This is a genomic window from Aeromonas sp. MR19 (genome assembly GCF_963899305.1).
GTDB lineage: Bacteria > Pseudomonadota > Gammaproteobacteria > Enterobacterales > Aeromonadaceae > Aeromonas > Aeromonas bestiarum.
This window is the reverse complement of record NZ_CAWQWZ010000011.1, coordinates 799,083-913,667: the sequence shown is the minus strand read 5'-3', so window position 1 is coordinate 913,667 and position 114,585 is coordinate 799,083. Positions and strand designations below refer to the sequence as shown.

At 62.2% G+C, this 114,585-nt stretch carries 89 protein-coding genes, 2 tRNA genes and 1 pseudogene (1 of these 92 cut by a window edge); 40 read left to right on the top strand and 52 right to left on the bottom strand.

The genetic code is table 11. The features are described 5' to 3' along the window. Positions 1-226 precede the first annotated feature (226 nt). Positions 227-1,492, bottom strand: a complete 1,266-nt coding sequence (locus tag AACQ95_RS09810) for a RidA family protein (RefSeq protein WP_241278471.1) — start codon at positions 1,490-1,492, stop codon at positions 227-229. A gap of 1,307 nt (positions 1,493-2,799) precedes the next feature. Between AACQ95_RS09810 and AACQ95_RS09805 the strand changes: the two genes are divergently transcribed. Both AACQ95_RS09805 and cfa read left to right on the top strand, forming a co-directional pair. Next, positions 2,800-3,663 (top strand): patatin-like phospholipase family protein, encoded by an 864-nt coding sequence (locus AACQ95_RS09805; RefSeq protein WP_098983071.1) that lies wholly within the window; start codon positions 2,800-2,802, stop codon positions 3,661-3,663. Between the two features lie 269 nt (positions 3,664-3,932). Next, positions 3,933-5,081 carry a cyclopropane fatty acyl phospholipid synthase gene (gene cfa, locus AACQ95_RS09800; protein WP_241278470.1) on the top strand — a complete coding sequence of 383 codons (1,149 nt, stop codon included), beginning with the start codon at positions 3,933-3,935 and terminating at the stop codon, positions 5,079-5,081. A gap of 98 nt (positions 5,082-5,179) precedes the next feature. Here cfa and AACQ95_RS09795 read toward each other — a convergent pair whose 3' ends face one another. Together AACQ95_RS09795 and AACQ95_RS09790 are read right to left on the bottom strand one after the other, a co-directional pair. Then, positions 5,180-6,289: an anhydro-N-acetylmuramic acid kinase gene (locus AACQ95_RS09795; RefSeq protein ID WP_241278469.1), complete on the bottom strand. Its 1,110-nt coding sequence runs from the start codon at positions 6,287-6,289 to the stop codon at positions 5,180-5,182. A 150-nt stretch (positions 6,290-6,439) separates the two neighbouring features. After that, complete coding sequence (locus AACQ95_RS09790) at positions 6,440-7,762, bottom strand: peptidoglycan DD-metalloendopeptidase family protein (RefSeq protein WP_043135571.1); 1,323 nt, start codon at positions 7,760-7,762, stop codon at positions 6,440-6,442. 110 nt (positions 7,763-7,872) lie between these two features. Between AACQ95_RS09790 and tyrS the strand changes: the two genes are divergently transcribed. Continuing rightward, positions 7,873-9,072 (top strand): tyrosine--tRNA ligase, encoded by a 1,200-nt coding sequence (gene tyrS / locus AACQ95_RS09785; RefSeq protein ID WP_043135569.1) that lies wholly within the window; start codon positions 7,873-7,875, stop codon positions 9,070-9,072. A gap of 73 nt (positions 9,073-9,145) precedes the next feature. On the opposite strand, the gene ygjK is transcribed toward tyrS, so the two are convergent. The 4 genes from ygjK to AACQ95_RS09765 form a co-directional block, all read right to left on the bottom strand. Beyond that, positions 9,146-11,626: an alpha-glucosidase gene (ygjK, locus tag AACQ95_RS09780; RefSeq protein ID WP_241278468.1), complete on the bottom strand. Its 2,481-nt coding sequence runs from the start codon at positions 11,624-11,626 to the stop codon at positions 9,146-9,148. A 184-nt stretch (positions 11,627-11,810) separates the two neighbouring features. Further along, on the bottom strand, positions 11,811-12,614 hold the full coding sequence (locus AACQ95_RS09775; RefSeq protein ID WP_241278467.1) for a helix-turn-helix transcriptional regulator: 804 nt from the start codon (positions 12,612-12,614) through the stop codon (positions 11,811-11,813). Between the two features lie 11 nt (positions 12,615-12,625). Next, positions 12,626-13,165: a YbhB/YbcL family Raf kinase inhibitor-like protein gene (locus AACQ95_RS09770; RefSeq protein WP_241278466.1), complete on the bottom strand. Its 540-nt coding sequence runs from the start codon at positions 13,163-13,165 to the stop codon at positions 12,626-12,628. A gap of 270 nt (positions 13,166-13,435) precedes the next feature. Further along, positions 13,436-14,692 (bottom strand): adenylosuccinate synthetase, encoded by a 1,257-nt coding sequence (locus AACQ95_RS09765; RefSeq protein WP_042867442.1) that lies wholly within the window; start codon positions 14,690-14,692, stop codon positions 13,436-13,438. Positions 14,693-14,874: 182 nt separating this feature from the next. Here AACQ95_RS09765 and AACQ95_RS09760 point away from each other — a divergent pair, with 182 nt between their 5' ends. Beyond that, positions 14,875-15,795, top strand: a complete 921-nt coding sequence (locus tag AACQ95_RS09760; protein ID WP_241278465.1) for a LysR family transcriptional regulator — start codon at positions 14,875-14,877, stop codon at positions 15,793-15,795. Between the two features lie 238 nt (positions 15,796-16,033). Here the strand turns inward: AACQ95_RS09760 and AACQ95_RS09755 are convergent, their stop codons facing one another. Next, a complete protein-coding gene (locus AACQ95_RS09755) occupies positions 16,034-17,389 on the bottom strand; it encodes a TAXI family TRAP transporter solute-binding subunit (RefSeq protein ID WP_241278464.1) in 1,356 nt (451 codons plus the stop codon). A gap of 183 nt (positions 17,390-17,572) precedes the next feature. Continuing rightward, on the bottom strand, positions 17,573-18,712 hold the full coding sequence (locus AACQ95_RS09750) for a MalY/PatB family protein (RefSeq protein WP_241278463.1): 1,140 nt from the start codon (positions 18,710-18,712) through the stop codon (positions 17,573-17,575). Positions 18,713-18,873: 161 nt separating this feature from the next. Between AACQ95_RS09750 and AACQ95_RS09745 the strand changes: the two genes are divergently transcribed. Then, positions 18,874-20,046, top strand: coding sequence for an MFS transporter (locus AACQ95_RS09745; protein ID WP_043135556.1), 1,173 nt, complete (start codon positions 18,874-18,876; stop codon positions 20,044-20,046). A 55-nt stretch (positions 20,047-20,101) separates the two neighbouring features. Here the strand turns inward: AACQ95_RS09745 and AACQ95_RS09740 are convergent, their stop codons facing one another. Both AACQ95_RS09740 and AACQ95_RS09735 read right to left on the bottom strand, forming a co-directional pair. Continuing rightward, on the bottom strand, positions 20,102-20,986 hold the full coding sequence (locus tag AACQ95_RS09740; protein ID WP_241278462.1) for a LysR family transcriptional regulator: 885 nt from the start codon (positions 20,984-20,986) through the stop codon (positions 20,102-20,104). Positions 20,987-21,095: 109 nt separating this feature from the next. Continuing rightward, on the bottom strand, positions 21,096-21,851 hold the full coding sequence (locus AACQ95_RS09735; protein WP_043135552.1) for a YciK family oxidoreductase: 756 nt from the start codon (positions 21,849-21,851) through the stop codon (positions 21,096-21,098). 223 nt (positions 21,852-22,074) lie between these two features. Here AACQ95_RS09735 and sohB point away from each other — a divergent pair, with 223 nt between their 5' ends. After that, positions 22,075-23,082, top strand: coding sequence for a protease SohB (sohB, locus tag AACQ95_RS09730; protein WP_058393651.1), 1,008 nt, complete (start codon positions 22,075-22,077; stop codon positions 23,080-23,082). Between the two features lie 64 nt (positions 23,083-23,146). On the opposite strand, the gene astB is transcribed toward sohB, so the two are convergent. Further along, positions 23,147-24,484, bottom strand: coding sequence for an N-succinylarginine dihydrolase (gene astB / locus AACQ95_RS09725; RefSeq protein ID WP_241278461.1), 1,338 nt, complete (start codon positions 24,482-24,484; stop codon positions 23,147-23,149). A gap of 361 nt (positions 24,485-24,845) precedes the next feature. On the opposite strand from astB, the gene topA reads away from it, so the two are divergent. Both topA and AACQ95_RS09715 read left to right on the top strand, forming a co-directional pair. Next, positions 24,846-27,467 (top strand): type I DNA topoisomerase, encoded by a 2,622-nt coding sequence (gene topA / locus AACQ95_RS09720; RefSeq protein WP_043556342.1) that lies wholly within the window; start codon positions 24,846-24,848, stop codon positions 27,465-27,467. Between the two features lie 114 nt (positions 27,468-27,581). Continuing rightward, complete coding sequence (locus tag AACQ95_RS09715; protein ID WP_005312189.1) at positions 27,582-27,749, top strand: hypothetical protein; 168 nt, start codon at positions 27,582-27,584, stop codon at positions 27,747-27,749. Positions 27,750-27,822: 73 nt separating this feature from the next. On the opposite strand, the gene AACQ95_RS09710 is transcribed toward AACQ95_RS09715, so the two are convergent. From AACQ95_RS09710 to AACQ95_RS09660, 11 genes are all read right to left on the bottom strand, one after another. Beyond that, complete coding sequence (locus tag AACQ95_RS09710; protein ID WP_241278460.1) at positions 27,823-28,179, bottom strand: MGMT family protein; 357 nt, start codon at positions 28,177-28,179, stop codon at positions 27,823-27,825. 67 nt (positions 28,180-28,246) lie between these two features. Continuing rightward, complete coding sequence (locus tag AACQ95_RS09705) at positions 28,247-29,800, bottom strand: methyl-accepting chemotaxis protein (RefSeq protein WP_241278459.1); 1,554 nt, start codon at positions 29,798-29,800, stop codon at positions 28,247-28,249. A gap of 214 nt (positions 29,801-30,014) precedes the next feature. Beyond that, a complete protein-coding gene (locus AACQ95_RS09700) occupies positions 30,015-31,880 on the bottom strand; it encodes a beta-N-acetylhexosaminidase (RefSeq protein ID WP_241278458.1) in 1,866 nt (621 codons plus the stop codon). 160 nt (positions 31,881-32,040) lie between these two features. After that, the gene (locus AACQ95_RS09695; RefSeq protein WP_241278457.1) at positions 32,041-32,913 is read right to left on the bottom strand and encodes a BadF/BadG/BcrA/BcrD ATPase family protein; all 873 of its coding nucleotides are present in this window, start codon (positions 32,911-32,913) and stop codon (positions 32,041-32,043) included. Beyond that, the gene (locus AACQ95_RS09690) at positions 32,906-34,633 is read right to left on the bottom strand and encodes a glycoside hydrolase family 9 protein (protein WP_241278456.1); all 1,728 of its coding nucleotides are present in this window, start codon (positions 34,631-34,633) and stop codon (positions 32,906-32,908) included. Before AACQ95_RS09690 ends, AACQ95_RS09695 begins: the two co-directional genes overlap by 8 nt. A gap of 114 nt (positions 34,634-34,747) precedes the next feature. After that, entirely contained in the window at positions 34,748-35,740 is a 993-nt protein-coding gene (locus AACQ95_RS09685) for an ABC transporter ATP-binding protein (protein WP_241278455.1), read from the bottom strand. A gap of 11 nt (positions 35,741-35,751) precedes the next feature. Continuing rightward, positions 35,752-36,771, bottom strand: coding sequence for an ABC transporter ATP-binding protein (locus AACQ95_RS09680; protein WP_043556351.1), 1,020 nt, complete (start codon positions 36,769-36,771; stop codon positions 35,752-35,754). Further along, the gene (locus tag AACQ95_RS09675; RefSeq protein ID WP_098983113.1) at positions 36,768-37,676 is read right to left on the bottom strand and encodes an ABC transporter permease; all 909 of its coding nucleotides are present in this window, start codon (positions 37,674-37,676) and stop codon (positions 36,768-36,770) included. The genes AACQ95_RS09680 and AACQ95_RS09675 overlap by 4 nt, the downstream gene beginning before the upstream one ends. A 1-nt stretch (position 37,677) precedes the next feature. Next, on the bottom strand, positions 37,678-38,661 hold the full coding sequence (locus AACQ95_RS09670; RefSeq protein ID WP_042867464.1) for an ABC transporter permease: 984 nt from the start codon (positions 38,659-38,661) through the stop codon (positions 37,678-37,680). 117 nt (positions 38,662-38,778) lie between these two features. Continuing rightward, positions 38,779-40,464: an ABC transporter substrate-binding protein gene (locus AACQ95_RS09665; RefSeq protein WP_043135998.1), complete on the bottom strand. Its 1,686-nt coding sequence runs from the start codon at positions 40,462-40,464 to the stop codon at positions 38,779-38,781. A 402-nt stretch (positions 40,465-40,866) separates the two neighbouring features. Beyond that, complete coding sequence (locus AACQ95_RS09660; protein WP_241278454.1) at positions 40,867-44,304, bottom strand: response regulator; 3,438 nt, start codon at positions 44,302-44,304, stop codon at positions 40,867-40,869. 248 nt (positions 44,305-44,552) lie between these two features. On the opposite strand from AACQ95_RS09660, the gene AACQ95_RS09655 reads away from it, so the two are divergent. Both AACQ95_RS09655 and AACQ95_RS09650 read left to right on the top strand, forming a co-directional pair. After that, positions 44,553-44,628 (top strand) — tRNA-Gly (locus tag AACQ95_RS09655). 57 nt (positions 44,629-44,685) lie between these two features. Beyond that, positions 44,686-44,759, top strand: a tRNA-Cys gene (locus AACQ95_RS09650). Positions 44,760-44,842: 83 nt separating this feature from the next. Here AACQ95_RS09650 and AACQ95_RS09645 read toward each other — a convergent pair. Then, a complete protein-coding gene (locus tag AACQ95_RS09645) occupies positions 44,843-45,136 on the bottom strand; it encodes a hypothetical protein (protein ID WP_043136003.1) in 294 nt (97 codons plus the stop codon). Between the two features lie 214 nt (positions 45,137-45,350). Between AACQ95_RS09645 and AACQ95_RS09640 the strand changes: the two genes are divergently transcribed. The 5 genes from AACQ95_RS09640 to AACQ95_RS09620 all read left to right on the top strand — a co-directional run bounded on the left by AACQ95_RS09640 (position 45,351) and on the right by AACQ95_RS09620 (position 49,907). Next, positions 45,351-45,551 (top strand): YbfA family protein, encoded by a 201-nt coding sequence (locus AACQ95_RS09640; RefSeq protein WP_043136007.1) that lies wholly within the window; start codon positions 45,351-45,353, stop codon positions 45,549-45,551. A 314-nt stretch (positions 45,552-45,865) separates the two neighbouring features. Next, positions 45,866-46,372, top strand: a complete 507-nt coding sequence (locus AACQ95_RS09635) for a GNAT family N-acetyltransferase (RefSeq protein ID WP_241278453.1) — start codon at positions 45,866-45,868, stop codon at positions 46,370-46,372. Between the two features lie 48 nt (positions 46,373-46,420). Continuing rightward, positions 46,421-47,722, top strand: coding sequence for a methyl-accepting chemotaxis protein (locus tag AACQ95_RS09630; RefSeq protein ID WP_274453696.1), 1,302 nt, complete (start codon positions 46,421-46,423; stop codon positions 47,720-47,722). Between the two features lie 167 nt (positions 47,723-47,889). Beyond that, positions 47,890-48,447: a DUF3332 domain-containing protein gene (locus AACQ95_RS09625; RefSeq protein WP_241278452.1), complete on the top strand. Its 558-nt coding sequence runs from the start codon at positions 47,890-47,892 to the stop codon at positions 48,445-48,447. Positions 48,448-48,533: 86 nt separating this feature from the next. Continuing rightward, entirely contained in the window at positions 48,534-49,907 is a 1,374-nt protein-coding gene (locus tag AACQ95_RS09620) for an HD-GYP domain-containing protein (protein WP_241278451.1), read from the top strand. Positions 49,908-49,977: 70 nt separating this feature from the next. On the opposite strand, the gene AACQ95_RS09615 is transcribed toward AACQ95_RS09620, so the two are convergent. The 6 genes from AACQ95_RS09615 to AACQ95_RS09590 form a co-directional block, all read right to left on the bottom strand. Further along, positions 49,978-51,036: an FUSC family protein gene (locus tag AACQ95_RS09615; protein WP_241278450.1), complete on the bottom strand. Its 1,059-nt coding sequence runs from the start codon at positions 51,034-51,036 to the stop codon at positions 49,978-49,980. 63 nt (positions 51,037-51,099) lie between these two features. Beyond that, complete coding sequence (locus AACQ95_RS09610) at positions 51,100-52,845, bottom strand: bifunctional molybdopterin-guanine dinucleotide biosynthesis adaptor protein MobB/molybdopterin molybdotransferase MoeA (RefSeq protein WP_241278449.1); 1,746 nt, start codon at positions 52,843-52,845, stop codon at positions 51,100-51,102. After that, the gene (gene mobA / locus AACQ95_RS09605; protein ID WP_241278448.1) at positions 52,842-53,486 is read right to left on the bottom strand and encodes a molybdenum cofactor guanylyltransferase MobA; all 645 of its coding nucleotides are present in this window, start codon (positions 53,484-53,486) and stop codon (positions 52,842-52,844) included. The genes AACQ95_RS09610 and mobA overlap by 4 nt, the downstream gene beginning before the upstream one ends. After that, on the bottom strand, positions 53,458-54,153 hold the full coding sequence (locus AACQ95_RS09600; RefSeq protein WP_241278447.1) for an energy-coupling factor ABC transporter ATP-binding protein: 696 nt from the start codon (positions 54,151-54,153) through the stop codon (positions 53,458-53,460). Before AACQ95_RS09600 ends, mobA begins: the two co-directional genes overlap by 29 nt. A 34-nt stretch (positions 54,154-54,187) precedes the next feature. Then, a complete protein-coding gene (locus tag AACQ95_RS09595; RefSeq protein WP_043137869.1) occupies positions 54,188-54,889 on the bottom strand; it encodes an ABC transporter permease in 702 nt (233 codons plus the stop codon). Positions 54,890-55,080: 191 nt separating this feature from the next. Continuing rightward, on the bottom strand, positions 55,081-55,926 hold the full coding sequence (locus tag AACQ95_RS09590) for a substrate-binding domain-containing protein (RefSeq protein ID WP_241278446.1): 846 nt from the start codon (positions 55,924-55,926) through the stop codon (positions 55,081-55,083). Positions 55,927-56,176: 250 nt separating this feature from the next. On the opposite strand from AACQ95_RS09590, the gene AACQ95_RS09585 reads away from it, so the two are divergent. Then, a complete protein-coding gene (locus AACQ95_RS09585; RefSeq protein WP_241278445.1) occupies positions 56,177-57,532 on the top strand; it encodes a sigma-54-dependent transcriptional regulator in 1,356 nt (451 codons plus the stop codon). A 25-nt stretch (positions 57,533-57,557) separates the two neighbouring features. Continuing rightward, positions 57,558-59,678 carry a sensor histidine kinase gene (locus AACQ95_RS09580; protein WP_241278444.1) on the top strand — a complete coding sequence of 707 codons (2,121 nt, stop codon included), beginning with the start codon at positions 57,558-57,560 and terminating at the stop codon, positions 59,676-59,678. A 110-nt stretch (positions 59,679-59,788) separates the two neighbouring features. On the opposite strand, the gene AACQ95_RS09575 is transcribed toward AACQ95_RS09580, so the two are convergent. Both AACQ95_RS09575 and AACQ95_RS09570 read right to left on the bottom strand, forming a co-directional pair. After that, positions 59,789-60,655, bottom strand: coding sequence for a helix-turn-helix transcriptional regulator (locus AACQ95_RS09575; RefSeq protein WP_084214094.1), 867 nt, complete (start codon positions 60,653-60,655; stop codon positions 59,789-59,791). Positions 60,656-60,670: 15 nt separating this feature from the next. After that, the gene (locus tag AACQ95_RS09570) at positions 60,671-61,528 is read right to left on the bottom strand and encodes a formate dehydrogenase accessory sulfurtransferase FdhD (RefSeq protein ID WP_168966856.1); all 858 of its coding nucleotides are present in this window, start codon (positions 61,526-61,528) and stop codon (positions 60,671-60,673) included. 242 nt (positions 61,529-61,770) lie between these two features. On the opposite strand from AACQ95_RS09570, the gene AACQ95_RS09565 reads away from it, so the two are divergent. From AACQ95_RS09565 to AACQ95_RS09525, 9 genes and pseudogenes are all read left to right on the top strand, one after another. After that, entirely contained in the window at positions 61,771-62,835 is a 1,065-nt protein-coding gene (locus tag AACQ95_RS09565; protein ID WP_211162497.1) for a hypothetical protein, read from the top strand. A gap of 378 nt (positions 62,836-63,213) precedes the next feature. Then, positions 63,214-63,784 (top strand): annotated as a pseudogene (locus tag AACQ95_RS09560) (DUF3305 domain-containing protein). Beyond that, positions 63,777-64,445 carry a DUF3306 domain-containing protein gene (locus AACQ95_RS09555; RefSeq protein WP_241278442.1) on the top strand — a complete coding sequence of 223 codons (669 nt, stop codon included), beginning with the start codon at positions 63,777-63,779 and terminating at the stop codon, positions 64,443-64,445. Before AACQ95_RS09560 ends, AACQ95_RS09555 begins: the two are co-directional and overlap by 8 nt. A 104-nt stretch (positions 64,446-64,549) precedes the next feature. Continuing rightward, the gene (locus tag AACQ95_RS09550; RefSeq protein ID WP_445290529.1) at positions 64,550-66,310 is read left to right on the top strand and encodes a 4Fe-4S dicluster domain-containing protein; all 1,761 of its coding nucleotides are present in this window, start codon (positions 64,550-64,552) and stop codon (positions 66,308-66,310) included. Between the two features lie 10 nt (positions 66,311-66,320). Further along, positions 66,321-66,953: a TorD/DmsD family molecular chaperone gene (locus AACQ95_RS09545; protein WP_172955297.1), complete on the top strand. Its 633-nt coding sequence runs from the start codon at positions 66,321-66,323 to the stop codon at positions 66,951-66,953. A gap of 73 nt (positions 66,954-67,026) precedes the next feature. Then, on the top strand, positions 67,027-67,230 hold the full coding sequence (locus AACQ95_RS09540; RefSeq protein WP_043137891.1) for a transcriptional initiation protein Tat: 204 nt from the start codon (positions 67,027-67,029) through the stop codon (positions 67,228-67,230). 23 nt (positions 67,231-67,253) lie between these two features. Next, positions 67,254-70,130, top strand: coding sequence for a formate dehydrogenase subunit alpha (locus AACQ95_RS09535; RefSeq protein ID WP_098983156.1), 2,877 nt, complete (start codon positions 67,254-67,256; stop codon positions 70,128-70,130). 4 nt (positions 70,131-70,134) lie between these two features. Beyond that, positions 70,135-70,758, top strand: a complete 624-nt coding sequence (fdh3B, locus tag AACQ95_RS09530) for a formate dehydrogenase FDH3 subunit beta (RefSeq protein WP_042865547.1) — start codon at positions 70,135-70,137, stop codon at positions 70,756-70,758. Continuing rightward, positions 70,755-71,726: a formate dehydrogenase subunit gamma gene (locus AACQ95_RS09525; protein ID WP_241278441.1), complete on the top strand. Its 972-nt coding sequence runs from the start codon at positions 70,755-70,757 to the stop codon at positions 71,724-71,726. The genes fdh3B and AACQ95_RS09525 overlap by 4 nt, the downstream gene beginning before the upstream one ends. Before the next feature lie 92 nt (positions 71,727-71,818). Here the strand turns inward: AACQ95_RS09525 and AACQ95_RS09520 are convergent, their stop codons facing one another. Next, a complete protein-coding gene (locus AACQ95_RS09520) occupies positions 71,819-72,949 on the bottom strand; it encodes a hybrid sensor histidine kinase/response regulator (protein WP_098983161.1) in 1,131 nt (376 codons plus the stop codon). 237 nt (positions 72,950-73,186) lie between these two features. Here AACQ95_RS09520 and AACQ95_RS09515 point away from each other — a divergent pair, with 237 nt between their 5' ends. Further along, a complete protein-coding gene (locus AACQ95_RS09515) occupies positions 73,187-74,902 on the top strand; it encodes an NAD-dependent malic enzyme (protein WP_098983163.1) in 1,716 nt (571 codons plus the stop codon). A gap of 55 nt (positions 74,903-74,957) precedes the next feature. On the opposite strand, the gene AACQ95_RS09510 is transcribed toward AACQ95_RS09515, so the two are convergent. Beyond that, on the bottom strand, positions 74,958-75,299 hold the full coding sequence (locus tag AACQ95_RS09510; protein WP_241278440.1) for an RT0821/Lpp0805 family surface protein: 342 nt from the start codon (positions 75,297-75,299) through the stop codon (positions 74,958-74,960). After that, positions 75,296-76,216 carry a Hint domain-containing protein gene (locus tag AACQ95_RS09505; protein WP_241278439.1) on the bottom strand — a complete coding sequence of 307 codons (921 nt, stop codon included), beginning with the start codon at positions 76,214-76,216 and terminating at the stop codon, positions 75,296-75,298. The genes AACQ95_RS09510 and AACQ95_RS09505 overlap by 4 nt, the downstream gene beginning before the upstream one ends. A 308-nt stretch (positions 76,217-76,524) precedes the next feature. Between AACQ95_RS09505 and AACQ95_RS09500 the strand changes: the two genes are divergently transcribed. Beyond that, complete coding sequence (locus AACQ95_RS09500; protein ID WP_172955298.1) at positions 76,525-77,763, top strand: uracil-xanthine permease family protein; 1,239 nt, start codon at positions 76,525-76,527, stop codon at positions 77,761-77,763. A gap of 82 nt (positions 77,764-77,845) precedes the next feature. Here the strand turns inward: AACQ95_RS09500 and pgl are convergent, their stop codons facing one another. The 4 genes from pgl to pykF all read right to left on the bottom strand — a co-directional run bounded on the left by pgl (position 77,846) and on the right by pykF (position 84,846). After that, positions 77,846-78,853, bottom strand: a complete 1,008-nt coding sequence (gene pgl, locus AACQ95_RS09495; RefSeq protein WP_241278438.1) for a 6-phosphogluconolactonase — start codon at positions 78,851-78,853, stop codon at positions 77,846-77,848. A 65-nt stretch (positions 78,854-78,918) separates the two neighbouring features. Next, positions 78,919-79,752: a hypothetical protein gene (locus tag AACQ95_RS09490; RefSeq protein WP_098983171.1), complete on the bottom strand. Its 834-nt coding sequence runs from the start codon at positions 79,750-79,752 to the stop codon at positions 78,919-78,921. 213 nt (positions 79,753-79,965) lie between these two features. Beyond that, on the bottom strand, positions 79,966-83,286 hold the full coding sequence (mscK, locus tag AACQ95_RS09485) for a mechanosensitive channel MscK (protein WP_241278437.1): 3,321 nt from the start codon (positions 83,284-83,286) through the stop codon (positions 79,966-79,968). A gap of 147 nt (positions 83,287-83,433) precedes the next feature. Further along, the gene (pykF, locus tag AACQ95_RS09480; protein ID WP_042870985.1) at positions 83,434-84,846 is read right to left on the bottom strand and encodes a pyruvate kinase PykF; all 1,413 of its coding nucleotides are present in this window, start codon (positions 84,844-84,846) and stop codon (positions 83,434-83,436) included. A 303-nt stretch (positions 84,847-85,149) separates the two neighbouring features. Here pykF and AACQ95_RS09475 point away from each other — a divergent pair, with 303 nt between their 5' ends. Then, complete coding sequence (locus AACQ95_RS09475) at positions 85,150-85,368, top strand: hypothetical protein (protein WP_241278436.1); 219 nt, start codon at positions 85,150-85,152, stop codon at positions 85,366-85,368. Positions 85,369-85,438: 70 nt separating this feature from the next. On the opposite strand, the gene AACQ95_RS09470 is transcribed toward AACQ95_RS09475, so the two are convergent. The 4 genes from AACQ95_RS09470 to rdgC all read right to left on the bottom strand — a co-directional run bounded on the left by AACQ95_RS09470 (position 85,439) and on the right by rdgC (position 91,907). Beyond that, entirely contained in the window at positions 85,439-86,620 is a 1,182-nt protein-coding gene (locus tag AACQ95_RS09470) for a M28 family metallopeptidase (RefSeq protein WP_241278435.1), read from the bottom strand. 385 nt (positions 86,621-87,005) lie between these two features. Then, a complete protein-coding gene (gene ybaL / locus AACQ95_RS09465) occupies positions 87,006-88,649 on the bottom strand; it encodes a YbaL family putative K(+) efflux transporter (protein ID WP_241278434.1) in 1,644 nt (547 codons plus the stop codon). 384 nt (positions 88,650-89,033) lie between these two features. Further along, entirely contained in the window at positions 89,034-90,815 is a 1,782-nt protein-coding gene (gene ggt, locus AACQ95_RS09460) for a gamma-glutamyltransferase (RefSeq protein WP_241278433.1), read from the bottom strand. 180 nt (positions 90,816-90,995) lie between these two features. Beyond that, a complete protein-coding gene (gene rdgC, locus AACQ95_RS09455; RefSeq protein ID WP_043137930.1) occupies positions 90,996-91,907 on the bottom strand; it encodes a recombination-associated protein RdgC in 912 nt (303 codons plus the stop codon). A gap of 180 nt (positions 91,908-92,087) precedes the next feature. Between rdgC and AACQ95_RS09450 the strand changes: the two genes are divergently transcribed. The 4 genes from AACQ95_RS09450 (at position 92,088) to AACQ95_RS09435 (ending at position 98,432) form a co-directional block, all read left to right on the top strand. Continuing rightward, entirely contained in the window at positions 92,088-92,516 is a 429-nt protein-coding gene (locus tag AACQ95_RS09450) for a GNAT family N-acetyltransferase (RefSeq protein ID WP_043556397.1), read from the top strand. Positions 92,517-92,621: 105 nt separating this feature from the next. Then, entirely contained in the window at positions 92,622-93,848 is a 1,227-nt protein-coding gene (locus AACQ95_RS09445) for an exonuclease SbcCD subunit D C-terminal domain-containing protein (protein ID WP_241278432.1), read from the top strand. Then, complete coding sequence (locus AACQ95_RS09440) at positions 93,845-97,603, top strand: AAA family ATPase (protein ID WP_241278431.1); 3,759 nt, start codon at positions 93,845-93,847, stop codon at positions 97,601-97,603. The genes AACQ95_RS09445 and AACQ95_RS09440 overlap by 4 nt, the downstream gene beginning before the upstream one ends. Before the next feature lie 178 nt (positions 97,604-97,781). After that, positions 97,782-98,432 carry a bactofilin family protein gene (locus AACQ95_RS09435; RefSeq protein WP_241278430.1) on the top strand — a complete coding sequence of 217 codons (651 nt, stop codon included), beginning with the start codon at positions 97,782-97,784 and terminating at the stop codon, positions 98,430-98,432. Positions 98,433-98,462: 30 nt separating this feature from the next. On the opposite strand, the gene AACQ95_RS09430 is transcribed toward AACQ95_RS09435, so the two are convergent. Then, positions 98,463-99,011: a cytochrome b gene (locus AACQ95_RS09430; RefSeq protein ID WP_241278429.1), complete on the bottom strand. Its 549-nt coding sequence runs from the start codon at positions 99,009-99,011 to the stop codon at positions 98,463-98,465. Between the two features lie 229 nt (positions 99,012-99,240). On the opposite strand from AACQ95_RS09430, the gene AACQ95_RS09425 reads away from it, so the two are divergent. Together AACQ95_RS09425 and AACQ95_RS09420 are read left to right on the top strand one after the other, a co-directional pair. Then, positions 99,241-100,059, top strand: a complete 819-nt coding sequence (locus tag AACQ95_RS09425) for a transporter substrate-binding domain-containing protein (RefSeq protein WP_241278428.1) — start codon at positions 99,241-99,243, stop codon at positions 100,057-100,059. 56 nt (positions 100,060-100,115) lie between these two features. After that, a complete protein-coding gene (locus tag AACQ95_RS09420) occupies positions 100,116-101,084 on the top strand; it encodes a sensor domain-containing diguanylate cyclase (RefSeq protein ID WP_416016018.1) in 969 nt (322 codons plus the stop codon). A 90-nt stretch (positions 101,085-101,174) separates the two neighbouring features. Here the strand turns inward: AACQ95_RS09420 and crr are convergent, their stop codons facing one another. The 4 genes from crr to cysK form a co-directional block, all read right to left on the bottom strand. Beyond that, positions 101,175-101,684 (bottom strand): PTS glucose transporter subunit IIA, encoded by a 510-nt coding sequence (gene crr / locus AACQ95_RS09415; protein ID WP_042871003.1) that lies wholly within the window; start codon positions 101,682-101,684, stop codon positions 101,175-101,177. A gap of 43 nt (positions 101,685-101,727) precedes the next feature. Next, positions 101,728-103,455 carry a phosphoenolpyruvate-protein phosphotransferase PtsI gene (gene ptsI, locus AACQ95_RS09410; RefSeq protein WP_241278426.1) on the bottom strand — a complete coding sequence of 576 codons (1,728 nt, stop codon included), beginning with the start codon at positions 103,453-103,455 and terminating at the stop codon, positions 101,728-101,730. Between the two features lie 44 nt (positions 103,456-103,499). Beyond that, a complete protein-coding gene (locus tag AACQ95_RS09405; protein WP_241278425.1) occupies positions 103,500-103,757 on the bottom strand; it encodes an HPr family phosphocarrier protein in 258 nt (85 codons plus the stop codon). A 442-nt stretch (positions 103,758-104,199) separates the two neighbouring features. Next, entirely contained in the window at positions 104,200-105,168 is a 969-nt protein-coding gene (gene cysK / locus AACQ95_RS09400) for a cysteine synthase A (protein WP_042871008.1), read from the bottom strand. A 167-nt stretch (positions 105,169-105,335) separates the two neighbouring features. Between cysK and AACQ95_RS09395 the strand changes: the two genes are divergently transcribed. The 4 genes from AACQ95_RS09395 to AACQ95_RS09380 are packed head-to-tail and all read left to right on the top strand — an operon-like array spanning position 105,336 to position 110,022. Beyond that, positions 105,336-106,178 (top strand): AAA family ATPase, encoded by an 843-nt coding sequence (locus tag AACQ95_RS09395; protein ID WP_241278424.1) that lies wholly within the window; start codon positions 105,336-105,338, stop codon positions 106,176-106,178. After that, positions 106,179-107,342: a vWA domain-containing protein gene (locus AACQ95_RS09390; RefSeq protein ID WP_241278423.1), complete on the top strand. Its 1,164-nt coding sequence runs from the start codon at positions 106,179-106,181 to the stop codon at positions 107,340-107,342. A gap of 57 nt (positions 107,343-107,399) precedes the next feature. After that, the gene (locus tag AACQ95_RS09385) at positions 107,400-108,521 is read left to right on the top strand and encodes a beta-ketoacyl-ACP synthase III (RefSeq protein ID WP_241278422.1); all 1,122 of its coding nucleotides are present in this window, start codon (positions 107,400-107,402) and stop codon (positions 108,519-108,521) included. Between the two features lie 55 nt (positions 108,522-108,576). After that, on the top strand, positions 108,577-110,022 hold the full coding sequence (locus AACQ95_RS09380) for an HD domain-containing phosphohydrolase (RefSeq protein WP_241278421.1): 1,446 nt from the start codon (positions 108,577-108,579) through the stop codon (positions 110,020-110,022). 50 nt (positions 110,023-110,072) lie between these two features. Here AACQ95_RS09380 and tsaA read toward each other — a convergent pair whose 3' ends face one another. Further along, entirely contained in the window at positions 110,073-110,777 is a 705-nt protein-coding gene (gene tsaA / locus AACQ95_RS09375) for a tRNA (N6-threonylcarbamoyladenosine(37)-N6)-methyltransferase TrmO (protein ID WP_241278420.1), read from the bottom strand. Positions 110,778-111,037: 260 nt separating this feature from the next. Here tsaA and AACQ95_RS09370 point away from each other — a divergent pair, with 260 nt between their 5' ends. Continuing rightward, complete coding sequence (locus tag AACQ95_RS09370; protein ID WP_241278419.1) at positions 111,038-112,030, top strand: NAD-dependent epimerase/dehydratase family protein; 993 nt, start codon at positions 111,038-111,040, stop codon at positions 112,028-112,030. An 89-nt stretch (positions 112,031-112,119) separates the two neighbouring features. Here the strand turns inward: AACQ95_RS09370 and AACQ95_RS09365 are convergent, their stop codons facing one another. The 3 genes from AACQ95_RS09365 to cydC form a co-directional block, all read right to left on the bottom strand. Then, positions 112,120-112,506, bottom strand: a complete 387-nt coding sequence (locus tag AACQ95_RS09365) for a DUF488 domain-containing protein (RefSeq protein WP_241278418.1) — start codon at positions 112,504-112,506, stop codon at positions 112,120-112,122. A gap of 7 nt (positions 112,507-112,513) precedes the next feature. After that, the gene (gene rcsF / locus AACQ95_RS09360) at positions 112,514-112,885 is read right to left on the bottom strand and encodes an Rcs stress response system protein RcsF (protein WP_042871028.1); all 372 of its coding nucleotides are present in this window, start codon (positions 112,883-112,885) and stop codon (positions 112,514-112,516) included. A 683-nt stretch (positions 112,886-113,568) separates the two neighbouring features. Continuing rightward, positions 113,569-114,585, bottom strand: partial view of a heme ABC transporter ATP-binding protein/permease CydC gene (gene cydC / locus AACQ95_RS09355; protein ID WP_241278417.1) — the 3' portion only. It continues 729 nt past the right edge of the window; 1,017 of the gene's 1,746 nt are visible here — the last part of the coding sequence; its start codon lies beyond the right edge, outside the window; the stop codon is at positions 113,569-113,571.

Here is a 114,585-nt window from a genome sequence, read left to right as displayed (position 1 = left end):
ATCAAGGCCTCAGTTTCACTGTATTAAGGTGAGGCTGAGGCCTTGTTTCATATTATTGAGGCTCGGTACCATTTCACACCGCATATCAGCTTGCGAAATGGACTGATGGATACGTTTTCCGGACTGGAAATCCATATAGGGGCAAGTCAGTGGTACTGAAATGGAACAGGACCTTGGCAATGACCTGGTAACAGGTTTCTCGTAAGGTCCTGTATTTCAATATCTATTACGCTTGCGGCGGGGTGCTTTCCGCATTGGAGAGCACGGCATCCATCTGTACCAGGGCACCGGCGGGAAGCTCGCTCACGCCAATCACGGTACGGGCCGGCAGATAGCTCGGGAAGTATTTGGTATAGATGGCGTTGACCGCGTCCAGATCCGCGATGTTTTTGACCTGAATATTGACCTTGACGATATCGTCCATCACGTGGTCGATGCTCTCAACGATGGCCTTGATATGGCTCAGGCACTGGGCGGTCTGCTCTTTGACACAACCGGTCAGGATCTTGCCTGTGGTGATATCCAGCGGCAGCTGAGCGGCCAGATGGTTGTAGTGGGAGAAGGCGACTGTCTGGCAATGGAGCGGGCTGCGTGGCGCCTTGTCGGTATTGCGGGCAGCGATCACCAGATTGTGTCTGTCTTCTACCAGCTGCGGCGGTGTGCCGTCACCGTGGGAGATGACCGCATCCATCTGCACCCTGGCACCCAGCGGCAGGGCAGTGGCGCTGATCACGGAGCGGGCCGGCAGATAGGCGACGGCACGGGCAATGGCGGAGTCCGGGAAGAAGGTGGTGTAGACCTCGTTGACGGCGTCCAGATCGGCGAGGCTGGTCAGGTAGATGTTCACCTTGACGATGTCGTCAAACGGTACATCGATGCTTTCCAGCACGGTTTTGATGTGGCGCAGACACTGACCCGCCTGTTCGCGGATGTCACCGGCGACCAGCTGGCCCGAGGTTGCATCGACCGGCAGTTGCGCGCCTATGTTGTTGTAGTGGGAGAAGGCGACTGTATGGGTCGAGAGCGGGTTGTGCGGTGCCTTGTCGCTGTTGCGGGCCAGCTTCACCAGGGCGCAGGGCGCCTGTGGGAAGGTGCCTTCGCCGTTGGAGATGATGGCGTCGATCTGCACCTGGGCATCCAGCGGCAGGGCGGCCACGGCGAGTGTGGTACGGGTCGGCAGGTAGCCCGGGAAGAATTCGCGATAGACGGCGTCAACCGCTTCCAGGTCCGCCATGTCTTTGAGGAAGATGGTGGCTTTGACCATATCGTCCATCACGTGGCCGATGCTCTCTATGATCGCCTTGAGGTTATTCAGGCACTGTCTGGCCTGTACCTTGACGTCGCCACTCACCATCTTGCCAGTCTTGGGATCGACCGGCAGCTGGGCAGAAATATTGTTGTAATGAGAGAAGGCCACCGTCTGGGTGTAGGGACCCAGATCCTGGGGGGCATTGGTGGTATTTCTTGCAGCCTTGATGATGGTACCACTCATAGATATTCCTCTTTTTAGTATTCGTTGTTAACTCAGGTACAGGTTCGTCCCGTCCGAGTGCGCCAGCGGGTGCATCCCCGGTTATTATGTTTAATCCACTCACTAGCTGAATGGGATAAGAGAGGAAGGGACGGGGTTGATTATTTCAGACGAGGCGATTCTATGAGTGCTAATCAGGGGATGCAAACCGGTGATTGCGTTTCTATGAGATGGCTCAACGCTTGGAAATATAGCTGTTTTGCTATTCAATTCAGGGTGAATACCATTCCTGGGTGGATCAAACAGGTCTGGTATCGCGGGCGAGCCCGTGTGGGCTGGGTTCTTCCCTCCAGTGGGGAGGGGCTGTGCTGTGAATGAGGCGTTAAAAATATTCGCCATCCTGCAGTTAATAGTTTTTATTGTGCATAGATATGTATTTTAAAACCCTTTCAGGGGCTATCAAGCCGACTCGAAATATGCTAGCCGACGACCAGTTTGCCGCCAATAAGATGCCCCTGAAATATGATTCAGTCATTCTGCATGGGGGGCGTATCAGGGAGGCGCCGGGGCGCGATATTGCTCATTGGGTCAGGCATATATTTTCCGGCCCGCTCTCGTTGATAAGCCACGGGGCAAGAGATCCGCTGCCAGTCTCTGGGCGTGCCACCTTGATGACGGGATCTGCCGCCATCGATCGCGTATCGATGGGGGCTGACAACGTCCCTCGCCGGCCAGGCCATCGCCGCATTCTTGCAGAGTCACCTGGATGATATGAGAGCGTCTCGCCGCCAAAGGTAGGGGGGGCAGGACGAAGTCTTGCAGCCTGTGGTGTCAGCCTCTTAGCCTCACCATGGGGAAATCCAGTCACCCTGTCGTCAACTGGTCGCACTACAACAAGTTCTTGAGCAGCGATTGCTCTCCCGGTTTGCCAAGCTCATCAGCGGCGGTTGTTTGAGCTAGACCAGCCGTTGCCGGGGGGATGTTGGCTGTCAGGGGCTACCATAGAGCCCCCCAAAGAGACCTCCTGACCGGGTCTGCCCTGATCCGGGCAGGCCACTGCAGGTGGATGTATTTCGTCAGCCAGGCTGTGGTGAAACAAAACATTCCAAAATGGCATGTTTTTTATTATTTAAATTCATTTTTTGAAGGTTATGGCTCTGCATATACTGGGAGCCGCTTCACGGTCTCAGGTTTGCACCTGCCTGGCCCCCGCCTCGCAGAATGCTTGCCTGATCCGTCCTGCTGCGGCGTCTTGGTGTTCTGCATGAAGGCGTCCATCGCTGGGCAGGATGATTCCCTGCGCCTATTACAGCTGACGGAGCCTTGTCATGTTAAGTTCTCATTCTGCCGCCCTGATTGTCGAGGGAGGTGCGATGCGCGGCATCTTTGCCAGCGGTGTGCTCGATGCCTTTGTTGAAAGCCGTTACTACCCCTTCGATCTGATCATCGGGGTGTCGGCCGGTGCGACCAATCTGGTCTCCTACCTGAGCGAACAGCCGCGCCGCAGCCATCACATCATCACCGAGCTGGCCTGTAGCAGCGATTTTCTCGATCCCATGCGCTTCGTAAAAGGGGGAGACTTGGTGGATATTGGCTGGCTGTGGCGGACCAGTCGTCATCGTTTTCCGCTGGATCTCGAGACCTTCTGCGCCCACCAGATCCCCTTCTATGCGGTCGCGACCGATGTGACGACAGGCGCCGCCGTCTACCTGCAGGTTCGGCCCGATAACATGGACGAGGTGCTCACCGCGACCTGTGCCCTGCCGGTGGTGCAGCACGATACCCCTTGCGTCGATGGCCGCCCCATGGCCGATGGTGGGATCAGCGACTCCATACCTGTGATAGAAGCCTATCGCCGTGGTGTGCGCCGGATGACGGTGGTGTTATCTGAACCCCATGGCTATCGCAAGAAGCCCCCCCGCTTCTGCTGGATGTTGAAAGCGCTGCTGAAAACCCAGCCTGCACTGGTACAAGCCTTGCTGGAGCGGGATCGTTCCTACAACAGTGCCCTCGACTTCATCGCCAATCCTCCCGCCGATTGCGAGATCGAGGTGATAGCGCCGCCGGCCGATTTTCGGGTCTCCCGTTTTACTCAGGATCTCTCCAAGCTGGAGTCCGGGTATCTGCAGGGTTACTGGCTCGGTCGCCAGAGCCTGCTGCGGGCTGCCGACGAGGCGAGAGAGGTGGCCTGAGCCTGACCGGTGAGGCTGTGCTGCCGGTTTGTCCGAGCCAGAATAATAACACCCTGTTGTTTGACGCCTCGCCTCTTCGTTATATATCCCTACCAGACCGGGGTGTGCATGAATTGACTTCATAAGCTTGGATGAATGATATACCAGATGTTTTTTAATTATCTCTGCATTGAGAATATCTGCATTTTTCAACTTTTTACCAAGCCCACCCGTTGCGATTGTCTTAATGTCATGGTCAGTCGCATAAAAATAAAAGCAGGAATATTGTAATGGCAACAAAAGTGTTGAGTCTGAATGTGCATAAAAACCATTATTATAAAATTGTCGAAGAACTGCTCTTATATTCTGGGATCACGATTAATGGTCCCCATCCCTATGATATTCATGTACATAATCCCCTCTTCTTTCAGCGGGTCATTAAAGAGGGATCACTAGGATTGGGCGAGAGTTATATGGATGGGTGGTGGGAGTGCCCACGCCTCGACATATTGTTCAGTCGCTTGCTTGCCACCGGGGTGGAGGAGCGCATGCCGCGCCACTTTGCCGATATTCTCTATGTGCTGTCGAGCCGTCTCATCAACAAGCAGAGTCGTAAGCGGGCATGGCAGGTAGGCAGGGAGCACTACGATCTGGGTAACGATCTGTTCGAGCTTATGTTGGATCCCTACATGCAGTACTCCTGTGGCTACTGGGCTAATGCCAGCGAGTTGGAGCAGGCGCAGAACGACAAGTTGCATCTGATATGCGAGAAGCTGCAACTGCAGAAAAATATGCGGCTGCTGGATATTGGCTGTGGCTGGGGAGGATTAGCCCGTTTTGCCGCAGAGCATTATGGTGTTTCTGTCGTCGGACTGACCATATCGGCGGAGCAGCAGGCACTGGCGCAGAAAAATTGTGCCGGTTTGCCCGTGGATATTCGCTTGCAAGATTATCGCGATCTTGATGAGCAATTTGATCGAATCGTCTCGGTTGGGATGTTTGAGCACGTTGGGCCGAAAAACTATGCCACCTACTTTGATGTGGTGGCAAAGAGTCTGGTTGATGATGGATTATTTTTGTTGCACAGCATAGGTTCCAATAAAAGCGATCTTGATGTGGATCCTTGGATCGATAAATACATATTCCCAAACGGTTGCCTGCCCTCGGTACTTCAGATTTCACTGAGCAGTGAAAAGCATTTTGTCATGGAGGATTGGCATAACTTCGGTGCGGATTATGATCGAACGCTGATGGCCTGGTTAGCCCGTTTCAATGCCAATTGGAAAAAATTGAAGGCAAATTACGATGAGCAATTCTACAGGATGTTCACCTATTATCTGGGCGCCTGTGCCGGGGCATTTCGTGCCCGGAATATCCAGCTCTGGCAGGTGCTCTTCAGCCCGAAAGGGGTGGCCGGCGGGATCCGGGTGCCTCGATAGCGGCATGCCGGCATCCGTTCAAGGGGAGCCTGTCTGATCCTGCCATTGTGCACTCAATGGCGTCGTTGATAGGTAAAGGTGGTGATCCCGGTTGGTGCTCAGGCGGGATAGAGGGCGCCCAGGACGGCAAGACGGCTGGCACCGGTAACGGCGGGCAGGTTGCCCGGTTGGCGGTGGATAAAGCGCTGTGCCAGCCAGGCAAACGCCGCGCCCTCCATCCAGTCGGGGGCGATCCCCAGCTCGGCCGTGTTGGCGATGCGCCAGCCGGGCAGCAGGCTGGCCAGCTCCGCCAGCAGCGGGGCGTTATGGGCGCCGCCGCCGCAGACATACAGCTCGGGCCGGCTCTGCGCATCATCCAGTGCGGGCAGCTGGCGGGCTATGCTGTGGCAGGTGAGCGCCTGCAGGGTGCGCTGCACATCCGCCGGGGCATGGGCGTGGCCGGCCAGCTCGCCATCGAGCCAGTCGAGGGTGAACATCTCCCGCCCCGTGCTCTTGGGGTGGGGGGTGGCAAAGTAGGGGTGAGCCAGCAGTTGCTCCAGCAGTGCAGGGACAAGCCTGCCGCTGGCCGCCCACTGGCCGCCGGCATCGTAGCCGGCTCCCTTGGGGTGATGACGGCGATACCAGCCATCAAGCAGGGTGTTGGCCGGGCCGGTATCGAAGCCATAGACGCCGTCGGCCTGGCCCGGCAGCACAGAGATATTGGCGATGCCGCCGAGGTTGAGCACCACCCGCAGGGCGCCGGGGCGGGCAAAGAAAGCCTGATGGAAGGCGGGTACCAGCGGTGCCCCCTGGCCGCCGAGGGCCATGTCCATGGTGCGAAAATCGGCCACCACATCGATGCCGGTCAGCGCCGCCAGCAGGGCCGCGTTGCCGATCTGCAGGGTAAAGCCGAGCTGGGGGCGGTGACGTATGGTCTGGCCGTGGCTACCGATGGCGCGAATATCGGCAGGCGTGAGGTCGGCCTTGGCCAGCAGGGCGTGGGTGGCGGCGGCAAATTCCCGCGCCACCAGGTTATCCGCCACACCCATACGATCTATCTCGTTGTCGCCCGGGGTGCAGAGGGCGTGCAGCTCGCGGGCGGTGTCGCTCGGCCAAGTGTGGCAAAGGGCCGCCTCGACCCGCAACTGATCTCCGTCCGTTTCGATCAGCACGGCGTCGATACCGTCCATGCTGGTGCCGGACATCAAGCCTATATAGCGTTCGGTCATGGGGCTTCCTTACTTGCAGGCCGGGAAAAGTACTTGAGAGAGGGCGCGGCCTCTATCCCGTACCGTATTCTGGCGCCCGACACCCATCCGATATAGCGTTCGCTCATGACTGCTCCTTGTGGGTCGAGGTCTCTGGCCCGCAACGGCGGCTCAGTTACCGCCGTTGGTCCGCTTGTTCTGGGCCAGCTGCAGCTCAGGTTTGTCAAGCTGGTCGAGTTTGGCCAGTTGCGGCATCGCCAGCAGTTTGAAGTTGGCCAGCTCCCGTCCGCTGAGCGTCTCGGCCTGGGGCAGATTGAGGGTGCGCGGGTTCTTGTGCACGCCGCCCACCACGAATTCATAGTGCAGGTGCGGGCCCGTGACGCGCCCGGTGCCGCCCAGCTTGCCTATGGTCTGGCCCTGCTTGACCCGCTGGCCCTTGTTGACGGTGCGCTGGGAGAGGTGCAGGTACTTGGTCACATAGTTGCCGGCGTGCTTGATGAAGACGTAGTTGCCGTTGAACTGGTTGTAACCGGCCGCCACCACGCTGCCGGAACCCGCAGCCATGATGGGGGTGCCCACAGGCGCCACGTAGTCGATGCCGTTGTGGGGACGGATCTTGCCGGTGACCGGGTGCAGGCGGCGCGGATTGAAGTTGGAGCTGATGTATTTGAAGTTGACCGGCGCGCGCAGGAAGCTCTTGCGCATCGCCTTGCCCTCCGGCGTGTAGTAGTTGCCATCTTCGTTCAGCACGGCGCGATAGGTGGCGCCCTGGTTGACGAACTCGGCGGCCAGGATGTCGCCGGAGGCCACCCGCTCGTCATCCTGATACTTCTCCTGATAGACCACCCGAAAGCTGTCCCCGGGTTGCAGGTCCTGGGCGAAGTCGATGTCCCAGCCGAAGATGGCGGCGAGATCCATGATCTGATCCTCTGTCATGCCCGCCTCGGCGGCGGCGCCCCAGAAGCTGGAGCGGATCTCCCCTTTGGCCACCTGCTCGCGGGTATCGAGTTCCAGCTTGACCGGTCTGGCCACGAAGCTGTCGGCCTTGCGGCTCACTTTCAGCGCCTGTTCCAGGCTGTGGGGATAATAGAGGCTGTGCAGATCGCCATTTTTGGTGAGCTTGAAGGTGAGCTCCTGGCCGGGCTTGAGCAGGCGCAGGGTATCCGTGCCCTCGAGCTGATCGATCAGGTGCAGATCCGTGGTGCTGAGGCCAAGGCGCTGGAAGATGACCCCCATGTTGTCGCCGCTGCGTACCTTCACCTGTTTGGTGATGTAGCTAGGCTTGGGCGGGGTGACGGGCAGCTCGGCCTGGGCCAGCAGCTCGTCCTCGTCGGCTTGCGGCTCGGCGGCAAGCTCGTTGCCGTTGTCATCGACCCGAGTGGCGACCGCCTGTTCGCTTGGCCAGGCCGCCAGCATCATCACCATGATGCTCAGGATCAGCACCATCTTGCGGTGCCAGGTGGGGAGAGAGTTGAAGGCGTTCCAAATAACCATGCGAAGCTGACGAAGTCGGGCAGAATGGGCGGATTTTACAGCCTTTCCAATTGGCCCGCCATTCCAGTAATATGTTTGGCCCTGTGGAATCGTGATTGGAGAGTCAAAAAATGTCCCAGCTCGAGGTGGCGCTAGCCGAGATCAAGCGCGGAGCGGAAGAAATTCTGGTGGAAGAAGAACTTGTCGCCAAGTTGAAGGAAGGGCGCCCGCTGCGCATCAAGTTGGGGATGGATCCGACGGCTCCCGACATTCACCTGGGTCATACCGTGATCCTCAACAAGCTGAAGACCTTCCAGGATCTGGGCCACGAGATCATCCTGCTGATCGGCGACTTCACCGCCATGGTGGGTGATCCCTCCGGCAAGAACAGCACCCGTCCGCCGCTCTCCGAAGAGGCCATCAAGCACAACGCCCTCACCTATGCCGAGCAGGCGTTCAAGATCCTCGATCCCGCCAAGACCCGCATCGAGTACAACTCCAGCTGGCTGGGCGAGCTGGGCGCGACCGGCATGATCAAGCTGGCGGCCAAGCAGACAGTGGCCCGCATGATGGAGCGCGACGACTTCAAGAAGCGCTACACCGGCGGCCAATCCATCGCGATTCACGAATTCCTCTATCCGCTGCTGCAAGGCTATGACTCGGTCGCGCTGAAGGCGGACGTCGAGCTGGGCGGTACCGATCAGAAGTTCAACCTGCTGATGGGCCGCGAGCTGCAAAAAGATGCCGGCATGGCCGCCCAGTGCGTGCTGATGATGCCGCTCTTGGTCGGTCTGGACGGCGTCAAGAAGATGTCCAAGTCCGCCGCCAACTACATAGGCGTGCACGACGCCCCGGGCGAGATGTTCGGCAAGATCATGTCCATCACAGATGACCTGATGTGGAACTACTACGAGCTGCTCTCCTCTCGCCCGCTTTCCGACATCGAAGGCTTCAAGGCGGGCATTGCCGCGAATACCCTGAACCCGCGCGATGTTAAGATCTGGCTGGCCAAAGAGATCATCACCCGCTACCACGATGAAGCGGCAGCCGAAGCGGCTCACGAAGATTTCACCCAGCGTTTCTCCAAGAACGCCATCCCGGACGAGATGCCGGAAGTCGAGCTGGCACTGGAAGGCGAAGGTCTGCCGATCGCCAACCTGCTCAAGGATGCCGATCTGGTGGCCACCACCTCAGAGGCGCTGCGCATGATCAAGCAGGGCGCGGTCAAGGTTGACGGCGACAAGCTGGACGATGGCAAGGCACTCATAGGTGCCGGTACCGCCGTCTATCAGGTCGGCAAGCGCAAGTTTGCCCGGGTGACGGTCAAGTAAGCCAAACCTTCCTGCTAAAAAAGGCCTCCATATGGAGGCCTTTTTGTTGGCTAATTCCCGCTGGAAGAAGGGATTAGTCCTCTGTTTTAAGAAAGTTGCGATAGAGCATATAGAGGTGGGCCGAGCTCCAGCTGAAGTTGCTGGCCCCCTGCATGGCGCCTGTCTCCGGGTTGTAGTTTTCGCGGATGGGGCCGCTGCCCGCCAGCCCCTCGGCGTTGGCAAACAGCTTGTTGACCAGCAGCTGGGCATCGCTGCGATAGCCGTAGTTCTCCAAGCCCTTCACCCCGAAGTAGAACTGATCCAGCCAAACCCGGCCGCGCCAGTAAATGTTCGGGTCATAGGCCGGGTTGGTCAGTGCCGCCGTGCCGAGCGGCACCTTGGTGTTGAACTCCTGGCTGCTCAGCATCACCTCGCGCACCCGCGCGGCCTTCTCCTTGTCCGCCACCTCGGCCCAGAGCGGGCTCCAGCCTTCCGGGCCACGGCCACGGGCGGTCAGCAGCTTGCCGACGCAGCCGTTGGCGTCCGTGACATCTCCTTGATGGATCTGGCGGTCGTAATAGAAGCCGGAGGCCTCATCGAACAAACAGGTATTGATGTAACCGGCGAGCTGGGTAGCGCCCTCGCGGTAGCGGATCCCTTCGTCCGGTTTGCCGAGCAGATCTGCCATGTCCGCCAGGATGCGCTTCTCCTTGGCGAGGAAGGCGTTCAGCTCCACCGACTCCTGATCGATGGAGAAGCCGATGAGGCTACCGTCATCTTCGTGGTTCTCGAAGAAGGCGACGTTCCAGTCCTGGCGCGCCTTGGCTAGATCTCCTGCGTAGGTCTTGTCGGCGTAGCGCTGCAGCTGATCCGGCTCGATGAAGCCGAAGCGGGCGGCGTTGTCCATGCCGGACTCCCAGCCGGCGCCGTGCTGGGCGCCTATGTCCATGTCGGCGTAGCCGCCGACGCTCAGCACCTGCTGATAGGGCGCCATGCCGGCGCAGCCATACCAGCCGTCCCCCTCGTTGGTGCAGCTCGTGAGATCCAGCCCGGCGGGCACGCCACTGGCGTACTGCACCTTGAAGGTGATATTGCCGAATTCGTCGTTGTGCTCGACGTGCTTGGTGGCGCCGTATTCGATGATGCCGTTGCGGTTGTTGTCCCGCGCTCTGTACCACCAGTCGTGGTAGGCCTGGATCTTCGGATACATCTCGGCGATGAAGGCCTTGTCCTTGGTCGCGCCGTAGATCTCCCAGATGGCCCAGGCGGAGAGCGGCGGCTTGGTGTCCCGCTCGTTCCAGTTGCCGCCATCGCCGCCGCGATCGGAGAGCTTGTTGTAGAAGACGGCGTCGATCACCATGCCGGCATCCTGCGGGCGTAACGGGTCATCGGGCTGGATCTGGTAGTCATACATGGCGCGCACGTTGTTCTTGGCTACCTCGGGGTTGAAGTGAGCCATGGCGTAGGCGTGCTTCCAGCTGTCCCAGGCCCAGACGCCGTCGAACCAGCGGGCGGTGTTGGAGGGGGTGACCCCGTCGTGCAGTATGGCGCCGGCTGGTGAGCGCCAGTTACCGTTGAGGGTCTCCATCGCCTTGACCGCGATGCGTCGCTCGGCTTCCGGGATCCCTTGGTTGGAGAGGCCGCGCTCGAGATAGCCTTCCCAGCGGCGGATGGAGTCGTCGAAATAGCTGGCAGGCTTGGCCAGCAGGGCGTTGTGGCTCTGCTGGAAGCGGCTGGCATCATCGCTGCTGTGAACGTAGCTCTGCAGGGTGTAGATATCCTCGCTCCCCTTGGCGGCCAGGATGAGGCTGGCCTCGCTCGCATAGCCAAGCCCCTTCTCGTCCAGGGTGGTGCGGCTGGGCAGGGTGCGGTCGATGCGATAGCGGGCGCTGCCGCTCTGCATCATGTTCCAGGTGCTGCGCAGCTCGCCGAACTGGAACTCTATGCCTTGCTCGCTCTGGCTGATGGTGCGGGTCCAATCCGGGTACTGCTCGGCCACCGTCTTGTTGGCATCCCACTGCTGGAGCAGCTCACCCTGCCAAGTCAGGTTGAGGGTCAGCGGCGCGTCCTGATTGTTGATGAGTCGGGTTCGGATCAGCGCCGTGCGGGCATCGCCGTAGCGCAGTTCCAGCTCCAGGGTGAAGGGCGCGAACTCGAATCGCTGAATGAGCGCCCCCGGGATGGCGTAGATCTCGTGCTTGCTGGCGGCGGTGAGTGGATAGGCGCGGCCGCTCTCGTCGCTCAGGCTGAGCCGGTCCAGCTCGCTTGCAAAGAAGAGGCTGTACTCCTCGGCGATCACCATGGGGCCGGTGAAACCACCCCATTCGCTGTCGCTGGCGGGCAGCAGGAAGCCGTGCCAGGCCCCCAGATCGAGCAGCGGGTTGTATTTGAGGTTGGAGTAGCTGTCAAAATCTCGGAACTGGAGCGGGGTGCCGCTGCGATCTATCACGTTCTGGTACTGGCTCGCCAGGGTCGCACTGGGCGGAGTCGGGGCGCTGGAGTCATTGTCGTTGCAGGCGGTGAGGCCAAACAGGGCGACGCTCAGGGTGATGGAAAGTAAACTTTTACGAAACATGTCTCGCTCCAATTACGATTTTGTAGGTTAAGGAAGGTGCTTTTTTAGCGTTTATTTTAGTGAAGTCGTTTGCAAGAGACATTGTAGGGAAATGCTGCGGGCCATATTGGCGCTTCGTCACACTGTGGAGCGAGGGGATGTGAGCCGGATCTCCGGGTTACACGAGGTTACATTGCAGGGTGTTTTAGTAACTATTTACTTGGCGTTGAGTGTCCATTGAGGGACAGGTACGCAGATATTGGTGGGGAGTCAGACCGAACTCCTGCTTGAAACGGGCGGCAAAGCGGCTGGGAGAGTCATAACCGCAGGCGAGGGCCACCTCCAGCGGAGTGAGGGCCTGTTGCAGCAGGGTGAGGGCGTGGCTCATGCGCACCTGGGCCAGCAGCTGGCGAAAGCTGCGCCCCTCGGCGGCCAGCTTGCGCACCAGGGAGGCGCGGCTCATGGCGAAGTGGGGGGCTATGGTCTCCAGCCTGTGGTCGGCGCCGGGCTCCACCCCGAGGTAGCGGGCCAGCCGCTCCCCGAGCGTCATTGTGCTGGCGGGAAACAGCAGGTCGAGACCGCCGGCGGCCTGCAGCTCGGCATAGAAGCCGTGCAGCAGCTGGGTCTGGGTGGCCTGGCTCAGCGTGCGGCTGGCCATGGAGCAGACCAGCTCGAAGCAGAACGCCAGCGCCGGACTTATCTCAAGGCGCGGTTCCCTGAGCCGGGTGCCCGGGGCGTCAGTCAGCCACTCGGTAGGGGGCGGGGCCAGCAGGGTCAGGGCATGGGATCTGAACTTGCCCTGTTCGGGCTGGTTGACGAAGGTGAGCTGGTGGCCTGCCGGGATCAGCAGCCAGCTCCCCTTGTCAAACGACAGGCGCCTGTCCTGCCACCACAGCTGCTTGTGGCCCTGTTGTACCCAGATGATGGTCGGCGCATAGATGAGCACCCTGTGCAGCGGCTGCTGACGGATCCCGAGATAGTGATGCAGTTGCAGCAAGGGGGCGCTCATCCGGCGGGCTCCTAGGGGGTGACGAAGGTGGCGGTCAGGGTGGCCTTGCCCAGCGCCATGGCATTGAGCATGTAGCCTACCATGGCGGGCGGGGTATCTGCCTTGACCTCGAGTTTGGCTTCGGGCAGAGCCCAGGCGGTGAACTGGTAGCGGTGCATGCCGTGACCGGCGGGCGGGCAGGGGCCGCCGTAGCCCTGGCTGCCGAAGTCGGTTCTCAGCTCAAGGCCCTGTTTGAGTTTGCCGGAGACGTTGCTGGCAAGTGAACTCTGGTTGGCCGGCAGGTTCACCACCAGCCAGTGCCACCAGCCGCTGCCGGTGGGGGCGTCGGGATCATAGGCGGTGATGGCGACGCTCTTGGTGCCGGCCGGCAGATCCTGCCAGCTCAGCTGGGGCGAGCGGTTCTCCCCCTTGCAGCCGAAGCCGTTGAAGCTGAACGCCTTGTCCATCAGCTGGCCTTCCTGAATGTCAGCGCTCTTCAAGGTCATGGCAGAGGCGGGCAGGGCCGCCAGGCACAGCAGGGAGAGCAGGGTGGAACGCAGGGGTAATTTCATTGTGGTGCTCCTTTATGGATGACGGGATCCCGCCGAGAGGATCCTGATGACGGGATCAGTCTAGCGAAGCGGGGCGATTCGGGTGCAACCCAAAGGCTCAATATCGAGTTGTCGGTGGCTGATTGTGAGCCGAACTGCATCTGGGTGGGAAAAGAGTGGGATGGCGAGGTGAGATGGCAAGGAAGTGGGCGGCTTGTGGTGCGGCGGCCATAAAAAAAACCGGCCTCATGGAGGCCGGTTTTGACATCTTGCTGGCAGCAGCGAGGCGGCTTAGCGCAGTATCATCTGCTCGCGGCCCGGGCCGACGGAGACCATGGGAACCGGCACACCCAGCAGGGCTTCGATGCGCAGCACGTAGTGCTGGGCAGCCTTGGGCAAGTCTTCGAACTTGCGGATGTGGGAGATGTCTTCGCTCCAGGCTTCCATGGACTCGTACACCGGCTTCAGACCGGCGGTCTGCGGCCAGATCGGGTTCTCGGTGTTGGCGCCTTCGTAGGCCACGCAGATCTTCAGATCCGGCATGCCGGAGAGGCAGTCCAGCTTGGTCAGGGCGATCTCGTTGGCGGCCTGGATCTCCAGACCCTGCTTGGTGGCAACGGCGTCGAAGTAGCCGATGTCACGGGGACGGCCTGTGGTGGCACCGAACTCGTTGGCGAACTTGCGGAACTCTTCCTGGTTCTCCATGGCGGTGATCAGGGTGCCGGTACCGACAGAGGTACTGAACGCCTTGGCCACGGCAATCACGCGCTCGGGGCGCAGGGCCGGCAGGCCGCCACCGATACCGGCGTAGGCGCCGGAAACGTGGGAAGAGGTCACCCAGGGGTACTCACCGTAGATGAGGTCACGGCCGGCGCCCAGCTGGGCTTCGAACAGCAGGGTGCCGTTCTGGGCCTGAATGGCCTTGAGCGGCTCGCTGACGTTGCAGACTGCGTCGATCCAGGGGGCGGAGACTTCCAGCAGCCAGTCGGCCATTTCCTGGGCGGTCTGGCTGAACTCGAAGCTCGGGTAGAGGGCTTTGAGCTGCGGCAGTTTCCAGTCGAGGAAGAACTGGATGCGCTCGACCAGCACGTCCGGCTGTTTCAGCCAGCCGACCAGGATCGCTTTTTTCATGACCCGATCACCGTAAGCCGGGGCTATGCCCTGACGGGTGGAGCCATAGGCGCCATCACCCAGACGGACTTCTTCCAGGGTATCTTCCAGCGCATGGATCGGCAGGCAGAAGGTGGCGCGATCTGAGATGGCCAGTTTCGGGGTCACGCCGGCGGCTTTCACTTCAGCCAGCTCGCGGGTCAGCGGCTCCGGGCTGATAACCATGCCAGGGCCGAGGACAACCAGGCACTCCGGGTTGAATACGCCGCTCGGCAACTGGTGCAGCTTGAAGGTGCCCAGGTCGTTGACGACGGTGTGGCCGGCGTTGTTGCCGCCCTGAAAACGGATGCTGGCGGCGGATTGACCTGCCAGATAATCGACGATGCGGCCTTTGCCTTCATCACCCCAGTTAGCACCTACGACTACGATAGACGACATGACTCTTTCTCCTAAGACGTTAGGCGTCCATCCTAGGAGGCTGGGGCGGATTAGAAAAATTAATTATCTTTATAATTCCGATAAGAAAACCATATAATCGTGGCGAATTTACCGGCAAGACGCCCAGTGTTGCCGCGCTGGCCCGCGTCATGGGCACAGATGTGGAAAACAAGAGGACCCCCATGCTGGACATTCACTGGCTGCACACCTTCGTTACCCTGGCCCGCCTGCAGCACTTCGGCCAGACCGCCACCGAATTGCACATGACCCAGCCCAACGTCAGCCTGCATCTCAAGAATCTGGAGCAGGCCACCCGGGTCAAGCTGATTGAGCGCAGCCCGTTTCGGCTGACCCAGGCCGGTGAGCGACTGCTGCAAAGCGCCGAGCGTGCCATCAACGAGCTGCTGTTGTGCCAGTCCGATCTCAATGCCCTCAACCAGCTGAGCCAGGGCACGCTGGCCATCGCCGCCAGCGACATCATCTCCCGCCTGCTGCTGATCCAGCCGTTCCAGCGCTTCAAGCAGGCCTTTCCCGGCATCGATCTCACCCTGTTCAACACCACCTCGGATCAGGCGGCCGAGCTGGTCAAGGCCGGCAAGGCGGATCTCGGCTTCGTGATGGCGCAAAAGCGCAGCGAACCGCTGTTCTACACAGAATTGCAGCAGGTGACCTGGTGTGCACTGGGACACGGCTTGGCCCGCTGGCAGGCGAGGGCCAAGGCGGGTGAGAGCGATCCCCTCGACGAGCCGACCCTGATCCTGCTCGGCCACGACACCCGCACCCGCGCCCTGATCGACCCCTCGCTACCCCTGCTCGGGCTGCCGAGCTGCCGCATCATGGAGGTGGGCAGCGTGGATGCCCAGCTCGACTGGGCCGAGGCGGGCTTCGGGGTCGCCATAGTGCCGGACTTCTCGCTCCACCCGCGCCTCAAGCTCACTGCGCCCGTGACCCGTCTGACCGACTTTCCCGGTACCAGCCTGGGGTATGTGGTGCGCCAGAATCAGGTGTTGTCGCGGGCCATCAAGCAGCTGCTGCACTGGGTGGAGGAGGAGATATTGCAGCCCGACGCCCGCCATCAAGCGGCGCCCAGGGCAGAAGGCTGATCAGGCCCGGCGGGACAAGCAGGCGGGATGCCCCTCGGCCCCTCGTGCGCCCGGTTTCACGGCGGGCGCCTGACCGGGGTTGACTGGGCCGGAAGGGAAGATAGCGATCGGCCACAGTGTTGCGGCCCGTGTGCGCATGAGCTGCTACAGAACAAGGTAAAAGGTGCAAGGCAACAGCTGCAATGCAAAAGAAGAGGCCACCCAGACAGGTGGCCTCTTTCGTTGGCGGTACGTGGGATTACTGGAAGGGCACGCTTGCCGAAGGAGTGACCGGCAGGGGCTGGTTCAGGCTGCCACTGGCGGCACTGGGTGCCGCCCCTTGCGTATCGGCGGGTGCCGAGCCGAGTGCGGCCGAGGCGCCTTGTGTGGCTGCAGCGGCCGAAGGTGGCTCCGCCGTCACGGCTTGCGTAGCCAATGCGGCCGAGGGGGCGTCCATAGTCACGGCTTGCGTGGTCTGGGCGGTCGAGACAGGCGCCACCGGCTGGGTTGCCATTGCACCCGAGGTTGCTGCCTGTGCTGCTGCGCTATTCCCGGTGGCCTGCGCCGCCGACTGGGCTGCCAGGGTTGCCGTCGAGCCCTCTGACTCCTGGGGGGTCAGGGATTCGGGGAGCAGTGATGGCGGCGGCAGGACGGCATCCTCCATGCCCGGGTGACGCGGCACCTCGGCCTCCGCCAGCATGGAGTCCAGGGTGAGGGTGGTCAGCGCCGGATGCAGACGGGTGAACTGCTTGAGCCGTGCGGTCAGCACGTTGCGCACTGTGCGCACCTGGGTGTCTGGCAGGCTGTCCAGCGCAACCAGTTCGGCGGTGACGGCGAAGGTGTTGACGCCGCTGGGCTGGCCCGGGTAGAGGTTGGCGCCGATGCGGCCGCGCTGGTAATAAGGGTGGTTCTTGAGCAGGCGATCGATCTGCTCCCCCTCGATGGGAATGATGCGCGCCTTGCAGCGACCGGTCAGATCCCCTATGCCCTGATTGGGGTGGCCCGCCACCATGAAGGCGGCGTCCAGGGTGCCGTCGCAGAGCCCCTCCAGCCGGTTGTTGATGGAGGAGGGAATGACGGGTGCGAAGCTGCTCTCCTGCCAGCCCATGGCATCGAGCAGGGCCTGGCTGGTGACGCGCTCTCCCGACCCCGGATTGCCCAGATCGACCCGCTTGCCTTCGATGTCGGCCAGGGTGTTGATGTTGCTGTTGGCACCGGCGAGCAGGGTCAGCGACTCCTGATGGAGTCGAAACAGGCTGCGCAGCCGGTCGTTGGGCGGCTGGCCCACGAAGGGGCCTGTGCCGTGGGCGGCGTGGTGCACCACATCCGACTGCACCAGCGCCAGCTGGATTTTCCCCTGGCCCAGCTCCTTCAGGTTGGCGAGGGAGCCCGAGGTGCTCTGCACGGCGCAGTGCAGCCCGTGGTTGGCGTTATCTTCGTTCAGCAGGCGGCAGATGGCCCCTCCCGCCGGATAGTAGACGCCGTTGAGCGCCCCCGTGCCTATGGTGAGATAGGCCGGCGTGGCGGCGTGCAGGGGCAGCACCAGGGCTGCAGCCAGCCAGGGCAGGGCGGTACGAGACAGGGTCGACAGGTGGTGCAGGGCGCTTGGCAACATAATGAACCGGATCAATGGCTGATAAAAAGGATGGGCCAAGCCCATCCCGTCTGACATCACGGCCTGCCGCTGTTTGGCGCAGAGCCGGGTTTGCATGGCATGTGCCATTCAAACCCGATCTCATCGCTTATGGCGGCGGCTGGTGCAGCTGACATTCAGCCGCAAAAATATACCCTATTGCCATCAGATGCGAGTCTGGATCGCTTTCTCCATCCGGGCCAGCGCTTCGGTCAGCCGTGCCCGGGTGCAACCGAAGTTGAGCCGCACGAACTGGCCATCGCCGAACTGGGCGCCGGGGGAGAGTCCCACCCCCGCCTGCTCGAAGAAGGCGATGGGATCCTCGAGACCGAGCGCACTGACGTCGATCCAGGCGAGGTAGGTGGCCTGATGGCGCGCCAGCTTGATACCGGGCCAGCGGGCGACCGCCTGCTCGATCAGCGTCAGGTTGGCGGCCAGGTAGTCGAGCTGTTCGCTGAGCCAGGGGTCGCCTCCCTCATAGGCCGCTTCGGCCGCCACGAAGCCCAGCAGGTTGACGTCGGCGCTGATGCCGCGCATCGCCTGTTGCAGCTTGAGGCGCAGGCGGGCGTTGGGCACCACGGCGAAGGCGCAGCACAGACCCGCGATATTGAAGGTCTTGCTCGGAGCCATCATGACGGCGCAGCGCTCGGCTGCTTCCGGGCTGATGGCGCCATAGGGTATGTGGCGGGCATCTTTATCCAGCAGCAGGTCGCAATGGATTTCGTCCGAGCAGACAACCAGATTGTGGCGCTCGGCGATGGCGTCTATGGCTTCCAGCTCCTCGCGGGTGAACACGGTACCGCCCGGGTTGTGCGGATTGCACAGCAGCAGCAGATCCGCCGCCGGGGCCTGACGCTCAAGCTCCTCCAGATCCAGCACCCAGCGACCGGCCTCTTCCACCATGGGCACTGTGAGCAGGGGGCGATCGTTGAACCCGGGTGCCTGCAGGAAGGGGTAGTAGACCGGCTTGGGAGTGATGATGCCGCGGCCGTGCTGGCTCCAGGCCTTGCAGGCAAGGTTTAAGCCGGGTACCACGCCGGGCAGGAAGACGAGCCACTCCGGCTGGATGGTCCAGCCGTAGCGGCTGGCCAGACGCGCCATGATCAGTTCGATCAGCCGGGCAGAGGGGCGCGAGTAACCGAAGATGCCGTGGGCGACCCGCTGGGTGAGGGCCTCGACGACGGCGGGCGGCGAGACAAAGTCGGTGTCGGCTACCCACATGGGCAGCACGTCCTGTCCCTTGTACTTGTCCCATTTCAGACTCATGGTATCGCGACGATCTATTTCCCGGTCAAAATCAAACATGTGAAATCCTTATGCTGGGCAGTGGGCTTTCAATGTACGGGGTCGGGCGCGGGGTCGCAAGCCTTGAGGTGACTCTTGATAATGACATAAAATAAGCGACGCTATTTCATGCACTTGCCGAATTTTGGCCAGTTTTCTTCCCCCCAATCAGTGGTAATCCTATGAGCTTGTTGACCGCCGCTCTGAAGAGGTCGGATCCCGTCTCCCTCTCTTTTTTGGCCGTGACCTTTATGACTGGGGTGGCGGTGGCGCTCCAGGTGCCTACCTTGAGCCTGTTTCTGGCCGAAGAGGTGCAGGTGCGCCCCTTGCTGGTCGGACTGTTTTACACGGTCAACGCCGTGATCGGCATCCTCATCAGTCAGTGGCTCGGCCACCGCTCCGACAGCAAGGGGGATCGCAAGCGGCTGATCCTGCGCTGTTGCTTCGCGGGTGTGGTGCTCTCCCTGCTGTTCGCCTGGAATCGCAACTACTGGTTGCTGGTGAGCCTGGGGGTGCTGCTGGCCAGCCTGGCCGCCACCGCCAGTCCCCAGTTGTTTGCCCTGGCGCGGGAATATGCCGACAGCCGCAACAAGCGGGCGGACATGTTCAGCTCCGTGCTGCGGGCCCAGTTCTCCCTGGCCTGGGTGATTGGCCCCCCCATCGCCTTCGCACTGGCCATCGGCTATGGCTTCGAGGTGATGTATCTCGCCTCCGCCCTGGCCTACCTCATCTGTGCCTTCGTGGTGTGGCGCTGGCTGCCCTCCCTGCCGCTGCCCACGCCAAACAGCGAGGTTGAGCGGGTCAGCAGCTGGAAGGATCCCTCGGTGCGGGCGCTGTTCATCGCCTCCACCCTGATGTGGACCTGCAACAGCATGTACCTCATCAACATGCCGCTCTACATCACCCGCGAGCTGGGGCTGGAGGAGAAGCTGGCCGGTGTGCTGATGGGCACGGCGGCAGCCCTCGAGATCCCCTTCATGCTGCTGGCGGGCTACTACACCCAGCGCTTCGGCAAGCGTCCCATGATGCTGGTGGCCGTGCTGGCCGGGGTGGGTTTCTACGTGGGGCTGGTCACTCTGTCGAGCCAGTCTGCGCTCATCGCGCTGCAACTGCTCAACGCCATCTTCATCGGCATAGTCGCCGGGATCGGCATGTCCTACTTCCAGGATCTGATGCCGGGGCGCGCCGGGGTGGCGACTACCCTGTTTGCCAACAGCATACGCACCGGCTCCATCATGGCGGGGGCCATCGCGGGGACTGTGGCCGAGATCTGGAGTTTTCACGGGGTCTTCATGGTGGCGACGGCACTGGCGCTGGCGGCACTGGGCGCCTGCTGGCGGGTGCCCAATGTGTGAGGCCGGTCTGTGACCTGTTGGCTATGGGTGACGCAGGCTGCCTGACGGCTTGGGCTTACTTGTCGTTGTCGTTCTGATATTCGTTGCGCAGGCAGCGCAGCAGCAGCTCGGTGGCCGGCCCCAGCGAATCCGCTGACGGGGTCAGCAGATAGGTGTAGAGATGGCGCTCGTTGCCGCTTGCCAGATCCAGCGGCACCAGGACGCCGTTGGCCAGCTCCTCCTGCACCAGATGGCGGGGCAGCCAGGCATAGCCGAGGCCGAGTTTGAGCATGGCGATCACTTCGTGGTAGTGGGTCGCCTTCCAGCCGGTGTCGTCCGCATCGTTCCAGTCCACCGAGCGGTGAATGGGGGGATGCAGGCTTATCTGGTTGTGGCTGGCAAGCTCGTCGGTTGAAACGGCCCCGGCCAGGGCGGCGAGGGGATGGTCGGCCGAGCAGAGCGGCAGCAGGCACACCTCGTCCAGCGGCAGGCCGGTGCGATCCTGGGGCAGGTGCTCGGAGAGCATCAGATCCCCCACTTGCAAGGCGTTGAAGTGGCAGTGAATGCGTTCGTGCAGATTGACGCGGCAGCCCCGGCTGCGGGGATAGAAGTGGGCCAGCGCCCGATAGAGGCGCTCCCGTGGCTGCAGCACGGAAACATAGAGGTTGATCTGCGGCTCCCACTGCCGCTCCAGGTTGTTGGCCAGGTTTTCCAGCTCTTCCACCTGCTGGCTGAGCTGACGCGCCCGCTTGAGGAAGATCTCCCCGGCCTGGGTCAATACCGCCTTGCGCCCCCTCACTTCCAGCAGAGGCACCCCCAGACTCTGCTGCAGCTTGGCCACCGCATGATTGAGAGAGGATTGGCTCTTGTTCAGCGCCTCGGCGGCCTGGGCATAACCGCCACAGTCCACCACGGCCTGAAAGATCCGCCATTGCTCAAACGTGCTCTTGGGACGAAACATATCTCAACCTGATCAGGGATCGTATGTGGTAAGGGGCTGCAACGGGGTGCCGGCGGCACCCTATTGAATTTAACCCCATGCGGCGCAGGGTTCCGGTTATTTTGTTGATTTATTTGGGCTGGGCCACAAAGGTCTGGCCGGTTTTGCCACGGCTGTCGGCCCCCATCAGATAGAGATAGAGCGGCATGAGATCGGCTGGCGTCTTGAGCTGCTGGGGATCTTCCGCCGGGAAGGCGCTGGCGCGCATCTTGGTGCGGGTACCGCCCGGGTTGAGGGTGTTGACCCGCACAGCCGTGTTTTCCAGCTCGTCGGCCAGCACTTCCATCATGCCCTCGATGGCGAACTTGGAGATGGCGTAGGTGCCCCAGTAGGCGCGGCCCTTGCGGCCCACGCTGGAGGAGGTGTAGACGATGGAGGCCTCACCGTGCTCCTTGGCGGTCTGGCGGATCAGCGGCAGCAGCGCCTGGGTCAGCAGGAACTCGGATTTGACGTTGACCTGCATCACCTCGTCCCACTCCTGCTCCTGAATGTGTTCGAAGGGGGAGAGGGTGCCGAGCAGGCCGGCGTTGAACAGCACGCCATCGAGGCGGCCAAACTGCTGGGCGAAGGTCTCGGCCATGCCGCGGTAGTGGGCGGCGGTGGCACCTTTCAGGTCCACCGGCACTATGGCGGGCAGGGGATAACCGGCGGCCTCGATCTGGTCATAAACCGCCTCGAGTTTGGCGCTGGTGCGGCCGAGCAGGATCACGGTAGCGCCGTGGGCGGCATAGGTGATAGCGGCTTCGCGGCCTATGCCGTCACCGGCACCTGTGACCAGAATGACCTTGTGCTTGAGCAGATCCCGGGGGGCCTGATAATCGAGCATGACAACTCCTGTTAACAAGTTCGTGGCAGATGCGCGCGGCAATAGAGGGGCAAGTGTACTGACCCCGCACGGCATTTGACCAGTATGAGACGGCAAAAATGTGAAGAAAATAGAGGGGTTGTGATTGCGGAGTGTGTTTTTTGAGCCACTGTCGCAGAGTTTTTGCGCGAGCCCGGCAAACTCCCTAGAATGTGAAAAACTCGAACACTGAGCGGAGCATCAAGTGGCATTTTTGACCGAATATGGCCTGTTCCTGGCCAAGACCCTCACCTTACTGCTGGCCATAGCTGCCGTCATCCTGATGGTGATCAGCAGCCGTCAGCCGAAATCCCGCAAGGGTGAGCTGGTGGTGACCGACCTCTCCAGCGAACTGGAGCAGGGGCGTTACCAGTTGCAGGCGGCGCTGGCCGGCAAGACCGAGCGCAAGCAGCTGGAGAAGGCGCGCAAGGCCGAACACAAGGCCCGCGCCAAGACCGAAGACGAGCGCAGCCGGCTGTTTGTGCTCGATTTCAACGGCAGCATGGATGCCAAAGAGGTGGCTTCCCTGCGGGAAGAGGTGAGCGCCGTGATAGGCGTCGCCCAGTCCGGTGACGAGGTGTTGCTGCGGCTAGAATCCGGCGGCGGCGTGGTCCATGGCTATGGCCTGGCCGCATCCCAGCTGCAGCGACTGCGCGACAAGGGCATCAAGCTCACCGTGGCCATCGACAAGGTGGCGGCGAGCGGCGGTTACATGATGGCCTGCGTGGCAGATCAGATCCTGGCTGCACCCTTTGCCATCGTCGGCTCCATCGGCGTGATAGCCCAGTTGCCGAACTTCAACAAGCTCCTGAAAAAGCACGACATCGAATTCGAGATGCACACAGCTGGCCAGTACAAGCGCACCATCACCATGTTCGGTGAGAACGACGATCTGGGGCGGGAGAAGTTTCGCGAGGAGCTGGGCGCCATCCACGAGCGGTTCAAGGCGTTCGTGGCCGAGCACAGGCCCCACCTCGACATAGACAGCGTCACCACGGGGGAGCACTGGCTGGCGAGTCAGGCCAAGGGGCTGGGGCTGGTGGATACCCTCTGCACCAGCGACGACTACCTGCTGGCCCAGGCCAGCCATCACAAGGTGGTCGGCATCAGCTATCGCAAGCCAAAGAGCCTGACCCAGAAACTGGGCCAGCAGGCCGCCCTGGCGCTGGAGTCGAGCCTGGGTCGTCTATGGCAGCAGAGCCCCTGGCGCTGAGGCCTCGCTTGCACCATGGGCATGAAAAAGCCGGGCACTTGCCCGGCTTTTGCTATCCAGCGACTCAGCGCTGGAAGGGATAGACGGAGCCCAGTTTCAGGATCTGGGTCAGCTCGTCCAGCGCACAGCGGGACTCCTGCACCAGCGCCGGGTCGCGCAGATCGTCCAGCGCCAGGCTGTCGCGGTAGTGGCGATCCACCCAGTTGTCGAGGCGGGCAAACTGGCTGTCGTTGATGAGGCAGGCCGGGTTGACCGCCGCCAGCTCCTGATCGTTCATGGCGACTCTCAGCCGCAGGCAGGCGGGGCCACCGCCGTTGCGCATGCTCTGCTTCACGTCCATGTAGTGCACCTGCTTGATGGGGGTGCCCTGGGCGAGGAGTTGGCCGAGGTAGGCCGATACGGCCGGATTGTCGCGACACTCGGTGGGCGCGATGATCGCCATCTCGCCGGAGGGCAGGGTCAGGATCTGGGTATTGAACAGATAGGATTTCACCGCATCCTGCACCGACACCTCGGCAGTCGGCACCTCGATGAAGTGCAACTCGCCCTCGCCAAACTTATTGCGCACCTCGGCCAGCGCCGACGCCGTGTTGAGGAAGGCCTGCTGGTGGAAGAAGAGCACGTTCTGGTTGCCTACCGCTATCACGTCGTTGTGGAACACCCCCTGATCGATCACCTCCGGATTCTGCTGGATGAAGACGGCGCTCTCTTCGCTCAAACCGTGCAAACGGGCGATGGCCTGGCTGGCCTCCAGGGTCTGGCGGGCCGGGTAGCGTTTGGGGGCGGGCTGGGAGACATCAAAGGCGCTGCGGCCATAGACGAACAGCTCGACCCCGGACTCGCCATAGGCACGGCACAGCCGGGTGTGGTTGGCGGCGCCCTCGTCACCGAAGTGGTCGTTCTCCGGCAGGTGCTGGTGGTGATAGAAGTGGCGATCGTTGTTGAACACGGCGCGCAGTATGCGGCCGGTCACCTCGGGTTCGAGGGAGCGGTGGAACTTGTTGGTCAGGTTGGCGGGGGTGAAGTGAATGCGGCCATCCTGGGTATCGGCACTCGGGGAGACGGTGGCTGCGTTGGCGGTCCACATGCTGGAGGCCGAATAACAGGCGGCCAGCACGGCGGGCGCCTGTTTCGCGGCCTGGGCCAGCACGCTTGCATCATTGCCGGTGAAGCCGAGGCGGCGCAGGGTCGCGAGATCCGGCCGCTCCTGCGGTGCCAGCACCCCCTGGGTCATGCCAAGCTCGGTCAGCGCCTTCATCTTGCGCAGCCCCTGCTTGGCCGCCTCCTTCGGATTGGACGCCTCCTTGGCGTTGCTCTGGGAGGCGACGTTGCCATAGGACAAGCCGGCATAGTTGTGGGTCGGGCCGACCAGGCCGTCGAAGTTGACCTCGAAGTGCTTCATTGCGTACATCCTTTCGATTTTTATATGGGTAGCGGTTCCTTCCGCGCACAAAGCTGCGGGATGCAGCCATTATAAGGAGATTTTGTCTTTTGTAACAAGCTGATAACCAAAGTGGTTTGTTATGTTACAAGAGCGGTTGGTTATGTCGTTTCAAATATAAAAAGGGGGTGGATATAGCATAAAAATAAAAAAGCGGTTGCTTCCCGCGGCTCGGCTTCGCATTAATAAATAAAGAGGTCAGCTGGTTCGGGCGGGTGAGCTAATTTGCTCACAAGATTGCTTTTTCGCGTCAAATCTCTTATACAGCCCCACAAAACCGCACACCAACCCCGTCGGGTGCAATGAGGATAATAGTTACAGCATGGGCAAATCACTGGTCATAGTGGAGTCTCCGGCCAAGGCCAAGACCATCAACAAATATTTGGGCAAGGACTACGTGGTGAAATCCAGCGTCGGTCATGTTCGCGATCTGCCCACCAGTGGCAGCGCCAGCAACGAGCCCAAAAAACCTGTCATTCGCGGCATCAAGCTGAGCGAATCAGAGAAGGCTGCCAAGGATCGCAATGCCCTGTTCTCACGGATGGGGATCAATCCGACCGCAGGCTGGCAGGCCAACTACCAGATTTTGCCCGGCAAAGAGAAAGTGGTCAGTGAGTTGCAAAGTCTGGCCGCCAAGGCTGACACCATCTATCTCGCAACCGACTTGGATAGAGAGGGAGAGGCGATCGCCTGGCACTTGCGCGAGATCATCGGTGGTGACGACAGCCGCTACAAGCGGGTGGTGTTCAACGAGATCACCAAGACCGCGATTCAGGAGGCGTTTGCCCAGCCATCCGAGCTGAACATCCACCGCGTCAATGCCCAGCAGGCTCGTCGTTTCCTCGATCGGGTAGTGGGCTACATGGTCTCCCCCCTGCTGTGGAAGAAGCTGGCTCGCGGTCTCTCCGCCGGCCGGGTACAGTCCGTCGCTGTGCGTCTCATCGTCGATAAAGAGCGCGAGATCAAAGCGTTCGTGCCGGTCGAGTTCTGGGATCTCAACGCCGACCTGCTGACCGGTGACAAGGCCGACCTGCGCATGGAAGTGGTCAGCCGCAACGGCGCCGACTTCAAGCCGGTCACCCAGGCCGAGACCTTTGCCGCCGTGGCCGCCCTGGAAGGGGTCGACTACAAGGTGGTGAACCGGGAAGACAAGCCGACCGGCTCCAAGCCGTCCGCCCCCTTCATTACCTCCACCCTGCAACAGGCGGCATCGACCCGTCTGAGCTTCGGGGTGAAGAAGACCATGATGATGGCCCAGCGTCTGTATGAAGCGGGCTACATCACCTACATGCGTACCGACTCCACCAACCTCAGCAAAGAGGCGGTCGAGGCGCTGCGGGAATATATCGGCGAGCAGTATGGCGCCGCCTATCTGCCGAGTGAACCGAATCTCTACGGCTCCAAGGCCGGTGCCCAGGAGGCTCACGAGGCGATCCGTCCCTCCAGCGTGTTGGTCACGGCCGAGATGCTGGAAGGCATGGAGCCGGATGCGATGCGGCTCTATGACCTGATCTGGCGCCAGTTCGTGGCCTGCCAGATGACCCCGGCCCAGTACGATTCCTCCACCCTGACCGTCAAGGCCGGTGAGTTCGAGTTGAAGGCCCGTGGTCGCACCCTGCGCTTCGCCGGTTGGACCAAGGCGCTGCCACCCATGGGTCGCAAGGGCGACGACAGCCAGTTGCCGGCGGTGACGGTGGGCGAGATCCTCAAACTGGTCAAGCTGGATCCCCGTCAGCACTTCACCAAGCCGCCTGCGCGTTTCACCGAAGCGGCCCTGGTGCGCGAGCTGGAAAAACGCGGCATTGGCCGTCCTTCCACCTACGCCTCCATTATCTCCACTATCGTGGATCGCGGTTATGTGCGGGTCGAGAGCCGCCGTTTCTTCGCCGAGAAGATGGGTGAAATCGTCACCGACCGTCTGGTCGAGAACTTCGTCGAGCTGATGAACTACGAGTTCACCGCCAAGATGGAAGACAAGCTCGATGGCATAGCCGAAGGCAGCCTGGAGTGGAAGAAGGTGCTGGATGCCTTCTACGAAGAATTTACTCAGGAGCTGGCAAAAGCGGATCGGGACGCGGAAGAGGGGGGCATGCGTGCCAACCAGATGGTGCTGACCGACATCGACTGCCCGGATTGCGGCCGCAAGATGGGCATTCGTACCGCCACCACAGGCGTCTTCCTCGGCTGCTCAGGTTACGCCCTGCCGCCGAAAGAGCGCTGCAAGAAGACCATCAACCTGGTCTCCGCCGACGAATTCGTCTCCGCCACCGACGGTGACGAGGCCGAAACCGAGGCGCTGCGCGCCAAGCACCGCTGCGGCGTCTGCGGCACCGCCATGGACGCCTACATCATTGACGACAGCCGCAAGCTGCACGTCTGTGGTCGCAACCCGGATTGCGATGGTTACGAGATCGAGAAGGGCCAGTTCAAGCTCAAGGGCTACGAAGGGCCGAGCATAGAGTGCGATCGCTGCGGATCCGAGATGCAGCTCAAGAACGGCCGTTTCGGCAAGTACATGGGTTGCACCAGCGAGACTTGCAAAAACACCCGCAAGATCCTGAAAAACGGCGACATAGCGCCGCCGAAGGAAGATCCTGTACCGCTGCCCGAGCTCAAGTGCACCCAGTCCGACGCCCACTTCGTGCTGCGTGACGGGGCGGCCGGCCTGTTCCTGGCTGCCAGCAACTTCCCGAAATCCCGCGAGACCCGTGCGCCTCTGGTGGAAGAGCTCAAGCGCTTCAAGGATCGCCTCTCGCCCAAGCACCAGTACCTGGCCGACGCCCCGGCGTCAGATCCTGACGGTAACGCCTCCATCGTGCGCTTCAGTCGCAAGACCAAGGAGCAGTACGTGATGACCGAGGTCAACGGCAAGGCAACGGGCTGGACGGCGCACTACGACAACGGCAAGTGGCAGGAGAGCCTGGCCAAGTCGAAGAAGGCCTGATGGCGCGCAGTTCACACTATGATGAAAGAGGCCCCTTGCTGGGGCCTTTTTGTTGGGAGATGGCGGTATACTGAAACCGCTGCAAGGATGGCAGCGCTGTACACGGAGGTTGTGATGGAGATTAACGAGATCCGGCCGGGAATGACCTGTCTGACCCGGGAAGGTACTGCCTATGTGCTGGAGGTGGACAGGCAGAGTCTGCTGGTGTTGTTGCAACGGGAGTATGAAACCATACCCGTGCAGGTGCGCAGCGACGAGATCCTGGCTCCTCTCACGCTGTGATGTACCAGGAGGCAAGGCGTTATGGGCGCTCTTTGGCTCAACAGAACGTCATGAGAAGCCGTGACACCCTGGTTTAAAAGGGAATGAGGAATAGCAGCTCGGCCAGGTCGGGCTGCCATTGCCACTCCCGCATCTTTACCCGCCCGCCAATCACAGGCACACCCTCCTGCTGCAATCGCCCCGTTTGTTCCGTGAAGCCTGTCGACCCTTTTGGCAGTGAAATGGTGCCGCCTGCGCCCAGCACGCGATGCCAGGGCAGCACCTTGTCCGTTTCCCGCAGCACCTTGCCTACCAGCCGGGCCCGACCGGGCAGTCCCGCCAGATCCGCCACCTGACCATAGCTGACCACCTTGCCGGCCGGGATCAGGGCGAGGATCGCCTCGATACGGGCGACCTTGTTCAGGGTGGCAGGGGCTGGCTCCATTCTCATGGGTCTGACTCTCCAGAAACGACAGAAGCGCCATTGTGGCGCTTCTGTGATAGGGGTGGCAACCGCTTCAACCAAAGGTCTGACTGAGCCCCTTGAGCTGTTTGGTGCGTTCCAGCAGCTCCTGACTCGAGTCGTCGACCTCCTGCATCTTCTGGCTGTTGGCGTGGGAGTACTGGGAGATCTGGTTGATGCTGCGACTGATCTCCTCCACCACCGCCTGTTGCTGCTCGGCGGCGGCGGCGATCTGGGTGGAGTGTTCCGTGACCAGCTCTATCTCTTCCAGCACAGAGTGCAGGCTGCTGGCGCCCTGGCGGGTCATCTCGGCGCATTCGCGGGTCTGTTGCAGGTTCTCCTGCATCATCCCCTTCCAGCGTCCCAGGGTGTGCTGGATCTGCTGTATGCTGCCCTGGATCTGCTCGGTCGCCTTGTGGGTGCGGGTCGACAGGGTGCGCACCTCGTCGGCCACCACCGCAAAACCGCGGCCCTGCTCACCGGCCCGCGCCGCCTCGATGGCGGCGTTGAGGGCCAGCAGGTTGGTCTGATCGGCTATGCCCTGGATCTCGCCCATCACGCTGCCGATCCGCTCCGACTCGCTGGCCAGCTCCACCGCCGAGTTGAACGCCAGCTCCGCCTGTCTGGCGAGCTGCTCGATGCGCTGCTCGGTCTGGCTCAGCTGTTTGTTGGTGTGCTCGCAGCGGCTGCGGGCCTCGTTGACCTGACCGTTGGAGTTCTGGATGTTGTGGGCTATCTCGTGGGCCGTGCTGGCCATCTGGGTCATGGCGGCTGCCATCTGCTGGGTCTGGGCATCCTGCTCGTTGATGTCGAGGCAGGCCTGATGGGAGGCCTGTTTCAGCTTGGTAGCCAGGGTCTGCAGCGGCTGGGTCGCATCGTTGACCCGACCCAGCACGGTGCGAATGCGGGCCTGCAGCATCTTGATGTGAAAGTCGGCGATGGCGCCGGGGCCGTCGCCCGAGTAGACCAGCCGGGTCAGGCTGTCGTATTCGCGGCCGAGCTGCTGCAGATAGAGCGGCAGGGCGAAGAGCTCGCGCCAGCAAGCGCCGCCTATGAGCAGCAGGGGCAGCAGCATCAGCAGGGCTGTCATGGGGCCCTGACTGCTGAAGGCCCAGCCAAACAGACCGAGCAACAGCAGGCCCAGCACAGGCAGGCGTATGCGGCTGAGGGAAGGGAGGCTGCTGGCCGAGCCGCGCTCCGCCTTGAGCAGGGCCTGATAGGTCTGGCTGGCGACTCGCTTGAGCTGGGGTTCAGGTTTGCAGCGCACCGACTGGTAACCGCTGACTCTGCCCCCCTCGTAGATGGGGGTCACATAGGCATCGACCCAGTAGTAGCGGCCATCCTTGCAGCGGTTCTTCACCATGCCGCGCCAGGGCTTGCCCTCCTTGAGGCGGGCCCAGAGATCGGCGAAGGCGGCCTTGGGCATGTCGGGGTGGCGCACCAGGTTGTGGTTGTGGCCGACCAGTTCTTCAACGGGGTAGCCGGCGATGCGACAGAAGGCGGGGTTGGCGTAGGTGATCACCCCGCGCAGGTCCGTGGTGGAAACCAGTTGTTCGTCGGCAGGAAACTCCACTTCGCTGTCCAGGGTATGGACGTCTCTGCGAGTCATAGGGATAGGCTCCGATGTTCTTGTTGATAGTTTTATCGTTGTTATTGTGGCAGATCCGGGCGTGGTTGCAGGTGCTTGTCAGGGTGCGCCAAGTCGGCTTCATAGGGGGCTGAATTTTGCCAATAATGGCGGATGAATGGTAGGGGAAAGTTGGTTTTTTGTTGGTGGATGGTAAAAAAAGGCGACCGAAAGGTCGCCAAACAGAAAGATAACACTACCTCTGCGGCGCCCGGTAACGCACCTGTAGCTGGTCGAGGATCTGCAGCTGGCCCGGCAGGCGGGCGGCGAAGTGATCCCACGCCTTGCGGGCGGGGTCGCTCCAGGCCACCTCGGCGGTGGCCAGCATGCGCGGGAACAACATATAGTCGAGGCGGTCACGAGAGGTCACCAGCTCCGACCATAAGGGGCTCAGCACCCCCAGGATGTTATCGTTGGCATGGAAATCGGCCGGAGCAGGATCGCATCGATAGACCTGCTCCAGATTGAGGGTGCCCGCCCAGTAGAGGCCGGGTTCATGGATGTCCTGGCTCCAGGCCAGATCCAGATAGAGGTGCTGGGCCGGTGCCATCACCACCGGATAGCCGGCCGCAGCCGCATCCAGCCCTGCCTGGAAGCTGGTCCAGGCGAAGATGGTGGCATCCCGGCTCACCTTGTCGCCGTGCAATATCTCCTCCCAACCCAGCATTCGCTTGCCCTTGCCAGCCAGATATTGCTGGCAGTGGCGCAGCAGGTGGCCCTGCAGCTCGCGGCAATCCTGATACCCCTGCTGCGCCATCAACTGCCGGCAGGCCGGGCTGTCGGTCCAGACCCCGGTCGGCACCTCGTCTCCCCCCATGTGTACCAGCGGGCCCGGGAACAGCTCGCACACCTCGTCGATCACCGCCTCCAGGAACTGATAGGTGCCGGGCAGGGCCGGGTTGAGCACGTTGTCGTCGAAATATTGCACCGACAGGTAGCGGGAGCGGTCGGCTGCTTCCACCAGCAGCTCGGGCAGCGCCTTGATGGCCGCATGACAGTGGCCCGGTATGTCGATCTCGGGAATGACTGTGATGCCGAGTCCGGCGGCATAGGCCACCAGCTCGCGCACCTCGCTCTGGCTGTAGTAGCCGCCGTAGGGCTCGGCGCCGCCACTCAGCTGGGGCCCGACCGGCAGATCGTGGCCGCGCCAGGCGGCCCGTTCCGTCAGCTGGGGGAATGCCTTGATCTCGAGTCGCCACCCCTCGTCATCGGTCAGGTGCCAGTGGAAGCGGTTGAACTTGTAGAGGCTCATCAGCTTGAGCAGGCGCTTGAGGGTGGCCAGGCTGTGAAAGTGGCGGGCACAGTCGAGGAAGATGCCGCGAAAACCGAAGCGCGGTGCATCGCTGAGCTCGATGCAGGGCAGGCTCTCCCCGTGTTGCAGGGCCCACTGGGCCAGGCTGATCAGGCCATGGCGCCAGCCCGCCTCGCCGGCCGCGGCTATGGTCACCCCCTCAGGCGTGATGGTGAGGCGATAGGCCTCCGCAGCCAGAGGCTCTTCGAGCAGCCGGATCTCGGCATCGTGATCCTGCTCCAGCGCCAGCCCGGTCAGCTCGTTGAAATGGGCCAGCAGGCCGGTCAGCGACCCGGGCCCGCTGACATGGGCCCGCTCTGCCAAGCGGAAGTTGCCCTCCAGCAGCACCAGCTGATCCGGCTGGGGCACTATGCCGGCCAGAGACTCGACCTCGGGCAGATCCGGGGCGCCGGGCGCGCTTGGCGGCAGGCCCAGCGCCTCATCGGCCAGCACCACCGGCATCAGCTGCGGGCCCGTGCTGGCCTCGGGCAGGCTCAGGAAGAAGCCGCGCGGCATGTCGGAGAGGCGCTTGATGGGGGTGTTGCGACAGCAAAAACGCAGCTCGCTTTGCCCCTCGGCCGGGATCAGCACCTTGTAGCTGCCGCTCTGGCGTTCCAGCTCCCCCCCCTGCACCGAGGCCGGGTCTATGTGGCGCGCCAGGCAGAAGTGGAGCTTCCAGGGGACGGCCGGCAGCTGGCTCAGGTTGAAGCGGAACCAGACGTCCTCGCCATCGCGTCGGTCGACCTGGGTGTGGATCAGGGGTGCAGACATGAAAATTCCTCTGATGGAGTTAAGGGAACAAACAAGGCGGTCATCTCCTTGTGGTACTGGTCAACCCGGGGAGGGAGCCTGAGTGCTGAGATGGGCACACCCCGGAGCGGGCAGAGGGGGACTCTGTCCCCGCCGACGGGCAGATCGCATTGGACAAGGCTCAGCAGTGCAGACATGGGAAGGCCTCCGACTGGGCAAACAGTATGGCCCCCTCCAGTGCATCGGCCTTGGGGTTGACCAGGTTGAGGTGCGCCAGCCGGGGGGCGAGGCGCATGCCGATGCCGCCGAGCAGGGCGATCTGGCTGGCCCCCAGCTGTTGCATCCCCTCCAGCAGGATCCGCAACTGTTCGCAGGTCTCGTCCAGCAGCTGGCAGGCGAGCTCGTCGCCGTCGCTGGCAGCATCGAACACCCAGGGGGCGAAGCGGCCATAATCGGCCGGAATGGCGCGGTATGCCCAGCGCACGACGTCGGCCTGATCCCGCTTGAAGTGGTCGAGCAAGCGGATGGCGAGCGTGCTGGGGGGCAGGATGCCGTCGTGGCAGAGCAGGGACTGCTGGATGGCACGCAGCCCAAGCCAGGCGCCGCTGCCCAGATCCGAGATGGGAAAACCGCGGCCGGAGCAGGTATGCAGTTGGCCATGCCGATAGAGGAGCCCGGCCGAGCCGGTGCCGGCGATGAGAATGGCCCCCTCCTTGCCACCGAAGGCACCCAGGCAGGCACCGAAGGCATCCGAGGTGAGCCGCACGCGGGCAAAGGGGAAGGGCATCTCGAGCATGGCGTGATAGCACTCCGCCAGCTCGGCGGAGGCCAGTGCCAGCCCGACCCCCATCTGCTGTGCGCTTGCCACCGGCAGACCGGCCGCAGTGCGGGCCTGCTCGATGGCGGCCAGCACGTTGGCGTGGGCGACCTCTATGCCCAGCTCCAGGTTGGAGCCGGCGGCGCGCCCCTCGCCCAGCAGCTTGCCGGCCCGATCCCGAATGCGGGCGCGGGTGTGGGTGCCGCCCCCATCCACGCCGACCCAGTACTCAATCATGCCGGCCTCCCAGCGCACTCTGCCAGCTGATGGCCAGGGCGAACCAGGCTGCGTGGGGGATCCACTGTTCGCCCCAGCGCCAGTTCTGATCCAGCCGATCCTTGTACTCCTCTGGAATAAATGCGATATCCGCCTCGTCATCGAAGCCGGCCGTGATGCCGTTGCAGATGCCGCCGAGGGCATTGGGATAACCGGCTGTGTAGCTCGGGTTGTTGATGCCGTGGCCCGCCAGCATGCAGGCGTTGAACGGATTCTGCCCCAGGATCCAGTCGAGCTGGCGCTGGCCGAAGCCGAGCAGCGGCCCGGATTGTGGCGGGAGCTGCTCGGCGGCGGCAAAGGCCATGGCGGCCAGAGACGCCAGCCTGGCGTTCTCCCCCTGCCACCAGTAGCCGGATTCGTTGTGGTGCGGGATGAAGAAGCTGACGCGAGGCGCCTCATCCACCCCTTTCACATACTGGCGGGCGAGGGCGAAGGGGTTGCCTGCCCGGGCGCACAGCGCCAGCTCGGCGGCCAGCGCCTGCTGCACCACGGTTTGCACCTGGGCCTTGCGATCCTTGTCCGGCTCTACGCCTAGGTATTCCAGCAGTGCCAGCACCGGCAGGCCCGCCTCGGCGGCGTGGTAGTAGGGACGCGAGCCATCCTCGTTGGCGGACCAATGGTGGCCGAACTCGGGATGGGGGCGCTGGCGGGCGCAAAGCTTGCCGGCCCACTCCCTCGCCTCGCTTAGCCACTCATGGCCCAGGGTCTTGGTCAGCTCGACCGCAGCCAGCAGGGCGCAGTAGTCATCTAGGATGTTCTCGACCCCGTCGTCCAGATAGGCGAGGTTGTGCTCGCGCAGGTGCAGGTAGCCGCGGCTGGCCGCCTCGGCATAGTGACTCGCATCAAGGTCGCCGCTGACGCTCTCGCGGGCGGCGCGGGCCAGCGCCGCTATGGCCATGCCGCCCCCTTGCCGAAAACCCGCCTGCCAGTTGGCGGATTTGATCCCCTGCTGGGTGGCGTAGGCGCACAGTTCACGCAGCTCGGGATCCTTGCTCCACTTGTCGAACAGCGTCATGTAGAAGAAGCCGCTCTCATCCTGCATCCGGCAGAGAAAATCCGCCCCGTGCAGCGCCTCGTCATTGAGCCGTTTGCAGAGGTTGATCCCGTCTATGTCGCGGCGCGATGCCAGCAGTTCACGGCACCTGAGCAGGGCCCATACCACCATGGGGGTCTGCTGGGGGTTGAGGTAGTTGGCGTAGGAGAGGTGGCTCAGGTACTTGCTCATGTCGCCGCTGGCATCGAACCAGCCGCCGTGTACGTCTTTGCGTTGATCGGTGCCAAACAGCCGGGCGGTGCGGTCGGCCCGATCGAAGGCGCCGCTGGCGCGCTGGCCCTTGAAGTAGTGAATGACATCGGAGAGGCAGCGGCTCGCCAGCAACCCCTGGCCGATGATGAAGGGGGCGGAGCGGACCATGCGCTCGTCGGTGCCGGCCTGGATGACAGTTACCAGCCGGTAGTGGCCGGGCTCCTTGAATGCGGAGAAGTCGGCGCGCCAGTAGGCGCGGCCCTGCCAGCCGGGGACGCTGCCGGCCGCTTGCAGCGGGGTTTCAAACAGGATCTGGTCATCACACTGGCGCAGCAGCCTGACATGGCCGCTGATAGCCAGCTGGGTGGTGGTCTGCAGCAGGGCAATCTTCTGCCCGTCGCACTCGTAGCCCACCTGATTGATCAAGAGTTCCATCAAGGTATTACTCCTGTGGTTCACCGACGGGCGGTGAGGCACATCACGGGGCTGTGGCTGCCCCGTAGCGAGGCATGGCCGGACAGTGCTGTCCGGCCGCTATAAGGCTCACCCTCATTCGTAGAGGTAGCAGCGCACGAAGTGGTTGTCTGCGAGCCTGGTGATGGGGGGCAGCTCATCCTTGCAGCGGGCCATGGCCTGATTGCAGCGCCCGGCAAACGGGCAGCCGCAGGATTCCGGCGTCCAGAGCGGTATCTCCCCCTTGCGGCCCCCCTCCAGCTCGGCGTGGATGCTCTTCTCGGGATCGGGCACCGCCGAGATGAGCAGCTGGGTGTAGGGGTGCTGGGGGTGGTGCAGTATCTCGTCCACCTCGCCCCACTCCACCATGTGGCCCACGTACATCACCGCCAAGTCTTCCGCCACGTAGCGGGCGGTGGCGATGTCGTGGGTGATGTAGAGCATGGAGACGCCCAGCTCGTTCTTCATCTGCTCCATCAGGTTGAGGATGCCGATGCGAATGGAGACGTCGAGCATGGAGGTGGGCTCGTCCGCCAGCACCACTTCCGCCTCCACCGCCAGGTTGCGGGCTATGTTGACCCGCTGGCGCTGGCCGCCGGAGAGCTGGTGCGGATACTTGGCCGCCGTTGCCTTGGCCGGGGTGAGCCCCACCTTTTCGAGCAGGGCATGGACCATGTCCGGCAGGTCTTTTTTGTCGATCACCTTGCTGTGCAGCAGCAGGGGACGGGCTATGTGGTGGTAGATGGTGTGGGTCGGGTTGAGCGAACCGAACGGATCTTGCCACACCATCTGCACGCTCTGGCGATAGTCGAGCAGAGCCGTGCCCTTGTTGAACTCCTCCAGATCCCGGCCGCGATAGAGGATGCGGCCGCTGGAGAGCTTGTACATCTTGGCGATGATCTTGGCGATGGTGCTCTTGCCGGAGCCCGACTCCCCCACCACCGCCAGGGCACGGCCCCGGTGCAGGTTGAAGGTGATGTCGGAGAGGGCCCGCATCTTGCCGCTCTTGATGGCATTGGAGTTGACGGGGAAGTCCTTGTAGAGGTGCTGGACTTCGATGATGGGCGCGTCGGTTTGGGCGATTTGCATGACAGACATCCTTAACAGCCAGCGGCCTTGTCCAGATAGATCAGGGGATCTTGTTGCTCATCCTGCGCCTCATGGAGGTGGCAGGCGGTCTGTTGTCCCGGCCGGATCTCGACCAGGCGGGTGTACTCCTGGCGGCAGCGCGCGTGCACCTTGCCGCAGCGGGCCTGAAAGCGGCAGCCGACCGGCACCTCCAGCAGGTTGAGCGGGGTGCCCGGGATCCCCTCCAGCACGGTTTTCGGGCCGTGCAGGGGCGGGAAGGAGTTGCCGAGCCCGCGGGTATAGGGGTGCAGGGGCGAGGTCAGGATCGCCTTGGAAGGGGCCACCTCGATCAGCTCACCGGCGTACATGATGCCGATGCGATCGCAGAACTCGACCATGAGCGAGAGGTCGTGGGTGATGAACAGGATGGAGAAGTTGAACTGCTCTTTCAGGGCGTAGACCTTCTGCAATATCTCCCGCTGCACCACCACGTCCAGCGCCGTGGTCGGCTCATCCATGATCAAGAGTTCGGGGTTGAGCGCCATGGCGATGGCGATCACCAGCCGCTGGCGCATGCCGCCGGAAAACTGGTGCGGATAATCCCGCAGCCGGCTCGGGTGTATGTCGACTATCTCCAGCAGCACCTGGGCGCGCTTGATCGCCTCATAACGGGTCATGCCGGGGTTGTGGGCCAGCAGCACGTCACAGAACTGCTCCTCCATGCGCAGCACTGGGTTGAGCGCGTTCATAGCGGACTGGAACACCACAGAGACTTGTTGCCAGCGATAGGAGCGCAACCGCTCTTCGCCGTAGTGGAGTATGTTCTCGCCCTTGAACAGGATTTCGCCGCCGCTGATGTAGGCGGGCGGCTTGTGCAGCCGGGCCACCGAGAAGGCGATGGTGGACTTGCCGCAGCCGGACTCGCCGGCGAGGCCGAATACCTCGCCGGGGGCTATGTCAAAGCTGACCGAGTTGACGGCGCGCACGTCGCCGCTCTCGGTGATGTAGTCGACGCAGAGGTTGCGTACCGACAGCAGGGGTGGGGTCTTCATGCTGTCCTCTCCTGTGGTGCTGAGACGGGCGCGGCGAGTTTTTTCCAGCGGTTGAGCCCTTTGTGGGATCGCAACTGAGGGTTGGCTATCTCGTCGATGGCGAAGTTGAGCAGGGCCAGGCCCGCGCCCAGGGTGGCGATGGCGAAGCAGGGGGCCAGGATCTCCCACCAGGCACCCACCAGGATGGCGCTGGAGGTCTGGGCGTTGTAGAGCATGATGCCCCAGCTGACCACGGTCGGATCGCCGAGCCCCAGGAACTCCAGGGTCGCCTCGGTGACGATGGCGTAGATGATGGAGCCGATGAAGCTCACCCCTATGATGGAGATGAGGTTGGGCAGTATCTCCACCAGAATGATGCGCCAGGCCGGCTCCCCCAGCACCTCGGCGGCGATGACGAACTCTTTCTCGCGCAGGGCCAGGGTCTGGGCCCGGATGACGCGCGCGCCATAGGCCCAGGAGGTAAAGCCTATGATGAGCGCAATCACCGTCGGTGACGCCTCCCCGATGAAACTCGCCAGCACCAGTAGCAGGGGGAGGTTGGGGATCACCAGCACCACGTTCATCAGGAAGGTGAGGCATTCGTCGATCACGCCACCAAAGTAGCCGGCTGTGATGCCGATGGTGATGGCGAGGGCGCACACCAGTATGCCGGCCCCGAAGCCCACCATCAGGGAGATGCGGGCGCCGTTGGCAAACTGGGACCAGATGTCGTGGCCCATGCGGGTGGTGCCCATCACGTACTCGGCGCTGGGGGGCTGGTGCGGACGGGAGACCCGCTTGGTCGGTTCGTTGCTGGCCAGCAGCGGGGCGAGCAGCGCCATCAGCACGAAGCTGACCACGATGAAGAGGCCGAAGGCGGCTTTCTTGTTGCCCAGCAGGATTTTCAAGATAGTCGGCATGCGCATCTTATTTGCCTCCTGTACGCAGACGGGGATCCAGGAAGACGTAGAGCACGTCGGCCAGGAAGTTGAAGCTGAGCATGGTGATGGTCATGATGAGCAGCTGCCCCTGAATGAGCGGGTAGTCGCGGGCCAGGATGCCCTGATAGAGGGTCAGACCCAGGCCGGGATAGTTGAAGATCACCTCGGTGATGAGGGAGCCGCCGATGACGAAACCGAGCGCCATGGAGAGCGCTGTGACGCTCGGCAGTATGGCGTTGCGGGCACCGTAGTTGAAGATGACCCGGTTGCTGGAGAGCCCCTTGGCCTTGGCCATGGTGATGTAGTCCTCCCCCAGCAGGTTGATCATGTTGTTGCGCATTGTGATGAGGAAGCCCCCCACCTGCACCATGGCCAGCGTCAGCACCGGCATGACGGCGTGCAGCATGATGCTCTTGATGTGTTCCCAGCCGAAATCGGCGGTGATCTCCGGGCTGTAGGCATAGCCGATGGGCAGCCACTCCAGACTGACCCCGAACAGGAAGAGGGCGAGCAGGGAGATGACCACGGGCGGAATGGCCTGCATCACCAGGGTGAGCGGGGAGAGTATGCTGTCCATGCGTCCCCCCCGGTGCCAGGCGGCGAAGATGCCGACGATGGAGCCGATGGAGAAGCTGAGAATGGTGGAGGTGCCCACCAGGAACAGGGTCCAGCCGATGGCGCGACCCAGCACGTCAGCAACCGGTTGGGGGTAGTAGCGCACCGAGGTGCCGAGATCCCAGGTGAAGACGCTCTTCACATAGGTGAGAAATTGGGTGCTGATGGGGCCGTCCACAAAGCCGAAGGTCGCCTTGAGGGCCTCCAGTGCGGCGGGTTCCATCATGGCGCCAGCCCGGGCAAACATGACGGAGACAGGATCCCCCGGCATGGCTCTGGGTAGCAGGAAGTTGATGGTGGCGGCCACCAGGAAGGCGACCAGATAGAAGGAGAAACGTCTCAGTATAAATCCCATGGTAAACCCTTTTACTGCAAGCCTGCCCCGCGCCGGGCAAAGCTCCCCTAACCCCGAACAATCAGGGGGATGGAAGACATGGCGGGGAAAATGGCCCCCCGCAGGGGGCCGGGGTGGTTAGCTGTTTGGCTTGAGTGACAACACGTGCAGCAGACGCTCCGGTGTATCCGGGTGAACCTGCGGCTTGGCGACCGGGTTGTCGGCACTGAACCAGCCGTGGAAACGCTTGGTGCTGTATTCGTACCAGGTCGGGTTGTTGAACACAGGGATTATGGTCTGGTTGGCACCGACCCTGTCCTGGATCTCGAACATGATGGCCTTCTGCTTGGCGGCATCGGCGGTCTGGGTGAAGTCATCGATCAGCTTGTCCAGTGCCGGATCCTTGTAGCGGGGAGCCGCAAAGCGGTTGCCACGCTCACCCATGTTGCGGGAGTGGAAGGCGGTTTCGAAGTACTTGTGCGGGTTGGCACCGGCGAAGTACCCCTGCAGGGCGACGTCGAAGTCACCTGTGATCAGGTTTTCGGTCCAGACGGTGGCTTCCGGGGTGGCGGTCTTGGCGTTCAGACCCAGGGCCTGCAAGCCTTCGACCCCGATCTGGGCGGTATTGACCCAGTCGGTCCAGCCGTTCGGCACCAGCACCTTGAAGGTGATCTTCTGGCAGGTCGGGGTGTCGAGGAACTTGTCGCCGTCACAGTCCTTGTAGCCGGCCTGTTTCAGCAGGGCCTTGGCCCCTTCCAGGTCGAACTTGTTGAACTTGCCATATTTCTTCTCGACTTCCGGGTTGTCCCAGGAGGCGAACGCCTTGCCCAGACCTGACGGGTATTCGTTGACGGTCGGGTAGCCGTAGCCGGCGATGTCCACCATGGACTGACGGTCCATCGCCATGGAGAAGGCGCGGCGGAAGTTGATGTCGTTGAAGGCTTCGTGGTTGCCGGGATTCTTGGTCTGGAAGTTGACGTTGAATGCCACTGTACCTGAGGCCGGGAACCAGTACTTGTTGTTCTTCGGATCGTTGCCGACGTAGAGGCGCTCTATGTCCGGCACGAAGGAGCCGAACCAGTCCACGTCACCCTTCATCACGGCGGCCAGCACCTGATCGTTGGTGGCCATCTGCGGCATGCGCAGGCAGTCGATGGAGAGGTTGGCGTTGTCCCAGTAGTGCGGGTTGCGGCACTGGGTGTAGAGCTGGGCGGAGAAGTTGTCCACCTCGGTGAAGGGACCGGTACCGACCGGCTTGTCGTTGGTGAAGGCAACCGGATCCTTCACGGATTTCCACTGGTGCTCGGGGACTATGGGCACCAGTACCAGGTCATTCACCACGTTGGTGTTGACGTCGGTCAGCTCGAACTTGACCTTGTTGGGGGCCAGCTTCTCGACGCTCTTGATCTGGGTCCAGATAGAGCGCTCGTCCAGCGCCTTGTTGGCCTTGACCAGATTGAAGGAGAAGAGGATATCGTCGGCGGTGAAGGGCTGACCGTCAGACCACTTGACCCCGTCACGCAGATCGAAGGTGACGGATTTCAGGTCATCGCTGAAGGCGTAGTTGGTGGCCAGACGATAGACGGGTTTGCCCCCTTGCATATCGTTGAAGATCACCAGAGGTTCATAGATGAAGTGACGTGTGGTGTGCAGCAGGCCCGCTTGCAGGAAGGGGTTGAAGTTCTTGACCCAGGCGGTCTCCTGTTGGGCGACCAGAGTCAGCACCGTCTTGTTGTCGGCAGCCATGGCAGTGCCGGCAGCTCCGGCCAGCATCATGGTTCCCAGCAGTACAGCAGTAGAGATTTTGGATACTTTGGCAAGCATATTATGTCCTTTCTTATTTATATTCCTTGTTCGGATTTGAGCACCGACATCGCATGCTGTGGAGGTCGGCCCTCAATGTTGGTCAGGTTTTTCACCCTTGTAGTTGTGTCATCCAACGTCCCTAGCAAAGCAGAGTTAACAGGAAAACAACAACTGTTCCGTTCGTCGATATCGTAAAAATCACGGCCCCTACGTCAATTTCGTCAAAATGACTTTTAACTCATTTTAAATCATTAAGTTATGTTATTTGCTTTGGCGTAATAAGTCCCCATGCATACGCTCGTCATGACAATTGTGTGAATTGGATCGGCTCTCGTTTTGACGCCTTTTGCCCGCTTAATTCTGCACAAAAAAAAACCGCCCCGGCAAGTGTGAGCCAGGGCGCAGATCGGGGCGGGTATGTCAGGGTTTGCGGTTGGCGAGTTGACGCAGGGTCTGGGCGCTGTGGTGCAACTGCTGGCGCTGGGGATCGCTCAGCGGGCCGTGGGTGAGCACGTACTCGGCGGTGGCCACCACTGTCTTCCAGCGCGGTGCCTTGGGCAGGGTGTCCAGGCTCAGGTACTTGTCGAGGGTGCGGGTCTGGGGGCTGGATCTGTCCATGTAGACCCGCCACAGCTTGCTCTTCTCCGCCAGCACTATCTTGCCCTTGCCCGTGCTCTGCTGCCAGGCATCCAGGGTGAGGCGCATGGTATCCACCAGGGCCCGGCGCAGCGGCTCGTCATCCTGCTGGCGAATGAGATCGTCGGCGAGCGATCGGAACTCTCCCCCCAACCGGCTCAGCTCACCCAGCAGCTGACCGTCCTCTATGATGGCCTGGCGCGACAGGCTCTTGAGGGCGTTCTCCAGCGCCATCACCCGGTTCTCGTCCTGGCGCGGTTCGGTGCTGAGGGTGAGGGCGAAGGCGGCCTGTCCCCCCAGACTGATGGGCAGGGCACGGGCATTGAGCTCGTCCTTCAGCCCGGCCACCAGGAACTCCAGACGCTGCTCCTGGCGGGCCTTCATATCGGGCCACTGGGAGGCCAGCGGGCTGGCCAGCCACTCGTCCAGCGGCTGACCCTCCATGGCTTCCGGCTCCTGGCCCAGCAAGCGGGCCAGCACCCGGGAGGCAAACAGCACTGTGCCCTGCTCGTCGATGAAGACCATGGGATCGGCCCCTTCGCCGAGCAGGGCCAGCAGCCGCTCCTGATCCTGATGCAGCCGCTCCTGCAGGGTGAGGCGGTGCTCTATCTCCTGTTTCAGCAACCGGTTCTCCACCAGGGAGGCGCGGCCAGCCCGGGCTTCCAGCAGTGCCCTGACCCGGGCAAACAGCTCCTCCTTGCAGAAGGGTTTCACCAGATAGTCGTTGGCGCCGGCGTTGAAGCCCTCTTCTATGTCCTTGGGCTGGTTGAGGGCGGTGAGCAGCAGCACCGGCAGCTGGTCCTTGGGATGCTGCTGGCGCAGGCGGCGGCAGACGTCAAATCCCGACAGGGTCGGCATCATGACGTCCAGCAATATGAGGTCCACCGGCTCCTGGGCCAGCTTGGCCAGCGCATCGTGGCCGTCGCTGCTGGGCAGTATGCGGTAGCCGCAGGGCTGCAGCAGGTGGCGCAGTATGTGCAGGTTGATGGGCTCGTCATCCACTACCAATATGAGTGGCGCATCCTCGGGGGGAGGGGGGAGGTCATCGCTCTCCCAGTCCGGCAGGATGAGCGGCTGCTGGCGCACCAGCTGGTGCTCTATCTGGCGGCTGTCCAGCGTCAGGCTGCCCGCCTTGCCGCTGGCGAGCGGCAGGGTGAAGGCAAAGGTGGATCCGACGCTCGGCTCGCTCTCCACGAACAGCTCACCCCCCATCAGGTGCACCAGCTGGCGGGTGATGGAGAGGCCGAGGCCAGCCCCCTGCTTGCTCACTTCCGGGCTCATCTGCACCAGCGGCTCGAAAATGTGCTCCAGATGATCTCTGGCGATGCCGATGCCGGTGTCGGTCACCCGGATGCGCAGGAAGTTGCCCTCCACCAGGGCGCTCAGCACCACCTTGCCCTGCGGCGTGTACTTGATGGCGTTGCCCACCAGGTTGTAGAGCACCTGTTCGAGCCGCTGTTCGTCGGCCAGCACCGGCGGCAGCTCCGCCGGGCTTATGTCCACCAGGGTGAGGGGCTTGGCCTGCACCAGGTGCTGGCAGAGATCCAGCACCAGCCGTATGACTCCCTTGGAGGCGACGGGCTGGGGATGTATCTCCAGCTGGCCGTAGCGCATCTGGTGGTAGTCGAGCAGATCGTCCACCAGCCGGGCCAGGCCGTCGGCACTCTTGATGATGAGGCCGAGCTGCTTCTGCTGTCCCTCGGTGAGATCCTGCTGGCTGGCGAGCATGGATTCGGCCATCCCCTTGATGCCGTGGATGGGGGTGCGCAGCTCGTGGGAGGTGTTGGCCAACAGCTCATCCTTGAGCTTGTCCGCCTGCTGCAGGCTGAGGTTCTGCTTGTGGGTCAGCTTGACCTGCTGTTGCAGCTCCTGGGTCTGGCGTTCGATGAGCTCTATCTTGTCCTTCACCGAGCGCTGCATGTGGCGAAACGCCTGGGCCAGCCTGTCTATGTCGTCGTCGGTGCGGGGGATTGTGATGGGGTGATCCAGGGCGCCGTCCGCCACCTGCTCGGCGGCGGCGGTGAGGGAGCGCAGCGGGGCCGTGATGGAGTGGGAGAGCCAGCGCGAGAACAGGATCAGCAGCAGCAGGGAGCCGGCCCCCAGAAGGATCACTAGCGTCTCCAGCTGACGGATGGGGCGGTAGGCCTCGCTGGTGGAGATCTCGGCGATGAAGGCCCACTCGGTGTCGAACACCTTCACCTGGGTGTAGGCGGCCAGCACCTCGTCATCGTGATAGGAGCGAAACAGCCCGACTCCCTGCTCACCTGAGAGGGTCTTGACCACCAGCGGGGTCTGCAGGGGCCTGAAATTGGGGCTGAAACTGTTCTCCACGCTGAATTCCGGCGCCAGCCAGGCGTTGGCGCGCATCCGCTTGTCCGGGCCTATGAGGATGGTCTCGCCGGTCTCGCCGAGGCCTTCCCGCTCCGCCATGATCTGGTTGAGCTTGTCCGGCAGCAGCTCGAAGATCACCACGCCGCGCACATAGTCGTACTGCATCACGGGGGCGGCCATGTAGGCGACCACCTGGCCGGTCAGCTCGTTGCGGCCAAAGTCGGTGAATTCGAAGATCTGCTGCGGCTTCTGGCCGCCGTCGAGGCGCCGTTTGATCTTGGCGAAGGTGCTGCCAAGGCCGCTCGCCTGATAGGGGCCCGAGAGCAGGTTGGTGGCGAAGTTGGGACGCTTGGTGACCGAGTAGACAACGTCGCCGTTGAGATCGATGAGGAAGATGTCGCTGTAGTTGGATTTGCGCACCATGTCGGCATAGCCGCGATGAAAACGCTGGTGCACCCGGCCATACATCTCGTCCGCCAGGATCAGCGCGCTGATGGAGGGCTCTATGTCGGCCTTGTCGTCGGGTTTTTGCAACTGATCCCAGGAGCCGGGCACATAGCGGGCCTGGGCGCGAGCGCGGGCCTCCTGTGGCGTGACGCCGAGTTTTTCGAAGGCACCGGTGAAGCCATAGAAGCGGCCGATACTGTTGCCGGCAAAATCCTGCTGGGAGAAGTTGATGATCTGTTCTTTGAGGTTGCCGAAGTAATCCTCCAGCTGGCTCTTCTTGATGTTGCGCACCGACACCAGATGATTGGAGGTCTGGGTGGTGAGATCTTTGCCGTGGCTGTAGAGGAAGAACAGGGTGACGACCAGGAAGGGCACCATGGCCAGCATGAAAAAAGCCAGCATTAGCTGCGGCCTGAGCCCACGAGGCTTGAAGATCCATTTCATCGTGTGATTTTCAATTGAGAATCCAGTTACTAAGCGCCACAAGTCTCTGACTAAAGACTAATCATTTCAATGACTTTATCTTAAATTCGCCCGTGGGGTCACAGCCTGATGTGGTTTTTTTGGCCAAGCCGTCTAAACCCTGAGCAAACAGCACGGGCAAGGGCTAAAAGTGCGAAAAAAGGATTGTGCCCGCGCTTGGGGTACGTATAATGCGCCTCGTTGTCAGGTAACTGGCACACGGCAGTCAGGCGGGAATAGCTCAGTTGGTAGAGCACGACCTTGCCAAGGTCGGGGTCGCGAGTTCGAGTCTCGTTTCCCGCTCCAATTTCTCATAGCACCAACTATGGGTATCACTTTCAAGGCAATCAGCCTTGTCAGCATGGCGCGTTAGCAAAGCGGTTATGCAGCGGATTGCAAATCCGTTTAGTCCGGTTCGACTCCGGAACGTGCCTCCATCATCTTTCTGTTCAGCCTCATCCCTGCACCAATACCCCACACATTCATGTGTGTGTTTCTGTTTCCCGCTATTCCGGTTTTCTCAATATCCCTGCTGCGTCAGCAAGGGTTCGCAGCCCTGTTGTTGCCACTCCCGTTCCAGATAGCGATTGACCTCCACCAGATCCTGTCCCCGGAATTGAAACTGCACCTCGGCCGAATGCTCGGTCAGATCCATCATCTTCTGTTTCAACTGGCCGCATTGCCACAGGCTGATGGTCGGAGCCCCCTTGTAGGCCAGCTCTATGCTGTCGTTTTGATTGAGCCGCCAATCCTGCCACTCCGACCAGAGCAACAGACCCAACACTCCTATGATCGCCACTTCTGCGGGTTTCATCGCACAGACTCCATGTTGACTGCCAACTCATTAAATCTGGTCAAACGGCGCCGCTTTGCCAGATTTTGTTGCTTGTAAGTTAATGGATGTAACCTAATTTCATTTTGTGGCTTTTGACGAACTTTTTTGCGAAAAAACGAGGTTGTTGGTGTAGTAATCCTACAAATTGTGGAGTAATCTTTGCTCGGTGGTCTTACCAGTAAGGAGTGCTATCATGTTTCATCCCTATTCCCTGACTCAGATAATTCTTCGTCGCATCTATGTGCTGCTGGTGGGTATTCTGGCCTTCCCCGTGATGCTGTTTCGCAGTGATCGCGCCCGTTTCTACAGCTATCTGCACCGCATCTGGAGCAAGACCAGCACCAAGCCGGTGTGGCTCAAGATGAGCGAACGTGGTGAGCGGATCTTCTACTAAGCTCGGCTTCAGACAAAAAAGACAGCTTCGGCTGTCTTTTTTATTGTTATCAAGAGATTGCAGCAACCGGCCTGGTGGGTGACCAGGTCATGTCTCGCCCGGTTTGCCCTGGCTGTCAGGCTGCTTGGCCCCGTCCTCTGGCGGGGCTTTTTTGATCGCCCGCCGCGGGCTGGATGTGGCTGGCACGTGGGAGTCGGCATCCCCGGGTACGGGAGTCCGGTCGCCTTGCCAAGGGGGACATATCTGCACACACTGCTCCCTCCACAAGGCGCGCCTTGTCATGTTTGGAGCCGTGATGACACCAGGAGGTGCAGATGATCATTCGTCAGGCAACGCAGGCTGATATTCCCGCATTGGTGAGTCTGCGCATGGGGCTGTTTTGCGAGGTGGGCGAGCTGAGCGATCCGCTGGCCGATCTGGATCTCTGGCAGGCGACTCGCACCTATTTCAGCACGGCGCAGGCCGATGGCAGCGCGGGCTCCTGGGTGGCCGAGGTCGGGGGTGAGGTGGTGGCGAGCGGCACGCTGGCCCTGTTTGTGCGGCCGCCCTATCCCGGCAACCTGTCGGGACGGGAGGCCTATCTGCTCAACATGTATACACTGCCGGCCTACCGCAAGCAGGGCATGGCCAGCGCCCTGCTCGATGCCATGGTGGCCCATGCCAGCGCCGAACGACTGGGCAAGGTGTGGCTGCATGCCAGCGATGAGGGGCGCCCTCTGTATGAACGAGTCGGTTTTGTGGCCAACCCGGCCTATTTGGAGTGGCCGGCCACCCCTTCCCCGTTGCTATCTGAGCGCCGAGAAGCTAGAAACCTTGACTAAGATCAATTCAGGCGGGGGAGCTTTCCCTGATGACGAGGTATAGACAAGATGTTCAATCTTAAACTCAAAGCCGAACTGCTGGCTTGTCAGGAGCAATTGACGCAGGCACAGACCTTTATCGATGCGGTCAAGGGCGGGGTGGCGGTGATCACCTTCAGCCCAGAGGGGCTGATCCTGGATGCCAATCCGCTGTTTCTGGGCGTGGTGGGTTACAGCGAGCAGGAGGTCGTGGGCCAGCCGCACCGGATATTTTGTGACGGCCTGTATGCCCAGTCGAGCGCTTACCAGCAGTTCTGGGAGCAGTTGCGTCAGGGGCGCAGCCACAGTGGCGTGTTCCGGCGGCTGAACAAGCAGGGCCACACCCTGTGGCTGGATGCCACCTACTTCCCGGTCAAGCAGGGGGGGCGTGTGGTGCGGGTGATCAAGATTGCCTCCGACATCACACACAGCCATGAGCAGCTGCTGAGCCAGGAGGCCACCTCGACCGCCCTCGATCGCTCCCAGGCCATCATAGAGTTCACCCCCAAGGGGGAGATTGTCAGCGCCAACCAGAACTTTCTCTCCTGCATGGGTTACTCCTTGTCGCAGCTCAAGGGCCAGCATCACAGGATCTTCTGCGATGAGAGCTTCTATCGGGAGCAGCCGCACTTCTGGGAGGATCTGGCCAAGGGACAGGTCAAGTCCGGGTTGTTCCTGCGTCGCACCAGCCATGGCAACGAGATCTGGCTGGAGGCGAGCTACAACCCCATCAAGAACGAGGCCGGCAAGGTGATCAAGGTGATCAAGTTTGCCAGCGATGTGACCGAGCGGATCCAGCGTGCGCAGGCGGTGAGCGAGGCGGCCCGCATTGCCCACAGCATATCGCAGGAGACGACCAGGGCGGCGGCAACCGGGGCGACCCTGCTCAACTCCTCGGTCAGCATCTCCACGGCCATCTCGGAGCAGGTAGGCAGGATGTCCGATCTGATCGGGCTGCTCAACGAGCAATCCAAGAGTATCGAGGCCATCGTCTCCACCATCAGCAGCATCGCCGAGCAGACCAACCTGCTGGCGCTCAATGCGGCCATAGAGGCGGCGCGGGCCGGGGATCAGGGCCGTGGCTTTGCCGTGGTGGCGGATGAGGTGCGGCAACTGGCCGCCCGAACCTCCCTCTCTACCAGCGAGATTGACAGCGTGGTACAGAAAAACCGTGAACTGACGGCGCAGATCACCAACAACATCAACGAAGTCGCCGTGAGTGCCCTGCGTGGCAAGGAGCAGATCGTCGAGGTGAGCAGCGTGATGGTACAGATAGAGCAGGGGGCGACCAACGTGACCCAGACTGTTTCGGGTCTGGCCATCGGCGCCTGAGTCATTTTTCCTCCCCGAGCACGGCTGCCATCCTGGCGGCTGTGCACAATCCGAGCGGTCAGCTCACCAATCTGAACCCCTGCTGTATCACCCCCTGCTTGTCAATTGCCCGCCGGGGGCGGCCTGTTTAGGCTTGCCGCCTCACGATTCTGGAGCAAGAAAACGTAATGGCAACAAGAGCAAAAAGCAGGGCCTTGGCCCTGTTGGCGGGCATGCTTGCGAGCATGGGGTTGAGCGGTTGCATGGGGCAGATGGGGCTCTCCTCCATGGTGACCAAGGGCAATCTCAGCGTGGTGGACAACCGTTACGGTCGGGCCGGGGTCTTCCTGCTGCTCTCCCCCGTCTATGGTCTGGCGGCGACGGCGGACTTGTTCGTGTTCAATACCATCGAATTCTGGTCGGGCAAGAACCCCATCACCGGCAAGTCACCTGCGCTGGTGGATCAGAAGCTCGATGCCCTGATCAAGGTCAACCAGCATCTGGACCCGGCTCTCAACAAGGTGCCTTTGGCCATGTTGCCGCAAGGGGTGCGCGAGGTCGAGATGAGCTATCCGGACGAGCGTACCGCCCAGATGGAGGTGCACTACCTGGATGGTCGCAGCAGCCTGATGCGCGGTGAAAAGCGCGGCGAGCTGCTGGATATCTACTTCGATGGCCGGCTGGTCTCGACCCTGACTCAGGCCCAGCTGGACGATGCTGCGGTCGCTGGCCGTGTGCAGGCCTGATCCCGCAGGTCCGAGATCCGTTCTGGCCTGAATTGGGTATAGTATTCCCTGCATGCAACATTGCCATTGTGGCCAGGGAGTAGCTTATGACCTTCAGCGGTCTGCGATTATCGGAACTGATCGGTTCCCTCAGTCATGCCCTCGACATGACTGAGGGGCAACCCAGGGGGCACTGCATCCGTTGTTGCTGGATTGGTTCCCGGCTGGGGGAGCGGCTTGGCCTGGATGCCGGGCAGCGCCACGACCTCTATTACACCCTGCTGCTCAAGGATCTCGGTTGCAGCAGCAATGCGGCCCGCATCTGCGAGCTCTATCTCACCGACGATCTGCACTTCAAACGCGATTTCAAGCTGGTGGATGGCTCCCTCTCCGAGGTGGTCAATTTCGTGCTGGGCCACACCGGCCTGCAGGCCGATCTGCTGGGGCGCTTTCGCAGCCTGTTTCACATCTTTCGCAACGGCGATCAGATTGCCAACGAGCTGATCCAGACCCGCTGCCATCGCGGCGCCGATATCGCTCGCCAGCTGCGCTTCAGCGATGAGGTCGCCGGCGGCATCCTCTCTCTCGACGAGCACTGGAATGGCAAGGGGCGGCCGTTGCAGCTGGCTGGCGAGGCGATCCCGCTTTTCTCCCGCATCGCCCTGCTCTGTCAGGTGGTGGATGTGTTTCATGCCGCCGTAGGCCCGCAGGCCGTGCTCAAGGAGCTGCGCGGGCGCAGTGGCAGCTGGTTCGACCCCGAGCTGGTCAGGCAGTTCGAAGCCATGGCCGATGAGCATTTCTGGCAAGGGCTGGCGGATCCCCAGCTGGCTGAGTGGGTATTTATCCATCCGGCCGGGCAGGGGGAAGTGGCGCTCGACGAGGACTATCTGGACGAGATTGCCGCCGCCTTCGGTCAGGTGGTGGACTCCAAGAGCCCCTACACCGCCGGTCACAGCGGCCGAGTGGCGCTCTATACCGACATCCTCGCCACCCAGATGGGGATCCCGGAGCCGAGGCGGCGCTGGCTCAAGCGGGGTGCTCTGCTGCACGACGTGGGCAAGCTTGGGGTGAGCAACGCAATCCTCGACAAACCGGACAAGCTGAATGCCGATGAGTGGGCGGCGGTGCAGATGCATGCCGCCTATACAGAGGAGATACTGAGCCGGATCGGTGCCTTCAAGGAGCTGGCCCAGGTGGCGGGGGCCCATCATGAGCGGCTCGACGGCAAAGGCTATCCCAAGGGACTCAAGGCAGAGGCGATTGCCCTTGAGACCCGCATCATCACCACGGCCGACATCTTCGATGCCATCACCGCCAAGCGTCCCTATCGTGGTGCCATTCCCGTGCCCCAGGCGCTGGAGATGATGGCCGAGCAACTGGGATCCGCCATAGACCCCGATTGTTTTGCCGCGCTGGAGGCGGGGATCAAGGATTTCTCCATCTACCTCACGGCCGAGCAGCCGTTGGCGGATGCCAGTTAACGCTGGTTGCGTACATGGCCTGAGTGGCCAGCCCAGGATACAAGAACGCCCCGCATTGCGGGGCGTTTTGCTATGGGTGGCTCTGGCTGCGGGGCGGGTACATCACCAGCCCCAGCAGGCGGCGCAGGTGGGTGAGCTGCTCGGTGAGCTGCAGGCTCAGCCAGAGATAGCCGCTGATGGCGGCCTCGCCCCTGGCATCGAGTCGCACCCGGGTCGCGGCCTCCTGCAACTCGCTGATGGCCTGCTCAGCCCCTTTTAATTCACCGCTCTTGAGCATGAGCGCCAGCTGGATCATCACGGCCTCGGTCGCCTGCTGGCAGGCGCGCAGCTCGGGGGTACTCTGCATCAGAAAGTGGCTTTGGCGATCACTCCAGTAGGTGTTGGCCAGCATCTCCAGGGTGCAGAGGGTGTTGCGCATCGTGGTCTGGATGGCCTCGAACAGGGCGCTGCCAAGGCGGGTTTCCTTGACCGCCGGGGTCAGCAGGGGGCGCAGGCTCACCATCTTGGAGAGCAGGCGAGAGTGGCTCTGGGCCAGCCTGGGTCGTTCCAGAATATTGGGGGAGAGGTGGGTATGGTAGAGCCGGTGCGCCTGCAGCAGGGTGTCGTGCATCTGCAACCGCCAGTGGCTGTAGGCGCGCTGGGGGTAGATGCTGCAAAACAGCAGCGCCAGCAGGGAGCCCAGGATCACGTCGGCACTGCGCCACAGCGCCGTCTCTATGTCCCCCGGCATGGCCCCCATGGTGACGCCCAGGGTGATGCCGATGAGCAGCCCCACGTAGGGGCGCTTGCCGAGCGCCAGATAGCCGCACAGGAACATGATGCAGCCGCACCATACCAGGGTCAGCGGCAGGGAGTAGAGCTCCAGATAGAGTGCCACCACACCGCAACCGGCGCCGAAGATGGTGCCGACCACCCGTTGCAGGGCCCGTGACAGCACATTGCCCCAGAACGAGATGGGGCCCATCACCACCACTAGCGTGATCAGCGGCCAGGTGCTTTCCGGCAGCTTGAGTTCGCGGGTCAGCAGAAAGGTGAGCATGAAGGCGAGCGCGATGCGCAGGCCGTGGACGATGCGATAGCGGCCATATATCAGCAGATCGAGCCGGGAGAGCGGGGTATTCAGGCGCAAGGGACTAGCCTCGGGTCATGGGCGCAAACACCCCGCCACGCCCGGCGGGGTGTTTGCGATGTATCAGGCCACTCGTCCCTGGAGTGGGTGGATCCAGACCCGCTCGCCGACCGCGATGGCCGGCTGGGCGGGGACAATTTCAATCAGGCAGTTGGCCTCGGCCATGGAGCTGAGAATGCCGGAGCCCTGCGGCCCGGTAGTGCGCACCCGCAGCACGCCGCTGGCATCCTGATGGAAGACGCCGCGCAGAAACTCGGTGCGGCCAGGGCGGCTCTGCATTTTCTGCTCGGCCTGCGCCGAGAGGCGCAGCGGCTGCCAGACCCGGCCCTGCAGGCGAGCGATGGCGGGTTCGACAAATTGCAGGAAGCAGACCATGGCCGCCACCGGATTGCCCGGCAGGCCGAAGAAGGGGGTCGTCCCCAGCTTGCCAAACGCCAGCGGGCGGCCCGGCCGCATCTGGATGCGCCAGAAGGCTATCTGGCCCAGCTCCGCCAGCACCTGCTTGATGAAGTCGGCATTGCCCACCGAGACGCCGCCCGAGCTCAGCACCAGATCGGCGTTGGCCGCGGCCTGCTCCAATTGCTGGCGCAGTATGGCGGGATCATCGGGGATGATGCCCAAGTCCATCACCTCGCAACCGGCGGCGGCGATGAGCGCCATCAGGGTGAAGCGGTTGCTGTCGAAGATATGGCCCGGGGCCAGCGTCTCGCCCGGTGCCTGCACCTCATCGCCGGTGCTGAACAGTGCCACCTTGAGCGGGGTGCGTACCGACAGGCTGGCCTGACCCAAGGAGGCCGCCAGTCCCAGCTGGGGGGCGCCGAGGCGAGTACCGGCCGGGATGGCGACCGCGCCCTTGGCGAGATCTTCTCCGGCCAGCCGCACGTTCTGCCCTGCCTTGATGGGGGCACTGAGGGTGACCCAGTCGCCCTCAACTTGGGTCTCTTCGCGCATCACGACAGTATCGACGCCAGGGGGCAGCGGCGCGCCCGTCATGATCTGCACCGCCTCGCCCGCCAGCACCGGCTCGCTGCGCGGCTGGCCCGCCAGCACTTCCCCCACCAGCTGCCAGCGACCGGCGACGAGGTCGTCGCCGCGCAGGCCAATCCCGTCCATCGCCGAGTTGGCGTGGGGGGGCACATTGATGGGGCTTACCAGATCGGCGGCCAGCACGGTGCCGTGGCAGCGGGCGAGCGGTGTGTCCGTGCTGCGGGTGGTGGGTGTGAGGGCGTCCAGAATGGCGCTGCGGGCCCCTTCCACCGACAGGAAACCGGCCCCCGGCGCCTGCTCCTGCTGCCGGCTCTGCGTCAGGTAGGCGCAGACGAAGTCGGCGATGGCGTCCAGATCATTGATATCGAGCCGGGGCAGGGCAGTCTCCTGGGGCTGATCGCTTGCCAGGGCGATTATGTCGCCATCTTCCGGGAACAGTAGCGGCTTGCCGAGCGCCGCGCGGTGCAGCTCTATCTTGGGGAAGTGCTCGTGCTTGAACCCCTCTACCAGCAGCAGGTCGAGGCTGGTTTGATCGAAGCTTGCCAGCAGCTGATGAAAGTCGGCTTCGGCCAGATCGGTCTCCATGATGCGAGCATGGCGGCGGCGGGAGGCGACCATCATCTGGTTGGCACCGGCCTTGCGCAGGCGATGGCTGTCCTTGCCCGGCTGGTCGATGTCAAAGTCGTGGTGGGCGTGTTTGAGCACTCCAAGGCGCAGGCCACGACTCACCAGTATGGGGATGAGCTGCTCCAACAGGGTGGTTTTGCCGGTACCGCTCCAGGCGGCAAAGCCGAGCAGGGGAAGGGTGGGGGCCCGGGTCATGCAGTGGCTCCTTGTTGGGGGTCGGTAGACGAGTTCAGTAGGCGCGCCTCGTAGGCGGCCAGCTCGGCCGGACTGTTGAGATTGATGAAGGCATCCGGCTGGTCGGCAAAGCTCACCACCGCCATCCTGTGGCGGGCAAACCAGATATCGATTTTGCGCTCTCCCTCGGCCAGGGCGGCGGACAGGGAGGGGAGCTGGGATTTGTGCAGCAGGGCCACCACGGGTTGCAGCCAGTCGCCGTCATGGGCCACCACCAGTTCGGTCACCGGGGTGAGGGCGGCGCGAAAGCGCGCCATCAGATCATGGGGCAGGGCGGGGCCATCGCAGGGGACGAACAGCACCCAGTCGTGGCGGGCGGCGGCAAGGCCGGCCTGCATGCCCGCCAGTGGGCCCAGATAGTCCGGGTTGTCGTCGCTGATGACGGTGGCCAGCGCCTGATAGCGGTCCTGACTGCGGTTGGCGTTGATCAGCACCTCATCCACCTGGGGACGCAGCCGGTCAAGCACATGGTCGATGAGCGGGCGGCCCGCAAGCTGGACCCAGCCCTTGTCTTCGCCCCCCATGCGGGTGGCGCGGCCACCGGCCAGGATCACGGCAGAGACGGGGAAGGCATCAGTTCTGGGTTCGCTGTTTGAGGTCATGTCGCTCGATGATTTTCAAAGGGGTGGGTTCGTGCAGCTGGCCACGGGCTAGGGTCCATTGTCGCTCGCACAGATCGGTCAGATCGTTGCTCTGGTGGCTGATGATGACCAGGCCGCTGCCCTGTTCCCGCAGATCTTGCGCCAAGGCGGCCATCAGGGCAACCGAATGTGCATCCAGATTGGCGGTGGGCTCATCCATCAGCAGAAAGGCGGGTTGCAGCGCCCAGGCGCGGGCCATGGCCAGACGCTGGCGCTCGCCGCCAGACAAAATGCTGATGTGCTCCCGCGCCAGCCCCTCCAGCTCGACCCGGCGCAGCGCCTCGAACACCCGCACCTCGTCGGCGGCCTGATGGCCGAGGGCCCAGGCCACGTTGTCGTGCACGCTGCGATCGAACAGATAGGGGGTCTGGTGCAGATAGGTGACCCGGCCCGGGCCGGGATCCCGTTTGATCCACTGCTCGAGTCTGGCGCGCCAGCCCCGGGCGAGATTGGTATGGCCCCGGGTCGGCGTCAGTAGCCCGGCCAGTATCTTGAGCAGGGTCGTCTTGCCCACCCCGTTCGCCCCGCGCAGCCAGATGGCGTCGCCCGCCGCGATAGAGAGCCGCTCTATCTGGAACAGGTTGCGCTCGCCAAAGCGCATCATCAGCTGGTGGGCGGTCAGGGCCATGGGGTACTCCAGTTGATAAAAGGTGGGGGCATGGTCAGTTTTTCAAATAACTGTGACCGCGGCACGCGGTCAGCAGCAGGTTGAGCAGCAGGGCCAGGCTCAGCAGCACTATGCCGAGCGCCACCCCCTGGGCAAAGGCGCCCTTCTGGGTTTCCAGCGCGATGGCGGTGGGGATGTTGCGGGTGAAGTGCAGGATATTGCCCCCCACCATCATGGAGCAGCCCACCTCGGTGACGATGCGGCTGAAGGCGCCGATCACCGCCGCCAAGAGGCCGAAGCGGCACTCGCGCATCAGCCCGAGCAACGCCCTCGGCCAGGAGAGCCCCAGGGTGAGCGCCGTCTCCCAGGCGCGCCTGTCGCTCTGGATAAAGGCGGCGTGGGCCATGGTGGCGATGACGGGGAAGGCGATCAGCATCTGCCCCACCACCATGGCCTGCTGGGTGAACAGCATCTTCCAGTCGCCGAAGGGGCCGGCCCGGGAGAGCAGCATGTAGAGCAGCAGGCCTATCACCACGGTCGGCACCGACTGCAGGGTGTTGATGCAGGAGAGCCAGAGCCAGCGTGCCGGGATCGGCAGATAGGCGAGCGCAAAGCCGAGCAGCAGAGCCGGCACCAGCACCAGCGCCAGTGCCAGGCAGGAGACGGAGAAGGAGACCCCCACCACCTGCCACAGATCTGTGTCGCCCCCGAACAGCAAGGCAAGGGCCGCCAGCGTTGTATCCAGCAGAGTCGGCATCAGACGCTTGCCTCATGGGGCAGGGCGAATGCCGTCAATGCAGTCATATCCAGCAGGGCCGGCATCAGGCGTCTCTCCTCATGGGTAGGGCGAGGGCGGCCAGCGTCGTTTCGACCAGGGTCGGCATCAGTCGCTTCCCCTGTCGTGCGGGGCGAGAGCCATCCATGTGATCGTATGGAACAAGGGCTGCATTATTTCCCGCTGGCATCGGCCACAAACAGCGCCTGGCCTGCCACCTTGAAGTCACCGATAAGCGTCTGGCCATGCTGGGAGACCAGCCAGTTCTTCAGGGTGCGGGCCCCTTCGGTATTGAGATCTGGGTAGCGCTTGGGGTTGACCAGGATCACCTGATAGGGGTTGAACAAGCGCTTGTCGCCTTCCAGCAGCACGGCGAGATCCAGCTTGCTCTGATAGGCGAGCCAGGTGCCGCGGTCGGTCAGGGTATAGGCGCTAAGCTCGGAGGCCATGGTCAGGGTCGGGCCCATGCCCTGGCCGATGGATTTGTAGCCGGCAAACTCGGGTTTGACGTCGGCCGCCTGCCACAGGGTCTTCTCCTTGATGTGGGTGCCGGACTCGTCGCCGCGGGAGATGAAGGTCTGCTTCTTATCCTTGATGGCCTGCAGCCCCTTGGCCGCGTCATGCAGCTTGCCAAGGCCGGCGGGATCTTTCGCCGGGCCGACGATGACGAAGTCGTTGTACATCAGGTGCTCCGGCTCTATGCCAAAGCCCGCGTCAACAAAGGCTTTTTCGGCAGAGGGGGCGTGGGTCATCACCAGATCCGCATCGCCGTTCTCACCCATCTTCAGGCTCTGGCCGGTACCGGCCGCCATCACCTGCACCGGATAACCCGTCTCCTTGGTGAACTGGGGCAGCAGCCAGCCCAGCAGGCCGGACTGCTCCGTGCTGGTGGTGGTGGCGAGGCGAATGGGCGCCTTGGCGCTCTCGGCGTGGCTGGCTGTGCTCAGCAAGGGGAGGCTCAGCAGCAGGGCGGTGGAGAGGGCAAGGGCGAGACGTTGGCGCACGGTTCCTGTGATCATGATGTTCATCGTATCCGGGTGATGGGGAGAGGGCAGGACTAAGCAAGCCGGGTGCCAAGCTGGCCGCATGCTGCCAGCAGCACAGTTTTTAATGCTAAAACAGTCGGTTAAGGGTGTTAATTGCGTGATGGCCCCATCGCTTTTAATAAAGGGGGTTGGCACTGGGGGCCGGTTAGCGACAAAATGTCCCACAGTTTATAAGGTCGGTGGGACAATCCCGGAACCTTGTCGAATCTGAGGTACTTTTTTCATGACTGCACCCGCCAGCCGTTGGTCCGCCCTCTCTCTGCTCATCGTCGATGACGAGCCCGGCATGCGCAGCTTTCTGGCCAAGGCGCTGGCCAGGCGCTTCGCCCAGATAGAGACTGCCGCCAGCGTGGAGGAGGCGGAAGCCCTGCGCTGCCGTCTGCATTTCGATCTCATCATCGCCGACATCCGGCTGCCGGGGCGCTCCGGCATCGAGTGGCACGAGGCCATAGACCCCGCCACCCGGCGCAGTGACATCATCTTCATGACCGGCTTCGGCGACATGGAGACAGCCCTCAAGGCGCTGCGGCTCGGCGCCAGCGACTTCATCCTCAAACCCTTCAACCTGGATCAGATGGTGCAGGCGGTGGACAGGGTGATAGAGCGTCGCCAGATGGAGCGGGAGAACCTGCTGCTGCGCCGGGAGGTGAGCAAGCTGTTCCCGCCCACCCTGATAGGCGACAGCGCCAAGACCCGCGAGCTCAAGACGCTCATCGCCAGAGTGGCCCCCTCCAACGCCGCCGTGCTGGTGGAGGGGGAGTCCGGCACCGGCAAGGAGCTGGTGGCCCGCGCCCTGCACCAGCTTTCCGGCCGCATGGGGGCCTTCGTGCCGCTCAACTGCGCCTCCATCGCCCCCGAGCTGCTCGAAAGCGAGCTGTTCGGCCACGTGCAGGGGGCCTTCACCGGCGCCCGCAAGGGGCGCGACGGCCTGTTCCGGGTCGCCCACCAGGGCACCCTCTTTCTGGACGAAATAGGCGAGATGCCGCTCGCCATGCAATCGTCCTTGCTGCGGGTGCTGGAGCAAAAAGCCATTCGGCCGGTCGGCGCCGAACGTGAATTGTCGGTGGATGTGCGCATCGTCGCCGCCACCAACCGCAACCTCAAAACCGAGGTGGAGGCGGGCCGCTTTCGGGAGGATCTCTTCTACCGCCTCAACGTGGTGGCGCTGCCGGTGGCGCCCCTGCGCGATCGCGTCGACGACATCCCGGCCCTGGTGCACCACTTCACCCGCCAGCTCACCGCCGAGATGGGGATGGGCTCGCTTAGCTGGACCCACGAGGACGTGGTGGCCATGCAGGCCTATCCCTGGCCCGGCAACGTGCGCGAGCTGCGCAACCTGATCGAGCGCTGCCTGCTGCTGGGCAAGCCCCCCGCCGACTACTGGCAGAGCAGCAAGGCGGCAGAACAGGGGGCGAGCGAGGAGGGCTATCCGCTGGCGTGGCCGCTGGCCGAGGTGGAGAAGGCCCATATCCTGCAGGTGGTGGCGAGCCATGATGGCAACAAATCCGCCGCTTCCCGGGTGCTGGGGGTGGCGCGCAAGACCCTGGAGCGCAAGTTCAAGGAGTGGGCCATCGAATGACAACCCGCAACCGGACGGCGCCGCTATGACCCTGCTGCCGCGCTGGCTCAAGACCAAGGTACGCTGGCGCCTGCTGCTGCTCACCTCTGTGCCCATCATGCTGACCCTGGTGGGCATGATAGGGCTGACGCTTTACTGGACCCTCACCTACAGCTGGCAGAACCTGCTCACCAATGTGCGTGGTGACCTGGGGGTGGCCCACCATGCGGTCAATGTGCAGCAGCAGCGTCAGGCCGAACATCTGGAGCACCTGCGCGATGCCTGGGCCTTCCAGCTGCGGCTGCGCCAGACGCCCGAAGCGCTGCCGGCCTGGGTGATGCCGCTGGCGGCCAACTACGATCTCGACTTTCTGCGCCTGCGCAGTGGCGCCGAACTGGATCTGCTGACGGCCAGGGAGCGCACGGCCCTCGCCGCCGGGCGCAGCGTCAGCCACTTCGTGGTCTGGTCGCGGGAGCAGTTGCTGGCCCTCTCGCCCGCCCTTGCCAGCCGCGCCGTGCTGGACAGGGAGCACACGGCCGCTCCGGGCCAGGAGACCCGGGGTCTGGTCAGCCTCTCCCTGACGCCCGTCATGGCCAGAGACGGTTCCCTCTGGGCCGTGCTGGAGGGGGGCGAGCTCATCAACGGCAGCACCCGGCTGGTGGACGAGCTCAAGGGACAGGTGTTTGCCAAGAACACCCTGCCGGATGGGAGCATAGGCACTGTCACCCTGTTTCTCGGCGATCTGAGGGTGAGCACCAACGTGCCCGCCAGCAGCAGTCGCCAGCTGGGGAGGGCGGTGGGGACCCGGGTCTCGGCGCCGGTGCGCGAGCAGGTGCTGGATCGGGGGGAGCTGTGGGTCGACCGCGCCTTCGTACACGACGCCTGGTATGTCTCCGGCTACGAGCCCCTGCTCGGGGCGCACGGCGAGCGCATCGGCATGCTCTACGTCGGCTTTCTGGAGTGGCCCTTCATTCGTACCTACCTCACCAACCTGCTGGAGCTGGGCTCAGGCGTGGTGCTGCTCCTGCTGCTCTCGGGCCTGCTGGTCTATCGCGGCGCCCGGGATCTCTTCACCCCCATAGAGCGGATGCACGGCGTGGTGCGTCAGGTGCAGCATGACCAGTCGGCCAGGGTGGGGGCGCTGCCGCTCGACCCCGATCACGAGCTGGCCCAGCTGGGGCGCCAGTTTGACGCCATGCTGGACCGGCAGGCCGCGCACCAGCAGCAGCTGGCCCGCAGTGCCGACGAGCTGGAGCAGAAGGTGGCCGAGCGCACGGGCAGTCTGGAGCAGAAGACTGCCGAACTGGAGCACCACATCCATATGCTGACCCAGGCGCGCCAGCAACTGCTCATCAGCGAGAAACTGGCGGCCCTCGGCGAGCTGTGCGCCGGGGTGGCCCACGAGATCAACAACCCGCTGGCGGTGATCCTCGGCAATGTGGAGCTGATGAAGCTGGAGTTGGGAGACGCGGCCGCCCCGGTCAGCGAGGAGCTGGCGCTGGTGCTGGCCCAGATAGAGCGCATTCGCGCCATCACCCGCAGCCTGCTCCAATACTCCCGCCCCGGCGACTACGAGACGGCGCCGGTGTGGCAGCACCTCACCCCCATCATCGAAGAGAGCCTGACCCTGGTGCGCTCCGCCCTGCGCCAGCAGCAGGTGAACCTGGTGGCCGACTTGCAGGCCCAGCAACCCATAGAGGCGGATCGCCAGCAACTGTTGCAGGTGCTGATAAACCTGCTGGTCAACGCCAGCCATGCGCTGGGGGAGCGGGGGGAGATCCGGGTCGAGAGTCGCGACTGGTTCGACGCGGCGGGAGGGTTGCAAGGGGCCGAGGTGCGGGTCATCGACAACGGCAGCGGCATAGATGCCGCCATCATGGACAAGATCTTCGACCCCTTTTTCACCACCCGGGCCACAGGCACAGGCCTGGGGCTGGCCTTGAGCCATCGCATCATCAGCCGCTGGGGCGGGGAGCTGGTGGTGGACTCCACTCCCGGGCAGGGGAGCTGCTTTACCATCAGGCTGCGCAGCCATGCCCTACTGCCCAGCGGCGGCGAGCCCGCCCAGCTGGAGGGGTGGCGCATTGCGCTCGGGGCCGAGGGGCGCGGATCTGGCTCGGCGGGGCATGAACCTGACTCGGCAGCGGGTGAGTCAAGGCCAGGGTAAGCGCCTGTCCATTTATCAGAGCGGATGGCAATAAAACAGACGGGCCTGCCAGGGTGGCAGGCCCGTGCTTGTCAGGGCTGTCGGCACAAAGAGAGGGCTGGCCGCTTTCGCTACTGGGGGCTCCACACCAGCTTGCCGCTCTGGGTCAGGTCATAGCCGCCGAGGCGGGCCGCTAGCTCGCGTCCCTCGGGGGATTGCAGCCAGCCGATCAGCTGCTGCAACAGGGTGCGAAAGAAGACCCCCTGCGGCATCACCAGATCGAAGCACTCCTGCGACAGAGGCATAAAGCCGAGGCCAAACTCGGTGGCGGTGCTCTGGGCGCCGGGCCCCACGTCGGCATCGCCCCGGCTGATGGCGGCAGCCAGCTCCCGCTCGCTGTTGACCTGCACAGTGCTCTCCAACCGGGTCAGCGACTCCCCCTGGGTTTGCAGCCACTCCTGCAGGGCGCGCTGGCTGCCGGCCCCCTCCTGGCGCATGGCCCAGCGCCAGTCGAGCGCCTGTTTTGCCTCCTGCGGCTGCAAGCCCTGGCGCAGCACCAGTCCCTGTACCCGCCGAAAGCCATGCACTATCACCCATTGGCGGTGGCCCTGATACTGCTGCACCAGCGCCGGGTGGCGCAGGTGGGCCTCTTCGGCCTGACCCCAGTGGATGGCGCACAGATCCACATGGCCGCGTGCCAGCATCGCCAGCCCCTGGCGAGTGCCGCAGGGGGTGTAGCCCACCAGCGCCTGGGTGCCGAGCTGCCGCGCAAGCGTGCTGCAACCATAGTGCAGCAACACGTCGTCGGATCCCGCCAGCAGCAGCCGGTCGTTCATCACCCCCTCGTGGCAGCTGCCGAGCAGCCAGCGGTCGAGCAGGGAGCGGGGAAACAGCCATTTGCCGGTCGCCTTGGTGGCGGGGATGCGCGCCTCGTTGGCGAGCTGGTAGACCTTCTTCTCGTTGAGATCGAGGTATTCCGCCACCTGCTTCACGTTCATAAACTCGTTCATGACTTAATCCCGCATCCCGCGACCGGCCGGACTGGGCGCCAGCACCGGCGGCTTCTCGTCCAGCACCATATGGTCGTGACCGCTGAATACCTCGAAATGGCGCCCCTTGGCGCGGGCAATCATGGTGATGCCGAGCTGGCGGGCGAGATCCAGTCCCATCTGGGTGACGCCGGAGCGCGACAGCAGCACAGGAATGCCCATCTGCGCCACCTTGATCACCATCTCCGAGGTGAGCCGCCCGGTGGTGTAGAAGATCTTGTCGTAGCCAGCCTCGCCGCGCATCCAGAGCTCGCCCGCCAGGGTATCAACCGCATTGTGGCGCCCCACATCCTCGACAAAGGAGAGGATTTCGCTACCGCGACAGATGGCGCAGCCATGCACGGCACCGGCCATCTTGTAGGTTTCGTTATGGGCCGACAGCGCCTTGAGCAGGGCGTAGAGGGTGCTCTGTTTAAGCTCGGGCGCCGCCAAGACCACCCCTTCGAGCTTCTTCATCACGCTGCCATACATGGTGCCCTGACCGCAGCCGGAGGTGACCGTCTTCTTCTCCAGTGACTTGTCGAGATCGTCGGCCTGCTGGCTGCTTACCACGGCGGCGGCCTCGCTCTCCCAGTCGACGATCACCGACTCGATGGCCGAAATATCCTCGATAAAGCCCTGATTTTTCAGATAACCCAACACCAGCGCCTCGGGGCGGGCCCCCAGCGTCATCAGGGTTACTATCTCCTTCCAGTTGAGGTAGACCGTCAGTGGCCGCTCACAGGCGATTTGGCGGGTGTTCATTATGCCCTGTTCATCCATCACCTCGACGGCCATGGTGAGCTGGGCGGCAGCATTGCTTTTGATAAAGGTCGGTGTCATGGGCCCCTCGCGACCGGTTGCCGGGATCTAAGGGGATGGACACAGCAAGTTTTGTTCCAGATTACTTTTAGACGAGGTTCTCCTTCTTCGGTCGACCGTGATGCTTCTGATAAAGTCAGTTCTTATTGTATCAGGATCCACAAATTTCCGTCCGGTCAGAAAATATTGATCAATGAATCCTAGAATAGTTATAAGGTTTAGTGTAATTTTAGCGCCCTAATTAATAGGTGTGACAATAAAGAATGAAGCGACTTAATAGAAATCCAGGAAAATTTGAAGCTCTTGAAGTATTTAGTGCATTTAGCCGAGAGCATGATTATAAACTGCAGTCCACAGAAGACACCGATAAATTTCTTGCAAAATTTTCTGAGTCATTAAAAGCATCACTTACAAATCCGATACTTTTGCATGGAAAACGTATGGAGGCTTTGTTCGGTCAACTTGCAGCAGGATTAGGTAACTGCAAAATGGTGAAGTCTGAAGATACAGGTGAGGTAATTTCAGATGACTCTGAAATATTGTTGCCCGATTACAGAATTATTTTGAAGGATGGAAGGCAGATATTTGTTGAGGTCAAGAATAGCAATGTGCCAAACCCAAAGTCATCATACCTTTTTCAAAAAAATTACGTTGAGAAATTGATGCGCTATAGTGAATTGAATTCTGTTCCTCTCTATTTTGCAATTTATTATCGCTGCCTGAGAATATGGACTTTACTTCCTGTTTCATCGCTAATTGAGCTTAAAAACAAATATTTAACAAATCCTGTGCACTCGCTAGCAAAAAGTGAAATTTCATTGCTCGGTGATTTGATGATTGGAACAAAACTTCCCCTCACTTTTGAACTAGTAGTAGATGAAAGTAAAGAAGCTCATGTTGACGATCATGACCAAGCCAGCTTTATATGTGGCGATATTAAAATGTATTGTTGCGAGGAAGAAATTGAAGACCTTTCAGAAAAGAACATTGCATTCTTTTTAATGCGCTATAGTCGCCTAGATTGTAGCCAGCCGGAGGCTGTAATGGATGATAATGGTAAATTACATAGCGTCCGCTACACGTTTAATTCTGAGTCACCCGAAGATGAAGAAAAATATGGATTTACAATAATCGGTAACCTGAGCTCAATGATAACTGAAGCATTTAATGAGCATACTGTTTATGAACAGCAAGTAACGTCAATAACTACAAAAGCAGACCCTGCCGTATTTTCAATTGAAATTCCTAGCGATTATAAAGGTCAAGTTTTAAAATTGTGGCGATTCAGTATGCAGGCAAATTCAGAGTTTAAAGATGTCATCGAGTGATATATATGTTACGAGTTAATATCTCATATGTTGGGCCAAATAGCCCAACGTTTACCGCGGAATATTTCAAAGGCAATAATCGGATAGTTCGGCCTTATTTGATTATTGCCATTCCCTCGATCAGACACACTGGCTGATTGGTTTTACTCCGCATGTTGGGCTTCGCTGCGCTCTGCGCCAACCTACGCCCGCGCCAACCCATGTCCCGCACAAAGGCCCCAACCCGCATCAAACCCCCCATCAACCACCACACCCGCCTTGGCCCCACTCTTGCTATGTCTTATCCCATTGATGGCCGTGGCCGCCTCGATTTACCCGCAGTGACCAGCCCCGACCGGGGCTAATCATAGAGGAGGGCGGCCCGGCAGAGACCTTCTGATGGGAGCCGCGACAAGTGCAAGACACAACCAATATTCTCTCCCCGCAGCGCTGGCTGCAGTTGGAGTTAAAGGCCATCGACAGCCAGGTTGGCCGCTGGCAGAGCCGCCGTTTCGAGATTGCTGCGCTCCATCCCGCCGAACCTGAGGCAGCAGGCGCCTTGCCCCTTACCCTGTTTCGCGATGAGCGGGGGGATTATCGCTTCAACCTGAGCTCCGGCTCGCCCCGCCTCTTTGTCACCGGAAGCCGTGTGGACAATGGCTTTGTGGCCGATGGCCTCACCTTGAGCCAGACAGTGGCCGCCGCCTATATGGATGGCGAGCGGCAGGTGCTCTCCTGCCCGCTGCCCGAAGCGCTGCAAGCCTGGGTGGAGGCCTTTATCGGCCGTCACGGCGAGCTGCTGGAGGCCCGTCGCAAGGGCAAGAAGGGCAAGGGGCGGGCGCAGGATCAGCTGGGGGTCGATACGAGAGTTGAGACATCAAGAGACGCCAGTGATCAAGCCAATTGTGGCGCCGTCAAGGCCACAGGCCCCGATGGCCGCGAGCGTTCGGGAGTTGGCTCCCATGAGTGAGTTTCTCAAGCGCTGGTCGGCTCGAAAGCATCAGGCATTGCAGCCACGGGAGCAGGCCGACCCCGAGGTTGTTGCTATCCCCATCGAAGGCAATGACGAAGGCAAAATATCAGATACAGAGCAGGATAGCCGCGCAGTCAGCACTGACAAGGGGAGTGGTGAACCCGAGGCTGCCGAGGGTCTCCTGTATGAGGTGTCGGAGGGAAAACCGGCTATCGGTGACGCCGCTTCGCAGCCGGCCAGACCAACCCGGCCGGGCAAATCTGCACTGCCTGACAAAGAGACACTGAGAGCCATGTTTCGTACTCACAAGCCGGACGGGCTGGATGACTACACCCAGGATTTCAGCCAGCCCGAGCTGTTGCCGGCGGCCCTGACCGCCGGGCTGCGCAACTGGCTGGTGGAGGCGGTGACGGCGCCCGAGGCCGAGTCCGGCAGCGCACTGTCGCCATCAGATCAGGCATCACCCGAGCAGGCCATTGCCGACCAGCCAGCCGCTGCCCCCTCTTTTTCTTCTCCCGCCTCCCAGCGGAGTGAACCGCTCGCCACCTTGCCGGCCCCGGATCCACAAGCCCACACCAAGGAGCGGGACATTTTGGTTGATGAGGATGGACAAAATGTCCCAACCAAGGGTGGGGGAATGGAGCGTCTGGGATCCTGACTCCCTGCCAGTCACTATTTTTCCGGGGGAGTTGGCTCGGCTCTTGCTCCTCCACAAGACCAACAAGCGATCCATCCCATGAGGTGGACCGCACAGGAGTGCATGTGAGCATCGAACAACATTACTCAAACCTGACCCCCGATGGGGGAGTGGCGGGGCGCAATGAGCGAGCCCGCGCCGACGCCTTGCGCCACACGGTCAAGACCGACAACCTGATCCCGGCCACTGTCTCCTATCAGAGCCAGGGCCGCTTGTTGCTGGTCGGCCCGGAAGATCGCATTCGCCGTGCCGCCAGCCTGCTGCCCCAAGGCGTGATGCCGACCCTGCTGGTCACAGAATCCGTCCACAATGCCGAGGCGGCAGATCTCGAAGCCATCTTCGACGCCACCGCATCCCTCGCTGCCCTGACCCTGCGCGAGCCGAGCCTCAAGGGGTATCTCGGTCAGTACCAGCTAACCGGCCTGAACGGGCAGGGGGAGAGGGTTGATCTGGCGAGGCTTTGTTTTCCACAACAGGGTTTTCCACAACAGGGTTTCCCGCAGCAGGCTGCGGCAGCTGTCAGTGAACTGCCAGGGGAGCCTCGCTTCGATCTGGTGGCCGATCTGGGCCGCACGCCGCTGTTTGCGCTGGAGCGCCCACCGATCGGCTATTTGCATCTGGTTGATGACGAAGGGCTGGCCGCACGGCTTGCCGAGCTCTGTGCGCTGACCGGCATCTTCGACAAGCCGCGTTATTTTCGCCTCGATGCCGAGGCCTGCGCCTTCACCGCCCGCGGCGTGCCAGGTTGCAGCCGCTGTCTCGATGTCTGCCCGACCGATGCGCTCAAGCCCGTCAATGGTCGCATCCAGATCGATCCCCATCTCTGTCGGGGCTTCGGCAGTTGCGCCTCCGCCTGTCCGACCGGGGCGATTGCCTATCACCAGCCCGATGCCAGCACCAGCGGCGACTACCTGTTCCGCTTGCTCAAACGCTATCGGGTGGCGGGCGGCGCCCACCCTGTGCTGCTGATCGCCGGGGAGAGCGAGCGGGCACGGCTTGAGGCCAGCCTGCCCGCCCTGCCAACCCACTGGTTGCCGGTCTGGGTGGAAGAGAGCGCCAGCCTGGGGGTTGAGAGCTGGTTGGCGGCGCTCGCCTATGGTGCCAGCGCGGTGCGCATAGTGCTTGACGAGGATGCCCCCGCCAGCGTGCGGGCCCTGCTGGAGCGGGAGCTGGCCAGCGCCGCCGTACTGCTGGTGGGGGCCGGTTTACCGGTGGACCGGGTGGCGATCCACTCCCTGAGCGCCATGGAGCGTGCCAGTGAACACCCTGGCACTGCGTTGTTCGACAAACCGCTCAAAGGGGAGAAGCGGGAGACCCTGTTTGCCGCCTTCGATGCCCTCTGGCAGGCCAACGGGGGCAACCACGAGCCGCTGGCTGTGCCCCACGGCGCCCCTTACGGCGCCGTGGTGCTCAAGGAATCGGACTGCACCCTCTGCATGGGCTGCGTGGCTGTCTGCCCGACCCGCGCCCTGCATGCGGTGGGCCACACGCCCGGCCTCAACTTTATCGAGCAGGACTGCATCCAGTGCGGCATGTGCGAAAAAGCCTGCCCCGAGCAGGCCATAGTCCTTGCACCCCGCCTGCAGCCTGTGCCCGAGGTGCGCCGCGCCGTGCAGAGCCTCAAAGCCGAGGAGGCCGCCTGCTGCATTCGCTGCTCCAAGCCGTTTGCGCCAGCTTCCCTCATTCGTCGCATCCAGCAAAAGCTGGCCGGTCACTCCCACTTCCAGAATGAAGCCGCCGCGCGGTTGCTGATGTGTGAGGATTGCCGGGTCAAGGATGTGTTTACGGCGCTGGCGGCGGATCCTGCCGCCCAGCTCAAGATATGAGGGGCCTGTGATGAGTGAACAACCGAATAGCCATACCGCACTGAATGCAGGCGAACTGACCATGACAGATCTGGAACAGAGCAGCGCCGACATGTATGCCCTGCTGGCGAGCCTGTGGCGCGCCGCTCCCCGAGGCGAGCAACTCGCCTGGTTGCAAGGCTTGCAGGCCATGCCGGGCCCCTTTGCCAGAGGGCTGGGGCTGGTGCAACTGGCCGCCAGCAGCCACCGCGAAAGCGAACTCGCCGAGGAGTATCAGGATCTCTTTATCGGCCTGGGGCGCGGCGAGATAGTGCCGTTTGCCTCCTGGTATCTCACCGGCTCTCTGATGGAGCTGCCGCTGGCGGTGCTGCGGGCCGATCTGCAATCCCTGGGTTTCGAGCGCCAGAGCGGGGTGTGCGAACCCGAGGACCACCTGGCCGCTCTGTGCGAGGTGATGGCGGTATTGATTGCCGAGCAGCACCCCGAGCGCAACCGCTTCTATGAACGGCATCTGGCCCCCTGGGTGCTTGCCTGCTGCCGCGATCAGCAAGAGGCGAAGGGGGGCAGCTTCTACCGGGCGGTCGGGGCGCTTGCCGAAGACTTTTTCAAACTGGAGCAGGATCTGCGCCTGCCCTTTGGTACCCCTGTGGTGACGCTGCCATGACGCGGCACCCACTCACTCATAGCGAAGCCGGCACAGTGCGGCTGGCCATAACAAAAACAGAGGTCACAGAAAGATGAGCGATGAAAAGCTGAAAGACCCGTCCCGACGCAATCTGATCAAGGGGGTGGGCGTGGTCGCCACCATAGGCGTGCTGGCCGGTGCCACCGGTCGGGTGGTGAGCAAGGAGGCGCTGACCCACGATACCCAGCCCGACAAGGGCTATCGGGAGACACCCCATGTTCACGACTTTTATCGCACCCTGCGCGGCACCGACTGAGCCGGCTCAGTGAAGGAGAACTCATGAAACTGACAAAACGAGCCGAGCCGGTCAACGCGAGCGAGCAAGGCAATGCGGCCGCTCGCGGCCAGGGGCTGACCCGCCGCGCCTTTATGGTCAACTCAAGTCTGGTGGCCGGCGGCGCCGTTGCCGCCGGTTGGCTGGCCCCCGCCATGATGCAACGGGCCGAGGCCAAAACCGTGGCGGCCGAGGTGCCGGTCGAGGTGAAGCGCACCATCTGCTCCCACTGTTCTGTGGGTTGCGGCGTTTACGCCGAGGTGCAAAACGGCGTCTGGACCGGTCAGGAGCCGGCGTTTGATCACCCCTTCAACCTCGGCGGTCACTGCGCCAAGGGGGCGGCCCTGCGTGAGCACGGCCACGGCGAGCGTCGCCTCAAGTACCCGATGAAGCTGGTGGGCGGCAAGTGGCAGCGTCTGAGCTGGGAGCAGGCCATCGAAGAGGTGGGCAACGAGGTGTTGCGCCTTCGCAAGGAGTCCGGCCCCGACAGTGTCTACTGGCTCGGCTCCGCCAAGCACTCCAACGAGCAGGCCTACCTGTTTCGCAAGATGGCGTCCCTGTGGGGCACCAACAACGTGGATCACCAGGCGCGCATCTGCCACTCCACCACGGTCGCCGGGGTAGCCAACACCTGGGGCTATGGCGCCATGACCAACAGCCTGAACGACATGCACAACAGCAAGTCGATCATGTTTATCGGCTCCAACCCGGCGGAGGCCCACCCGGTCGCCATGCAGCACATACTGCTGGCGAAAGAGCGCAACGGCTGCAAGATCCTGGTGGTCGACCCGCGCCGCACCCGCACCGCCGCCAAGGCGGACATGTACCTCTCCCTGCGTCCGGGCACAGACGTCGCCTTTATCTGGGGCATGCTCTGGCACATCTTCAAGAACGGCTGGGAAGACAAGGAGTTCATCCGCACCCGTGTCTACGGCATGGACGAGGTGCAAAAAGAGGTGGCGCGCTGGACTCCGGCCGAAGTGGAGCGGGTGACCGGCCTCAACGAACAGCAGGTTCATGGCGCCGCCAAGCTGCTGGCCGACAACCGCCCCGGCTGCGTGGTCTGGTGCATGGGCGGAACCCAGCACACCACGGGCAACAACAACACCCGTGCTTACTGCATCCTCGAACTGGCCCTCGGCAACGTGGGCAAGAGCGGGGCGGGCACCAACATCTTCCGCGGTCACGACAACGTGCAGGGCGCCACCGATTTTGGCGTCACCTCCGACTCCCTGCCCGGCTACTACGGGCTGGAAGAGGGCTCCTGGAAACACTGGGCCCGGGTGTGGGATGTGGATTACGAGTGGATCAAGGCGCGTTTTGACAACAAGGCCTACAACGGCAAGCTGCCGATGCAGAACAACGGCATTCCTGTCTCCCGCTGGGTGGACGGTGTGCTGGAGAACGCCGATCTCATCGAGCAGGGCTCCAACATTCGCGCCATGTTCTACTGGGGCCATGCGGTCAACTCCCAGACCCGCGGCCCCGAGATGAAGAAGGCGATGCAAAAGCTCGACATCATGGTGATTGTCGACCCGTACCCCACAGTCGCCGCCGTCATGAACGATCGCACCGACGGCGTCTACTTGCTGCCGGCCACCACCCAGTTCGAGACCTATGGCTCCGTCACCGCCACCAACCGCTCCATGCAGTGGCGCGACAAGGTGGTCGAGCCCCTGTTCGAATCCAGGGTCGACCACGAGATCATGTATCTGCTGAGCAAGAAGCTGGGCTTCGCCGATGAGCTGTTCAAGCACATCAAGGTGGAGAACAACGAGCCGCTCTTGGAAGACATCACCCGCGAGTACAACCGCGGCATGTGGAGCGTGGGCTACACAGGCCAGAGCCCGGAGCGGCTCAAGGCACACCAGCAGAACTGGCACACCTTCCACAAGACCAACCTCAAGGCCGAAGGGGGCCCGGTGAGCGGCGAGATCTATGGTCTGCCCTGGCCCTGCTGGGGCACCCCTGAGATGAAACACCCAGGCAGCCACATCCTCTACGACACCAGCATTCCGGTCTCCGAGGGGGGCGGCGGTTTCCGCGCCCGTTTCGGCATCGAGTATCAGGGCGTCTCGCTGCTCGCCGAAGACTCCTGGCCGAAGGGGAGCGAGGTGGAAGATGGCTATCCCGAGATCACCGCCGATCTGATGAAACAGCTCGGCTGGTGGGATGAGCTGACCGAGGCCGAGAAGAAGGAGGCCGAGGGCAAGAACTGGAAGACCGACCTTTCTGGCGGTATCCAGCGGGTCGCCATCAAGCACGGCTTCGTGCCCTATGGCAACGCCAAGGCGCGCTGCGTGGTGTGGACCTTCCCGGATCAGGTGCCCAAACACCGCGAGCCGCTCTACACCCCGCGCCGGGATCTCTTGGCCGACTACGCCACCTGGTCTGACTCCAAGAGCCTGTGGCGCCTGCCGACCCAGTACGCCTCCATTCAGGAGAAGGACGTCAGCAAGGAGTTCCCCATCATACTCACCTCCGGCCGTCTGGTGGAGTACGAGGGAGGCGGCGATGAGACCCGCTCCAACCCCTGGCTGGCGGAGTTGCAGCAGGAGATGTTCGTCGAGATGAACCCGGCGGATGCCAACGACGTCGGCGTGCGCGACGGTCAGGATGTGTGGGTCGAGGGGCCGGAAGGGGGCCGGGTGCTGGTCAAGGCGTTGGTGACCCCAAGGGTCAAACCGGGGCTGGCCTTTATGCCGTTCCACTTCGGCGGCCACTTCGAGGGCCAGGATCTGAGATCCAAATATCCGGAAGGGTCTGACCCTTATGTGCTGGGGGAGTCGGTCAACATAGTCACCACCTATGGTTATGACCCAGTCACCCAGATGCAGGAGACCAAGGTCACCCTGTGCCGCTTTCGCAAAGTAGGAGCCTGATCTCATGGCCAGAATGAAATTCATGTGTGACACCAAGCGCTGCATCGAGTGCAACGGCTGTGTGACGGCGTGCAAGAACGAGAACGACGATGCCCTGGAGTGGGGCATACAGCGGCGCCGGGTGGTGACCCTCAACGACGGCCTGCCGGGGGAGACCTCCATCTCGGTCGCCTGCATGCACTGCACCGACGCTCCCTGCATGGCGGTCTGCCCGGCGGACTGCTTCTATCACACGGACGACGGCATAGTGCTGCACAACAAGGATCTCTGCATCGGCTGCGGCTACTGCTTGTTCGCCTGCCCGTTCGGGGCGCCCCAGTTCCCGAAAACTGCCGCCTTCGGCGATCGGGGCAAGATGGACAAGTGCACCTTCTGCGCCGGCGGCCCGGAAGAAGATCACAGCGAGGCGGAGCGCCAGAAGTACGGTGCCAACCGCATCGCCGAGGGCAAGCTGCCCATGTGTGCCGAGCTCTGCTCCACCAAGGCGCTGCTGGCGGGGGATGCGCAGGTCATCTCCGACATCTTCCGCGAGCGGGTCGCCTATCGCGGCGCCAAGGAAGCGGGTTGGGGCAGCGGTGAAGAGCTGTTCCATGACGCCAGCAAGGCAGGCAAGGGAGGGGCGGCATGAAAACCTGGCTAATGGCCCTGTTTGCCGCCCTGCTGCTGGTGAGCACCGCCAGCTTCGCCGACGCCGAGAAGGAGGCGGTCGGCTTTGCCGGCGCCGACTACTGGCGGGCGGTGAAGGACGGGCAGGAGGGTTACACCACCTCCCGCTCGCCGGAGCACGGGGTGCTCATCTCGGTGCCGGGCCAGCTCTGGTTCGAGGTGAAGACCAAGTGGGTGTCACCGCTCGGTGCCATCGCCATCTTCGGCTCCCTGGCCATGTGCGGCCTGATGTACTGGGCTGTGGGGCCGACCAAGCTCTCCAAGCCACGCACCGGGCGCAAGCTCAAGCGCTGGAGCCGGCTGGATCGGGCGCTGCACTGGACCACGGCGGGCATGTTCCTGACCCTCTCTGGCTCGGGGCTGGCCATCATCTACGGCAAGCACTTCATCAAGCCGGTGGTGAGCATGGGGGTGTGGGAGAACTGGATCTGGTTCGCCAAGGAGTTCCACAACTACGTGGGGCCGCTCTTCTTCCTCTGTTTGCTCGGTGTGCTCATCAAGTGGTTTCGCCACAACATAGTCAACATGGTGGATGTGCGCTGGTTCATGAAGGCGGGCGGCATGCTGGGGCCCCACAAGGGCAGCCACCCCTCGGCGGGCTTCTCCAACGGCGGCGAGAAGGCCATTTTCTGGCTGCTGATCTGGTTTGGCGGCATAGTAGTGGCGACCGGGCTGTTTCTGGACTTCCCCATCTTCGGCCAGCTGCGCCGCCAGATGGAGTGGGCCAGCTTCATCCACATAGTCGGCGCCCTCATCCTCATCTGCGGCTTCATCTTCCACATCTACATGGGCCTGTTCCAGCTGGAAGGGGCGCTGGAGGGGATGATCAGCGGCGAGGTGGACGAGACCTGGGCCAAGGAGCACCACGACCTCTGGTATGAAGAGGTAAAGCACCAGCTCGACGAGCCTAAAGTGGGCAAGCCCGACTGAGGCTGACCGCAATTTAACGATGAAAGAGAAGGGGGCGCTGTGGCGCCCCTTTTTATTGTCTGCTTGTCATCGCATCGTCAGCGCTCGCCTCTTTACAGGGGCGGCTGCAGGGGGAGCCGGATCTGGTATGTCAGCCCCTGGCCGGGCGGGCTGGTGACGGTCAGCTGGCCGTGCAGGTTGTTCTCCACCAGGTTGTGGATGCGGCAGGCGCTCAGACCGCAGTGGTTGGTGTTGCCGCGCTGGGTGGTGAAGAAGGGCTCGAACAGGCGGGGAAGCTGCTCGGCCGTCATGCCGGGGCCCGAGTCTCTGTAGGTCAGCAGCAGCTCGTTGCCGCTTTGCGCTATGTTCAGGCCGAAGCTGTGTTGCCCCGGCCCCTTGAAGGCGTGATCCATGCTGTTCTTGATGAGTTCCTGCACCAGATCGAGAAACAGCGGCTCGGGGGCAGTCAGGGTTACCTCCTCGCCCCCGACATCCGCATTGACTCTGGCGATGAGAAACTCGGGCGAGAAGGCTTGCAGCAGCTTGCGCAGGCTTTTTTGCACCGGGAAGGGGAGGGCTGGCGGCTCGTGCTGATCCCGGGTCAGCTCCTTGAAGCGGGTGATCAGCAGGGCGACCCGGCGCAGGCTGGATTCGACCAGCTCTGTGCCCTCCTTGATGTCGGTGAGCTGCTGGTGGAGCAGGCGCTGGCCCAGCATGCCGTTTTGCACCGCGTTCGCCAGCAGATCGCCCGCACCGTGGATCAGGCTGGAGGCCGTGATGCCGATGCCGACCGGGGTGTTGATCTCGTGGGCAATCCCGGCCGTGAGCTGGAACAGGCTCTGGTAGAGCTGCACCTTGGCCTGCTGGCGGCTCAGATCCTTGAGGCGCAGCTGGTTTTGCACCCGGGCCAGCACCTCTAGCTGGTGAAACGGCTTGGAGACATAGTCGCAGCCGCCGGCCTGAAAGGCCTGCTCGAGGGCGCTGATCTCGTTGTTGGCGCTGATGAAGAGGACGGGCAGGCACCACTGGCCCGGCAACTGCTTGATGCGGCGGCACGCTTCATAGCCATCCATCACCGGCATGTTGATGTCCATCAACACCAGCGCGGGAGGAAACCGGGTAGCGGCATCCAGCGCCTGCTGGCCGTCGGTCGCCTCGCGCACCTGATAACCCGCCTCTTCCAGCAGGCAGCGCAATATGTAGCGGTTGGACGCCATGTCATCGACGATCAGGATATCACTCATGTGTTCTCTCCCGCCCCTGAGGAAACTCATCCTGCTGGTGGCCTGTTGTTCAGCATAGTTGGCCGATTTAGGCCGTGCGTGGCCGGTATGAGGCCATAAACCGGTTTGGCGCGTTTTTTGGCCGCAGGGTATGCCCAAGCTCACAAAACTAAACAACCAAACGTCATATGATTGATTTCATTATGAGTCTTGCTCTCCTGCCGAACGGCAATTTCACGTAAATCAAAGAGAACGACTATGGCTACCGGACAATATCTGCTGTGGAAAGATGCACAGGGACAGGATTTTCGCCCCGTTGCACTGACTGGCACCGATCTGCTCAACGATCGCAATCTCAACAAGGGCACCGCCTTCACCGAACAGGAGCGCGCCGACTTCGAGCTCGACGGCCTGTTGCCTCCCCGGGTTCAAACTTTTGAGGCCCAGCTGGAGCGGGTCTATCAGGGCTTTTTGAGCGCCTGCAGCGACATCGAAAAGTACCAGAACCTGCGCGCCCTGCAGGATCGCAACGAGACCCTGTTCTATGCCCTGCTGTCACGCCACGTGGAGGAGATGACCCCCATCATCTATACCCCGACCGTCGGCAAGGCGTGTCAGGAGTTCAGCCACCGCTACCAGAAGGCGCGCGGCCTCTATATCACCCCGAAAAACGTCGAGGACATGGGCTCCCTGGCCCGCCAGCTGGACGCAAAATCGGTGCGCATTATCGTGGTGACCGACAGCCAGGGCATCCTGGGGATAGGTGATCAGGGGGTGGGCGGCATGGGGATCCCCATCGGCAAGCTCTCCCTCTATACCCTGGCGGCCGGTATTCACCCTGCCTGCTGTCTGCCCATAGCGCTGGATGTGGGCACCGACAATCAGGCCCTGCTGGACGACCCCATGTATCTGGGTCAGCCTCACAAGCGCATCCGTGGCAAGGAGTACGACGACTTCATCGACAAGTTCGTGGCCGGGGTCAAGCGTCACTTCCCGAACGCCGTGCTGCAGTGGGAAGACTTCAGCAAGTCCAACGCCTTCAACAATCTCTCCCGCTACCAGCAGTCCCTGCCGTCGTTCAACGATGACATTCAGGGCACGGGGGCCGTGGTACTGGCCGGCATCATAGGGGCGGTCAAGGTCAAGGGGGAGACCCTGGGTCAGCAGAACTATCTGGTTTATGGCGCCGGCGCCGGCGGGGTAGGGGTTGCGGATCAGATCTGTGCCGGCATGATCCGCGAGGGACTGGATCCGCAGGCGGCCCGGGATCGCATCTATATCCTGGATACCCAGGGGCTGGTGTGTGACAACCGCGAGGGGCTCGACGAGTACAAGCGCCGTTACGCCAAACCGGGTCTGCTGCTGGCTGGCTGGGATACTGAAGTGCCCGGCAGGGCCAACCTGACCGACGTGCTGCGCCATGTGCCCATCACAGTGCTGCTCGGCACCAGCGGCTCCGGCGGCGCCTTCAAGGAGGAGCACGTGCAGCTGATGCAAAAGCACTGTGCCCGTCCCATGGTGTTCCCGCTCTCCAACCCGACCGCCAACTGCGAAGCACTGCCGGAAGACATCTACCGCTGGAGTCAGGGCAAGGCCATAGTCGCCACCGGCAGCCCGTTCAAGGACGTGCACTATGAGGGCAAGGATTACCGCATAGGCCAGGGCAACAACGTCTTCATCTTCCCAGGGGTGGGGCTGGCGGCCATCGTCAGCCAGCTGAGCGAGATCAGCCCGGATATCTTCACCACGGCCGCTTTTGCGCTGGCCGAGTGCGTGAACGAGGTGGATCTGGCACAAGGCTCCGTCTATCCGCGCATTCGCGAGCTGCGCAACATCTCGGTGCACGTGGCGACCGCCGTGCTCAAAGACATAGTGCGCAAGGATCCCTCCCATCCGCTGATCGGGCAGGATCTGCAGCAGCATATCCTGAGCCACATGTGGGAGCCGCTCTACCTGCCTTATCGCCGGGTATGACGGCCGAAAGCGTGAGATGAAAAGGGGGTGGCCGTCGGCCACCCCCTTTTTTTCGTCAGCTGCGCAGCGGCAGCCAGTGTCCCTCCTTGCTGCGGCAGGCGGTGTCCTGCCACTGCTGGCTTGCCTGGCCTATGTAGAGCTGCTCGCGATAGTCGCGGCACCAATGGCCGTTGGCGTGGCGAAAAGTGCGCAGCGGCGTGACGCTGCCACTGTGACGGTTGGCGGCATTGAACCAGGTGAGGCTCTGGCCTTTGGGGCGGGTTTGCAGTGCATCGGCCAGCGCCTGGTTGGCCAGTGCCACATCGGCCTTGTCCATCTGGTGGTAGAGAGGGGCGGGCTCAAGGGTGGCACAGCCGAGCAGCCACAGGGAGAGCCAGGGCAGCAGGTAACGGATCATGGTTGCTCCTTTGTGCGAAAACCCTGCTGGATCAGGGTTTGTTCCTGTGCATCGGTCAGCGTCTGGCCGCGATCATCGACAGTGCCATCGCCCCGGATCTCGTTGCCGTTGGCATCGACGGCATCCACGCCATTGTCGTCGACAGTGCCGTCGCCCCGGATCTCGTTGCCGTTGGCATCGACGGCATCCACGCCATTGTCGTCGACAGTGCCGTCGCCCCGGATCTCGTTGCCATTGGCATCGATGGCATCCACGCCATTGTCGTCGACAGTGCCGTTGCCCCGGATCTCGTTGCCATTGGCATCGATGGCATCCACGCCATTGTCATCCAGGCCGTTGCCAAGTCCGCGTCCGCCGGCATGACGATCCCCTCCGGCGTGGCGGTCTCCTCCGCCATGCTGCTCGCCCCCTGCATGATGCTCACCACCGGCGTGTTCACCACCGCCATTGTCGTCACTACCCTGACCACCCCCATCGCTGTCGCTGCTGTCACTGCCGCCACTGCTGTCGCTGCCGCCGCTACCGCCACTGCTGTCGCTACCGCCACTGCTGTCGCTACCGCCACTGCTGTCGCTGCCGCCACTGCTGTCGCTGCCACCACCGCTGTCGCCATCCTTGTTGATCCCGTAGAGCCTGCGCTCCCCCAGCAGCACCCGCTCGATAGCCTGGATCCGGTTGACATGACCATGTTGATCCAGCACTCGCTCACCGGCTTGCAGCGTTTCTATAGGGCGTTCTCTGCCGTCGGCCATGACGATCCGGGTGCCGGCAATGAAGCAGGACTTGGCATGGGCCTGATTCATTTGCCATGCGTTATGGGTGAAATCATAACTGAATGGGGTAGCAAACAGGGCCAATGCGATGGCTGATCCCACCAGCAATCTGCGCTGGCTGGGCTTGAAAGAGGGCAGTGGCATGGGGGACTCCTTGTCCGGCAGGGATTCACGCAATCAAGTATAGAGTGACCCTATGGCGGAGCAGGGGTGAGCCTTTGACAAACAAAGTCGCGTGGAAAAACGATTGGCGTCCGCCATAAAAGTGCGTAAAATCGCATACTCGATGCTTGTAGCAACGAATCCCGCCTAAAAAGCCAGTTTCATGCCCTCCCCAAGCAGTAAAAGGTAACGAATGACGCCAACTGGCCCATTTCACGCCTTGAAAGCGTCTTGTGATAACTGAAAAGTGTCAAATATCCCTGTCAGTTATCAAAAAATTAAGGACATCCATGTTTTCCTTAGTCAAGCAAAGTGTCGCCGGGCTGCAAATCCTGTTTGTCGCCTTCGGTGCCATGGTTCTGGTGCCCCTGCTCACCGGACTGAACCCCTCCATGGCCCTGCTTGGCGCCGGTGTGGGCACCCTGTTGTTCCAGCTCTGCACTCGCCGCCAGGTCCCGATTTTCCTCGGTTCCAGCTTTGCCTTCATCGCCCCCATCATCTACGCCACCCAGACATGGGGACTGCCGTCCACCATGTTTGGCCTGTTTGCCGCCGGTTTCATGTACTTCATCCTGGCCGCACTCATTCGCGTGCGGGGCATGGGCTTTGTGCACAAGTTGCTGCCGCCCGTGGTGATTGGCCCAGTGATCATGGTGATCGGCCTGTCGGTCGCTCAGGTTGCCTGCAACATGGCGATGGGCCGTGCCGGTGGTGAGCAGGTGGTGCCTGCTGGGACTGCACTGACGCTGGCTGGCATCTCGCTGGCGGTGACCCTGATTGCGGCCGTGTTCTGCAAGGGCTGGATCAAGCTGATCCCCATACTGTGCGGTGTCATCGCCGGTTATGTCTCTGCCGTGCTGATGGGCCAGGTGAACTTCGACGGTCTGGTCAACACCCCCTGGCTGGCGCTGCCTCACTTCGAAACGCCGGAGATCAACTGGGCTGCCGCCCTGTTCATGCTGCCGGTGGCCATAGCCCCCTGTATCGAACACATAGGCGGCGTGCTCGCCATCGGTGGTGTGACCGGGCAGGATTACACCAAGAACCCGGGTTTGCACCGTACCCTGGCCGGTGACGGTATCGGCGTCTGCTTCGCCGGTTTCATCGGTGGCCCACCCGTGACCACCTACGCCGAAGTGACCGGCGCCGTGATGATCACCCGCAACTTCAACCCTGTCACCATGACCTGGGCCGCCGTGTTTGCCATCATTCTGGCCTTCTTCGGCAAGTTCAACGCCCTGCTCACCTCCATCCCCATGCCGGTGATGGGCGGTATCATGCTGCTGCTGTTCGGATCCATCGCCGCCATCGGTCTCAAGACGCTGGTGGAGTCCAAGGTGGATCTGGGGCTGGCCCGCAACATCGCCATCGTGGCCGTGACCCTGACGGTCGGCGTCGGCGCGCTGGAGATGAAGATAGGTGACTTCGCCCTGGCCGGTGTCGGTCTGGCATCGGTTGCCGCCATACTGCTCAACCTGATCCTGCCTGCCAGCTCCGAAGAGGGCGCCATGGAGAGTGCCAAGGATTAAGCGCTTGGCTTGCTGTGCATTGAGATGATGAAAAAGAGGCCACCCCCGGGTGGCCTCACTCATTTGGAGCGCTTTCCCGGCGTCACTCGGGCAAGGCCAGCACTCGCACCCACATGGCCCCGTCGCCCACCGGATGGCGCGCGAGCAGCGTCAGCTCGCCGCTGCCAGGGTCTATGCGGTGCACGGCGAGCTGGTGGGAGGCTTGCCCGGCCGCCAGCAGATAGCGGCCGCCGTGATCGATGGCAAAGCCGCGCGGCATTGTCTCGGTCGGGAAGTGGGCCAGCGGGGTCAGGCTGCCATCTCGCTCCGCTATGCCAAACAGGGTCAGCAGGCTGCTGGCCCGCTCGCAGCTGTAGAGAAAACGGCCATCCGGCGTGACATGGAGATCCGCCCCCCAGCGCTCTCCCTGATACCCCGCGGGCAGCATGTCCAGACTCTGTTGCAGATGGATATGGCCATCGGCCTGCCTGTGGTAGCGGTTGATGGTGCAATCTAGCTCGTTCAGGCAGTAGATATCGCCATTGACGGGGTGCAGCGCCAGGTGCCTTGGCCCGGCACCGCTGGTGGTATGCAGATCTCCCAGCGGATGGGGCACCAGCCGCCCCTCGTCGTTCAGGGTGAAGCGGCGGATGGCATCTTCCGTGAGGCAGGCAATCAGCATCTCCTGCCTGCCCTGCTCGTCCGCCAGCAGGGTGACCGAGTGAGCCGTCATCAGCGGATCCATGTGCTGGTGCGGGGCCTGCACCAAGCCAGCGGCATCGATGGGGGAGACGGTGACATGGTTGAAGGCGTAGGAAGCCGCCAGCAGGAAGCGGCCGTCGGCCGTGATGGCGGTGTGGGAGGCACTGCCCGCCAGCGGCGCCGAGCCCTGTTCGCTGAGCCGGCCATCCATGCCAATCCGGTAGCTGATGACCGCAAAATCGGGCCGCACGGCGGCATGAAGCCAGCGCCCATCCGGGCTTGTCACCAGCGGCTGGACCTGGCCCGGGGTATCGACCACCTGCAATAGTGCGAGCTCCCCGCTCTCGGCCAGGGCGAACACGTGGATCTGCTGGCTGGCGGGGCTCGCCACATAAACAACCTGCTGCATCTGATCTTTACTCCTTGTCATGGGTAACGGCAGGCCAATCTTATCTCCATCCTCCGGGGTTTTGCTTACTCTTTTGCCCGGCCCGGGCATACCACCTGATGGGCCTTCAGGTGATAGAGCTCCACCTGCGGGTGGCTGAAGAAACCCACTTCCCACGGATTTTTCTGCACGAACGCGGCGCGAATGGGCTCGAACAGTGGATGATCCTGTGGGATCTGGTAGGCATCGGCGGCGATGATGGTGTAATTCCACTCGATGGCCCGGGTGTAGGTAAACACAGCCCGCGAGTCGATGGCGAAATGGCAGCGGCCGTCGCGCTTGAGCAGCCGGGATTTGAAGGTCTCGGGGAAGGTGATGAAGAAGATGTCGTCCTCATCCGAGGAGAGAAATGCCAGCACTGTGGTGTGCGGCTGTGACTGGGCCCGGGTGACCAGTACCCCTATCTTGTTCTCCACTTCGCGCAGGTCAGGCACGGGCAAGCCGGTGAGCGGGGTGATCGGCAGAGGAACTGCCTCTCGCCCGTCTTGCGGATGCTGGTAGTCCGGCTGGGCAAAGGCATGGACCACCCGATTGCCATACCAGAGCTCGAACTGCAGCGGGGTGACATGGACCCTGCCGGGCGAAACCCGCTCGACCCGCCCCTTGTAGGAGGCGCGATAGACACTCAGGGAGGCATCGTACTCATCGACCCCGGTGCGGTTGTCCAGGTGCAGGGTGATCTTGTCGCCCGCCGCCAGCTGGTGCCCCTTGGGAAAGCTGAGCAGCAGCGTATCGTCGTCATGGATCTCGACCCCGCAGATATAGACGCCGGTCTCCTTGCTGGCCGGATCGGCATAGGTGGCGGCGACCCCGAGCAGGGGGGAGCCGAGAAAAGCGAGCAGACTGGATGGTGAATTCATGGCGCACCTCGATTGCAAATGTGGGGATGTGGCACCTGAGTGTATCCCGGCTTGGCCGAGCTGGCGGTCGTGTCGTCGCCCTTTACCCGCTATCCAAGTTACTGATAAGTGACGGCTTGTTCTCGCCTCGCCATCACAAAACCGCCAACCCGGTTCCACCGGGCGGGCCCGGGACCATAAAAAAGGCCCCGTCACGGGGCCTTGGGTACTGCATCAGGCGGGCTGCTGGCCCGGCGGCGGCAGGGCTGTGCTGTTGGGCTCCACCTTCTGCTCTTCGCCCTTCATGTTCTTGATGTAGACATCCATCTGGTTGAAGGCGATCTCGATGCCGTTCGCCTTGAACAGGGCGTCGATCTTGCGGTTCAGCTCGTCCACGGCCGGGTTGCGATCGCCGAGCTCGCTCACGAAGAAGCGCAGCTCGTGATCCAGGGTGCTGGGGCCGAAGGTGAGGAAGTAGACGATGGGGGCCGGGTCTTTCAACACGCGGCTGTTGTCGTCGGCGGCCTGCTTGAGCAGGGTGCGGGTCAGCTCAAGATCCGAGCCGTAGGCGACCCCGACCCGCACTATGACGCGGGTGACGGTATCGCTCAGGGACCAGTTGATCAGCCGCTCTGTCATCAGCTGCTGGTTGGGGATGATCACCTCTTTGCGGTCGAAGTCGGTCAGGGTGGTGGCGCGAATGCGGATCCTGGAGACGGTACCGGAGAAGGGACCAATGGTGACAGTGTCGCCGATCCGCACCGGACGCTCGAACAGTATGATGATGCCCGAGACGAAGTTGGAGAGGATCTCCTTCATGCCAAAACCGATACCGACCGACAGACCACCCGCTACCCACTGCAGCTTGTCCCACTGTACGCCCATCATGGAGAGGGCGGTCAGGGAGCCGAAGCCGATCAGCACATAGTTGAGCATGGTGGTGATGGCGTAGGCGGTACCCTGGGCCAGGTTCAGCTTGGAGAGCACCAGCACCTCCAGCAGACCGGGCAGGTTGCGGGCCAGTGACCAGGCGCCCCCGAGCAGGAGGAAGCCGATCAGCACGTCGCTCAGGCTGATCGGGAAGAGCACGGCATTGGCGCCGCTCCCTTCACTGCGGTGCCACAGCACCATGCTGTCTAGGTAGGAGAAGACAGCCACCAGATCAGACCAGAGCCAGTAGAAGGCGACACCGAATACCAGCAGCAGCACGGTACGGGTCAAGCGCAGGGATTGCTGGCTGACATCCTCCAGATCCATGGGCTGCTCTTCGATGGACTCGCCACCTTCCGCATCTTCCACCGATCTGTGCTCACGCTTGGCCACTGCACGGCGGTAAGCCAGACGGCGGGCCGCCAGCTCCAGACCACGCAGGGCGGTGCGGTAGACCAGGCTCCAGATGATCAGCAGGTAGAAGGACTCCACCAGACGGCCGGTCAGTTTCAGCGCCGTGTAGTAGTAGCCCAGACCGACCAGCACCATCAGTGCCACCGGCGCCAGCGCCAGGGCGCCCGCGGTGATCGACTGCTGCATGCTGCCCTCGCCCTTGATAATGGCGCGAGAGATGGGGAACACCAGATAGGTGGTGAGGCCCAGCAGCAGCAGGGTCAGTGCCTGACCGACCACATCATTGCCCAGCGACGAGGGTTCTACCACCGCCTTGGTCGAGAGCATGATGAGGGGCAGCAGCGGCAGCCACAGATAGCGCATGCTGGTGCGCTTGGCCTGCAGCTCGGCCTTCGGCATGCGGAAGTGGGATTCGGCAATGCCGCCCGGACGCATTACCGCCAGATAGACGCTGAACACCAGATAACCGAGGGCCAGGTTGAGGGTGATCTGGAAAATCAGTTTGGGGCTGAGCAGGCCGCAGTAAGTGAGCCAGAGACCGGCCGCCAGTATGAACAGGCTGCCCGGCAGGCGCTGCAGCACGGAATAGAGCAGGGCGCGCGGCGTGTGCCACTGGCTGTCCTGGCGAAAACGTCCCAGATCCTTGGCGATCCTCTGCTGGCGCTTGACCAGGGTCGGGCGCTTCCAGATCAGCAGGCCACCCACCAGCAGCAGCGGGAAGGCGAGCAGGGAAACCGGCAGCAGCATCTCGCCCCAGCCGTCCCAGTCCGGCTTCAGCACCCAGTCCGAGGCTTGCTTGTAGGCCTGGGCCGGCCAGTTGATGAACCACTTCATGTCGATGGGTTTGTTGCTGCTGACCCAGAAGATGTGTTGCTGCAGGGTAAATTCGATGGAGGCGTAGATCCGCGCCAGCTGTTGCTGGGTCAGCTGCAGGCTGATGGCGTTGGTCAGCTGGCTGTCGAGCTGACGGTTGAGCTGGTCGAGCAGGCTGATGCGGGTGTCGAGCAGGGTGGAGAGGTTGGCCTTGTCCTCTGCAGTGACAGGTTCGCTGCTGTTGGCGATCAGGTTGTCCAGATACTGGGTTTTCTGGAACAGTTGGTCACGTTGCTGGCTCAGTTCGAACTGGGCCAGATGCAGGTCGGCGATCTGCTCCTCCAGGTTCTTGACCGCAGAGGTGGGGGCGGACTCCAGCTGCTGGTAGAGCTGATAGAGGATGCGCGACAGCAGCAGGTTGCCCTTGAGCATCTGTACCTGTTCGTTCAGGTTGCGCTCTGTCTGGGTACCGCGTTCCAGCCAGCTCTTGGCTTGCAGGTTCTTCTGCACCAGATTGTTGAGATTGGTGGTGGCGCTGACCAGTTGCTGGCTGAGCTGATGGTTGAGTTCCTGCTCTTTTTGTACCAACGGGTTATCGTCGATGGCGACCAGTTCACCTGTCTGCTCGGCAGTTTTTTCGGTATCGCCCAGACGTTTGGCACTGCTCTGCTCCTGCAGCAGTTGCAGCTTCTGCTCCTCGTTGGCGAGGCGGGCGTTCTGGTAGTCCCGTTGCTTGACCGCCAGATCCTGCATGCTGGTGCGGTTATCCAGCTGTTGTTGCAGGTTGGCCAGTTGCAGCTCCAGCAAGGCCAGCTCGGCGCCCAGCTTCATCTTCTCGGCACTGCTGACGCTGTCACCGACGTTGAGGCGGGTGCGGATCTCCTGGCTGCGCTGATAGGCGCGGCTCATGTTGGTCTGGGCCCGCTCCGGCAGGGTTTGCAGACTGGTGAGCTGGCTGCCGATGGTGCCGAGGGTTTCCTGGGCATCCTGCATGTTGGCCAGCACTTCCGGCTGGCGGCTGTCCAGTTCCGCCAGGCTCATGCTGGCGTACTCGCTCTTGATCTGCTCGGCGCTCTTGTTCTGGGTCAGGGCATCGAGTTTGGCGCTGATGTCCCTGAGCTCACCTGGCAGGGAGCGAAGGCGCTGGGTTTGGCTCCTGGCCTTGGCGTGCTCCTTCTCGATGCTGTCGAGCAGGCTGAGGGTCTCGGTCAGGAGCTTCTGGTCGGCCTGCTGGCTGACGGTGAGGGTGTCTGACTTGCCGAGGGCATCGAGCGCGCGCTGTACGCTGGCTCTTTGGGGCACGTCCTGTGCCATGGCTTGCGGTACGCAGAGGCTGATGAATAAGCAGAGCAGCGGCAACAGGGTGGCCGAGGCTCTTTTGAAGCGTGTTGAGAGCATAAAACTTCCGGGTTATTACGCGATAGTTGGGAAATTTCCCACTTGGATTGAATCCGCGTGGATTCTAACACCGGGCTTGAACGGGAAGCAGGGGGGCAGATAAAAAAAACGGCGCCCGCAGGCGCCGTTTCATCGGTTCGGTACGGATTAGAGTACGTGAACGGAGGCGGTGTTGGTGGTGCCGCTCGGTACCAGGGCACCGGAGACCATGACAACCACGTCACCCTTCAGACCCATGCCGCTGGCCAGCGCCGCTTCTTTACCGATGCGATAGAAATCGTCGGTGGAGGCGATGCTGTCAACCACGTGGGCAATCACACCCTTGGTCAGAACCAGCTGGGCAGCTGTCTTCTTGTTGGTGGTGATGGCCAGGATCCAGGCTTGCGGGAAGTACTTGCGAATGGCCTTGGCAGACTTGCCGCCTTCGGTGGCAACCACGATCAGCGGGGCATCCAGCTTCTCGGAGGTCTCGACCGCGCCTTTACAGACGGCTTCGGTGATGCGCAGCTTGTTGCTGTCGTTGGCAGCAGACAGGTTGGACGGCATCACGGCATCGGTACGCTCGCAGATGGTGGCCATGATGGTCACGGCTTCCAGCGGGTACTTGCCCTTGGCGGACTCACCGGACAGCATGACTGCGTCGGTACCGTCCAGGATGGCGTTGGCCACGTCGCCGGCTTCGGCGCGGGTCGGACGCGGGTTCTTGATCATGGAATCCAGCATCTGGGTGGCGGTGATAACCACTTTACGTGCCTTGTTGCACTTGGTGATGATCATCTTCTGGGCGAAGATCACTTCTTCAACCGGAATTTCCACGCCCATGTCGCCACGTGCAACCATGATGCCGTCGGAGACAGCCAGGATCTCGTCGAAGTTGTCCAGGCCTTCCTGGTTTTCGATCTTGGAGATGATCTGGATGTTCTCGCCACCGTGGGCTTTCAAGTGCTCACGGATTTCCAGCACGTCTTCTTTCTTGCGAATGAAGGAGGCAGCAACGAAATCAACGCCTTGCTCGCAACCGAAGATGAGGTCGCGCTTGTCTTTCTCGGCCAGGGCCGGCAGCTTGATGGAGACGCCCGGCAGGTTGATGCCCTTGTTCTCGCCCAGATCACCGTTGTTCAGCACTTTACAGACAACTTCACGCTCGGTGATTTCGATCACGTCCAGGCCGATCAGGCCGTCATCCACCAGGATGCGGTTGCCGACGCGCAGGTCGTTGGCGAAACCGGCATAGGTCACGGCCACTTTGTCTTTGTTGCCAACCACAGTCTGGTCTGTGGTGAAGGTGAAGGTCTGGCCAGCGACCAGGGCAACGTCATTGCCGCCTTCCAGCTTGATGGTACGGATTTCCGGACCCTTGGTGTCAAGCAGGATAGCTGCGTGCTTGCCGGTTTCGGCCATGACAGCGCGCAGGTTGTTGATACGACCGCCGTGCTCGGCGTAGTCGCCGTGGGAGAAGTTCAGGCGCATGACGTTCATGCCGGCATCCAGCATTTTAGCCAGCATTTCTTTGGATTCGGTCTTGGGACCGATGGTGCAGACGATTTTGGTCTTTTTCATGTCAGTCTTCATGGTTAAGGAGTTTCCGCCGTGCAATATACACCAGTTTTTGGATACTTTTTATGATCCAGAAACAACGTTTTGACCAGATAACGTTTTCTTTTCAGGGATAACGTTTTCCTCCCGGCTACTTTTTAGGGCATAAATTAACTGGTCCGCGCAGATTTGGCATAAATGTTGCCATATGCATCCAGGCGCCGGCCCGCCTCGTCAGATGTTGTAAAATGACGATCCCGCCCTGTCATCAAGCCGTCATCAGTCCCGACAAGAATAGACCCGGTAACGGAACATGAGAGCCCCAGGATGACGCCCTATCTGTTGATACTCTCCCTCGCCATGCTGGCCGTGCAGGCCCTGCCTGCCGCCTGCTGGCCGGACGATCCTGCCCCGCGGGCTGCCAGCGCCCTTGAGCTTGTCGAATTGCAGCAGATGCTGGCGGCCAGCGAACCCAGCCTCTCCCGTGACGCCTGGCGGCAGCTGCGCCAGGACAGTCTGCACGGCTGGCAACACGGGCCGCACTGAACGGGAGACGTTAAAAGAGAGGGAGGCCAAGCCTCCCTCTCTTTTTATCCTGTTTTCAACGGCATCTGGCTCAGTTGATCTTGCCCATCTCGATGGCGAAGCTGGTGGCCAGCTGGGCGAACTTGAGGGCATGACCGGCGGAGGCGTCCGAATTTGACAGGGTATCCTGCGCCGTGTGGATGTTGGGGTTGTAGTCGTTGAAGCGCGACTCGAACGGCATGGCGGCGGGATAGCCCTGATTGTGCCAGGAGGCGTGATCCGAGCAGCCGTAGCCGCAGCTGTCATAGCCATAGCTTATCTGCGGCAGGTAGGCATCGAGCAACTGGGCGAGATAGCCGGTCAGTCCCTGGTCCGTGTAGTCGGTCATGAAGACGATGTCTTCCGCCGAGCCCTGGTAGTTGGTCATGTCCAGCTGCAACGCCGCCAGTACCTTGGTGTTGGCCGCCTTGTAGCGACTGGCGATGTCCTTGGAGCCGCGCAGGCCCACCTCTTCCGCCGCATAGCCGATAAATTGCAGGGTGCGCTCCGGTTGGCGACCCTGCTCGGCGATGACCCTCAGCACCTCGGTCAGGGTGGCGATGCCGGAGGCGTCATCGTCGGCGCCGGGGGCCAGGGTGCGGCTGTTGGGGGCCGAGCCTGCGGTGGAGTCGAGATGACCGCCGATCACCACCACCTCATCCGGATAGCGGCTGCCCTTGAGGGTCAGCACCACGGATTGCTGCGGGTAGCCGCTGTGCTTGACCCGGCTGACGCTGGCCCAGGGCAGGGTTGCGCTCAGGCTCTGCCACTGGCTGGCCACCCAGTCGGCGGATTGCACCCCTGTGGTGGTGGTGTAGTAGCGGTTGCGCCAGCTGGTGAGCTTGCTGATGGTGCCGACTATGTTGCCCTGATCCAGATAGGGCAGCAGTCGGTTGACGCTGTCGCCCTGGGTCAGCGGCGGTGCGCTGAACAGGTTCTGGCTGAGGGGCTGGGCCATGCTCTGCAGGGCGTCGGCCAGGGTGCTGTGCACCACATAGCCGCCGCAGCGCTGATGGCCTTCGTGCATCAGGTGGGAGAGGGTGCCGAGCTCGCTCGCCTCGACCTGAGCCAGCTGGACGGGGGCGCCGCTGGCACTGAACAGGGGGGCCAGCTTGGCCTTGACCTGCTTGAGTTCGACGCCACTGTCGGCACCGACCGTGATCCAGACGGGGTCGGCGGCCTGCACGGCGAGGGGCAGCAGGGGGAGCAAGAGGGCGGTCAGCAAGGGTTTCATATCGGATCCTTCCGGGTAGCGTGACAGATGAATGGCATAAATGGGTGTCATAAGACGACCTGCCCAGTCTAGTCAGGGGAGTGCACGCCGGATCTGCCCATCTGGCGGGCTGGCTGCCCCATCCGGTGGGGGTCACTGCAGGATCTGCTGTTTACCCGGGGGATTGGGCCGGGCTGGCCAGCGCTTTGTGCTGATGAGAAGGGGAGTGGCAGTCTGGTTGCCGTGCCCTGGCCATTGTGCCCCGGTTGGGGGGCTGACGCAGGGACCCAAAGTGTGCCATGTCGGCGATATTGCGCCACTATCGCTGGGGGCTGGCCGCTACGCGCGGCCCAAACGAAAGGGGCCTGGGGCCCCTCTCTGTCGGTTTGCACCCTGCCAATGGCGGTCAGCCCGTGGTTTCGGCCAGCATGCCGAGCGCTATCTCCCGCTCCCCCATGATCACCTTGTCTGCCCCCTGCCGGGTGAGGAAGTTGACCTCGTCATCGCTGTGGGCGCGGGCTATGACCCGGATGGCCGGATTGATCAGCCTGGCCTGGGCGATGGCCTCGCCGGCCTCGAAGCTGTTGGGGATGGCCACCAGCAGCCAGCTGGCATCGGCGATGGCGGCGCGACACAGCACCTCATCGTTCGCCACGTTGCCATTGATATGAGGGATCCCGGCCTGGTGCAGGCTCTCCAGCCGGTGCGGATCCTGCTCTATCACCACCAGCGGCCGCTCGGCGGCTTGCAGCCCTTCCACCAGCAGGCGGCCGACCCGGCCAAAGCCCACCAGCACAGTGTGCTCCTTCATCTCGACGGCCGGGCACTTGCACTCGGCCAGCGCCTGGGTGTTGTCGGCATCCGGGTGCTTCTCCAGGTAGCGCTCGACGGCGTTGAACACCAGCGGATTGAGCATGATGGAGAGGCTGGCGCCCACCAGGATCAGATCCCGGGCTGCTTCCGGCACCAGCTTGAGCACGATGGCGAGGCCAATCAGGATGAAGGAGAACTCACCGATCTGGGCCAGGCTGGCGGAGATGGTGAGCGCGGTGCGCTGGCTGTAGCGAAACAGCCGCACTATGGCGTAGGCCGCCACCGACTTGCCGAACATGATGATGAACAGGGTGGCCAGCACCGCCAGCGGATCCGTCAGCAGCACAGCGGGGTTGAACAGCATGCCCACCGAGACGAAGAAGAGCACGGCGAAGGCATCCTGCAGCGGCAAGGTGTTGTTGGCGGCGCGATGGCTCAGCTCGGAGCTGTTCATGACGATGCCGGCGAAGAAGGCGCCGAGGGCGAAGGAGACGCCGAACAGCTTGACCGCGCCGAAGGCGATGCCGAGGGAGCCGGTCAGTACCGCCAGGGTGAACAGCTCGCGGGAGCCCGTGCTGGCGGTGTGGGCCAGCAACCAGGGGATGAAGCGGCTGCCCACCACCATCATCAGCGCCACGAACAGGGCGACCTTGCCGAGGGTCCAGCCCAGATCCAGCGCTATGCTCTGCCAGCTCATGCTCTGATCGCCGTGTTGGATATTGGCGAGTATGGGCAGCATCACCAGCGCCAGCACCATCACCAGATCCTCGACGATGAGCCAGCCGATGGCGATGCGCCCCTGCAGGGTCTCCTGATTCTGGCGGCTCTCCAGCGCCCGCAGCAGCACCACTGTACTGGCGGTGGAGAGGGCGAGGCCGAACATCAGGCCGGCGGTGAGATCCCATCCCAGCAGGGAGGAGAGCCCCATGCCGAGCAAGGTGGCGACCGCTATCTGGACGATGGCGCCCGGAATGGCGATCTTCTTCACCGACATCAGGTCGCTGAAGGAGAAGTGCAGGCCCACCCCGAACATCAACAGGATAACGCCCAGCTCCGCCAGCTCGGGCACCAGCGCCATGTCGGCCACATAGCCAGGCGTGAAGGGGCCCGAGATCACCCCGGCCGCCAGATAACCCACCATGGGCGAGATCTTGAGGCGATGGGCAAGCATGCCGAGCACGTAGGCGAGCACGAAGCCGCCAACCAGGGTGGTAATCAGGGGAAGGGAGTGGTCCATGTCGTCACCTCGCTAATGGCAGTCAGGGGGCTACCAGATCACCGCGCGGGATGAACAGGGCAGCTGTAATGAGCAGGGGGCGAAAGAGACAGATGTTGGCCGCGACAAACACTGGATATTGGGGACAACAGTTGTCGTTTCTGTTGAAAAATAATACATTTTTTGCCTAAAAGCAATATTTATCCACATTTCAACGCTTATTTGCGATTAAAAGTGCATAAGTATCGAAATGCAGGGGGGGAAGGGGCGACTTTCTCCATTTTGTTGGCAGGAGTAATTAATCTGCGATGATTTTGGTCTGCAAGTGTGCGCCCCGGGGCGGCGCCAGGGCGCAACATGCATCAAGGCGACCCTGAGGTCGCCTTGATGCATAGACGCGGGCACTTATTCGCCCTTGGCAATGCCCTCGCGCCTCGGATCGGCGGCGCCGAACCAGCCGCCGGCATTGCGCTCGACCCCCTGCAGGCCCGAGGTCTGCTCGCTCAGCACCACCTCGTGTCCCCTCGCCTTGAGCCCCTCGACCACTGCCTTGGGGGTGCGTCCCGCCTCCAGCTCGGTGGGGCCGTTGCGGCTGCCGAAGTTGGGCAGGTTGATGGCCTGCTGCAGGTTCAGCCCCCAATCCTGGGTGCCGAGCAGCGTCTTGCCCACGTAGTTGATGATGGCGGAGCCCCCCGGAGAGCCCAGGCTCATTTCGAGCTTGCCACTGTGCTTGTCAAACACCAGCAGGGGGGACATGGAGGAGCGCGGCCGTTTGCCGGGCGCGACCCGGTTCGCCACCGGCAGACCGGCGGCATCCAGCGAGGTGAAGGAAAAATCGGTGAGCTGGTTGTTGAGCAGGTAGCCGTTGACCATCAGCCGCGAACCGAAGCCATCCTCGATGGAGCTGGTCATGGAGACCGCCATGCCCGCCTTGTCGACGATGGAGACGTGGCTGGTGGAAGGCAGCTCGGGGGTTGCATCCTTGCCGCGAGCCAGTGCCAGCGGCGGCGTGCCCGGTTGGGCCAGGCCCATGGAACGCTCGCCGATAAGCTTGCTCCGCTCGGCCAGATAGCCCTTGTCCAGCAGCCCCTTCACCGGCACGCTGACAAGATCGCCGTCCGCCACATACTGGTTGCGATCGGCGAAGGCGAGCCGCGCCGCCTCGCTGTAGAGATGAATGGCCTCGCTTGATGCGGCCAGTCCCCCTTCCGTCGTGGCGATCGGCTTGAGGGCCGCCATGTCGTGGCTCTCCAGCATGCCGAAGATCTGGCCCAGGGCTATGGTGCCGGAGGAGGGGGTGGGAAAGCCGCAGATCTGGCTCTGGCGATAGTCAAAGCAGAGACCGTCCCGCAGCTTGGCCTGGTAGCTGGCCAGATCCGCCGCCGCCAGCACGCCGGGATTGGTGGGATGCTGGCGCACCTTGGCGACCATGGCCTGGGCCAGCGGCCCCTGATAGAAGGCATCCGCCCCCTGTGTGGCCAGGGTGCGCAGCACCTTGGCCAGCGCCGGGTTGCTGAGCGTGCTGCCGGCGGGCCTGGGAGTGCCATCCGGCAGATAGAAGTAGGCACGGGCATCCGGGTCCCTGGCGAGGTAGGGATCTTTTGCCAGCAGGGTGGCCAGCCGCGGGCTTATCACAAAACCCTGCTCCGCGAGCGTGATGGCGGGCTCGAACAACGTGGCCCAGGGCAGCTTGCCATAGCGCTGATGGGCCAGCGCCAGTGCCCGTACCGTGCCCGGCGCGCCGACCGAGCGGCCACCCACCACGCCATCGTAGAAGGCCATCGGCTTGCCATCCTTCATGAACAACTGATCCGTGGCGGCGGCAGGGGCCGTCTCGCGGCCATCCACAGCCGCGACCTTGCTGCCATCCCACACCAGCAGCAGGGAGCCACCGCCGATGCCGGAGGATTGCGGCTCCACCAGGGTCAGCACCAGTTGCACCGCGATGGCGGCATCCACGGCGCTGCCACCCGCCTGGATGATCTGGTAGCCCGCATCCACCGCCAGCGGGTTGGCGGCCGCCACCATGAAGTCATGGCCCTGCCAGCCCTGTTTGTTGGTCCAGCCGCTGGCTGCCTCGGGGGCAAGCAGGGTCTGGGGCGGTGGGGCATAGTGAAAGCCCTTGTCGCTGGCACAACCGGCCAGCAGGGCGAGGGCAAGGGTCAGCCCCAGGGGTTTGAGCAACATGACACTCTCCTTGTCTGTTTTATGACCATGAGGGGCGACTATGTCACGATTGGCACTGGTTACTCAAGTTGTTGAACAGGATCAATGCCTTACTCATTTATCAATAGGCCCCATCCGTCAGCGCCGGCCATAAAAAAACCGCCCTGGGGCGGTTTTTGCAATTTGGTGAAGCAGGCCGGGCTAGATGGACTGCTCTTCGCCACCCAGGGCGGCAAACAGCGCCGGGATGAACTGGGCCAGCTCGGCGGTCACCAGGGCGAAGTCGGCGTCCAGACGGGCGGCCGGATCTTCACTGGTCACGTCGTCGTTCTGCTCGCGCAGCTCTTCGCTGAACTTGAGGCGCTTGATGGAGATGTCATCCCCCAGCACGAAGCTCAGGGTCTCGCCCCAGTTGAGGGCCAGCTTGGTCACCAGCTTGTCGTTGGACAGGTGGTTCTTGATCTCGTCGGTCATCAGATCCTGCTGCTTGCAGCGGATGATGCCGCCGTGCTCCATGGCACTGCGCAGCTCGGCTTCGTCTTCCAGCGCGAAGGAGGCGGGCAGATTGCCCTCGCTCAGCCACTCGGTCATGGTGATCTCGGGCGGATTCTTGAGGGCCACGGGCACCACGGGCAGGGTGCCTATGCTCTTGCGCAGCAGGGCCAGCAGATCGTCCGCCTTCTTGGCGGAGCCCGCGTCCACCACCATCAGATTGTCGGCCGGATTGATCCAGGCGAAGGTCTGGCTGGTACGACTGAAGGCACGGGGCAGCAGGGTGTGGAGTATCTCCTCCTTCAGCGCTTCCTTCTCTTTCTTCTTGAGGGCGCGGCCCTGCTCGAATTCGATCGCTTCTACCTTCTCCGCCAGCATCTCCTTGACGACGGAGCCCGGCAGCATCTTCTCTTCCTTGCGGGCACAGAGCAGGATGTGGCCGGCGGCCGAGTGGGTCAGGGTCGAGCCGAATTTGCCAAGGGGCTTGACCCAACCGAACCGGGAGATGTCCTGACTGCCACAAGGGGTGAAGGCGCAGGCCTCAAGCTGGGTTTCCAGCTGATCCACTGTCAGGTCAAAGGGGCGGGTAAAGCGATAAATCTGCAGGTTTTTAAACCACATGGCGTCCTCGGTCTCATAGATTGTCCGGCGGGCATTGTACTAGAGAGGCGCTTTGTGATCAGCCAATCATTCTCGCTAAATAAAGGGCGATCGAGTTCACAGGGAGCCATGTTCGCCCCCAACCCTGTCATCAAACTCCCCTAGACTGCGGGTGTTCAAGTTGTTAACAAGGATGCAGATATGTTGAGGCCGAGTCGGTCAGAGGACATGGAAGAGATCGTCGAAATCTGGTTGCTGGCCTCCCTGCAGGCCCACGATTTCGTCGATGCCTCCTGCTGGTGGCAGGCCCAGGAAGATCTGCGCACCCGCTATCTCGACCACGCCCGCATCTGGGTATTCGAGGAGCGCGGCGAGCTGCTCGGCTTCATGGCGCTGGTGGATGACTACCTCGCCGCCCTGTTCGTGCGACCCGACCGTCAAGGGCGCGGCGTGGGTCATGCCCTGCTGCAGGAGGCCAAGTCGCAGGGGGCCAGGCTGCATGCGCGGGTGTTCGTGGAAAACGATCAGGCGGTGCGCTTCTACCGCCGCCACGGCTTCGTGATCGAGGGGGAGGAGTTCGATCCCCTCACCGGCCATCCCCAGTACAAGATGTGTTGCGAGCCCGCCTGAATCTGACGCCACCGACCTGTTTTGCTTGAAAAAAGGGTGGCGTATCCTCATCTTGTCTGCATTGGGTGCCGTGGGCACCGCTCCTCCATTTCGAGCCGTTTCCTCATGAAGATCCTGCACACAGCCGACTGGCACCTTGGCCATCAACTCCATGGCCATGAACGCCGTTTCGAACACGACGCCTTTCTCGACTGGTTGACCGACACCATCAAGCAGCGGCAGATCGACGCCCTGCTGGTGGCGGGCGATCTGTTCGACACCGCCAACCCTCCCGCCAGCGCCTGGCAGCAGCTCTATCGCTTCCTGGCGAGGCTGCGGGCCGAGATGCCCCGTCTCAACATGGTGCTGATCGGCGGCAATCACGACTCTCCCTCCAAGCTGGATGCGCCCCACGAGCTGCTGCGGGCCTTCGACCTGCATCTGGTGGGCAGCATCAGCCGGGACTGTGATGGCAGGCTTGAGACAGATCGCCTGCTGGTGCCGCTGCAAGACAGGGAGGGCAAGATAGCCGCCTGGTGCGCCGCCGTCCCCTTCCTGCGCAGCAGCGACCTGAGGGTCGAGCAGCTTGAAGAGGGGCAGGATCGGCTGATCGAGGGGGTTCGTCAGGTCTATGAAGAGGTGTTGAGTGCCGGGCGGGCGCGCTGTGAACCCGATCAGGCGCTGATCGCCATGGGCCACGCCTATCTGGCGGCGGGCCAGCTATCCGAGCTATCCGAGCGGCGGGTGCTGGGCGGCAACCAGCACGCCCTGCCGGCCGACATCTTCGCCGCCGCCGATTACACGGCGCTCGGGCACCTGCATCTGGCCCAGAGCCCGGCCCCCGGTGTGCACTACAGCGGCTCGCCGTTGCCGCTCTCGCTCGCCGAGGCCAACTACAACCATCAGGTGCTGGAAGTGACACTTGAGGGGGGCCAATTGGTGGGGCTGGAGCGGCTCCCTGTGCCCCGCGCGGTGGAGATGATCCGGCTGCCCGAGAGCGAACTGGAAGGGGCGCTCAAGGCCATCGAGGCGCTGGCGCTACCCGCTTGCCAACAAGAAGCACAGCCTTTCCTCGAAGTGCGACTATTGTTGCCCAGACCTGAGGCCCGCATCCGCGAGCGCATTCTGGCGGCCATGGCCGGCAAGCCGGTGCGCCTGGCCCGCATCAGCACCCGTTATCTGGGATCCGGGCAGGGGCTGGCCGATGGCACCCATCAGCGCAGGCTGGATGAGCTCTCCCCCACGGAGGTGTTTCGGCTCTGCTATCAGCGCCAGTTTGACGGTGAACCCGGGGCCGAACTGGTGGCCTCGTTTGAAGAGATATTGCAACAGGTGAAGGAGTCCGGCGCATGAAGATCCTGTCCCTCAGCGGTGAGAACCTGGCCAGTCTGACCGGGGCCTTCACCATCGACTTTACCAGGGGGGCGCTCGGCGCCGCCGGTCTGTTTGCCATCACGGGCAACACGGGCGCGGGCAAGAGCACTCTGCTCGATGCCATCTGTCTGGCGCTGTACGACGAGATGCCGCGCTTTATCGCCAACCGCAAGAATGTTGAGAAAATTGGTCGAGCGGATGAAGACGAAAAAGAAAAATTAACCGCCAATGATGTGAAAAACATCCTCAGCCGTGGCCACGCCAGCGGCTGTGCCGAGGTGCAGTTTCGCGGCTGTGACGGTCGCATCTGGCTGGCGCGCTGGGCGGTGCGCCGGGCCCGCAACCGCTCCGAGGGGCGCTTTCAGGCTCAGGAGCGCAGCCTGACTGACGTGGCGTCGGGTCAGGTCTTCTCCGGCAGCAAGCGGGAGCTGCAGGAGCGCATCGACGAGCTGGTGGGGCTCTCCTGGGAGCAGTTCCGCCGCGCCGTGATCCTGCCCCAGGGGGAGTTTGCCGCCTTTCTCAAATCGAGTGCCGACGAGCGCTCCGCTCTGCTCGAGCGCATGACGGGCACAGAGCTCTATTCCGCCATCTCCATCCAGACCCATGAGCGGGCGCGGGAGGAGCAGCAAAAGCTGGCCGCCATAGGGCAAAGGCTCGGCGATGTGGCGCTGATGGACGAGGTGACCCGCGAGCAGTGGGTCACCCAACAGTTGAGCCTCTCCACCGGCCTCAAGCACGAGCAGCAGCAGCGCCAGTTGTTGCAGGACTTGCGCGATCTCAACGATCGCATCGCCGCCCAGTTGCTGGCCTGTCAGGAGGGGCAGGCGGCACTGGCCGCCGCCGAAGCGGCTCACGCCCAGGCAGCGCCCGAGCGGGAGGAGTTTGCCCGCGCCGAGCAGGCCCAGGTGGCCCGCGCCGATCACGACGAGCTGGCGCGCCTCACCCTGGAGGTGCAGCAGCAGGAGCAGCTAATCGGCCAGTTGGGGCCCGAATTGGCACAGGTTGAACTGGCACAACAGCAGGCCGCGCTGCGCGAGCAGCAACTGCTGGCCGACAAGATAGCCGCCGAGCGTGAATGGGGGGCGCTGCAACCCGAGCTCAAGCGGGCGCAGGAGCTGGATACCCGCATCAGGGAGAAGGGCAGCCAGTTGCAGGACGTCCAGCAGCAGGGGGCGCAGGCGCGCACCCTGCAACTGGCGCTGCAGCAGGAGTGGCAACAGCAGGCGGGCCGGGTGCAGGCACTCGAGACCCGGCGCCAGCAATGGGCACTCTGGCTGGATGAGCGCAAGGCGCTGGCCCCCCTGGCGCGCCAGTGGCAACCCTTGCTGGCGGCCATGCAGGATTGGGCCGAGGGTCGGGATCAGCTGCAACATCTGCTGCAGAGTCGTGAGCACAAGGGCCATGCCCTGCGGGATCTCAACAGCCGGCTGGAGCAGGGTCAGCAGGAGCGGGACTACTGGCTGCAGGAGCGCACACGGCTGCAACAGCAGCACGATCAGTTGCAGGCGCAGGAGTGGGACGGCCAGGTCGCCAAGGCGCAGGAGCAGCGGCAGGCCCAGACCGAGCAGCTGGCGCGGGTGCGGCAACTGCTGGAGCTGGCGGAGGCGGGGCGCAATCACAGCGAGCAACAGGAGCGCTTGCTGCAAGAGATGGCGCTGCTCGAGCAACATCTGCACCGCCTGGCCGGTCAGCGTGATGAGCTGGTGCCGGCGCTGGAACGGCTCGCCACCCAGCGTGGCGAGGCGCGCCATGCCCTGGAGCAGGCTCGCGCCGTGGCCAGCTTGGAGCAGTACCGTCACGTGCTCAGCGATGGCTCCCCCTGCCCGCTCTGCGGCGCCGAGGATCATCCCTATAGCCAGAGCCAGCCGCAGGTGGCCGGCATACTGGCGCAACTGGCCGAGCGAGCCCGTCAGCTGGAACTGGAGTGGGAGCGGCTCAATCATCAACATATTCAGGGGGAGAGCGAGCGGGTGGAACTGGCCCGTCAGCTGGCCGCCCGTCAGCAGCGCCAGCCTGAGCTTGAGGCGAGATCCGAACAGCTGACCCAGCGCTGGTTGCAACTGGGTGGCAATACCCTGCTGGGGCACGAATTTCCCTTGCGCCAGAGTCCGGCGGAGTGGGCGGATCTGCTGTCGCATCTCTTGGCACAGGGAGAGACCCTGGAGCTGGGTCTGGTGGCCGGCCAGCGCCAACTGCAACAGGCCCAACAGGGGCAACAGCTGTTGATGGGACTGCGCAATCAGCTGACCCAGTTGACTGCCCGTCATCAGCAGTTCGAACAGCAGTGGCAGGAGGCCGAGCGGCAGAAGATAGAGTGGGAGGCCGAGCTCAAGGCGCTGGCCGAGCAGGAGGCCGCGCTGCGCCAGCGTCTGCTGCAGGGGGAGGCTCGACTCGATGAACAGATGGGGGTCGAACCCTGGCGCCAGTGGCTCGGCAGCCGGCAGTGGCTCGAATGGCAGCAGACCTGCGAGGCCTATCTGCAGGGGCAGCGCGAGTGGGAGCAGCTTGGCAGTGAACTCGCCAGCCTGACGCCGGGCGTGAGCGCGCAGGAGGCGCGGGTGCAGAGCCAGAACGCGTTGCTGCACAAGCTGGAGCGCGACTACAAGGAGGCCGAGTTGCAGCGCCAGGGCTTGCTCGCCAGCCGCGAGGCCTGCCTCGGAGGCCGCCCTGTCGCCGAGGTCGAAGGCGAATGGCAACAGCGGCTGTCACATGCCGCCAGCCAGCTCGAGGAGGCGGTGGCCGCCTTGCGGATTGCCCGGGAGAAACAGACCGAGCTCAAGGCCAGGCTGACTCACCTTGAGCAGGACAAGCAGGTGAGCAGCCGTCGCCGGCGCGAGGTGCTGGGACGCTGGGCGGCGCACGCCAGCACCCTGGGCATCGCCGAATATGATCTGCGGCGACTGCTGGCCATGGGGCCGGATGAGCTCAAGGCTCGCCGTGTCGCCTTGCAGCAGCTGGACGACGCCCTGGCCGAGGCCCGCACCCGGCTGGCCGAACGCCAGCGGGCGCTGGCGTTGGAGGAGGTCAAGCTGGCGCGTTATCGCGAGCATCACGGCGAGCTGACCGCCCTCTCTGCGCAGGAGCTTGGTCTGCGCCTGGGGGCCAGCGAGGCCCATTGCCGCGAGCTGGAAGAGCAACTGTTCCAGTGCAAGAGCACCCTGGCCCAGGCCGAGGCGGCTGCCCTCAAGGCGGGCTCCCTGCAAGAGGAGCTGGGTCGCCAGCAGGCGGTGGCGGATCACTGGCAGCAGCTGTCCGAGCTTGTCGGCTCAGCCAGCGGCGCCAAGCTGCGCACCTTCGCCCAGAGCCTCACGCTCGAACGTCTATTGTTGGAGGCCAATGCCCAGCTCGGCGAGCTGTCGCCACGCTACCGGCTGGAGCGGGTACCCGGCACGGATCTGGCGCTGCAGGTGGTGGATCTCGACATGGGGGACGAGGTGCGATCAGTGGATTCCCTCTCAGGTGGCGAGAGCTTCCTGGTGTCGCTGGCGCTGGCGCTGGCCCTCTCCAGCCTCTCGTCGCGCCAGACCCAGGTCGAGTCGCTGTTTATCGACGAGGGCTTCGGCACCCTGGATCCGGACAGCCTGGATCTCGCGCTCTCCAGCCTGGACTCGCTGCAGGCGGCCGGCCGCCAGATAGGTGTCATCTCTCACGTGCAGACCCTGGTGGAGCGGATCGGCGTGCAGATCCGGGTCGAGGCCCTCGGCGGCGGCGAGAGCCGGGTGGTGCTGCCCTGAATCCTGACGCACTCAGTTGAGGGCCAGCAGCCCCGCCAGATGGCGGGGCTTTTTTGTTTCAGAGTTTTCGCAATATGGTCGCTTGAGCTAGGTCCATGCCCGCATATCGCGGGAAAAGACATAACCAGGGGTCATGACCCCGGTCTTGAATCCATGCACCCGCAAGAGGGAATGGTCAATGACGGTTGTACCTGAAAGGATCCTGTGTCGCATCGCCATGCGAAAACGAGGTGACGCGCTTTATTTCATCTGGTTTTGCTGGGGCTTGGCGTTGCTGCTCTATGTGCTGGGATCTGCATATTACAAATTACCCGTAGTGCCGCTGCTAGTGATGGCGCTGATGTTGATGGTGGAGAAAGTCAGAATGTTTGGACGAAAGCGCAATGAGTCTGTGTCTGTGGTATCGGATGTTGCAATGACTGTGATTGCACAGGGCGCCAGATTCAAGGGTGAGCTGCAAGTGGAAGGCAATCTGGACGTACATGGCCAGTTCATCGGAACCCTGCGGGTCAGCGGAGGGACTGTTCGCATCATGGAGGGGGGCAGCGTTGAGGGAGAGGTGACCGCCGCCCATGTCACCATCAATGGCACCCTGGATGGCACTTGCGCATCGAACGAGGTGGAGATCCTTGAAAATGGCAAGATAAAGGGGATCTTCAAAGGTGGCAGCCTCTCTATTCGAAAGGGAGGCCAGTTCATCGGGCAATCCCAAGCTCAGGAAGAGAGCAAAGCTGTCTCTGGCGAGAGTAAGGGGAACGTGAAGAAGTTGCAACCCGAGGGAAAACCCAAGGTCATCGATGTACCGGAAGTGGCGGCAAAACAGGCGTGAACAAAGGGGCGCCAGCGCGCCCCTCGTTGTTTAGCTGCGGCGCTCGGGCAACATATTGGTCAGTGTGTTGTCCTTGAGCACATGGTGGTGATAGATGGCGGCAACGGCGTGCAGGGCGATCAGGGCATAGCCTATGTTGGCCAGCGTCTCGTGCAGCTCCTTTATCGTGCCCTTCACGCCATCATCCGGCGCAATCAGGGCGGGCAGTTCGAACCCGAAGAAGGGGATGGGCTTGCCGCCTGCGCTCAGCAGCAGCCAGCCCAGCAGCGGGGTGAGGATCAGAAAACCATACAGCGCCAGATGGGCGAGCTGAGCCAGCTTGAGCATCAGGGGAGACTGTTCGGGCACTATGCGGGGTGAAGGGCTGCTGAAACGCACCAGCAACCGCGCCACGACCAGTGCCAGGATCAGCAAGCCCGCCATGAAGTGAAACTCCTTCATCAGATCGCGCCCGGCCGAGCCCTTGGGAAAGATGTCCCTGAATTCCATCAGGGCGTAGACGGCGATCATCAGCAGCAGGGTCAGCCAGTGCAGGCCGATACTCAGGCTGCCGTAACGTTGTTCGGTATTCTTCAACATGTTCATGTCCTTCTCTGGGCGCTCATTGCATCACTTTTTATCCATCCGGACTGCTTCCTGTGCCCGGACCTCCTTGCATCCATCTCCATGTTACAAGTCCTGTTCGACCAAACTTTGATCTCGATAACTTTTTAACATTTTATTCTCATCTCTCAGGCGGTGCCCGGCGAGGCTCCTCTCTGCGCAGGGCTATGCTTCTGGTAACGGCAGTGCTGATGAGGATCTGGTCATGAAACATCTTGGGTTGGGCGCTGTGCTGCTGCTCATGCTGGGCGCAATTCTGCTTGGCGTGGCGGGCAGTGGCAGCGATCGCCTCTCTGCGGCAGAGCCTGAGCATCCATCGCACTTTTCCGCCTATCTGGGGCTCTTGCCTGGGCTCATAGATTCCGATGGGAGCGGCCCCTTCGTCGATCTGGTCAAGGCCATAGCCGCGCTGGATGACGGGGTCGAGGTGAGCGTGATGGTCTACCCCATGTCGCGTGCGACGCGCAGCGTGGTGGTGGGGGAGGCGGACTTCAATCTGCCCGCCCTGCGCAATCCCTATATCGACGAGTCCATGTTGCCCTATCGCTTCAGCTCGGTGACCTTCGGCAAGGTGACCCATGTGCTCTACAGCAACAGCGCCGCTCCTATCACTCCAGCCATGGTGCTCGGCTACGAGTACACCAAGCGCGATCTGCTCATCGAGGGGGTGAGCGACTTCTGGCCCTTCTCGGTCAAGCGTTCCCTCTCTATCGAGCAGTCCCTCGGCAAGCTGAGCAGGGGCCGTATCGATGCCTTCCTCTGGGCGCAGGAGGAGGCGGATTTTGCACTCAAGAAGATGGGGCTGACCAATATCCATCGAGTCTATTTTGGCGAGTTTGACGATGTGTTCATCATCCCCAAGGGGGAGAGAGGCGACGCGGTGGACCGCTTCCTGACGCAGTCCATCGAAAGGCTCAGGACCAGCGGCCAGCTGGGCCAGATCTACTCCGGCATCCATGGTCCCTATCAGGAGTGGCAGCCGGGAGAAAGCGCTGCGACCAAGGCGGTCCGAACGACGCCATGATCCAGTTTACCGAGTCGGCAGACTCACTTACTTTTGAGTGAAATATTGGTAAGGGAATGGCCTTGAACATATCCGAGTCGGCGATATTGACCGAATTGCAGCAGATCCTGTTTCGATCCTTTGACGTGATCCCGTTTCCAATCCTCATTTCGGAAGCGATTTGTGGTGACACCCTTGGCACCATTCCGACCACGCTGTCGGACATCCCCGTGCGTCATCACAGGTTTGTGAACCAGGCCTTCTCGGCGCAACTGGGTTACACCCTGGCCGACCTGCCCGACATGACCGCCTGGTTTGCGACTGTGTATCACGACGAGCAGAGCAGAACCCAGGCCATTCAGGACTGGAATCAGGCTGTCATGACCAGTCTGGCCAATGGCTCGTCCGTGGCTGAGATGGCCATCCAAATCTATTGCAAGAGTGGCCAGCGGCGCTGGTTTACCATCACGGCCCAGCTTACTGCCGATGCCATGCCCGGCTGGCACATAGTGACGTTTCGCGACATTCACGATCTGCATTGCATGATAGAGGAGGTGAGTCGTCTCTCCTGTACCGACCCGCTGACAGAGCTCGGCAACCGGCGCGGTGCCGAGCAGCAGTTGCAGGCGCTCTGGCTGCAGGGCCACATGTTCTCGGTGATCCTGTGCGATATCGATCACTTCAAGCAGGTCAACGACAGGTATGGCCATCCCGCCGGGGATGCTGCCCTGTGTGGGGTTGCCCGCATCATGGAAGAGCAGCTGCAGGGGGCCGAGTGTCTGGCCCGCTGGGGAGGGGAGGAGTTCCTGCTGATCCTGCCGGGAGCGGACGCCTCGCGGGTGCTTGCCAGGGCGGAGCAGCTGCGTCAGCTGTTGTCTGCCAGCCCCATGAGTTGGCACCATCACCATTTCTCGCTGACGATGAGTTTTGGCTGCGCCACCCTGGCTGCCGGGCAGAGCCTGGACAACCTGTTGCTGGTGGCCGATCGGGCCCTGTATCAGGCCAAGGCGCAGGGGCGCAATCGGGTGGTATTTGGCAAGACCTAGCCCGGCGTCAATGGTCAGCACGGCCCATAAAAAAACCGAAGCGCTTGGCTTCGGTTTTTTGTTGCAGTCACTGGCACCAGCCAGAGCGCATTATTTCTTGATGCGGATCACCGGGGTCTCGCCCACGGTTACGGCGCCAGTCATCTTGATCAGCTCTTTGATCTCGTCCATGTTGGAGATGACCACAGGTGTCAGGGTAGACTTGGCTTTCGCTTCCAGGATGGCCAGATCGAACTCGATGATGGTATCACCGCGCTTGACCTTCTGACCTTCCTGAGCGATGCGCTTGAAGCCTTCACCTTTCAGTTCAACGGTGTCGATACCGAAGTGAACGAACAGCTCGATACCTGAGTCGGATTCCAGCGAGAACGCATGGTTGGTCTCGAAGATCTTGCCGATGGTGCCATCGCACGGTGCAACCATCTTGTTGCCAGCCGGCTTGATGGCGATACCGTCGCCGACAATCTTCTCGGCGAAGACAACGTCAGGCACATCTTCGATCGGCACGATTTCCCCTGACAGCGGGGCAAAAATTTCGATGCCGCCGGTATCAGAGCTATCGTCGGAAACCAGTTTCTTCAGTTTATCAAACAGACCCATAGTAAAAGCTCCTAGAGATGATTGTCGCTGTTTGCAGCCGATCTTAGCAGACTGCCTTCTGCTTAATAAAGTTATCTACACAGGCTTCGATTTCGGCGGCGGTTGCATAGCTCAGAGCCTGGTCAGCCATTGCCTTCACATCTTCGAAGTTGGTGTTGCGGATAAGCTTCTTGATACGCGGTACAGAAATGGAGCTCATGGAGAACTCATCCAGACCCATACCCAGCAGCAGCAGTGTGGCGCGTTCGTCACCAGCCAGCTCACCACACATACCGGTCCACTTGCCATTGTCATGGGAAGCGTCGATAACCATCTTGATCAGCGTCAGGACGGAGGGTGACAGCGGGTTGTACATGGCGGAGATCATCTCGTTACCACGGTCGACTGCCAGGGTGTACTGGGTCAGGTCGTTGGTACCGATACTGAAGAAATCCACTTCTTTAGCCAGATGATGAGCCATCACGGCAGCAGCCGGAGTCTCGATCATGATACCCACTTCGATGGATTCATCAAAGGCTTTGCCTTCGGTGCGCAGTTCGGCTTTCAGCGTCTCTACGGTGGCCTTCAGGCTACGGAACTCTTCGACGGAGATGATCATCGGGAACATGATGCGCAGTTTGCCGAAGGCAGACGCACGCAGTATGGCCCGCAGCTGGGCATGCATGATGTCTTCGCGATCGAAGAAAATACGCACGGCACGCCAGCCCAGGAAGGGGTTCATCTCTTTCGGGAAATTCATGTAAGGCAGTTCTTTGTCGCCGCCGATGTCCATGGTACGGACTATGATCGGCTGGTCCGGCATGGCCTCTGCCACTTCTTTGTAGGCCTTGAACTGCTCGTCTTCGGTCGGCAGCGCATCACGGTCCATGAACAGGAACTCGGTACGGTACAGACCCACGCCTTCGGCGCCATTGCGGATGGCACCTTCGGTATCCTTGACGGTACCTATGTTGGCGCAGACTTCAACCTGATGACCATCCAGTGTGATGGCAGGCAGGTCTTTCAGCTTGGCCAGCTCGTCCTTCTCGGCCTGGAACTGGGCCTGGAACTGCTTGGCTTCAGTCAGCTGCTCGGCGGTCGGGTTGATGATGATCTGGTTGTTGATCGCATCCAGTATCAGCATCTCGCCATTGTTGACGCGCTCGGTGATGTCGTTGGTGCCCACTATGGCCGGCAGCTCCAGGGAGCGCGCCATGATGGAGGTGTGAGAGGTACGGCCACCGATGTCGGTAACGAAACCCAGCACATATTTCAGGTTGATCTGGGCAGTTTCGGACGGGGTCAGGTCTTTGGCGACCAGGATGACCTCTTCGTCTATGGTGCTCAGATTGACAACGGCGATGCCCAGCACATTCTTCACCAGACGGGTTCCGATGTCACGGAAGTCGGTGGCGCGCTCGCGCAGGTAGGGATCGTCCAGATCGGCCATCATCTTGGCGTATTGCTCGATGACCTCGTAGACGGCCTTATCAGCGGTGGCCTTGTTGTCTTTGATGAAGGATCTGATATCCCCTTCCAGCTCCTCATCTTCGAGCAGCATGATGTGGCCTTCGAAGATGGCCTCTTTTTCCTCACCGAAGGTGCGACCAGCCATGGCTTTGATGGCTTCCAGCTGGGCAGCTGACTTGGTGCGGGCTTCGAGGAAGCGGTTGATCTCGGCGTCAATCTGGTCAGCAGAAATCTTGCCCTGATTGATAACGATTTCATCTTCTTTCAGAAGAAGCGCCTTACCGAATGCGATACCGGGGGACGCAAGAATGCCAGATATCATAATCCTTCCTATTAAAACGACTGTGGGGGAGGAGTAAAGCTGGATTACTCCAGCTCGTCCATCAGGGCAACCAGCTTCTCAACGGCTTTCTGAGCGTCCGGGCCGTCGGCCTGGATGATCACGTTGGTGCCTTTGGTCAGGCCCAGGGTCTGCAGCTTGAACAGGCTCTTGGCGCTGGCGGATTTGCCACCGGAGACCACAGTGATCTCGCTTTGGAATTCTTTGGCTTCTTTCACGAACTGAGCTGCCGGACGGGTGTGCAGACCGTTTTCAGCAGTGATAACAACAGACTTCTCGTACATGGTTTCACCCCATATTATTGATATTTTTTGGAGAGATGGATGCTTTTGACGCTTCCTTATCTCACCGTGTCAGTATGGATATGTTGTAAAGTAACGAAATCAGACCTGCAATGGTTTAATCCAGGTCAATTTTCTGTGCAGTATTCGGTGTCTGCCCAAACTCTTTTCCGTTATCGCGCTACAAGCCGCATAAATACTGGCTTGAAATTATTTTATAACGAAAAATAACACTTTGTTACTTTGTGATACCTAGTCGGCAAACACCTCGTGACGCCGCACAGGATATGAGATTTATCACGGAATGTCTGCTTTTTTTGTCGCCCGCCAGCTTGTTATTTTACCCCAAAAAATAAGGGGCCGAGTGGCGCTGCCAAGTGCTCAGTCTAGCTCATAAAGAAACGGCGCTCCTGGGAGCGCCGTTGTTTTGAAAGAATCCGATCACCTATTGCTGCAGTTCCTGCTCGCTGAACACCCCGGCAAACAGGGCGCTGGAGAGGTAACGCTCGGCGGCGCTCGGCAGTATGACGACGATTGTCTTGTCGGCAAATTCCGGCAACTCGGCCAGGCGAGCGGCGGCCACGACGGCGGCCCCCGAGCTTATCCCGGCCAGGATCCCTTCTTCTTCCATCAGGCGACGGGCCATCTCGATGGCATCATCGCTGCTTACTTGCTCGACGCGGTCCAGCAGGGTCAGGTCCAGGTTGCCCGGGATGAAGCCGGCGCCAATGCCCTGGATCTTGTGAGGGCCCGGCTTGATTTCGAGACCGGCCAGACGCTGGCTGATCACGGGTGACTCGCTCGGCTCGACGGCCACCGAGACCACGGCCTTGCCCTTGGTCTGTTTCAGATAACGGGAGACACCGGTAATGGTGCCACCCGTGCCGACGCCCGCCACGAACACATCCACCTGACCGTCGGTGGCATCCCAGATCTCGGGGCCCGTGGTCTTCTCGTGGATTTCCGGGTTGGCGGGGTTTTCAAACTGTTGCAGCAAGACATATTTGCCCGGCTCGGACTCGAGGATCTCGTTGGCTTTGGCGATGGCGCCCTTCATGCCCAGCGGCCCTTCGGTCAGCACCAGATTGGCGCCGAGCGCCTTGAGCAGCTTGCGGCGCTCCAGGCTCATGGTGGCGGGCATGGTCAAGGTGATGGGATAGCCGCGAGCGGCGGCCACGAAAGCCAGAGCAATACCCGTGTTACCGCTGGTGGGTTCGATGATCTCCTTGCCCTTGGTCAGGACGCCGCGTTTCTCGGCATCCCAGATCAGGTTGGCGCCGATGCGGCACTTGACGCTGAAGCTAGGGTTACGGCTCTCAATCTTGGCCAGTACGCGGCCCTTGGTAACACGGTTGAGTCGAACCAGCGGGGTGTGACCTATGGTCTGGCTGTTGTCCTCAAAAATTTTGCTCATGGTGCTATCCCTGTTTGTTACGGCGATGAAACAAGATTACCCTGTGGTTTCTGAATGAGAAGTGACGATTTGTTATAACAATATGTTATTACAAGATATAGAGCTTATTCTTTCTTACTGAGGCCTCGATCTCAAAAAGGTCTCTTGTCGTCAAAGGAATGGACGTTATGGGATTTGCAGGAAGCGATCGCTATCTCGCCTCAGAGGCGCTGAAGATGGCGGTCAATGCGGCAAGAGTGCTGGAAAAACCGTTACTGATCAAAGGTGAACCCGGCACAGGCAAGACGGAGCTGGCCGAAGCCGTGGCCGGTTCGCTCGGTACCCAGCTGATCGCCTGGCATATCAAATCCACTACCAAGGCCCAGCAGGGGCTGTATGAGTATGATGCCGTGGCGCGGCTGCGCGACTCCCAGCTTGGCGATCCGCGAGTGGGGGACATCAGCCACTACATTCGCCAGGGCAAGCTGTGGCAGGCCTTCACCGCCGAGCAGCGGCCCGTGCTGCTCATCGACGAAATCGACAAGGCGGACATCGAATTTCCCAACGACCTGCTGCTGGAGCTGGATCGGATGGAGTTCGACGTCTATGAGACCGGTGAGCGCATCAAGGCCCGCCAGCGCCCCGTGGTCATCATCACCTCCAACAATGAAAAAGAGCTGCCGGACGCCTTCCTGCGCCGCTGCTTCTTTCACTACATACGTTTCCCCGACAAGGCCGAGATGCAGGCCATCGTCAATCTGCACTATCCGAACCTGAAAGCGGCGCTGCTGGACGAAGCCATGGCGCTCTTCTTCGAGCTGCGTGACGTGGACGGACTGCGCAAGAAGCCCTCCACCTCCGAGCTGCTGGACTGGATCCGGCTGCTGCTGGCAGACGACATCTCCCCCGAGGCGATGCGCACCCGTGAGCCTGGCAAGCTGGTGCCCGCCCTCTACGGCGCTCTGCTCAAGACAGAGCAGGACCTGCACCTGTTCGAAAAGCTCGCCTTCCTGGCGCGTCGCGGTAGCTGAATGCTGATCGACTTTTTCAGCCACCTTCGCCGTCACAAGCTGCCCTGCAGCCTGCGCGAATTGCTGGATCTGCACGGGGCCTTGTCGGCCGGGCTTGCCACGGTCGACATGAACGACTTTTATCAGCTCTCCCGCTGTCTGCTGGTGAAAGACGAGGCCCATTACGATCGCTTCGATCGCGCCTTTGCCGAATATTACGACGGCCTGCAGGCCACGCCCCTGTTGCCCGAGAGCCTGCCGGATGAGTGGCTGCGCCAGGAGTTCGAGCGGCTGCTAAGCCCCGAGGAGAAGGCATTGCTCACCTCCCTCGGCGGGCTCGACAAGCTGCTGGCGACCCTCAACCAGCGCTTGAGCGAACAGAAAGCGCGCCACGCCGGCGGCAACAAGTGGGTCGGCACGGGGGGCAGCAGCCCGTTCGGCCACGGCGGTTTTCACCCGGAAGGGATCCGCATGGGGGGAGAGGGCCAGCATGGCAAGGCGGCCAAGGTGTGGGAGGCGCGTCACTATCGCAACTTCAGCGACGACTCGCCGCTGGGGCAGCGTGCCATCCAGCTGGCGCTGCGCAAGCTCAGGCGCTGGGTGCGCCAGGGCAACCCGGACGAGCTGGATCTCGACGGCACCATCCAGAGTACGGCCCGTCAGGGCTGGCTCGATGTGAAGCTGAGGCCGGAGCGCCACAACGGCGTCAAGCTGCTGGTGTTCTTCGACGTGGGGGGCTCCATGGATGCCCATGTGGCCGAGGTGCAGCGGCTCTTCTCGGCGCTGCGCCACGAGTTCAAGCATCTGGAGTACTTCTATTTTCACAACTGTCTCTACGACTTCGTCTGGCAGGACAACAACCGCAGGGCCGAGGAGCGTTTTGATACCTTGCGGCTGCTGCGCACCTACGGCAGCGACTACAAGGTGATCTTGGTGGGGGACGCCAAGATGGGCCCCTACGAGATCACTTGGCCCGGTGGCAGTGTCGAGTACTGGAACGAGGAGGCGGGTCAGGTGTGGCTCGCCCGCCTGCAGCAGCACTATGCCAAACTGGTGTGGCTCAACCCTGTCCCGCGGCGGGAGTGGCTCTGGCACCCCTCCATCAAGTTGATGAATGAACTGGTTGGCGGACGCATGCATCCGCTGACTCTGGCCGGTCTCGCCGCGGCGATCGATCAGCTGTAATGACCTCTCTACCCTAAAAAGCCAACAAGCCGGGAACGAACCCGGCCAGGAGCAAAGATGACTTCTATCGTGATCAGTGGATCAGGCCTCTATACCCCGCCTTTTGCCGTCAGCAACGAAGCGCTGGTGGCCGCCTTCAACCAGTATGTGGATCTCTACAACGAGGAGAATGCTTCCGCCATCGATGCGGGCCAGCTCCCCGCCAAGCAGCATTCGAGCTGCGAGTTCATCGAGAAGGCCTCCGGCATCAAGAGCCGCTATCTGGTGAGCAAGGAGGGGGTGCTGGATCCGGACATCATGCAGCCGCTCATGGCAGAACGCCCGGATGACAAACCCTCCATCATGGTGGAGATGGCGGTGGCCGCCGCCGAGCAGGCGCTGATCGCCGCCGGCCGCGAGCCGGGTGAGATCGATCTGGTCATAGTCGCCGCCTCCAACATGCCGCGCCCCTATCCGGCGATCTCCATCGAGCTGCAGCACTATCTCGGCGCGGGTGGCATGGCGTTCGACATGAACGTGGCCTGCTCGTCCGCCACCTTCGGCATCAAGGCGGCGGCCGACATGCTGGCGGCCGGCAGCGCCAAACTGGCGCTGGTGGTGAACCCGGAGATCTGCTCGGGCCACCTCAACTTTCGCGATCGGGACAGCCACTTTATCTTCGGCGACGCCTGCACCGCCGTGCTGCTGGAGCGGGAGGCCGATTGCAAGGTGGCCAATCCCTGGCAACTGGTGGCCAGCAAGCTGGTGACCCAGTACTCCAACAACATTCGCAACAACTTCGGCTTCCTGAACCGGCTCAGCCCGCGTACCCGTTATGGCGATGACAAGCTGTTCTGCCAGCAGGGGCGCAAGGTGTTCAAGGAGGTGCTGCCGCTGGTGTGCGATCAGATAGCCAGCCAGCTCGACGAGCAGGGCTGGCCGGCGGATACCCTGAGCCGGCTCTGGCTGCATCAGGCCAACCTCACCATGAACCAGTTCATCGGCCGCAAGCTGCTGGGTCACGATGCCAGCCAGCAGGAGGCGCCGGTGATCCTCGACAGTTACGGCAACACCAGCTCGGCGGGTTCCATTATCGCGTTCCATCTGTACAATCGCGACCTTCCTGCGGGGGCCCGCGGCGTGCTCTGCTCGTTTGGCGCCGGCTATTCGATAGGGAGCCTGCTGCTGCGGCGCCTGTGAGGGGCGGGGGCATATCCCCGCCGTCATAACAATAAACAGCGGTCAGGGTGGAATTATGCAGAAAATCACGGGGCGCTGCGCCCTGCACTACGGGGTGACGCTGTCGCTCTTTTGCCTCTATGGGTTGCAGGTCTGTCCGTTTCTGGAGAGCCTGACCCTACCCCAGCTGCTGGGGCCCACCCTGCTGGTCTTCGCCATCATGTTCGCCGTGCGCGATCGGGTGTTGCACCGGCTGGTGCTGCCCGGCAGCGGGCTCGGTGGCTTCGCGCTGGAGGTGGGCTTCTACCTGCTGGGGGCCCTGCTGCTCTCGGGCTACAACGGCCTCATGTATGACTTCCCGCTGGAGAGTCACCTCAAGATCCTGTTGGGGATGAGCACCCTGGGCTTTCTGGTGGCGGCGGATCTGTCGCTGGTGCGGGACTGGAACCTGGCCAAACTGCGGGAGCATCAGGGCTCGCTGGTGCTGACCCGGCCGCTGGTCATGCCGGTTTCCCGCAAGTTCTCCCTGTTTACCTTCACCACGCTCGCACTGCTGGGGGGCGTCTTCTTCCTGCTGTTCAACAAGGATCTGGAGTGGCTGGCGACGGTGGACAGAAGCCTGTCGCGGCTCGATGCCCAGCACTACATATTGCTGGAAATCGCCTTCGTGATGGCGGTGACCTTCTGTTACCTCTGGCTCATCATTCGTGGCTATGGCCGCAATCTGACCCTCTCCCTGATGCACCAGACGCGCACCATGGCACAGGTGCAGTGCGGCGATCTGGATGCGCGGGTGCCGGTGACCCGGGATGACGAATTCGGCCTGATCGCCGCCAGCACCAACCAGATGATCGGCGAGCTGAAGGCGCGCAGCGACGAACTCAACCTGACCCGGGACGTGGCCATCCTCGGCCTCGCCTCGCTGGCGGAGACCCGGGACAACGAGACAGGCGCCCACATCATCCGCACCCAGCACTACGTCAAGGTGCTGGCCGAACACCTGAGCCGCCACGACGCCGAGCGTTATCCCCTCGACGACGCCACCATAGACCTGCTGTTCAAGTCGGCGCCGCTGCACGACGTGGGCAAGGTAGGCATTCCCGATGCGATCCTGCTCAAGCCGGGCAAGCTGACCGACGAAGAGTTCGCCATCATGAAGCGCCATCCCCAGATAGGGGCCGATGCGCTGGCCAGCGCCGAGGCCCAGCTCGGTTCCAACTCTTTCCTGCGACTGGCCCGCGAAATCTCCCTCACCCATCACGAAAAGTGGGATGGCAGCGGTTATCCGGCCGGCCTGGCGGGGGAGGCGATCCCGCTCTCGGGCCGCTTGATGGCGGTGGCGGATGTCTACGATGCTCTCATCTCGAAACGGGTCTACAAGCCCGCCTTCACCCACGAAGAGGCGAAAGCCATCATAGTGCAGGGGCGCGGCAGCCATTTCGATCCCGGGATGGTCGATGCCTTCCTCGCCTGCGAGGGGGCTTTCAGGCAGATTGCCGCCGAGCACAGGGATCAGGAGTGATAAAAAAACCACCTCAGGGTGGTTTTTTTATTGCTCGCATCGCCTGGTGATCAGGCGGGCGCTATGGCCAGCACCAGGCAGTCGGGTTCGCTGATGCGAAAGCGCACGTTGAGATCGAACAGATGTACCCCGTACTCCTTGTCGTCCGGCTTGCCCTTCTTGTAGGCGGGACGGGGATCCTGGGACAGCACCTCGCTCACCAGCAGGCGCAGATCGGGATGGGCCTTGAGCCAGGGTTGCAGCTGTTGCTCCGCCTCCGGGCTGAAACTCACCGCCAGCGGCGGGGTGGGGGCGTCGGGGGCGAAGCCGCCACGGGCGTCCGGCAGGCTGTCGGCATAGGGGATATAGGGCTTGATGTCGACTATGGGGGTGCCATCGAGCAGATCGACCGCGCCAAGATCCAGCCACAGCTTGCCCCGCTCGCGACCCACCCCGTGCAGCTCGACCACCGACAGACCGAGCGGGTTGGGGCGGAAGGTGGAGCGGGTGGCAAAGACGCCGACCCGTTCGTTGCCGCCGAGCCGCGGCGGACGCACCGTCGGGTGCCAGCCCTGCTCCATGGTCTGGTGAAACACGAAGCTGAGCCAGAGATGAGAGAACTGCTCAATGCCGCGCAGCACATCCGGTTGATCGTAAGGGGGCAGCAGCTCGAGGCGGGCACGGGCCGACTTGACCAGACCGGGCTGGCGGGGGATGGCGAACTTCTCCTTGTAGGGAGAGCGGATGATACCCAGGGTGTCGATTTCGAACTTCATGGCGGATCCTGACTGAAAACCCCGGCAATTTAGCACAGGCGGCGCCAAAACGCAGGCCTCGCTTCCCTTGCCTGGCCGGGCTCCCTGCCTCCCTTTCCCAGACTATTTTCCTCATGCCTTGCCGTGATCACAGTCTCATCCCCGCGCCATGGAGGCTGTACCCCGCCACCAACTTGGGTAGGGTGGGGGCACTATGAATACCGGCATGCAAGGCGCGTCATACCCGAGACAGCCAATAGTGCCGGACAGGAGGGACATGGATGAAACTGCTGATCATCGGCGGCACAGGTTTTCTGGGCCGCCACCTCACCTCGCTGGCGCTGGATTGGGGCCACGAGGTGACCCTGTTCAATCGGGGTCATCGCCAGCACCCGGACTGGCGCGATCTGGTTCAGCTCATCGGTGACAGGGACAAGGATCTGCACGCCCTGCACGGGGAAGGGCCCGGCTGGGATCTGGCCATCGACACCTGTTGCTACCGGCCCGAGCAGGCGGCCAGCCTCTCGGCGGCCCTGCTCGGGCGCTGCGAGCGGCTGATCTTCATCTCCACCATCAGCGTCTATCGCGACTTCGCCCTGCGGGGGATGGATGAGTCGGCGCCGCTGCACCAGACAGGGGCCGGGGAGACGCCCACCGACTATGGCCCCCTGAAGGTGTTGTGCGAGGCCGAATATCGGGCTCGCTGGGGCGAGCGGCTCTGCATTCTGCGCCCCGGCGTGTTGTGCGGCCCCTATGATCCGACCGGCCGTCTGGCCTGGTGGGTGAAGCGGATACAGCAAGGGGGGCCCTGGCTGCTGCCGGGGGAGGGGCAGGATCGATTGCAATATCTGGACGTGCGCGACTGCGCCGAGTTCGTGCTGCGCGCCGCCGAGCAGCAGCTGGGGGGCATCTTCAACCTGCTCAAGCCCGGCATAGCGCTGGCGGACTGGGTGGATCGCATCGCCGCCCGACTCGCGCCCGCCATGGCGCCGCAACCTGAGTGGGTGCCCTGGCCCGTGCTGCTGGCGGCCGGCGTCGAGCCCTGGCAGAGCTACCCGACCCTGTTGCCCAACGAGTTACCGGAGTATGCCGGCTATGGCCGCATCAGCGCCGAGGCGGCCATAGTGCAGGGGCTCAACTTTCGGCCGCTGGAGGAGACGGTGGCCGATCTGGCCCAGTGGCTGGCGGATAACGGTCAGGCCCAGGTGGCCGGGATGACGGCCGAGCAGGAGCGGGCGTTGCAGCAAGTGTTGCGGGTGGGCAGTCTGCAATAGGGTCGGGGTGTCCCCATCCTGCCTTGATGGCCAGCATATGAAAGAGGGCGTCCTGCGGGACGCCCTCTTTCATTCACCAGCGGTGCGGGTTAGCGCAGCCTGGCGCCGCACTGGATCAGCAGCTCTTTCAGCAGGGTGCGATGACAACGTTCGGCCTGCTCACAGTAGCAACCCACCGACAGGTTGGTGGTGTGGGAGAAGGCGGCCAGCAGTACCAGATCGTGGCGGGCGCAGGGGCTGGCCATCTCGGCCTTGTACTGCTTGCAGAAGGCCGCCCATTGGGCCGGCGTCTCGGCAGCCTGGCCCAGCTTCATGGTCTCGCTGCTGGGGGCCAGGTTGGGGAACCAGACGTCGTACCAATCCTGACTGGCAAATTCGCTCTTGGGCACGCCACGGGGCGGACGCCGCACAGTGCCGATGCGCAGCCCCTCGTCGGGAAGGCGGGGGCTGCCGAGCCGGACTATGGCCAGTGCCATTAGGCTCTTACTTCTCTTGCGCCACTTTCAGCGCCTGCCCGTAGCAGATCACCTGTTTCAGGCAGCCCGGGGTGTCGCTGAACTCGGCGCACTTGTCGAAGGTGACACCGTTGCCACCCATGTCGGCCACGCGGCGGCGGGCCAGGGTGCGGGCTTCACCTGCGTTGGGGATGGGCTGCTTGGCATCGCTCTGGCAGGATTCCCCCTCGACGGTGCCGAGGTAGAGGTAGTTGAGGTCAGCCAGCTGACCCTGCTCATAGATCTGGACGCCGCCCGGCTTGAAGTACTCGTCAAAATTTTCCTTGTCCAGGTTGCTGTTGAAAGAGAAGTCGGCGCAACCGGAGGCGATCAGGGGCATCATCAGGATAAGGCGTTTCATGTCGGTATCTTGTTGAACTGTGAGGGGGCCATTATAGGGGCCAGTCGCTGCCTGCGACCAGCCCCATTTTCAGCCATGGAGACGGGGTGTGACGGGGAGCAGACAGGTTCTTGCACGCTGATACCGGCTGCGATAGTCGTCATCATGATGTGAGAAGGGCGCAGGTGCGCCCCTCTGCCGTGCTTGCGATCAGACCGGTGCCAGCCGCTGGTGCAGGCTGCGATAGTCGTCATCGGCCGGCAACTCGTGGTGTGAGAAGGGCACAGGTGCGCCTCTCTGCCGTGCTTGCGATCAGGCTGGCGCCAGCCGTTGATGGAGGCTGAGATAGTCATCATCCGCCGGCAACTCGTGGTGTGAGAAGGGCACAGGTGCGCCTCTCTGCCGTACTTGCGCTCAGGCCGGTGCCAGCCGCTGTAATCATCCGCCAGCAACTCATGGTGTGAGAAGGGCGCAGGTGCGCCCCTCTGCCGTGCTTGCGATCAGGCCGGTGCCAGCCGTTGATGCAGGCTGCGGTAGTCATCATCAGCCGGCAACTCATGATGTGAGAAGGGCGCAGGTGCGCCCCTCTGCCGTGCTTGCGATCAGACCGGTGCCAGCCGTTGATGCAGGCTGCGGTAGTCATCATCCGCCAGCAACTCATGATGTGGGAAGGGCGCAGGTGCGCCCCTCTGCCGTGCTTGCGATCAGGCTGGTGCCAGCCGCTGGTGCAGGCTGCGGTAGTAATCATCGGCCAGCAACTCGTGATGGGGGGCGCAGAGGCGGATCTGCCCCTCTTCCATCAGGGCTATCCTGTCCATCTGCTCCAGCCCCAGCAGGCGGTGGGAGATGAGCAGCAAGGAGCGATCCGCCCCCAGTCTGAACAACAGGTCCATGATCTCCCGTTCGGTCTGGCTGTCGAGCCCCTCGGTCGGCTCATCCAGCAGCCAGAGCGGGGCATCGTGCAGCAGGGCGCGGGCGATGCCGATGCGGCGTCGCTCACCACCTGAGAGCGGACGACCGCCGTCCCCCAGCCAGGCGTTCAGTCCGCTGTCGCTGTGGCCGTTGTCATCTTCCAGCAGATTGGCCAGACCGACCTGGGTCAGTACCTCGGTCAACTGCTCGTCAGACGCCATCGGGGCCGCCAGCCTGAGGTTGTCGCGCAAGGTGGCGGCAAACAGGTGAACCCGCTGGCTCACCACCGACAACGAGGCGCGTAGCGCCCCTTCGCTGTAGTCGGTGAGCGGCTTGCCATCGAGCAGGATCTTGCCTGCCTGCGGGCTCCACTCCCGGGTCAACAGCCCCATCAGGGTGGACTTGCCGCAACCTGTCTGGCCCAGCAGCGCCAGCTTCTCGCCCGCCTGCAGTTGCAGGGTGCAACCGCGCAGCACAGGATGCGGGTTGCCGGGATAGCCGAAATAGAGGTCGCTTATCTGCAGGGTGCCGATGCTGGCGTGTTGCTGCTCGGCTCCCCACTCGGGGGCCTTGGCCTCCTGCAGTATCTCGTTGAGACGACGGGCCGAGGTGAGGCTGGTGGAGAGGTGCTGGAAGGCACCCGCCAGCGGCAGCAAGGCCTCGAAGCTCGCCAGGGTGGCAAACACCATCAGCGCCGTGATGGGATCCGGCGCGGCACCTGCCACTCCGTGGCCGGCCAGCCAGAGCATCAGAGTCAGGGTCCAGCCGCTGAGCAGCTGCACCGAGAAGTTGGCCAGGCCGCTCACCCT

Excerpts from the sequence above, each read along its gene's own strand:
- AACQ95_RS09810 (WP_241278471.1), bottom strand. The coding sequence starts at position 1,492 with ATGAGTGGTACCATCATCAAGGCTGCAAGAAATACCACCAATGCCCCC.
- AACQ95_RS09805 (WP_098983071.1), top strand. The coding sequence starts at position 2,800 with ATGTTAAGTTCTCATTCTGCCGCCCTGATTGTCGAGGGAGGTGCGATG.
- cfa (WP_241278470.1), top strand. The coding sequence starts at position 3,933 with ATGGCAACAAAAGTGTTGAGTCTGAATGTGCATAAAAACCATTATTAT.
- AACQ95_RS09795 (WP_241278469.1), bottom strand. The coding sequence starts at position 6,289 with ATGACCGAACGCTATATAGGCTTGATGTCCGGCACCAGCATGGACGGT.
- AACQ95_RS09790 (WP_043135571.1), bottom strand. The coding sequence starts at position 7,762 with ATGGTTATTTGGAACGCCTTCAACTCTCTCCCCACCTGGCACCGCAAG.
- tyrS (WP_043135569.1), top strand. The coding sequence starts at position 7,873 with ATGTCCCAGCTCGAGGTGGCGCTAGCCGAGATCAAGCGCGGAGCGGAA.
- ygjK (WP_241278468.1), bottom strand. The coding sequence starts at position 11,626 with ATGTTTCGTAAAAGTTTACTTTCCATCACCCTGAGCGTCGCCCTGTTT.
- AACQ95_RS09775 (WP_241278467.1), bottom strand. The coding sequence starts at position 12,614 with ATGAGCGCCCCCTTGCTGCAACTGCATCACTATCTCGGGATCCGTCAG.
- AACQ95_RS09770 (WP_241278466.1), bottom strand. The coding sequence starts at position 13,165 with ATGAAATTACCCCTGCGTTCCACCCTGCTCTCCCTGCTGTGCCTGGCG.
- AACQ95_RS09765 (WP_042867442.1), bottom strand. The coding sequence starts at position 14,692 with ATGTCGTCTATCGTAGTCGTAGGTGCTAACTGGGGTGATGAAGGCAAA.
- AACQ95_RS09760 (WP_241278465.1), top strand. The coding sequence starts at position 14,875 with ATGCTGGACATTCACTGGCTGCACACCTTCGTTACCCTGGCCCGCCTG.
- AACQ95_RS09755 (WP_241278464.1), bottom strand. The coding sequence starts at position 17,389 with ATGTTGCCAAGCGCCCTGCACCACCTGTCGACCCTGTCTCGTACCGCC.
- AACQ95_RS09750 (WP_241278463.1), bottom strand. The coding sequence starts at position 18,712 with ATGTTTGATTTTGACCGGGAAATAGATCGTCGCGATACCATGAGTCTG.
- AACQ95_RS09745 (WP_043135556.1), top strand. The coding sequence starts at position 18,874 with ATGAGCTTGTTGACCGCCGCTCTGAAGAGGTCGGATCCCGTCTCCCTC.
- AACQ95_RS09740 (WP_241278462.1), bottom strand. The coding sequence starts at position 20,986 with ATGTTTCGTCCCAAGAGCACGTTTGAGCAATGGCGGATCTTTCAGGCC.
- AACQ95_RS09735 (WP_043135552.1), bottom strand. The coding sequence starts at position 21,851 with ATGCTCGATTATCAGGCCCCCCGGGATCTGCTCAAGCACAAGGTCATT.
- astB (WP_241278461.1), bottom strand. The coding sequence starts at position 24,484 with ATGAAGCACTTCGAGGTCAACTTCGACGGCCTGGTCGGCCCGACCCAC.
- topA (WP_043556342.1), top strand. The coding sequence starts at position 24,846 with ATGGGCAAATCACTGGTCATAGTGGAGTCTCCGGCCAAGGCCAAGACC.
- AACQ95_RS09715 (WP_005312189.1), top strand. The coding sequence starts at position 27,582 with ATGGAGATTAACGAGATCCGGCCGGGAATGACCTGTCTGACCCGGGAA.
- AACQ95_RS09710 (WP_241278460.1), bottom strand. The coding sequence starts at position 28,179 with ATGAGAATGGAGCCAGCCCCTGCCACCCTGAACAAGGTCGCCCGTATC.
- AACQ95_RS09705 (WP_241278459.1), bottom strand. The coding sequence starts at position 29,800 with ATGACTCGCAGAGACGTCCATACCCTGGACAGCGAAGTGGAGTTTCCT.
- AACQ95_RS09700 (WP_241278458.1), bottom strand. The coding sequence starts at position 31,880 with ATGTCTGCACCCCTGATCCACACCCAGGTCGACCGACGCGATGGCGAG.
- AACQ95_RS09695 (WP_241278457.1), bottom strand. The coding sequence starts at position 32,913 with ATGATTGAGTACTGGGTCGGCGTGGATGGGGGCGGCACCCACACCCGC.
- AACQ95_RS09690 (WP_241278456.1), bottom strand. The coding sequence starts at position 34,633 with ATGGAACTCTTGATCAATCAGGTGGGCTACGAGTGCGACGGGCAGAAG.
- AACQ95_RS09685 (WP_241278455.1), bottom strand. The coding sequence starts at position 35,740 with ATGCAAATCGCCCAAACCGACGCGCCCATCATCGAAGTCCAGCACCTC.
- AACQ95_RS09680 (WP_043556351.1), bottom strand. The coding sequence starts at position 36,771 with ATGAAGACCCCACCCCTGCTGTCGGTACGCAACCTCTGCGTCGACTAC.
- AACQ95_RS09675 (WP_098983113.1), bottom strand. The coding sequence starts at position 37,676 with ATGCGCATGCCGACTATCTTGAAAATCCTGCTGGGCAACAAGAAAGCC.
- AACQ95_RS09670 (WP_042867464.1), bottom strand. The coding sequence starts at position 38,661 with ATGGGATTTATACTGAGACGTTTCTCCTTCTATCTGGTCGCCTTCCTG.
- AACQ95_RS09665 (WP_043135998.1), bottom strand. The coding sequence starts at position 40,464 with ATGCTTGCCAAAGTATCCAAAATCTCTACTGCTGTACTGCTGGGAACC.
- AACQ95_RS09660 (WP_241278454.1), bottom strand. The coding sequence starts at position 44,304 with ATGAAATGGATCTTCAAGCCTCGTGGGCTCAGGCCGCAGCTAATGCTG.
- AACQ95_RS09645 (WP_043136003.1), bottom strand. The coding sequence starts at position 45,136 with ATGAAACCCGCAGAAGTGGCGATCATAGGAGTGTTGGGTCTGTTGCTC.
- AACQ95_RS09640 (WP_043136007.1), top strand. The coding sequence starts at position 45,351 with ATGTTTCATCCCTATTCCCTGACTCAGATAATTCTTCGTCGCATCTAT.
- AACQ95_RS09635 (WP_241278453.1), top strand. The coding sequence starts at position 45,866 with ATGATCATTCGTCAGGCAACGCAGGCTGATATTCCCGCATTGGTGAGT.
- AACQ95_RS09630 (WP_274453696.1), top strand. The coding sequence starts at position 46,421 with ATGTTCAATCTTAAACTCAAAGCCGAACTGCTGGCTTGTCAGGAGCAA.
- AACQ95_RS09625 (WP_241278452.1), top strand. The coding sequence starts at position 47,890 with ATGGCAACAAGAGCAAAAAGCAGGGCCTTGGCCCTGTTGGCGGGCATG.
- AACQ95_RS09620 (WP_241278451.1), top strand. The coding sequence starts at position 48,534 with ATGACCTTCAGCGGTCTGCGATTATCGGAACTGATCGGTTCCCTCAGT.
- AACQ95_RS09610 (WP_241278449.1), bottom strand. The coding sequence starts at position 52,845 with ATGACCCGGGCCCCCACCCTTCCCCTGCTCGGCTTTGCCGCCTGGAGC.
- mobA (WP_241278448.1), bottom strand. The coding sequence starts at position 53,486 with ATGACCTCAAACAGCGAACCCAGAACTGATGCCTTCCCCGTCTCTGCC.
- AACQ95_RS09600 (WP_241278447.1), bottom strand. The coding sequence starts at position 54,153 with ATGGCCCTGACCGCCCACCAGCTGATGATGCGCTTTGGCGAGCGCAAC.
- AACQ95_RS09595 (WP_043137869.1), bottom strand. The coding sequence starts at position 54,889 with ATGCCGACTCTGCTGGATACAACGCTGGCGGCCCTTGCCTTGCTGTTC.
- AACQ95_RS09590 (WP_241278446.1), bottom strand. The coding sequence starts at position 55,926 with ATGATCACAGGAACCGTGCGCCAACGTCTCGCCCTTGCCCTCTCCACC.
- AACQ95_RS09585 (WP_241278445.1), top strand. The coding sequence starts at position 56,177 with ATGACTGCACCCGCCAGCCGTTGGTCCGCCCTCTCTCTGCTCATCGTC.
- AACQ95_RS09580 (WP_241278444.1), top strand. The coding sequence starts at position 57,558 with ATGACCCTGCTGCCGCGCTGGCTCAAGACCAAGGTACGCTGGCGCCTG.
- AACQ95_RS09575 (WP_084214094.1), bottom strand. The coding sequence starts at position 60,655 with ATGAACGTGAAGCAGGTGGCGGAATACCTCGATCTCAACGAGAAGAAG.
- AACQ95_RS09570 (WP_168966856.1), bottom strand. The coding sequence starts at position 61,528 with ATGACACCGACCTTTATCAAAAGCAATGCTGCCGCCCAGCTCACCATG.
- AACQ95_RS09565 (WP_211162497.1), top strand. The coding sequence starts at position 61,771 with ATGAAGCGACTTAATAGAAATCCAGGAAAATTTGAAGCTCTTGAAGTA.
- AACQ95_RS09555 (WP_241278442.1), top strand. The coding sequence starts at position 63,777 with ATGAGTGAGTTTCTCAAGCGCTGGTCGGCTCGAAAGCATCAGGCATTG.
- AACQ95_RS09545 (WP_172955297.1), top strand. The coding sequence starts at position 66,321 with ATGAGTGAACAACCGAATAGCCATACCGCACTGAATGCAGGCGAACTG.
- AACQ95_RS09540 (WP_043137891.1), top strand. The coding sequence starts at position 67,027 with ATGAGCGATGAAAAGCTGAAAGACCCGTCCCGACGCAATCTGATCAAG.
- AACQ95_RS09535 (WP_098983156.1), top strand. The coding sequence starts at position 67,254 with ATGAAACTGACAAAACGAGCCGAGCCGGTCAACGCGAGCGAGCAAGGC.
- fdh3B (WP_042865547.1), top strand. The coding sequence starts at position 70,135 with ATGGCCAGAATGAAATTCATGTGTGACACCAAGCGCTGCATCGAGTGC.
- AACQ95_RS09525 (WP_241278441.1), top strand. The coding sequence starts at position 70,755 with ATGAAAACCTGGCTAATGGCCCTGTTTGCCGCCCTGCTGCTGGTGAGC.
- AACQ95_RS09520 (WP_098983161.1), bottom strand. The coding sequence starts at position 72,949 with ATGAGTGATATCCTGATCGTCGATGACATGGCGTCCAACCGCTACATA.
- AACQ95_RS09515 (WP_098983163.1), top strand. The coding sequence starts at position 73,187 with ATGGCTACCGGACAATATCTGCTGTGGAAAGATGCACAGGGACAGGAT.
- AACQ95_RS09510 (WP_241278440.1), bottom strand. The coding sequence starts at position 75,299 with ATGATCCGTTACCTGCTGCCCTGGCTCTCCCTGTGGCTGCTCGGCTGT.
- AACQ95_RS09505 (WP_241278439.1), bottom strand. The coding sequence starts at position 76,216 with ATGCCACTGCCCTCTTTCAAGCCCAGCCAGCGCAGATTGCTGGTGGGA.
- AACQ95_RS09500 (WP_172955298.1), top strand. The coding sequence starts at position 76,525 with ATGTTTTCCTTAGTCAAGCAAAGTGTCGCCGGGCTGCAAATCCTGTTT.
- pgl (WP_241278438.1), bottom strand. The coding sequence starts at position 78,853 with ATGCAGCAGGTTGTTTATGTGGCGAGCCCCGCCAGCCAGCAGATCCAC.
- AACQ95_RS09490 (WP_098983171.1), bottom strand. The coding sequence starts at position 79,752 with ATGAATTCACCATCCAGTCTGCTCGCTTTTCTCGGCTCCCCCCTGCTC.
- mscK (WP_241278437.1), bottom strand. The coding sequence starts at position 83,286 with ATGCTCTCAACACGCTTCAAAAGAGCCTCGGCCACCCTGTTGCCGCTG.
- pykF (WP_042870985.1), bottom strand. The coding sequence starts at position 84,846 with ATGAAAAAGACCAAAATCGTCTGCACCATCGGTCCCAAGACCGAATCC.
- AACQ95_RS09475 (WP_241278436.1), top strand. The coding sequence starts at position 85,150 with ATGACGCCCTATCTGTTGATACTCTCCCTCGCCATGCTGGCCGTGCAG.
- AACQ95_RS09470 (WP_241278435.1), bottom strand. The coding sequence starts at position 86,620 with ATGAAACCCTTGCTGACCGCCCTCTTGCTCCCCCTGCTGCCCCTCGCC.
- ybaL (WP_241278434.1), bottom strand. The coding sequence starts at position 88,649 with ATGGACCACTCCCTTCCCCTGATTACCACCCTGGTTGGCGGCTTCGTG.
- ggt (WP_241278433.1), bottom strand. The coding sequence starts at position 90,815 with ATGTTGCTCAAACCCCTGGGGCTGACCCTTGCCCTCGCCCTGCTGGCC.
- rdgC (WP_043137930.1), bottom strand. The coding sequence starts at position 91,907 with ATGTGGTTTAAAAACCTGCAGATTTATCGCTTTACCCGCCCCTTTGAC.
- AACQ95_RS09450 (WP_043556397.1), top strand. The coding sequence starts at position 92,088 with ATGTTGAGGCCGAGTCGGTCAGAGGACATGGAAGAGATCGTCGAAATC.
- AACQ95_RS09445 (WP_241278432.1), top strand. The coding sequence starts at position 92,622 with ATGAAGATCCTGCACACAGCCGACTGGCACCTTGGCCATCAACTCCAT.
- AACQ95_RS09440 (WP_241278431.1), top strand. The coding sequence starts at position 93,845 with ATGAAGATCCTGTCCCTCAGCGGTGAGAACCTGGCCAGTCTGACCGGG.
- AACQ95_RS09435 (WP_241278430.1), top strand. The coding sequence starts at position 97,782 with ATGACGGTTGTACCTGAAAGGATCCTGTGTCGCATCGCCATGCGAAAA.
- AACQ95_RS09430 (WP_241278429.1), bottom strand. The coding sequence starts at position 99,011 with ATGTTGAAGAATACCGAACAACGTTACGGCAGCCTGAGTATCGGCCTG.
- AACQ95_RS09425 (WP_241278428.1), top strand. The coding sequence starts at position 99,241 with ATGAAACATCTTGGGTTGGGCGCTGTGCTGCTGCTCATGCTGGGCGCA.
- AACQ95_RS09420 (WP_416016018.1), top strand. The coding sequence starts at position 100,116 with ATGGCCTTGAACATATCCGAGTCGGCGATATTGACCGAATTGCAGCAG.
- crr (WP_042871003.1), bottom strand. The coding sequence starts at position 101,684 with ATGGGTCTGTTTGATAAACTGAAGAAACTGGTTTCCGACGATAGCTCT.
- ptsI (WP_241278426.1), bottom strand. The coding sequence starts at position 103,455 with ATGATATCTGGCATTCTTGCGTCCCCCGGTATCGCATTCGGTAAGGCG.
- AACQ95_RS09405 (WP_241278425.1), bottom strand. The coding sequence starts at position 103,757 with ATGTACGAGAAGTCTGTTGTTATCACTGCTGAAAACGGTCTGCACACC.
- cysK (WP_042871008.1), bottom strand. The coding sequence starts at position 105,168 with ATGAGCAAAATTTTTGAGGACAACAGCCAGACCATAGGTCACACCCCG.
- AACQ95_RS09395 (WP_241278424.1), top strand. The coding sequence starts at position 105,336 with ATGGGATTTGCAGGAAGCGATCGCTATCTCGCCTCAGAGGCGCTGAAG.
- AACQ95_RS09390 (WP_241278423.1), top strand. The coding sequence starts at position 106,179 with ATGCTGATCGACTTTTTCAGCCACCTTCGCCGTCACAAGCTGCCCTGC.
- AACQ95_RS09385 (WP_241278422.1), top strand. The coding sequence starts at position 107,400 with ATGACTTCTATCGTGATCAGTGGATCAGGCCTCTATACCCCGCCTTTT.
- AACQ95_RS09380 (WP_241278421.1), top strand. The coding sequence starts at position 108,577 with ATGCAGAAAATCACGGGGCGCTGCGCCCTGCACTACGGGGTGACGCTG.
- tsaA (WP_241278420.1), bottom strand. The coding sequence starts at position 110,777 with ATGAAGTTCGAAATCGACACCCTGGGTATCATCCGCTCTCCCTACAAG.
- AACQ95_RS09370 (WP_241278419.1), top strand. The coding sequence starts at position 111,038 with ATGAAACTGCTGATCATCGGCGGCACAGGTTTTCTGGGCCGCCACCTC.
- AACQ95_RS09365 (WP_241278418.1), bottom strand. The coding sequence starts at position 112,506 with ATGGCACTGGCCATAGTCCGGCTCGGCAGCCCCCGCCTTCCCGACGAG.
- rcsF (WP_042871028.1), bottom strand. The coding sequence starts at position 112,885 with ATGAAACGCCTTATCCTGATGATGCCCCTGATCGCCTCCGGTTGCGCC.